The following is a 111856-nucleotide window of genomic DNA, read 5'->3' on the forward strand; positions in this document are numbered from 1 at the left end:
ACAGGCGACGACACCAGACATCTGCCCCTTGAAGATTTGCACCAGGCCGCGGGCGCGCGTTTCGGCGCCTTCGCCGGCTGGTCGATGCCGCTCACCTACCCGCCGGGCGTGATGAAGGAGCATCTTCACACACGCGAGCATGCCGGCCTGTTCGACATCTCGCATATGAAGCTGTTCGAGGTCTCCGGTCCGGAAGCCACCGCCTTGTTGAACCGCGCCTGTCCGCTCGATGCCGGCGCGCTGGAAATCTCGCAGTCCAAATACACCTTCTTCCTCAACGAGGCTGCCGGCATCATCGACGATCTCATCGTGACGCGCCTGGGCGATGACAGGTTCATGGTGGTGGCCAATGCCGGCAACGCGGTGGAGGACGAGAAGCATCTGCGCGCGCTTGCCACGGCTTTCGACGTCGGGGTGGAGCCGCTCGACCGGGTTTTCCTGGCGATCCAGGGGCCGGACGCCTGGGCAGCTTTGGCGCGGGCCGGCATCGAGACCGGCTCGCTGCTCTTCATGCATGGGGTCGAGCCCCGGCAAAACTGGTTCATGAGCCGCTCCGGCTACACCGGCGAGGACGGTTTCGAGATCGGCCTGCCGGAGAAGGACGCGCGGGATCTGGTCGCCAAGCTGCTGGGGGACGAGCGCGTGCAGTGGATCGGCCTTGCCGCCCGCGACAGCCTGCGGCTCGAGGCCGGGCTTTGCCTGCACGGCCAGGACTTGACGCCCGAGACAGATCCGGCAAGCGCGGGATTGATGTGGGCAATTCCCAAGGAAGTTCGCGCTTCCGGCCATTTCATCGGCGCCGACGCGCTGCGCTCGATCATCGAGCGCGGGCCGTCGCAGAAGCGCGTCGGCCTGAAGCCCGACGGACGCCAGCCGGTGCGCGCGGGCGCCGCGTTGATCGATGCCGACGGCCATCCGGCCGGTCATGTCGCTTCGGGCGGCTTCGGTCCCTCGGCGGGCCACCCGGTCGCCATGGGCTATGTCAACACCGCGCTTGCCAAGGCCGGCACGAAACTCTTCGCCGATGTCCGCGGGACGAAAATTCCGGTGGACGTCACGCCCCTGCCCTTCACCCCACACCGCTACCGCAAAGGATGATTTCCAGATGGCAAAGACCTATTTCACGGAAGACCATGAGTGGCTGCGCGTCGACGGCGGCGTCGCCACGGTGGGCATCACCGACTATGCGCAGGAACAGCTCGGCGATCTCGTTTTCGTCGAGCTGCCGGAAATCGGCCGCAAGCTCGCCAAGGGCGATACCGCCGTCGTGGTCGAATCCGTCAAGGCGGCCTCGGACGTCTACGCGCCGGTCGACGGCGAGATCACCGAAGCCAACGCCTCCCTGTCGGCCGACCCCTCGTTGGTTAATTCGGCCGCGACCGGCGACGGCTGGCTCTGGAAGATGAGGCTGGCCAACGAAAGCCAGCTCGACAGCCTCATGGATGAAGCCGCCTACAAAGCCCATATCGGCTGATATCAGGATCCTGGAAATGACCGCAGCACCTATTCCCTTCTCGGCCCGCCATATCGGCCCAGGCGTCAACGACGTCAGGGCAATGCTCGCCGTCATCGGCGTTCCATCCGTCGAAACGTTGATCAGCCAAGCCGTGCCGAGATCGATCCGCCTCGACCTGCCGCTCAACCTGCCCGCTCCGGCGAGCGAAGCCGAAGCGCTGGCCGAATTGTCGGCGATCATGGCGAAGAACACGGTGCTGAAGAGCTTCATCGGCGCCGGCTATCACGGCGTCTTCGTGCCGCCGGTCATCCAGCGCAACCTGTTCGAGAACCCGGCCTGGTACACGGCCTACACCCCATACCAGGCCGAGATCAGCCAGGGCCGGCTGGAGATGCTGTTCAACTTCCAGACCCTGGTCGCCGAGCTCACCGGCCTGCCGGTGGCGTCGGCCTCGCTGCTCGATGAAGCCACCGCCGTTGCCGAAGCCGTCGGCATTGCGCTGCGCCACCACCGCGACAAGCGCACCAAAGTGGCGCTTGCCGGCACGGCGCATCCGCAGACGCTGGACGTCGTGCGCACCCGCGCCGAGCCGCTCGACATCGAGGTCGACGGCGAGACGATCGACGACAACACCGCCGCACTGCTCGTCTCCTGGCCGGACACGCTCGGCGTCTATGGCGACCACAAGGCGGCGATCGAGAAGGCCCGCGCCGCCGGCGCGCTGGTCGTCTTCATCGCCGATCCGCTGGCGCTGACGCTGACGGATGCGCCGGCGAAGCTCGGCGCCGACATCGCCGTCGGTCCGATGCAGCGCTTCGGCGTGCCGATGGGCTTCGGCGGCCCGCATGCCGCCTATTGCGCCGTCTCCGACAAGCTGACCCGCCTGATGCCCGGCCGCCTTGTCGGCCAGTCGACCGATACCAAGGGCCGCCCGGGCTACAGGTTGGCGCTGCAGACGCGCGAGCAGCATATCCGCCGCGACAAGGCCACCTCCAACATCTGCACCGCGCAGGCGCTGCTGGCCAATATGGCGACGGCCTATGCGATCTGGCACGGCCCCGCCGGCCTGCAGGCGATTGCCGGGCAGATCCACGCGTTGGCCGGCCGCCTCGCCTCGGGCCTCAAGGCAACCGGCGTTTCGGTGCTCGGCGCGAGGCGCTTCGATACGGTCACGGCCGAGGTGAAGGGCAAGGCCGCTTCGATCGCGCAAGCCGCCGAGAAGACCGGCCGGCTGTTGCGCGTCATCGATGCCGACCATGTCAGCATCGCCTTCGACGAGACCTCCACGGAAGCCGATCTCGAGGCGATCGCGGCCCTGTTTGGCGCCAAGCCCGGCGCGGCTGGAGGCAGCTCCATGCCGGGCAAGCCGCGCGGCAAGGAATTCCTCACCCAGCCGGTCTTCCACGACAATCATTCCGAAACCGAGATGATGCGCTTCCTGCGCAGGCTGGCCGACAAGGACCTGGCGCTCGACCGCACCATGATCCCGCTCGGCTCCTGCACCATGAAGCTCAACGCCGCCGCCGAGATGATGCCGGTGAGCTGGCCGAGCGTCGCCAATCTGCACCCCTTCGCGCCGGCCGGCCATTCGGCGGGCTATCGCAAGATGGCCGCCGACCTGGAGGCATGGCTGTCGGAAATCACCGGCTTCGACGCCGTCAGCCTGCAGCCCAATGCCGGCAGCCAAGGCGAATATGCCGGCCTGCTCGCCATCCGCGCCTATCACCGCGCGCGCGGCGAAGGCCACCGCACGATCTGCCTGATCCCCTCTTCCGCGCATGGCACCAATCCGGCGAGCGCCGCGATGGCCGGCATGAGCGTCGTCGTCGTGCGTTGCCTGGATGACGGCAATATCGACATGGACGATCTGCGCGCCAAGGCCAACGAGCATTCCAAGAACCTTGCAGCGCTGATGTTCACCTATCCTTCGACGCATGGCGTCTACGAGGAAGGCGCGCGTCATCTGTGTGCGCTGATCCACGAGCATGGCGGCCAGGTCTATTTCGACGGCGCCAACCTCAACGCCCTGGTCGGCCTCGCCCGTCCCGGCGACATCGGCGCCGACGTCTGCCACATGAACCTGCACAAGACCTTCTGCATCCCGCATGGCGGCGGCGGCCCGGGCGTCGGTCCGATCGGCGTCAGGGCGCATCTGAAACCCTATTTGCCGGGCCATGTCACCGAAGGCTCGGCGCATGCCGTGGCGGCGGCGCCCTTCGGCAGCGCTTCGATCCTGCCGATCACCTGGATGTATATCCGCATGATGGGCGGCACCGGCCTAAAACAGGCGACGGAGACGGCGATCGTCTCGGCCAACTATGTGGCGACGCGGCTCGCGCCGCACTACCCGCTGCTCTACAAAGGCAGAAGCGACCGCATCGCCCATGAATGCATCCTCGACACACGCGTGCTCAAGGAGAATGCCGGCATCAGCGTCGACGACATCGCCAAGCGCCTGATCGACTACGGCTTCCATGCGCCGACCATGTCGTTCCCGGTTGCCGGCACGCTGATGGTCGAGCCGACCGAGTCCGAGCCCAAGCGTGAGCTCGACCGGTTTTGCGAGGCGATGATCGCCATCGCCGCCGAGGCGGCGAAAGTGGCGAAGGGCGAGTGGCCGTCCAACGACAACCCGCTGGTCAACGCCCCGCATACCGCGGCGGAAGCGCTTGCCGGCGAGTGGAAGCATCCCTATTCGCGGCTGGAGGCGGCCTATCCGGCGGGCGACGCCGATCTGGCGGCGAAATACTGGCCGCCGGTCTCGCGCATCGACAACGTCGCAGGCGACCGCAACCTGGTCTGCTCCTGCCCGCCGCTGTCGGAATATCTCGGCGCCGCCGAGTAACCGCTAGAGCGGTTCACCGTTGCACGGAAACGGCAAACCGCTCTATCTCTTTGTTTCAACGCAATTCCAGACGGAAAACCGTTCACACTTTTCCTGGAATTGCTCTCTGCTCAGGCAGTCTTCAGGGCCGGCCCGGCATCGGGCTGGCCCGCTCTGTCCTGAACGACGACACGGTTGCGCCCGGCACGCTTGGCCGCATAAAGCGCGGCGTCGGCCTGCGCCAGCACCTCATGGAGTGGATGGCCCGCGATCGAGCCGAATCCCATGCCGCCGCTGACGCTGCTGCGCAGCGGCCCGCGATGGGTCGCGACGACCTCGGTGCCGAAAGCGACGCCGATCCGGCTTGCAATGTCATGCGCCTTTTCCGGTGTCACGCGCGACATGACGAGCGCGAATTCCTCGCCGCCCAGCCGGAACGCGTCGATCCCTGTCCTGCCGTATTTCCTGATCACCGCCGCGAAGCGGCAAAGCACCTGGTCGCCGACGGGATGACCGAAGACGTCGTTGGTCATCTTGAAATGGTCGAGATCGAACATGGCGATCGCCATGAACGGACCGAAGCTGCGCTCGCCGTAAAGCTCGGTGAGCGCCCTGCGGTTCATCAGGCCGGTCAGCGGATCGGTCATGGTTTCGGCCTTGAGCTCGATCTGCGCCTGCAGATGGTGCAGTGAAAGCGTCAGCGCGCCGAGGCCGGTCATGCAAGCGACCGCGACGACGGAGTTCAATCGCTCCGCCCAATTGTCGGGCGCGGCGCCGAGAACCCATTGCTCTTGCGTCAGCAACGCCAGGCCGCACAGCGCGAAGGACAGGCCGCAGGCGCCGCTGAGGAACGAAACGATGAACAATATCCGGCGGTCGTGATCCCCCTTCATCCAGAACATCGCCCCGATCGCCGCGAGCAACGCCGTCACGGCCGCATAGGTGATCTGGAAGCCGATGCCGTCGAAACCGAGAAAGGTGACGATCGCGCAGGCAGCCATCGCGGCCAGCGTCGGCACGATGGCGCGGCGGTAGTCGCGAAAGCCGAGATACTGCATCGCCGACAGGCAGAGGACCAGGAAACCCAGGGTCAGCAGCGCGAGCACGACCTGGCACAGCCAGGGATCGGCATCCTTGCTATAGCGCCAGAACGCGACGACATGGGCGACGAGCACGAGGATGCCGCAGGCGACCGTGAGCACGAAGCGCGCCCTCGGTGTCGCGAGCCAGATCGCAAACATGGTGATGCTGAGGCATGTGCCCGACAGCGCCGCCGCGAGCAGGAGCGAACTGAAATCCAACATCGGTGAAGAACTGCCTCTAGCGGGTGCCCGTCGCTCCTCAATGTAGGCTGGCGACGGCTGGCGCAAACCGTTTTCGGCGGACACCCAACGCTACCTCGACACAGGGTTTACAAAGCGTCGACATGTGAGGCGAAATCCCATGACGGCACACGGAATACGCGAACCGGGAGCAGGATCAGCCCTTGTCGAGCAGCGCCAGATTGGCATTGACCACCGTCTGGTCGGCCATGCCGGCCTTGGCCTCGAGCAGCAGCGCGCGCGCTTTTTTCTTGTTGCCGCGCAGAAGCTGCGAATAACCCATATTGTTGACGATCTGCGGCTTGCGCCCGGCGACCTTCAACAGCTGCATATAGGCGCGATCGGCGAAGTCGAAGCGGCCAAGCTCGTCATAGGATGCGGCAAGCCCCATCCAGGCCTCGGCATTGTCGGACTTGAGCTCGACCGCTTTGCGGAAATGCTGTTCGGCAAGGCCGAAATTCGCCTCGCGGAACTGCGCCTTGCCTTCAACGAGGTCGTTGGCGCTGACGTCCTTGGCCACCGGCTGGATCGCCGTGGTCTTGGTCGTGTCGACATTGTTGTTCGTCGTGCAGCCGGTAATCATCAAGACGGCCGCCAATGCCGCCGCTGCCCTGGGAAGTCTCTGACGCATGCCCCTGCCCCATCGCCCGATTTGCCGGGTCGTTCTTCAGGAAAAACGATACAGGACAGCGATTAAGCTTCGGTGCCGAAATGCAGATAAAATTCGGTCGCGCGCCAAGGATGCGTTAACCACAGCAATGTCCTGGATTCAGGTCAGGCCGAGTCGAAAATGGCGGATTCCGAGAACCGGGGCGGAGCGCAGGAAGCTGCCATTTGCAGGGCGGCCTCACCTGAATACTCAGTGCGCGGTCAGCTTCACGATGATCGGAATGATCGCGATCATCAGCACCACCGGCAGGATGCAGACCGTCACCGGGACCGACATCTTGGCCGGCAGGGCATGCGCCTTCTCCTCGGCCAGCGACATGCGCTTGTGCCGCATTTCGTCGGAAAAGACGCGCAGCGAGCCCGACAGGCTGGTGCCGAGCTCCTTGGATTGCTGCAGCAGCGTCGCGAAGGAGCGAACCTCGTCGAGGCTGAGGCGGTCGGCAAGCGCCTTCAGCGCATCGTCGAGGCTGCGCCCGGCCCGCAACTCAAGCGACACCAGGATCAGGTTCTGGCTGAGCGACGGATAGGTCCTGGCAAGCTCCCTGGAGACCCGCTCGATGCCGGCCTCCATGCTCATGCCGGCATCTGAGCAGACAATCATCAAATCCATGAAATCGGGAAAGCCGTTGCGGTATTCGCGCATCTTTTCCCGAATCTTCTGCGTCAGCACCAGGCCAGGCAGGAAATAGCCGCCGGCTGCCGACAGGATGATGAAGGTCCAGCGGCTGGTCATGGTCGACTCCGCACTTGCCGCCCAGTGGTTGACCAGGAATGCGCCGAGCGCCGCGCCGACCAGCGCGGCGAAACGGATCAGGAAGAACATGCCGACGGCACGCGGTTCCATGTAGCCGCCCTGGATGAGCTTCAGGCGCAGCCGCGCGACATTTTCCGGATCGCTCTTGGCATAGAACTCCTGCGCCCGTTTCACCGCCTTCTCGCGCACGGCGTTGGTGCTCTTCTTGGGCGCGGGCTCCACCTGCTCGGCCGGCTGCAATGTCTCCACCTTCAGCCGGCGCTTGACCTCGCCGCGATCACCCTTGGCGAGTACCAGCGGCCAGGCGACGGCGCCCCCGCCCAGCACAAGGAGCAGCATGGCGACCGGTACCATCGAGGTCGGCGCGAGCGAGGCGAGGAAGCGGATGACGTCTTCCATCTCAGAACCTGAAATTCGACATCTTGAACATGATGGCGTTGCCGAGCAGCAGCCAGATGATGGAGCCGCCCATCATGTACCAGGTCTTCGGCACGTCCCAGACATCCTGGTAGAATTGCGGCATCAGCACCATGATGGCGGTGAACAGAAGCACCGGCACCGCGGTCAGGATGTAGGCCGACATGCGCCCTTCCGTCGAAATGGCGCGCACCTTGCGGCGCAACTTGCCGCGGTCGCGGATCGTCGCCGACAGGCCGTCGAGGATCTCGCGCAGATTGCCGCCCGAACTGCTCTGGATCGACACCGCCGTGACGAACAGCGGCAGGTCCTCATGCCCCACCCGGTCGAAAAGATTGTTCAACGCCGAGACCAGGTCGGAGCCAAAGGTCACCTCGTCGGCCACGACGCCGAACTCGGTGCCGATCGGATCGGCCATTTCGCGCGACACCATGGCAATTGCCACCGGCACCGGATGGCCTGCCTTCAGGCCGCGCGTGATCAATTCAAGCGCCTCGGGCAGCTGCATCCCGAAACGCTTGTGCCGGCGCTTGCGCATCCAGCGCAATGCCATGACCGGCAGCACCGGCAACAGCAGGAGAAGCAGGATAAGGCCGAACAGGAGCGGCAAGCCCTTCCAGATCGCCACAAGCGCCAGGGCGAGAGCGATCCCCGATGTGATCGTCAGGAATTTCGGCAGCGGCGTGCTTATGCCGGACTGCGTGCGAAGGGCGCGGAAGCGGTCGAGGGAAAAGATGGAGGCGCCGCCGTCGATCCCGCGTTCCTTGCGCAGTTGGATCAGCACCTGCTCCTGGCTGATCTTGTTCTCCGCGAGCTTCATGCGGCGGTTGATGGCCGTGCGCTTGTCGCTGCGCCCGGCATAGAGCAGATAAAGGCCCTCGGCGATCATGATGCCTGTGAGCGCCGCCGCGGCGTAGATGACGTAGACCGGGCTGAATCCCTCGAACACCGGCCTAGTCCTGCGGCCGGCCGGGTTCGAAATACTTGCCCGGGAATTCGATGCCCATGTTGCGCAGATCCTCGAGGAAGCGCGGGCGGATACCGGTCGCTTCGAAGTGTCCGAGGATCTTTCCGTCCGCCTCCATGCCGGTGCGCACGAAGCGGAAGATCTCCTGCATCTGGATGACGTCGCCTTCCATGCCGGTCACTTCGGCGACGCTGGTCACCTTGCGTTTGCCGTCGGAAAGGCGCGTCAGCTGGACGATGATGTCGATGGCGCTGGAAATCTGGCTGCGGATCGACTGCACGGTCATCGGCATGCCGGTCATTCCGAGCATCTGTTCCAGACGCGAGATGGCATCGCGCGGTGTGTTGGCATGGATGGTGGCCATCGAGCCTTCATGACCGGTGTTCATGGCCTGCAGCATGTCGAAGGCTTCCTCGCCGCGACATTCGCCGAGGATGACGCGGTCGGGGCGCATGCGCAGCGCATTCTTGACCAGGTCGCGCTGCTTCAATTCGCCGTGGCCCTCGATGTTGGCCGGACGCGTCTCCATGCGCGCGACATGCGGCTGCTGCAATTGCAGCTCGGCCGCGTCCTCGATGGTGATCAGGCGCTCGTCTTCCGGAATGAAGGCCGACAAAGCGTTGAGCATCGTCGTCTTGCCCGTGCCGGTGCCGCCGGAGATGATCGTGGTCTTGCGGGCATGCACCGCCGCCGCCAGCACTTCGGCCATGTTCTGGGTGATGGCGCCGAATTCGACGAGCTTGTGCAGGCCGAGCTTGTTCTTGGAGAACTTGCGGATCGACACCAGCGGGCCGTCGACGCCGACGGGGCGGATCGCCGCGTTGAAGCGCGAGCCGTCGAGCATTCGGGCGTCGACCATGGGCTGCGATTCATCGACGCGGCGGCCGACCGCGGCGACGATTTTATTAATAATTCTAAGCAGATGCGCCTCATCCTTGAACGGGATGTGGACCTGCTGCAGCTTGCCGCGCTTTTCGACGAAGCAGTTCTGGTGGCCATTGATCAGGATATCGTTGATCTCGGGGTCCTTGAGCAGCGGCTCCAGCGGGCCGAGGCCGACCATCTCGTCGACGATGTCGTCGACCAGGGCGTCGAGCTCGGCATTGTTGATCGCCATGCGCTCCTGGCGCGTCTTTTCCGAGACGAAATCATGCACCTGCCGGCGCATTTCATCCCGTGGAAGCCGCTCCAGCGCCACGAGGTTGATCTCCTCGAGCAGCATGCGATGGATGCGCACGCGTGCGTCCAGCACCTTGTTGGCACTCTTAGCGGGGGCTGCCTCAGGCCTGGGCGGCGCCGGTTTGCGGGTCGTCGGGATGATCACTGCATTGTGCGTGACCGGCGCGGGTTCGGGCGCCCGCTGCGGGCGGACGTCGCGGCTCTGCAGATTGGAGAAGCGGCTGGTCATCCTGCCTTCCTCTTCAGCAAGCCCTTGCCCAGGCCGAACAGCGACCTCGACTTGGCCATCGTCTGGACCGCCTCCTCCGGCAGAATGATCTTCTTCAGGTCGTTGACGACATTGGCGTTGGGGTCGATGGCGTGCAGTGGCACGCCGCGGTCGACCGCCTCGCGCACCAGCCGGTAATTGTTGGAGATGCCGCCGACGAAATGGTCGCCGAGTATCTCCTGAACGTCGGCCTGCTTGATGCCGTTGTCGAACATCTTCTGCTCGAAGCGATTGACGATGACGTTGGGCTTCACTTCCTTGCCGGCGGTCTCGTAGACGGCCTGGATGAGACGCTGCGTATGGCGCAGGCAGGGCACCGTCATCTCGGCGACGATATAGAGCTTGTTCGAGCCGAGCAGCACCGTCTCGGTCCAGGGGAACCAGGTGCGCGGCATGTCGATGACGACATTGTCGAAGTAGGCCGCCACGAGATCGAGCATGCGCACCACGACATCGGTCTTAAATGAGCGCATGTCCGAGGGTCGCGTCGGCGCGGCAAGCACGCACAGCCCGCTCGCATGCTTGGACAGCATCACGTCAAGCAGTTGCCGGTCGAGGCGCTCCGGCTGGTTCTCGATTTCGGTGATGTCGAAGCGCGGTTCGAGGTCGAGATATTCGGCGCAGGCGCCCTGCTGGAAATTGAGGTCGACGACGCAGGTCGAGGCGCCCCGCATCACCGAATGGTGCAGCTGGAAGGCCGTCTGCAAGGCGAGCGTGGTTGTGCCGACGCCGCCGGCTGCCGGCATGAACGTATAGATATGCGATTCGGTATTCTCTTCCCGCCCCGGTCCTTGCAGCGCACGGATGACGGAACGCACGAGGTCGGCCGTGGTGATCGGCTTGACCAGGAAATCGGCGACCTTGAGCTGCACCAGGATGCGCACCGCCGCCGCGTTGAATTCCTGGGTGACGACGACCACCGGAACGCTGCCTTCCAGCCGCCGCATGACGCGCTGCAGCGACTCGATTTCCTCGAGCTTGGCTGCATCCATGTCGACGATGACCGTGCCGAAGTCCGCCTCGAGGATCTCGCCGCGCAGTTCGTTGACGCTCTTTTCCAGCGTCAAGAGCTCGATGACCTCGGAGGCCGCAAAAGCCGTCCGCGTGTCCTGCAAGAACGTCCTGTCCGTCGAAACGAGCAGGATCTTCTTGGTCTTGCTACCAGATGCCATCCTCGCCAGCCCATCAATTCGATGTTGTTGATGATGTCGTCGGTGACGACACGGAGCCGGCCTTCGCACCGACGGCAGCGCTCTCGGAACCCGGACGCTGGGCCGGCACCAGAAGCCTTGTGTTCTGGACGCCGTACTTCCAGGGATCGACCATCTGCATGGCGGTGTTGGACGCCTGCGCGTTGCCGGCCGCCAAGGTCACCCCTTCGGCGCGTACATAGTCGTCGCTGGTGCAACCGCCGGCGAAACCGGCGAGCAGCAGAGCGATGCAAACGGGGATGCGCATGGCCTTAATCCTTTGGCAGATCGAGGAAATGGCCGGACGTGGCGGCAGCCACCGGACGGGCGGCGCTGCCGTCTGCCAGCGCCACCGGACGCTTTGACGCCGAGGCGTTCACTTCCTCGGTGTTGTTCAGGAAATAGTCGGCGGGACTTGCCGGCTGGGTGCCGTCGGTCGGCTCGACCATCTTCTTCGAGGGATCGACCGGCTTGACCAGGTAGGGCGTGACGATGATCACCAGATCGGTCTCGCGCCGCTGATAGGACTTCGAGGAAAACAGCGGGCCGAGCACCGGCAGCTTGCCGATCCCCGGCACCCGCGATGTCGTGATGTCGTTCTGCGATTGCAGGAGGCCGGCGATCATGAAGCTCTGGCCGTTCTTGAGGTCGACCGATGTCCTGGCACGGCGCACGATGAAGGCCGGGATGGAAATGCCGCTGCTGACCTGGATGGAAGCAGACGGATCGATCGAGGACACTTCCGGCGCGATGTCGAGGCTTACCAGCCCGTCCTTCAGCACCGTCGGCGTGAAATCGAGGCCGACGCCGTACTTCTTGTAGGTGACGCTGATCTTGCCATTGTCTTCGGAAACCGGGATCGGGAACTCGCCGCCGGCAAGGAAGCTCGCCGTCTGGCCCGAACGCGCAATCAGGTTCGGTTCCGCCAGCCGCCGCGCCAGGCCGCGTTCCTCCAGTGCCTTGATGGCGATGTCGATCGAAACGCCGTTCGACAGCAGGCTCCCGATGATCTCGCCTGTTCCGGCACCCGTCAGGTTTCCCCCATCCGGGTTCAACACGACTTTGCGGTTTCCGATACCATAGGCGAAATTGGCGGCGTATTTGGCGCCGAGGTCCTGGCCGGCCTGGCGGTTGATTTCGACGAAACGGACGTTGAGCTGAACCTGCTGCGAGGACGAGATGTTGACCGAATTGATGACTTCCTCATTGCCGGAGAAGCGCGACGCAATCTTGCTGGCCTTGTCGGCGGCGACCGCATCGTCCGCCTCGCCCGACAGCACGACGCGCCCGTTCGCCGAGCCGACCTTGATCTTGGCGTCGGGCACGCTGGCGCGGATGGTGCTGGCCAGCTGGTCGGTATCCAGCGTCACCTCGATGTCGATGGTGCCGACAAGCTGCTTGTTCTGGTCGAACAGGGCGATGCCGGTGGTGCCCAGGTTGTTGCCCAGTACATAGAAGGACTTGTCGGTCAGCGGGTTGACGTTGGCGATCTCCGGATCGCCGATGACGATCTGGTAGAAGGCGGCGCTCGTCATGATCGTCTTCGGCTTGCCCTTGGCGACCTTGATCGAGGCGTTCTTGTTCGCCGAGACATAGACGACGTCATTGCCAGCCCTTGCCGGCGCGGCGACGGCAAGCATTGCCGCCGCCAGCGCGATCGCGCCGAGAAGACGCCATCCCCCGGTCGTCCGAAATGCATCAAACCCGAACATCTTGCCCCGTCCCGCCGGTCCCCACCGGCTATTGCTGCAGTTCCTGCGGCGGTTGCCGCGAAGGAACCTTGTATTCCTCGACCTTGTCGCCGCGCGTCACGATCACCGTCTTGAATTTCGGCTCGTCCTGGTCCTTCGTCACCGCATTGACGAGCGAGGCGGCGCTCGCCTGCGCATTTGCGGCAACCGAGCCGCCGAAGGACGAGATGGTCGTAAGCCCGCCATTGCTGGCAGTTGCGTCGGCGGCCGACCGCAGCGACAACGACAGCGTGCCGACGGTGCGGGCAAGCGCCACTTTCTGCGCCCCTTCGTTGGTCACCTCGATGGTCACCGAATTGGCGACTTGCGGCTCGGTCTTGCGTTCGTCGGCGCCCTGTCCGACCGAAAGCACCTTGACGTCGGCAACGACGACCTCGGACGTGACGGTCGAGCCGGCGGCCCCTTGAGCATTCTTGGACACTTCCTGGATATCCCCAGCATCGCGCGTCAGCACGACATCGACGCGGTCTCCCGGCGTGATGAAGCCACCGACACCGGCGATCTCGTCGGTGCGGACGGTGACGGCCCGCATTCCCGGCGACAGCATGTTGGAAAGGGTAGCGCGGCCGTTCGGCCCCGACAGCTTGGTGAGCAGCACCGGTTCGTTGACCTCGATCGGCGACAGCACGACCCGGCCGCCGTCCGCGAGCAGCTTGTCGATGGTCGGGAAAGCGCCTTGCGGCAGGGAATCCTGCGGCCACGGGATCTCGGCGAGCTGCGGCCGTGCGAGCTCCATGCCGTAACGCAGCGGCGCTTGCGCCACCACGATGGTCTTGAACTCGACCTTGGGCTGCTGCGGCGCCGTGACGGAGACGACCTTGATCTCGGCCTGGGCCTTTGCCTGGCTCTTGACCCAGAAATCCGCCGCAAAGATCGAGATCGCGCCGAAAACGGCGGCGATGCCGATCATGGTTATGGCCCTGCCCCTCACAACGAAACCCCTGACGCCCGTGGTCTTTTGTTAGTTGGGTCTCACGCTAGGCGTTAATGTTAAAGAATCAGGAATCCCACGACCCGCCGATCGCCCTATTTCGGCCGGCTTGGTTATCGAATGGTTTTGGAATAAGAGACAGTTTGATCCCTGAACGGAACAGGAACTCGTTCGCCCGCCAAAAGCGTGGCAGTATCGAGGAATGATTCGCATTACCGGACGCTAGGCCCAGCATGGACGACAGCAACGACCTCTTCGGCAAGATGGAAAAGCCGGCACAGCCGGTGCGCGCGCCCTCGCGGCCCGCCGATCCGCTGGTGCAGGCCGCGAAGCGTTCGACCGCCACACGCGACGGCAGCGAGGGCTACAGCGCCGCCGATATCGAGGTGCTGGAAGGGCTCGAGCCGGTACGGCGCCGTCCGGGCATGTATATCGGCGGCACCGACGACAAGGCGATGCATCACCTGTTCGCCGAGGTCATCGACAATTCGATGGACGAAGCGGTGGCCGGCCACGCCACCTTCATCGACGTCGAGCTTTCCGCCGACGGCTTCCTGACCGTCACCGACAACGGCCGCGGCATCCCCGTCGATCCGCATCCGAAATTCAAGAAGCCGGCGCTCGAAGTCATCATGACGACGCTGCATTCGGGCGGCAAGTTCGACTCCAAGGTCTACGAGACCTCCGGCGGCTTGCACGGCGTCGGCGTCTCGGTCGTCAATGCGCTGTCCGACCACCTCGAGGTCGAGGTCGCGCGGGGTCGTCAACTTTACCGCCAAAGATTCTCCCGCGGCGTCCCGGTCAGCGGTCTCGAGCATCTCGGCGAGGTCCACAACCGCCGCGGCACGAAGACTCGTTTCCATCCCGACGAGCAGATTTTCGGCAAGGGCGCCGCCTTCGAACCGGCGCGCCTTTACCGCATGACGCGCTCGAAGGCCTATCTGTTCGGGGGCGTCGAGATCCGCTGGACCTGCGATCCGTCGCTGATCAAGGACAAGGACCAGACGCCGGCCAAGGCCGAGTTCCATTTCCCCGGCGGCCTCAAGGACTATCTCAAGGCGACGCTCGGCGACGAATTCCAGGTCACGCGCGAGGTCTTCGCCGGGAAGAGCGACAAGCAGGGCGGCCACGGTTCGCTCGAATGGGCCGTCACCTGGTTCGGCGGCGACGGTTTCCTCAACTCCTATTGCAACACCATTCCGACCCCCGAAGGCGGCACGCACGAGGCCGGCTTCCGCAACGTGCTGACGCGCGGACTGCGCGCCTATGCCGACCTCATCGGCAACAAGCGCGCTTCGATCATCACCACCGACGACGTGATGATCTCGGCCGCCGGCATGCTGTCGGTGTTCATCCGCGAGCCGGAATTCGTCGGCCAGACCAAGGACAGGCTGGCGACGATCGAGGCGATGCGCATCGTCGAAAACGCCCTTCGCGACCCGTTCGACCACTGGCTGGCAGACAATCCGCAGGAAGCCTCTAAGCTCCTCGACTGGGTCATCGCGCGCGCCGACGAGCGCGTGCGGCGTCGCCAGGAGAAGGAAGTCTCGCGCAAGAGCGCCGTGCGCAAGCTGCGCCTTCCGGGCAAGCTTGCCGACTGCACGCAGAACGCCGCCGCCGGCGCCGAGATCTTCATCGTCGAGGGCGACTCGGCCGGCGGCTCGGCCAAGCAGGCGCGCGACCGCGCCAGCCAGGCAGTGCTGCCGCTGCGCGGCAAGATCCTTAACGTCGCTTCCGCCGGCAACGACAAGCTTGCCGCCAACCAGCAGATTTCCGACCTGATCCAGGCGCTCGGCTGCGGCACGCGTTCGAAATATCGCGACGAGGATCTGCGCTACGACCGCGTGATCATCATGACCGACGCCGACGTCGACGGCGCGCACATCGCCTCGTTGCTGATCACCTTCTTCTATCAGGAGATGCCGAACCTGATCCGCGGCGGCCATCTCTACATGGCCGTGCCGCCGCTCTATTCGATCCGGCAAGGCGGCAAGGTCGGCTACGCCCGCGACGACGCGCACAAGGACGAACTGCTGCGCACCGAATTCACCGGGCGCGGCAAGGTCGAGATCGGCCGCTTCAAGGGCCTGGGCGAGATGATGGCCGCGCAGCTCAAGGAGACCACGATGGATCCGAGGAAGCGCACGCTTTTGAGGGTCGACGTGATCGACGCCGAGCAGGCCACCAAGGATGCCGTCGACGCGCTGATGGGCACCAAGCCCGAGGCGCGTTTCCGCTTCATCCAGGAGCGCGCCGAATTCGCCGAGGCGGACGTGCTGGATATCTGATCGCCTGCCGGTCCATAACAGTCTCCGGCACGGAGAACCGGTGTGACCTGGACGCGGTTGAAAGAGCTTGTCGAGACGCCCTTAAGCGGTCTGACGCAGCCGACCCGTTCGGACTGGATTTTTGCCCTGCGCACGGTTTCGGCCGGACTGGTCGCGCTGCTTGTCGCCTATGCATTGAAGCTCGATCATCCGCAATGGGCGATGATGACAGTGTTCATCGTCGCCCAGCCGGTCGCCGGCATGGTGCTGGCAAAGGGCTTCTACCGGCTGCTCGGCACGCTGGCCGGCGGTCTGGCGGCCGTCGGCATCACATCGCTGTTCGGCGCCAATCCCTGGCTGTTGGTGAGCGTGCTGGCGCTCTGGATTGGCGTCTGCACGCTGGTCTCTTCGCTGTTGCGCAACCCGGAAGCCTATGGCGCCGCGCTTGCCGGCTACACGGCGATGATCATCAGCCTGCCGGCCCTCGGACAACCGCATATTGTCGTCGACCTCGCCGTCGCGCGCTGCGCGGAGATCGTGCTCGGCATCGTCTGCGCCGGCGTCACCAGCCGGCTGATCCTGCCAAAGCTCGCGGCCGACGCTATCATTTCCAGGTTGAAGCGCAGCATCCTCGACCTCGCCGAATATGCCGGCGGCGCCTTCTCCGGCGGCGACCCGGCAAGCCTCGCCGCGCTCCAGCGCAAGCTGATCGCCGATGCCCAGACGCTCGCCGAGATGCGCACCTATGCGCGGCTGGAGGCGCCGAGCTTCGCCACCCGCGCCCACCCGGTGCGGCGCACGATCGGCCAGCTTCTGTGGGCGCTTTCGGCGGCGCGCGCACTGCACAGCCACCGCAGGCCGAAGAACGCGGCGCTCATTCCCATGCGCAGCGAATTAAAAGCCTTCGTCGGCGAACTGGCGGCGACGCCCGGCGCGCTCGACGATACCGGGCCCTGGGTGGCACGGCTCGATGCGATCGCCAGCAAGGCCAGGGAGATGCCCGAACTGCCCAACGATACGAGCTCCCACGATACCGGCGAAGACAAGGTCGGCACAATCACCCGCCTGACCATCGCCGGCGATTTCGCCGAGGCGCTGAAGCAGGTGATGCGCGGGCTGGAGGCGCTGCGCTCGCCCGTCTCCCGCAAATCGGGCGAGCGAGGCCAGCCGGCGCTGGTCGTCCACCGCGACTACCAGGCCGCATGGCGCAACGCCGTGCGCGCCGCGCTGGCGACGTTGCTCGTGGCGGTCTTCTGGCTGACGACCAAATGGTCGGAAGCGGCCGGAATCGTCATCCTCGTCGCCGTCGTCTCCAGCCTGTTCGCATCGCGCCCCGATCCCGTGCAGTCCGCCTGGGGTTTTTTTTCCGGCACGCTGATCGCGCTGCCTTTTGCCTTCCTGGTCGGCCAGGTCGCGCTTCCGGCGCTGCCGGGCTTCGGCTGGTTCACGCTCTTCGTCGTGCCGATCCTGGTACCCGCGGCGCTCGGCATGGCCAATCCGCGCCATGTCGGCGTCGCCACCGCCTTCGCCATCAACTTCCTCGCCTTCCTCAGCCCGCATCAGCAGATGATCTACGATCCCGGGCCGTTCTTCGCCGGCTCGGCCTCGATCCTGGTCGGCATCCTGATTGCCATCGGCGTCTTCATTGTCGTGCTGCCCGCCGATCCCTGGGCCACCATGGCGCGCATCTCGCAGGCGATGCGCGAGGACCTGGCCCGGCTTTGCCTGCATGAGCGCATTCCCCGCCGTTCGGCCTTCGAAAGCCTCGCCTACGACCGGATCAACCAGCTGATGCCGCAGGTGCAGCGGACGGGCCGCAAGGGCGATCCCATTCTCGGCGGAAGCATCGCGGCCGTCACCGTCGGGCTGGAGGTGCTGCGGCTGCGCCAGGCGCAACTGAACTCCGCCGTCCCGCACGAAACAGTCGAGTCCATCGGCAATTTCCTGCGCGGCCTGGCGCGCGAATTGCTGTTTCGGCAACCGGGCGAGCCGCAGACCGCGACCGTCGCGGTGGCGAGGCAATATGCGGCCAGCATCGCCCAACGCACCGATCGGCTCGAAATGCTGCAGATCGCCGCCTCGCTGCGCATCATCGCCGCGGCGATGGAGGATTATCCGGATTTCTTCGCGAAGGGTCGCGCTTGAACAGCTCGGGGCATGCCTGGTTTGGGCCCTTTCCGAGAATAGGTCCTTGCTGGACTGGGCGACACCTTTTAGGTTGGACACATGGCGCTCAAACGGATGGACAACGTCGGAATCGTCGTCGATGACCTCGACAGGACGGTCGATTTCTTTCGCGAGCTCGGCCTTGAACTCGAAGGGCGTGCCGCGATCGAAGGAGAGTGGGCCGGGCGTGTCACTGGGCTCGGCGACCAGCATGTCGAGATCGCCATGATGCGCACGCCGGACGGCCACAGCCGGCTCGAGCTGTCCCGCTTTCTCAGGCCGCCTGTCATCGCGGATCACCGCAATGCCCCGGTGAACGCATTGGGCTATCTCCGGATCATGTTCGCCGTGGACGACATCGACGACACGCTGGAGAGGCTCCGCAAGCGCGGCGCTGAGCTCGTCGGCGAAGTCGTCCGGTATAAGGACGCGTATCGGCTTTGCTACATCCGTGGGCCTGAAGGGCTTCTCATCGGACTCGCCCAGGAACTCAGCTGAGACCTGATTGTGATCCGCTCAGGCCGCGGCGATGGCCAGCGCATGTCCGCGGGCGTTTTCGCGCAACGCGTCTAGGTGGATCGACTTCACCAACCCGGCAAGATCGCCCTCGGCCGATTGGCCGCCGAGTTCCTTCAGCATCAACCAGCTCACTTCCTGCACGCCGGCGACACGCCGGCCATTGGCGACCTCGCGCCAGACTTTCAGCGCCCTCAGGATGATGCCATGCGTGGCCGGTGCAAGCCCGGCGCTGCGGAACAGCGCCTGCAGCGCAACGTCGTGCCCGCCGGCGAGAAGTGCCGTCACCCGCTGTTCGGACTGTTGGGCTAAAGCCACCAGCGTCGAGCCGAAGAAGTCCACCTTGCCATGCGCGATGGTGCGGATGATGAAACCGGCGGTGAGGTCGCCGCGCAGCCGCAGATGCTCGATCAGCGCCGCATGCTCCTCCATGCGCGTTCCCTCGATCAGCGTCACCGAGGCTTTCACGCAGGCGTCGCGCATGACGCGATCCGCGCGCGCCGCCCCCATCATCGCCAGCACCAGCGGCGAACCTTTCAAGGTCTCGCCGAGCTTGACCAGCAGCATGTGCCGGCAGTCGGCCGGCAGGCGCCGATCGGCAATCAGCGCCTCGCGCACCAGCGGCAGGTGGCCGTGCCGCTCGGCCATGCGGCGGAAGCTCAGCGAAGCGATCTCGGCGCCGCTGTTGCCGATCAGCGCGGCGCAGGCTTCCGGTTCGCCGATCTCGGCGATCGCCGCCGCCAGCGACATCGAGACGACCGGGCGGTTGGCGATCAGCTTCTGCGTCGCCTTCTGGCTGCAGGCGACGCGCTCGACCAGATCGGCATCGGTAAGCAGCGGCGAACGCGCGAGCACCAGCGCCGCCACTTCCGGCTGGTCGGCGGCCAAGGCGCTGATCACCTGCGGCGGCGCGTGATGGCTCATCGACAGCGCCTCGGCAAGCGCTAGGCGCACCTTGGACGAAGCGTCGTCCAGAAGCAGCGTCAGCGCCGCCTCGGCGGCACAGCGATCCTCGAACGGCAGATCGGAGTTGATATAGGCGCGCGCCAACGCGCTCGCGGCGGCGGCGCGCTCGGAAACCCTTGCTGTATCAATCCATTTTAGAAAATGCGAAACAACCATACCGACCAGCTGCGCCCTTGCCGGAAAGGTCCCGGCCCCGTTGTGAACGGTAGGCTGCAAATGGTTTACGAACGGTTCACCATATTTCTTAACCGGCTTGATGGGGCCGCAGCCAACGCCTATCAAGCAACGACATTGGAGGAAATCGAACCATGGCCGGGCTTTATCTGGAAGAGTTTGTCGTCGGCCATGTCTTCCACCACACGCTGCGCAAGACCGTGACCGAGAGCGACAACATGCTGTTTTCGGCGATGACGCTCAACCCCCAGCCTTTGCACATCGATTTCGACTTCGCGGCGAAAACCGAGTGGGGCAAGCCATTGGTGAATTCGCTGTTCACGCTTGGCCTGATGATCGGCATTTCGGTGAATGACATCACCGTCGGCACCACGGTCGCCAATCTCGGCATGAAGGAAACGGTGTTCCCGCATCCCGTCTTTCACGGCGACACCATCCGGGTCGAGACGACGGTTGTGTCCGTGCGCGACTCCAAGTCGAAACCCGATCGCGGCATCGTCGAATTCGAGCATCGCGCCTACAATCAGAACGACATTCTTGTCGCCAAATGCACCAGGCAGGCGATGATGCTGAGGAAGGCGGCCTGATGCGCTCGCTGCTGTTCGTGCCCGGCGATTCCGAGCGCAAGCTGGAAAAGGGGTTCGAGGCCGGCGCCGACGTGATCATCGTCGATCTCGAGGATTCCGTTGCCGCCGCAAACAAGGGGGCGGCGCGCGCGACCGCGGCCGAGTTCATCTCGAGTCAAAGACACCGGACGGGTTCGGCCATCTATGTGCGGGTCAACGATCTTTCCACCGGCCTGACAGACGCCGATCTCGCAGCGCTCGTCCTGGCGAAGCCCGACGGCATCATGCTGCCGAAGTCGAACAGCGGGCAGGACGTCCAGCAACTGGCGGCAAAGCTGCGAGTGCACGAGGCCGAGAACGGGCTGCCGGACGGCGCCATAAGAATCCTGCCGATCATCACCGAGACTGCGGCGGGGGTGCTGGCGGCGGCAAGCTATGCCGGCGCAAGCGCGCGGCTTGCCGGCCTGACCTGGGGTGCGGAGGATTTGTCGGCGGCTCTCGGCGCGCGCACGACCCGCGACGAGAGCGGCCGCTACACCGACGTGTTTCGCCTGGCGCGGACCGTGACCATTCTGGCGGCCGGCGCAGCCGAAGTCGCCGCCATCGACACCGTCTTTCCCGATTTCCGCGATATGGCCGCCCTTGGGAAGGAATGCCGCGAGGCCGAGCGGGACGGCTTCACCGGCAAGATGGCGATCCATCCGGCACAGGTGCCGGTCATCAATGCCGCCTTCACGCCGTCCGCCGAAGCGGTCGCGCGATCGCGGGCGATCGTCGATGCCTTCGCGGCGGCGGGAAATCCGGGCGTCGTCGGCATCGACGGCAAGATGTACGACCGGCCGCATCTGCGGCTGGCCGAGCATTTACTGGCTCGCGCCCGAGCGGCGGGCAGCCTTGCCTGAGGTTACCAGACCATCGGGATCAGCTTGTAGCGCACGCGCGCGGCATAATCGTCATAGCCCTGCAGGCCGGTTCGCAACGTCTTTTCCTCGATGAAGGTGCGGATGCCGAGCAGGACGATGAAGACAAGCACCGACGCCAGTCCCCACCAGGAACCAAGCAGCAGCGCCGTGCCGGCGAAATAAAGTATGGCGCCGGCATACATCGGATGGCGGACATAACTGTAGGGGCCTGTCGTGATCACCTTCTGTCCACGCTCGTCCTGGATCTTTACGACAGGCGCCGCGAAGCTGTTTTCCAGCATCGTGAGATAGCAGATCCAAATACCGACGAGCAGGACCAGCACGCCGACCACCTGCCCCCAGACGGGAACTGGCGACCAGCCGAAACGGATGTCGAGCCCCATCAGAGCCAGCCAGGCGAAGATGCCGAGCAGCAATATGCTCAGCAATATCTTGTCGGCGGCCGTCTGGGTCTTCTGGATGGGAGGGCGGAGACGCTCATTCATCAGGCCTGAATCGCGCCGGGCGAGCGCTACGCCCATGGTAAGGCTCAGTGCGACCATCACGACTATGTACACCCACGCTCCGGTCCAGCGCAGCGTGCCTGCCGACATAAACAGCAATACGCCCATGATGCCGAACCATACGAATGTCTGGAAAACCAATCTCGAGATCATGACCAACCTTCCGTGACGTCCCCCGCCGCTATTGGCCGCCCGCCGCGCCGTTCCTCCGAAAACCACAAATAATCCTAACCGGCCCAGGGACCGGCGTAATCGCCATAGAGCTTTGCCGGATCGGGTCGCGGCCGCTCCGGCGCCGGCCCCTGATAGGAGCCGATATGGACGAAGCCGATGACACGCTCCTGCGGCGACAGCCCGAGGATCGCCCTGCCCTCGGCCACATCGGAATACCAGTTGCTGATCATGTTGGTGCCATAGCCCAGCGCGTTCGCCGCGATCATCAGGTTCATCGCCGCCATGCCGCCCGACAGGAACATCTCCCATTGCGGGATCTTCGGGTTCTCCTTCGGCACCGACACGACGCCGATCACCAGCGGCGCGCGCGAGAAACGCGCCAGTTCCTGGTTGCGCCGGCCTTCCGGCAGCGGTCCCTCGCGCTGCTCGGCAAGTGCCGCCAGCTTCTTGCCGATCTCGATGCGCGCCTCGCCGCGATAAAGGATGAACCGCCAGGGCTCGAGCCGGCCGTGGTCGGGGACGCGCGAGGCCGCCGCTATCATCGTAGCGATCTCGGCATCGCTCGGCGCCGGTTCCTTGAGGTCGGGGATCGGCGCGGAATTGCGGGTGAGCAGGTAGTCGATGATCGGCGACGCCATGGGCGCAAGTCTCCTGAAGACATTCGATTTTGAGCTGAAGCACGCCATCGGGAGATCGGGCGGCTCGGGCAGTGGCGTTTTGCGCCGGATAAGAAGCCGCCGCGCAAGGCGGCGCGCTTCTAGAGCATGATGCCGAAAAGTGTGAAGCGGTTTTCGGACGACATCATGCTCTACTTCTTTGACTTAGAGCCGGATTCAGATTTCAGGTCAATTCGACCTGAAATCATCCGGCTCTAGGCCTTGAAATTGCCACCGCCTTGGGCTTCAAAGCAAGGCATGTTTGAGGGGACCCTGCGCGTTTTCGTGATCGCACTCGTCGCTGCGTTGTTCGCGGTGCCGATTTCCTTCGCGCTGGCCCAGAACGCCAACGATGTCGGCGACATCAAGCTTCCAGGCATTTCGAGCTACGCAACGCCGAAGGCCGGGACGCCGCTGGTGCTCGGCAACGGCGGCGCCATCACGCTGTCGGCGCAGTTGACCGACAAGGGCGCCGACATCACTCGCGGCATCGTCTGGCGGGTCTTCAGGCCGCAGCCCGCCAGTGACGGCAAGCTGCCGATGGTGGCGTCCGCGCATGGCGGCACAGCCGTGTTCCAGCTCGACCCCGGCAGCTATCTGGTGCACGCCTCCTACGGACGCGCCGGCGCCACCAAGCGCATCACCGTCGGCAAGGAGGCAAGGCGCGAAAGCCTTGTGCTCGATGCCGGCGGCCTGAAGCTTGACGCGGTGACATCGGGCGGCGCCCCCATCCCGTCGAAGAAACTGCGCTTCTCGATCTATGAAGGCCAGGCCGCGGCCAATGGCGACCGGGCGCTGATCGCTCCCGACGTCGCGCCGAACACCGTGGTGCGGCTGAACGCCGGCACCTACCATGTCGTCTCCACCTATGGCGCGGTCAACGCCGTGATCCGCTCCGACATCCGCGTCGAGGCCGGCAAGCTGATGGAGGCGACCGTCGAGCACCGCGCCGCCGAAATGACGATGAAGCTGGTGCGCGAGCCCGGCGGCGAGGCCATCGCCGATACCTCCTGGTCGCTGCTCAACGAGAGCGGCGATCCGATCAAGGAAGCGGTCGGCGCCTTCGCCTCGATGGTGCTGGCCGAAGGCCAATACACCATCATCGCCAAGAACCGCGACCGTATCTACCAGAAGGATTTCACGGTCGTTGCCGGCCAGAACCAGGAAATCGAGGTCGTGGCCAACGAATCTTCCGCCATCGACCCCGAGGAAGGCGCGGACTGATCGGGTTGATCAGGCCGCTTTGCGCATCCGCTTCGGCAGAAACGGCACGCGCCCGCGCTGCGCGGAAGGCGTCGCCAGGTCGAAGACCGCGCGATAGAGGCGATCGAGCAGCGCCTTGCGGTCGCGCAGCGGCTCAAGGTCGCTCCATCTCAGCACGTCGCCGATGCGCACCTCGATCGCCTTGCCCGACAGTCGCGCGAATTCGCGGATAAGCAAGGAGGTGCGCAGCGTCAGCGACGCCTTGCCGATGAACTTCGCCACGCGGTTGTCGCGCTCGGCCATGTTCATCGGGCCGCTAACGAGATGGAACAGGCGGCCGTTCTGGCCGGAGAAATGCATCGGAATGACCGAGGCCTTGGCGTCCTGGACGAGTTTGGCCGGGAACATCTTCCACGGCAGGTCGATGGCGCGGCCGAAACCCTTCGGCGCCGTGGCGACGCCGCCGGCCGGGAACACGACGATGGTGACGCCTTCCTTCAACAGCCGCACCGCTTCATGGCGCACCGCCATGTTGTTCTTCAGCGCTTCCTTGGTCTCCGAAAAATCGATCGGCAGCGAATAGGGCTCCATCTCGCGGATCCTGAGCAGATCCTTGTGGATCATGACCCGGAACGGCCGGCCCAGCTGCTCGACCAGCGACAGCACCGCAATGCCGTCGCCGATACCGAAGGGATGGTTTGCGATGATGACCAGCGGCGTGTCCGGCAGCGCTGGCGGCGGCCATTGCACGGCATTGCGGACCTTGACGTCGATCAATTCCAGCATGCGGCTGAATACACGGTCGCCGGTCGGCACAACCTGGCGGCGCCAGAAATCGTAGAGCACGGCGAAGCGGTCGCGCCCCGACAGGCCCTCGACCGAATGGATGAACCAGCGCGTCAGCACCGGTTGATGCGGGTTGGCGTAGGAAAGCTCGGGAAACCGTCTTTCCCGCAGTTTCAACTTGAGCATGGCGGCTCGTTACAAGGTTGGCGTGACAGGCATATGAAAATGGCGGTGGACACGCCACCGCCGTTCAAGGAAGTGCTGGTAAGTCAGGCTGCGCGACGCTTGCGGTCGGGCGAGACCGCCTCATCGGAAAGCTGCTTCACCGCATCGTCGAGCTTCAGCGATTCCTGGTCGCGGGAGCCAAGCCGGCGGACATTGACGGTTTCCTCTTCCGCCTCGCGCCTGCCGCAGACGAGGATGACCGGCACCTTGGCGAGCGAATGCTCGCGCACCTTGTAGTTGATCTTCTCGTTGCGCAGGTCGGCTTCGGCGAGCAGCCCCGCGGCCTTCAGCCGCTCGACCACATTCAAGGCGTACTCGTCCGCATCCGAGGTGATCGTCGCCACCACCACCTGCAGCGGCGCGAACCACAGCGGGAAATGGCCGGAATAGTTCTCGATCAGGATGCCGAGGAAGCGCTCCATCGAGCCGCAGACGGCGCGATGCACCATCACCGGCTGCTTCTTCTCCGAATCCGAGCCGATATAGAAGGCACCGAAGCGCTCCGGCAGGTTGAAGTCCACCTGGGTAGTGCCGCATTGCCATTCGCGGCCAATGGCGTCCTTCAGCACATATTCGAACTTCGGGCCGTAGAAAGCGCCCTCACCCGGATTGATCGAGGTCTTGATGCGGTTGCCGGAGCGCGTGCGGATCGTCTCCAGCACATTGCTCATGATCGCCTCGGCATGGTCCCAGGCCTCGTCGGTGCCGACGCGCTTGTCCGGCCGCGTCGACAGCTTCACGCTGACCTCCTCGAAGCCGAAATCGGCATAGGTCGACAGGATCAGGTCGTTGATGCGCAGGCATTCGGCCGCGAGCTGCTCCTCGGTGCAGAAGATATGCGCATCGTCCTGCGTGAAGCCGCGCACGCGCATCAGCCCGTGCAGCGCGCCCGACGGCTCGTAGCGATGCACATTGCCGAACTCCGCAAGCTTTACGGGCAGTTCGCGGTATGACTTCAACCCATGCTTGAAGATCTGCACATGGCCGGGACAGTTCATCGGCTTCAGCGCGAAGACGCGGTCGTCGTCGGTGTCGTCGCCGGCAACCGTGACCTTGAACATCGCATCGCGATACCAGCCCCAGTGTCCCGACGTCTCCCACAGGCTCTTGTCCAGCACCTGCGGCGCGTTGACTTCCTGATAGCCGTGCTCGTCGAGGCGGCGGCGCATGTAGTTGATCAGGTTCTGCACCATCTTCCAGCCCTTGGCGTGCCAGAAGACGACGCCCGGTCCCTCTTCCTGGAAATGGAACAGATCCATCTCGCGGCCGAGCTTGCGGTGGTCGCGCTTCTCGGCCTCTTCCAGCAGGGTCTGGTAGGCATCGAGTTGCGCCTGGTCGGCAAAGGCTGTGCCGTAGATGCGCGTCAGCATCGGATTGTTCGAGTCACCGCGCCAATAGGCGCCCGCCACCTTCATGAGCTTGAAGGCATTGCCGATCTGCCCGGTCGAAGCCATGTGCGGGCCGCGGCACAGGTCGAACCAGTCGCCCTGAGCGTAGATCTTGAGGTCCTGGTCCTCCGGAATGGCGTCGATCAGTTCAAGCTTGTAGCGCTCGCCCTTCTCGGCGAAGACCTTCTTCGCCTTCTCGCGCGACCACACTTCCTTGGTGAACGGCTTGTTGCGCGCGATGATCTCGCGCATCTTCTTTTCGATCACCGGAAAATCGTCAGGCGTGAACGGCTCGTTCCTGGCAAAGTCGTAATAGAACCCGTTCTCGATGACCGGCCCGATCGTCACCTGCGTTCCCGGCCACAGCTCCTGCACGGCCTCTGCCAGCACATGCGCGGCATCATGGCGGATAAGCTCCAGCGCGCGCGGATCCTCGCGGGTGATGATCTCGACCTTGCCGGACGTGCCGAGCGGATCGGAAAGATCGCGAACGATGCCCTCGAGGCTATAGGCGACAGCCTTCTTGGCCAGAGACTTGGAGATCGATTCGGCAAGACCGGCGCCGGTCAGCGCCGCGTCGTAGTCGCGGACCGAACCATCGGGAAATGTCAGGGAAACGGAATTCGGCATCAGGATTCTCCTATCCAGTCCCGCAAACGAGCGCGGGTGGTGAAATGCATGTCGCAGGATGCGTTGCGGCTTGCAGAGGGTTAGCCGGAGGCGTCCGGCGCGGCGGGTTTTAGAGGCAGTGTCGCGCAAGGTAAAGAGCGGCCCGTCAGGAAATGTCGCCAGCGATGTCGCAGGCCCGTCACGAAGGCTTGCGAACAGCTCGCGACGCAGCTTGTATGTAGGCATGGAAGACGCATCCCCCAGCCGAACCGCCCTCCGCGTCGCTCGCTTGCGGGCCTTGCATCAGTTTTCGCCGCAGGCTCCGCTGTTTCGCGATCCCTATGCCAGCGCAATCCTGGGCGAAGCCGCGCCCGCCATGCAGGAGCTGGAGCAGGAAGATGAGCATAGCCGTCGCATGCGCCTGTTTGTGGCGGCGCGTGCCCGCCTCGCCGAGGATTGGTTGGCGGCGGCAGTGCGGCGCCGCGTTCGCCAGCTGGTCGTGCTCGGCGCCGGTCTCGACACGTTTTCGCTGCGCAATCCCTATCCGGACCTCACCGTGTTCGAGGTCGATCATCCCGCGACACAAGCTTGGAAACGGCGGCGCATCGCCGAGGCCGGACTTACCGAACCGTCGGGCGTCAGCTTCGTGCCGGTCAATTTCGAACGCCAGCGCCTGGCGGAGGAACTGGCCGCGGCGGGCCTGAAAACGGCCGAGCCGGGCTTCTTCATGTGGCTTGGTGTCGTGCCTTATCTCACGCGCGATGCGATTTTCGCCACGCTGTCCTATATCGCCGGCATCCCGGGATCCGAGGTCGTGTTCGACTACAGCGAACCGGCCGAGGACCGCGACACGGCGGGCCAAGCAACGCTGGCCTTTTATGCGGCGCGCGTCGCGGCCGTCGGTGAGCCCTGGATCAGTTTCTTCGTTCCCGATGAATTGGCGAAGTCGCTCGCCGATTTCGGCTTTGACGAAATCGAGGATCTCGGGAGCAGCGATATCGCTGCCCGTTTCGCCAAGTCTCCCAGCGCCCCAAGCAATTCCGGCGCGCACATCCTGCGCGCTCGCCGCAGCGCCTGAGCCCGATCATTTCACCAGTTTTGGCAAATCCTTCAGGAACGCCGCCCGCGTTGCGAGGCCTTTCGGCTCTCCGGTACGCTTGGCATCGACGACCAGTCTTGCAAAGACGATGCGACGGCCGTTCTTCTCGGCCCAGCCGACGAACCAGCCGAGCGAGCGCTTGCCGTCCTGGCCGAGCCTGGTGCTGCCCGTCTTGCCCTGCACCGTCCAGTCCCCTGCCGCGAAGGTCGGCAGGATCGCCTTGGTCATCTCATGCGCCTTCGCCGACACCGGCATCTTGCCGGCGAGCAGCTGGCGCAGGAACGCCGTCTGCTCGGACGGCGATATCTCGAGCGAGGAATTGATCCAGGATTGCGTCAGCCCGTTGTCCTTGCCGGCATCGCCCGAGACGTCCTTGTTGCCATAGTCGAATTTCGACACGTAGCCGGCGAACTTCTCGGCACCGAGACGCCGCGTGATCTCGCGCGAGTACCAGACGATCGAATCGCGCTCCCAGATCGTCGGATCGACGGTCTTCTGGTCGCGCTTCGCCGCCTTGAACTCGGGCTTGTAGTCCCAGCTCGGCGTGTGCTGATCGCTCAGGATGCCGGCATCGTAGCCGATCAGCGCCAGGGGCACCTTGAAGGTAGAAGCCGGACTGACGCGCTGGTCGCAGACGCCGTCCTGGTAAAGCGTTGCGCCGCTTTGCTGGTCCTGGATCAGCGTGCAGTGAATGTCGCCGAGCGGCGCCGATTGCGCCCGCACCGGCAAGCCCAGCATCCAGGCCAGCAGGAAAAGGACGATGGCGAAAATGAAGGGGTAGCGGTCCATCTGGCGCATGGCGAAGTCACTCCGGTATGAGATTACGGGAGCGGCTTAGCGAGACGACTTGTCTCGATTTTGTCTCAAATTCGCAGTGTTCGTGCAGCTTCGCGTTAACCCTACCGGTTCGTTAAAATCCGCGTCGCGCGGGACGGCGAAGCAATCAGCTTTCGGGCTCGCTGCGCCCTTTGCCGATCCGCCAGTAGCGCCAAGGCATGAACCAGACATAGCGCTGGGCAAGCGTCTCCGGCACGCGGTCGATGCCGTGCGTCCCAAACGGCCAGCAGCGAAGGACCCGGAACAACCCCATCCAGCCGCCGGCCCACAGGCCATGGCGGGCAATCGCCTCATGGGCATATTCGGAACAGGTCGGCAGGTGCCGGCAGCTGTTGCCGACGAAGCCGGATAGCGTCAGCTGATAGAGGCGCACGAGCGAGGTGCCCAGGATGCGCCCGGGCGTCTTGCGCCAAGGTCCCGGCCAATTGCGTCCGCTCTGGATTGGCCGGCCGCCATGCATATGTCCGGGATGGTCGCCCACCCACGTCTCCGCGGTTGTTTTGCTACGCGATAGATGTGTCCTTCCGACCTCGAACGCAACGCCCTTCCTCCTCATGGCCTGGCGCGACGGACGGGATGCCGGTCGGCCACTGGCGCATGGCGCGTGGAACTGCCGGGCCTTTCCTCGTGCCAGCCGGGGTGCCGGCTCTTGTCGCGCCACTGAAACGTCGCGATCAGCATGACGTCGCTTAGAATGGCCAGGAACTGGTTCATGGCAGTGCTCCTTTGAGCACCGATTAGACTGCCGCTGGCCTCCCGCCTCAAACGAGTATAATTTCCGCGTCGGATAACCTGAGGTTATGCGAATGAAGCGAGGGCGGCTGCCGCTGACGGCGCTCAGAAGTTTCGAATCTGCCGGCCGGCACCTTAGTTTCAGCCTGGCGGCCGACGAGCTTTACGTCTTGCAGGCCGCGATCAGCCGGCAGATCCGCGAGCTCGAGACCTTTTTGGGCAGACCGCTGTTTCTGCGCCTCCATCGCCGCGTCGAGCTGACGGATGCGGGACATCTGCTGCTCGACCGACTGGTCAGAAGCTTCGACGACATCGACCGCGTGCTTTCGGAGCTCACGACCTCGCCGGCGCAGGCGATTGTCCGCGTCAGCGTCGAACCGTCCCTTGCCGCCATATGGCTGCTGCCCCGGCTCAATCGCTTCCGCCAATTGCGGCCCGATATCGACGTGTCGCTCGAAGTCGATCCGCGGCCGATCGAGTTCCGCAGCGACCAGCCCGAGCTCGCCTTGCGTTTCAGCGCCCACGCCACGTCATGGCCGCGTAGCGAGGCCGAGCGCCTGGCCTCGACTGTCGATTCGCCGGTCCTGTCGCCGGCGCTGCTCGCCTCCGGCCCTCCCTTGGAAAAGCCGATCGATCTTCGCCATTACACGCTGCTGCATGAGGAAAACCGCCAGGGTTGGGCGCGCTGGTTCCAGGCCGCCGGCGTGCCCGCCGATGCGGTGCCTGCACGCGGCCCAATGCTGGCCGATGTCTCGCTGTCGAAGCAGGCTGCGCTGCTCGGACATGGCGTGGCGCTCGGCGACCTCCTGCAGGTCGGCGAGGAACTCGTGTCAGGCACTTTGATCAAGCCGTTCGACATCGACGTCGCTTCCGGCGCCTATTGGCTGGTGGCCAGGAGTTTGCGGAATCTACCGGAACCCGCCAATGCTTTTGCCGACTGGATACGAAGCGAATTCGCTGTGACCAGGGGAGCGGCCTGACCGCTGCGCTCAAGCCGCCCGTTCGGCGCGCTTCTTCTCGATCTGTCCGATCGCATCGACCACCGCGTCGAAGGTCAGCATGGTCGAGGCATGGCGCGCCTTGTAGTCGCGCACCGGCTCCAGATATTTGAGGTCGGCGAAACGGCCTTCCGGCGGCGCGCCGTTCTCCTTCAGCATCTTCAGCATGGTTTCGCGCACGGCGCGCAATTCGTCGGCGCTGGCGCCGACCACATGCTGGGCCATGATCGAGGACGAGGCCTGGCCGAGCGCGCAGGCCTTCACGTCGTGGGCGAAATCGGTCACCACGTCACCGTCCATCTTGAGGTCGACCGTGACAGTCGAGCCGCATAATTTGGAATGCGCCCTGGCCGTCGCGTCGGCATCGTCGAGCCGGCCGATCCGCCCTATATTCCCGGCGAAACCGAGAATTTTCGCATTGTAGACGTCGTCGATCATATTTTTCCAATCCGTCGCCGCCAAGCGAACAGGCTTTGCCGCTCTCGCGTCTTCCTTTCGCGCCGCTCGAAACATATATAATGGTCGCAGTCGGGCATCGACAAGGCGACGAAAAAGCCGTTGTCGCTGCTCTTCTGTTCACGCCGCTTGCGGGATGGAAATGGGCGATTTTCACCCAAAAGGTCGTGGTCCGTTCAACTCGTTCCACCTTTGAGTGGGACTACGGGAGACGCCTTTATGGATGCCGTCATCAAGAAAATCATGCCTCCGTCCGAATATTTGGAAAAGCCCGTCACCGACCGGCCGAGCGAAGCCGAGGTCGAAGCCGCCGTGCGCACGCTTTTGCGCTGGACCGGCGACAATCCGGACCGCGAAGGCCTGATCGACACGCCCAAGCGCGTCACCAAAGCGTTCCGCGAAATGTTCAACGGCTATGACATGTGCCCGGCCGACGAGCTCGGCCGCACCTTCGAGGAAGTCGCCGGCTATGACGATCTCGTCATCGTCAGGAACATAAAATTCCATTCGCATTGCGAGCATCACATGGTGCCCATCATCGGCAAGGCGCATGTCGGCTATCTGCCTGACGGCAAGGTCGTCGGCCTATCGAAGATCGCGCGCGTCGTCGACATCTTCGCGCACCGCCTCCAGACGCAGGAAGCGATGACCGCGCAGATCGCAGGCGTCATCCAGGATGTGCTCAACCCGCGCGGCGTCGCCGTCATGCTCGAGGCCGAGCATATGTGCATGGCCATGCGCGGCATCCGCAAGCAGGATTCGACCACGCTGACCTCCACCTTCACCGGCGTCTTCAAGGACACGCCGGAGGAGCAGGTCCGCTTCGTCACCATGGTGCGCGCCGGCGGCTGATCGCCGGCCATCGCCGGCCACTAGAAGGAAAGATCGACCGGCGATGTCGGCACCGAAATTCCCCAAAGCCCCATCCGATAAGAAATCGCTGGAGGAAGGCTCCGTCCTTTCTCCGCGCTTCGATGCGGCCGGCCTCGTCACCGTCGTCGTCACCGATGCCGGCGACGGCATGCTCTTGATGGTCGCGTATATGAATGCCGAGGCGCTGGCGCTGACGCTGGAGACCGGCATTGCCCATTACTGGTCGCGCTCGCGCAACGCGCTGTGGAAGAAGGGCGAAACCTCGGGCAATTTCCAGCAGATCGTCGAGATGCGCACGGATTGTGACCAAGACGCGATATGGTTGCGCGTCAAAGTGTTGGGCCACGACGCAACCTGTCACACCGGACGGCGTTCCTGCTTTTATCGGACGGTGGGGCTGAATGACGGCAAGGCGACGCTTGCCGGCGACGGCAGCAGGCCGCTGTTCGATACGGACCAAACGTATCGGAAGCCGGTGTGAACCATTCAATATTCACAAACCACTCAGATTCACTATTCTCAAATATCCTTGCGATAGAAGGGATACGGGACAAGGGAGATCATGATGCTCGAATGGGCGTCATTGCGCAGCAGACCTGACGTTCGGGAGGCCAACGGCCCCGCATCGTCAGGCGGCGCGTCCGACCCGAAGCCAGGTGGGAAAGCCGGTATCTCGCTGGCGCTCGGCGGCGGCTGCGCCAGGGGCTGGGCCCATATCGGCGTGTTGCGCGCGCTTGACGAGGCCGGCATCGAAGTATCGATGATCGCCGGCACCTCGATTGGCGCGCTGGTCGGCGGCTGCTACCTTGCCGGCAAGCTCGACGAACTGGAAGAATTCGCCAGAAGCCTGACCAAGCGGCGCATTTTTGGCCTTCTCGATCTCAATCTTCGCGGCAGCGGCCTGTTCGGCGGCATGAGGCTCGATCAGCGCCTGCGCGAGCATCTCGACGGCGCCCGCTTCGAAGACCTGGCGAAACCCTTCGTCGCCGTCGCGTCCGAAATCCGCACCGGCCATGAAATCTGGCTGTCGAGCGGCTCGCTTGTCACCGCCATGCGCGCCTCCTATGCGTTGCCGGGCGTCTTCGAGCCGGTGGCCTGCAACGGCCGCATGCTGGTCGACGGCGCGCTGGTCAATCCGGTGCCGGTCTCGGTCTGCCGCGCCTATGAGCAGCCGCTCGTCGTTGCGGTCAATCTGCATTACGACCTGTTCGGCCGCGCCGCCGTCATCAAGCACAGCGCCGGCGAGCTGCTTGTCGAGAACGACGCGCCGCGTCCCGGCCAGGTCAATCCTCAGTCACACCAGACGCGCCTTGGCATCACCGGCGTCATGGTCGAGGCTTTCAACATCATTCAGGACCGGATTTCGCGGGCCAGGCTGGCCGGCGATCCGCCGGATATGTCGCTGCAGCCCAAACTCAGCCATATCGGCCTGACGGAATTCCATCGCGCCGATGAGGCGATCAGCCTCGGCTATCAGGCGACGAAGTCCCAGATCGGCGAACTGACCCGGCTGCAGTCCGTCCTGGTGTGAATTCCGCTACTTCCTCTACACAGTGATTTGGAAAGATTCCAAGCTTGTCGGACAAGTCTATCAATATCCGTTGCCGTAGTCAGCGCAAACGCTGGCCATGAGCTGAAGGCTCCTGAACCTCGTCATTCCAGGGCGGAGCAAGGAGCGAAGCGACGCGCGCAGACCCGAGGATCCATGCCGTTACCTGGACCGAGGTGTGCAGCGGTGCAAAATTCTGGACCGCCGCGGCGCTTCCAGGCCACGGCATGGATCCTCGGGTCTGCGCGCGTCGCTTCGCTCCTTGCTCCGCCCGTGGATGACGACCGCGATAGGCGTCTCGGCCAATCGCCAAGGCATGGGATCTGCCAACGCACACTAACCAACCGGTCAAAACGTCTGCGTTAAGGCTGCGTCGTCAAGCCAGGGCCGCATCACTGATGCGAAACTGCACCATGCGGTTGCCGTTCCAGTAGTTGCCCGATAACGAACCGGCGATATGCACGGTCCTGCCCCTGTTTTTAAACAGGAATTCGCCGAGAGCCGTGTCGACGGCGCGAAATGCAATGGCCTGAATATTGCCGCCGCTTTGCGACTGGAGGTCCACCCGAATGTGGTTGGTGCCGATCGCGCGCGCGTCGGCCAGCCGATGGCGCGGCAGCACGAACACCGGTGCGATGTGCCCGGCCCCGAACGGCCCGGCTTTCTCCAGCGCGTCGAGCAGCGCGATCGTGGCGCCCTCGGCGGCCAAGGCGCCGTCGATCGCCAGGCTTTCCTCGTTCTGCAGCCGGAACACGTCGGCCGCGGCGCGCTCCTCGAAGAAGGCGCGCAGTTCGCCGAGCTTGGCGCGCTCGACGGTGATGCCGGCGGCCATCGCGTGGCCGCCGCCCTTGACGATCAGCCCCGCCTCGGCCGCCTCGCGCACCAGCCGGCCGAGGTCGAAGCCGGTCACCGAACGGCCGGAGCCCGTGCCGATGCCGGTCGAGTTGAAGGCGATGGCAAAAGCCGGCCGGCGCGCATGATCCTTGAGCCGCGAGGCGATCAGTCCGACGATGCCGGGATGCCAGCTGTTGCTGGCGGTGACGATGACTGCCGGGCCGTTGCCGCCGGCAAGCTCGGCATCGGCCTCAGCCCGCGCCTGCGCCAGCATCTCCTGCTCCATCTGCTGGCGTTCCTGATTCAGCCGGTCCAGCGTCTCGGCAATGCCTGCCGCCTCGACAGGATCGTCGGTGGCCAGAAGCCGGCTGCCGAGCGCGGCATCGCCGATGCGGCCGCCGGCATTGATACGCGGGCCGATCAGGAAGGACAGATGGAAAGTGTTGATCGGCTCGCCGATGCGCGAGACCCGCGCCAGCGCCGCCAGCCCCTCATTCTTCTGCTGGCGCAACACCTGCAGCCCCTTGACGACGAAGGCCCGGTTGACGCCGGTGAGCGGCACCACGTCGCAGACCGTCGCCAGCGCCACCAGATCGAGCATCGAAAGCAGATCGACCGGTGCGGCGTCCGGCAGCCTCGCGCGCAGCACTTTGGCCGTCTGCACCAGGCACAGGAAGACGACGCCGGCGGCGCACAGATGTCCCTGCCCCGACAGGTCGTCCTCGCGATTGGGATTGACCACGGCCTCCGCCGCTGGCAACGGACCGCCGACCTGGTGATGGTCGAGCACCACGACATCGGCGCCGGCTTGCCTGGCCGCGTCGATCGAGGTCGCGCTGTTGGTGCCGCAGTCGACGGTGACGATCAGCTTCGCGCCGCGCGAGATCAAGTCCCGCATCGCTTCCGGATTGGGCCCGTAGCCTTCGAAGATGCGGTCCGGGATGTAGATTTCCGACGGCACCGAAAAATGCGTGAGAAAGCGTTTTAACAGCGCCGACGAGGCCGCGCCGTCGACATCGTAGTCGCCGAAGATCGCCACTTTTTCGTGGGCGACGACCGCATCGGCCAGCCTCGCCGCCGCTTTCTCCATGTCGGTCAGCGATGCTGGATTCGGCAGAAGCTCGCGAATGGTTGGATAGAGGAAGCGCTCGGTCTGCTCCACGCTGACGCCGCGGCCGGCAAGCACCCGCGCCACGATGTCGGGCACGCCATGGCCCTGCGCCATGGCCAAGGCGGCCATGTCCTGGCGCTCGGTCAGCCGGTGTTCCCAGGAAACACCGGTCGCCGACTGCCTGACATCGAGGAAGAACCGTTTCTCGCCCGTCATGCGACGCGCCGTCTGCACATCATCATTGCGCAGATATCAATATGCGACGGCCGGAGCAATTGCGGGCAAGCGGGCAATGCGGGGAAAGGTGTGGAACGTTTTTCCTCGAATTGCGGCAAAGCGCCCGGACGAAGCCAAATCAGAACTTATCCAGATCCTGGTGACGCGCCTTGATCTCGCGCACGGTGCGCGAGGACGACCGCAGTACGATGGTGTGCGTGGTGATGAAGGTGCGGCCGAACTTCACCCCGTCGAGCAAATTGCCGTCGGTGACGCCGGTCGCCGCGAACAGCACGTCGCCACGCGCCATGTCTTGGGCGCGATAGATCCGCTTCGGGTCGGAAATGCCCATTTTGTGCGCGCGCGCCACCTTCTCCGGCGTGTCGAGGATCAGCCGGCCCTGCATCTGTCCGCCGGTGCAGCGAAGTGCGGCCGCCGCCAGAACGCCCTCCGGCGCGCCGCCGGTGCCGAGATAGATGTCGATGCCGGTCTCGTCCGGATCGGTGGTGTGGATGACGCCCGCGACATCGCCATCGCCGATCAGCCGGATCGCCGCACCCGTGGCGCGCACGGCGTCGATCAGCTTGGCGTGGCGCGGCCTGTCGAGGATGCAGGCGGTGATGTCGGAGACGGCCACGCCCTTGGCTTTGGCCAGATTGGCGAGGTTTTCGGCCGGCGAGGCGTCGATGTCGATCAGACCTTCGGGATAGCCGGGGCCGATGGCGATCTTGTCCATGTAGACGTCGGGCGCGAACAGCAGGCTGCCCTTTTCCGCGATGGCGATGACGGCAAGCGCGTTGGGCAGGTTCTTGGCGCAGATTGTCGTGCCCTCGAGCGGATCGAGCGCAATGTCGACGGCCGGACCTTTGCCGGTGCCGACCTCCTCGCCGATATAGAGCATCGGCGCCTCGTCGCGCTCGCCCTCGCCGATCACCACCGTGCCTTTGATGGCCAGCCGGTTGAGCTCCTGGCGCATGGCGTCGACCGCCACCTGATCGGCAGCCTTCTCATCGCCGCGCCCGCGCAGCCTTGCCGCCGCGACCGCCGCCCGCTCGGTAACGCGCACGACTTCCATCGTAAGGATCCGGTCGAGACCGGCGGTGATGTCCTGGGCTATGTTCATGGACAGAAATTCCTCGTGAAACTCAACCTCCCGCCAGAGGCGAGCTTCTTGTGACAAAGCTCCATGACAACGGCAAGACTTGCCCCGTCAATTTTTGAAATGACAGCAAAATCAATCGATTGAAGGCGGAACCGGACTTGGGCTCATTCCGCCCGCTCGATGCGGATCACCTGCGGCTTGTCGGTCAGATGACCGTCCTTGGTGATGCCTTCGACGGCCTTGCGCACCGCTGCTTCCGTCGTCTCGTGCGTGACGAGGATCACCGTCTTCTGCGCCTGCGTTTCTGCGCCGGCAGCCTGTTGAACGATCGATTCCAGCGAGATGTCGTTGTCGGCCATGCGCTTGGCGATGGCCGCGAAGACGCCCGTGCGGTCATGCACGGTCAGCCGGATGAAATAGCCGCCAGCATGGCTGCGCATCTGCGCCTTTTTGTAAGGCTTCAGTTCCTTCGCCGGCCAGCCGAAGACCGGGCCATGCTGGAAGCCCGGCCGGCTCTTGGCGATGTCGGCGATGTCGCCGACGACAGCCGAAGCGGTCGCATTGCCGCCGGCGCCCGGACCGGAAAGCAGGAGCTCGCCAAGGATATCGGTCTCGATCGCCACTGCGTTGGTCACGCCATGCACCTGCGCGATGACCGACGCCGTCGGCACCATGGTCGGATGGACACGCTGCTCTATGCCGCTGTCGGTGCGCTGGGCGACGCCGAGCAGCTTGATGCGGTAGCCGAGATCGGCCGCCGCGCGGATGTCGGCCTGGGTGATGTTGGAGATGCCTTCCATATAGATGTCGCCGGCGGCGATCCTGGTGCCGAAGGCAAGGCTGGTCAGGATCGACAGCTTGTGCGCCGTGTCATGGCCTTCGATATCGAAGGTCGGATCGGCTTCGGCATAGCCGAGCCGCTGCGCGTCCCTCAGGCAGGCGTCGAAGGAAATGCCCTCCGCCTCCATGCGGGTCAGGATGTAGTTGCACGTGCCGTTGAGGATGCCGAAGACGCGGGTCACCGCGTTGCCCGCCATCGCCTCTCGCATCGTCTTGATAACCGGGATGCCGCCGGCCACCGCCGCCTCGTAGTTGAGCAGCACACCCTTCTTCTCGGCGATCTCGGCAAGCGCCACGCCATGCTTGGCAAGCAGCGCCTTGTTGGCGGTGACGACATGCCTTCCCGCCTCGAGCGCAGCCTTCACCGAGAGCCGCGCCGGCCCCTCGTCGCCGCCGATCAGCTCGACGAAGACGTCGATATCGGCCTTTTCGGCCAGCTTGACAGGATCGTCGAACCATTTCGCGACGCTGAGATTGATACCGCGGTCGCGTTTCGGATCGCGAGCCGAAACGGCGGTCACAACGATGTCGCGACCGCACTGCCGGGTAAGCTCGGCCGTCTTGTCGCGCAGCACGCGCGCCACCGAGGCGCCCACCGTGCCAAGGCCGGCAATTCCAACACGCAATGCTTCAGCCATGTCCGGAGAGGCCCCCTCAACTTGCAAAAAATGTCAGGTGCAAAAAATGTCAGGCAACTCAACGATGAGCGGCTAAAGGCACCACATTGTTGGGCTGCTTGGCGGTGGTCGCGAGGAACTTCTTGATGTTGCGCGCGGCCTGGCGGATCCGGTGCTCGTTCTCGACCAGCGCCAGGCGCACATAATCGTCGCCATGCTCGCCGAAGCCGACGCCTGGCGCCACCGCGACATCCGCATGCTCGATGAGCAGCTTGGAGAATTCGAGTGAGCCGAGATGGCGGAACGGTTCCGGAATCGGCGCCCAGGCGAACATCGAGGCCGCCGGCGCGGGAATGGTCCAGCCGGCGCGGCCGAAAGAATCGACCATCACGTCGCGCCGCTTATGGTAGACCTCGCGCACCTCCTCGATGTCGGCGCCGTCGCCGTTCAGCGCATGCGCAGCCGCAACCTGGATCGGTGTGAACGCGCCATAGTCGAGGTAGGATTTAACCCGCGTCAGCGCCGAAATCAGTCGCTCGTTGCCGACCGCGAAGCCCATGCGCCACCCGGGCATGGAAAAGGTCTTCGACATCGAGGTGAACTCGACGCAGACATCCATCGCGCCCGGCACCTGCAGCACCGACGGCGGCGGATTGCCGTCGAAATAGATTTCCGAATAGGCGAGATCCGACAAGATGATGATGTCGTTCTTCTTCGCGAAGGCTACCACGTCCTTGTAGAAATCGAGCGAGGCGACCAGCGCCGTCGGGTTCGACGGATAATTGAGGATCAGCGCCAGCGGCTTCGGGATCGAATGGCGGATGCCGCGCTCGACCGCAGGGATGAAACCGTCATCGGGCTCGACCTGCAGCGAGCGGATCACCCCGCCCGACATGATGAAGCCGAAGGCGTGGATCGGATAGGTCGGGTTGGGGCACAGGATAACGTCGCCGGGCGCGGTGATCGCCTGCGCCATGTTGGCGAAGCCCTCCTTCGAGCCCAGCGTCGCCACCACCTGCGTGTCGGGATTGAGCTTCACGCCGAAGCGGCGCTGATAATAATTCGCCTGGGCGCGACGCAGGCCCGGAATGCCGCGCGAAGCGGAGTAGCGATGCGTGCGCGGATCGCGCACCACTTCGCACAATTTGTCGACGATGGCCTTCGGCGTCGGCAGGTCCGGATTGCCCATGCCAAGGTCGATGATATCGGCGCCGCGCGAACGGGCGCTGGCCTTCAGCCGGTTGACCTGCTCGAACACGTAAGGCGGAAGCCGGCGGACCTTGTGAAATTCTTCCATTTCAGTTCCAGACCATCAGAGTTTCGGCGCGCGATATTGACCTAATTGCAGCTAGGGTCGAGGGCGGGGTCGCATTTGCCCTCGATCTGCTTCAGCGTGTCGGCGCCATGCGTCTTGGCCAAAGTGTTGAGCGCGGCCGAATTCGCCGGCGCTTTGACGCCGCTGCCCTTGGCAATCTGCGTCTGCTCCTCGGCCTTGAGTTGGGCGAGGTTCGCCGCGGTCTCTTCCTTGGTGAGCTGCTTGGCGGCCACCTGCGGCGGGATGTTGAGGTTCGGATAGGAACCGGTGTCCTTAGGACCTTCCGTTAACGCCGTCGGCGCATTGTTCGTGCTGGTGCTCGTGCAGCCGGCAGCGGGCAGCAGCATGCCGACCAGCCCCGCCATCAGTGCCATGCGGCAAATCGAACCCGGCTTGAGAAAAAAAGTCCCGCCGACATTAATCGTCATATTGTTTTCCTGGCAGCCGGGTTAGAGCGAATTGGACCCGGTCAGATGTCCCATGGTAATATGTCAAGAAAACGCTCCGGGAGGAACCCCGCGAACCATGTCCAAACCTGACGATTCGGACAAAGCGGAAAATGCCGGACCTTCGGCCATCGAGCAATATCTGGTGAAGGATCCCGAGCGCTTCGCCCTGAACATGGCGCGCATGGTCGAGCAGGCCGGCAAGGCGGCTTCCGCCTGGGCCGAACCGCGCGAGAAGGGCGAAGTGCGCGACCATGTCGCCGAACCCGTCGTCGACATGGTCAAGACCTTCTCAAAGCTTTCGGAATACTGGCTGGGCGACCCGCAACGCGCGCTCGAAGCGCAAACGCGGCTGTTTGCCGGCTATATGACCGTCTGGGCGAACGCCATCCAGAAGGTCAATCCCAACGCCGAAGCGCCACAGGACGCGGTTCAGCCCGAGCGCGGCGACAAGCGCTTCCAGGACCCCGAATGGGGCCGCAATGCATTCTTCGATTTCCTCAAGCAGGCCTATCTCGTCACCTCGCGCTGGGCGAACGAGCTTGTCGAGCATGCCGAGGGTCTGGACGAGCACACCCGCCACAAGGCGAGCTTCTACGTCAAGCAGGTGTCGAACGCGATCGCGCCGTCGAACTTCATCCTGACCAATCCCGAGCTGTTCCGCGAGACCATGGCCTCGAATGGCGAGAACCTGGTGCGCGGCATGAAGATGCTGGCCGAGGACATCGCCGCCGGCCGCGGCGACCTGAGGCTGCGCCAGGCGGATTATACACCCTTCGAAATCGGCAAGAACATCGCCACCACGCCCGGCAAGGTCATCGGCCGCAGCGATGTCGCCGAGATCATCCAGTACGATCCGGTGACCGAGACGGTGCTGAAACGGCCGCTGCTGATCTGCCCGCCATGGATCAACAAATTCTATATTCTCGACCTCAACCCGCAAAAGTCCTTCATCCGCTGGGCGATCGAGCAGGGCCACACCGTGTTCGTCATCTCCTGGATCAATCCCGACGAGCGTCACGGCGCCAAGGGCTGGGAGGCCTATATCCGCGAAGGCCTGCAATTCGGCCTCGACATGGTGGAGAAGGCCTCCGGCGAGAAGGAGGTCAACGCCATCGGTTACTGCGTCGGCGGCACGCTCCTGGCTGCCGCACTGGCGCTGTTGGCGCAGGAAGGCGACCACCGCATCAAATCGGCCACCTTCTTCACTACCCAGGTCGACTTCACCTATGCCGGCGATCTCAAGGTGTTCGTCGACGAGGACCAGGTCGCCGCCGTCGAGCGCTCGATGAACGAGAAGGGCTATCTCGACGGCACCAAGATGGCCACCGCCTTCAACATGCTGCGCTCGGGCGACCTGGTCTGGCCTTATGTCGTCAACAACTACATGCGCGGCAAGGAGCCCCTGCCCTTCGACCTGCTCTACTGGAATTCCGATTCCACGCGCATGGCGGCGGCCAATCACTCGTTCTACCTGCGCAACTGCTATCTCGAGAACAATCTCTCGCGCGGCACAATGGAGCTTGCCGGTCGCACGGTCTCTCTGGCCGACATCACCATCCCCGTCTACAACCTAGCCACGAAGGAAGACCACATCGCGCCGGCGCTTTCGGTGTTCTTGGGGTCGCAGTTTTTCGGCGGCGACGTCGAGTATGTCATGGCGGGATCCGGTCACATCGCCGGCGTCGTCAACCCGCCCGCCGCCAGGAAATACCAGTACTGGACCGGCGGCAAGCCGGTGGGCGATTTCAACGCGTGGCTTGCCGCGGCGCACGAGCATCCTGGTTCATGGTGGACGCACTGGCAACATTGGATCGAGGCCCAGGACGACATCCGCGTACCTGCCCGCAAACCCGGCAAGCGTATGAAAACCTTGGGAGATGCGCCGGGCACCTACGTCAAGGTGCGTGTGTAACGGGCTGTAATGTGTGGTGAGTTGACGGGCCGCCAAAACAGGGCGAAATGGTGGCGTCAATCGTTCGGCGGCCTCAAATCACCTTCCGACGCAGAATAATTCCGAGGCTTGCAGATTCGACACACGTCCCGTTTCCGGTTGGGAACTGGAGGGTTATCGCGGCGCGGTACTGGAGTGGCGCGGCGATGACGAACCGACCGGATATCGAGGGGGAATTTGTTTTGAAACCAGCAGGTTGGCGTCTTGCACGAAGGGGAAGCTGCAGCATTGCGGCAGCGCTTTTCTCCGTGCTTCTGGCCTCCTGCACATCGACCGGCGACCCGACGATGTCGGTCGTTTCACCCGCCTACAATTCAACCGCCGGCGAAATGAGCGCGACATCCAGCGCCAAGACCGCGACTTCGGCCGATTCGTCCTTGCAGGCATTGGCGCCGGCCGAAGCGACGCCGACCGTGATGAGCGAGGGCGATGCGCCTTTGCCCGAGAAGGTCGCCTATGTGCCGGAGACGCGGCCCGACGGCACCTTCCCCATCGCCATCCCTGCCGGCGCCCAGGCCATTGCCGGGAGCACGCCGCAACCGCTGGTTCAGCAGGCGCAAACGGCGGAACAGACACTAGGCGTCGCCAAGCAGGTCGCCGCCGGCGATGCCGCCACCGTCGCGTCGAAGGCGCAGGCGACCACGCAGGCCATGAGCAACGGCGTCTATGTGACCGCGGCCGAGCCGGTGCAGCCGCAGATCGCCGCGCCGAAGAAAAGCCTGTTCGCCTCGCTGTTCAGCACCACGCCGGCTTCGGCCGCGCCCGCCCCCCTGATCAACAATGCGCGCTCCGGCGACCAGCCCGCCGAGCAGGCCAAGGCCACGCCGCCGCCGGCCAAGCCGATCGTGACGCTGGCCTCGGCGACCCCGGCCGAGAAGCCGGTGCAACTGGCCTCGCTCGACAACCCGAGCAATCACATCACGGGCGCCGACGCTCTTCCCGGCGTGCGCCAGACGGCGCTGTTCGAGATCAAGCGCAAATCCGGCATCGACGACGAGAGCGACGTCGACCTCAACGAGGACGAGGGCGGCGGCGGTTCCTACCAGGTGGCGTCGGCGGCCGGCTTGGCCAGGCTCGCGCCCAACGGCCTTTTGAAGCAGAACGAAAGCGTCGACGTCGCCTGCCTCAAGCCGTCGCTGGTGCGGGTGCTGAAGACGATCGAGGGCCATTTCGGCCGCAAGATGATCGTCACCTCCGGCTATCGCGATCCCTCGCGCAATCGTCGCGCCAACGGCGCCAAGAACTCGCTGCACATGTATTGCGCCGCCGCCGACATCCAGTTGCCCGGCGTGTCGAAATGGGAACTGGCGAGCTACGTCCGCTCGATGCCCGGCCGCGGCGGCGTCGGCACCTACTGCCACACCGAATCCGTCCATATCGACGTCGGCCCCGAGCGCGACTGGAACTGGCGCTGCCGTAGGCGCAGCGGCGGCGGCGAGGACGGCTGATACGTTCGGCTTGGTTTCGTAGGCATAGCATGTTTGATCGGTTGAAAGCCGATCGCCGCCAACGCCGACATTAGTTTCAACACGCCACCACAGACGTCGGCGATTAGCCGAAGCCCTTCGAACTTCGTCATCCACGGGCGGAGCGGGAGCGCAGCGGACGCGTAGACCCGAGGATCCATTCCGTGACCTTGACCGCAGAGTGCAGCGGCGCAGATTCTGCACCGTTGTAGAGCTCATAGGTAACGGAATGGATTCTATGGTCTGCGCGCGTCGCTTCGCTCCTTGCTCCGCCATAGAATGACGACCGCGAGAAGCGTTGCAGCCAATCTCCAAGGTACGCGATCATGTGCCGGTCGAAACCACGTCCTGCCTCGCTGCAACGCGCCTTTCGCCGCTTTTGAAAAAAGTTGTCGCATGTGGCGGCGGATGGGTTGCCGGTTGGCAACAACGCAATTATAAGCCGCTTCGTCTGAGCGCGCCCATCGTCTAGCGGTTAGGACACCGCCCTTTCACGGCGGTAACAGGGGTTCGATTCCCCTTGGGCGTACCAGTTTCTTCAGTCAAGTGTTTCCGGTCGACGCTTCGGTCTCGATGAAGGATCCGAAGGCGGTCCGTCCTTTTGCCGTTTCAGGCTGCGCCCAGAGGCGGGCCTGTGAAGGTCAGACCGAAACGCGCCCCTATGGCCGTGATCTGATCCATGTCGTCGGGGATTCGGCACTTGTGTTTCGCCATCTCCGCGAAGAAGCCTTCGAAGCCGCCGGGCGTCATGACGGTGAGCATTCTGGCGGGTCGATCGCCGATCACTCGGAATGCATGCTCGATTCCGCGCGCAACGTGCACAACACCGCCCGGGCCGACTATGCGCGTTTGACCGTGCATCCAGAACTCTACTTCGCCGGACTGAATCTGGAAGGTCTCGTCCTCGTTATTGTGGATGTGGCGCGGAGGACCATAACCGGGCTGATCGAGGCTTTCGAACATTCCGAGCCGCGAGGCCGTTTGCTCCGCCGTGAGGCAAATCCGGTAGGACGTGCCAAGCCACTGGATGCTGTAGGGTACTGACGCAACGGCCACCGAAACCTCCCGTGATCCGACACCATTTTCGACGTAGGGAAGTTGCCAGAACCGATTTCATAATTGAAATCGATAGCTATTATAAAATATATTCGGTGAATGAATTTATCGAGCTTCGACCTCAATCTCCTGCGGGTGCTCGACGCGCTGCTACGCGAGCAATCGACCGTAAAGGCCGGAGAACGCATCGGCCTGTCGCAACCGGCGATATCGGCCAGCCTGGGACGACTTCGGAATTTTCTCGGCGATCCGCTGTTCGTGCGCCAGGGACAGCACATCGTGCCGACACAATACGCCCGCAACCTCGAGCTTCCGCTTCGCCGCATCCTCGACGAATTGTCGGCGCTGCTTGCAGGGCCTGGCAGCTTCAATCCGGCCGAAGCCGAGCAAAGCTTCAAGATCGCAGGCTCGGATTTCTTTGCCGAGATGCTGATGCCTGCCCTGGCCAATGCAATCTCACGCCACGCTCCCAAGATATTGGTCCAACTGGTGGATCTTGTGCCCGACGACTATGTCGGCACGCTCGAAAAGCATGGCATCGACCTTGCCCTCGTTCCCAGGGTCGATTTCCCCAGCTGGATCGACTATCTTCCTGCCTTCCGGTCGACATTCGTGACGATCGCCCGCGCCGGGCATCCAAGGCTCGAGCGGGCGAAGGTGAGCCCCGGAGACGTCATTCCGATCGACCTTTTCTGCGACCTCGGCCACGTCGTCTTCTCGCCCGAGGGCAAGCTCAAGGCCATGGGCGACGCGGCGCTGGCCCGGATGGGGCGCGAACGGCGGGTGGCCATGACGATGCCGGTGTTCGGCGGCGTCTGTAACGCAGTGGCGGGAAGCGACCTGGTCGCGCTCGTTCCGGAACAGCTCGCGCGCAAGGTAGCATCTCGCTTGGGGCTGGCGATCTACAGTCCGCCCATGCCGATCGATCCTGCCCTCATCTGCATCGTCTGGCACAAACGCAACACAACCGATCCCACGCACCGCTGGCTGCGGGAAATGGTTCTGGAGCTGCTCTCGCAGCTGAGCGCCGGCGAAACCGGCAGCAGCGTCCACGAACCACGCCCGGCCTGAATGGCGGGCCAGTGTCGTGCCTTGTCGGTAACAAGGCAGGACGCAAGCGGAAACGCGCTGTTAACGCCGTTGGCGGACGACAGGATGCCGTCCTCGACCCGAAAGTGTAAAATTCCCTCCGCTCTCAGCCGTGGAGGCGGGAATGAAGATGCTTCGGACAGCGCTCTTATGCGCGGCAATGACCGGCCTGCCAGGCGTGCCGCCCGTTCACGCAGACGATCAGCCTGCCCAGCCGAATAGCCAAGCAACGCCGCAGCCGCCAGCAGTCCATTGCCAGGGGCAAAATTGTCTTCCTCCGGCCGACGATCCCGTGCTGGACTGCAAGGGCCCGGATTGCACGCCGGCCCCGGCAACTGATCAGACGCCGAGCCCGGAGATTCAACCGGAGATTCAAAAGGTCAAGTAAGCCGCATCGGCCAGTGTCTGAGGCTCCCGTGAAAAGCCGGGAGAGCGTCGCAGGCCTCCTGTCAATCCGGAACCATTGGGGCCGGCTCTTCGCGCCGGTAAACCATGCACCGGCCGTCGCCGGTCGGAACATAGTCGACCATCGGCACGTCAGGCGCATCGCACTCATTGCCGAATCGGCGGACATCACGATCATAGGTATTCGGTCCCGTGCTCAGCACCGCAGCGTGCTGGCTCTGGATCAGTGCCTGCGTCTGTTCACACGTCATCTTGCGCGTGTCGGACCGGGCGCGCGAAATTTGAAGCAGCAGTGAGCATGGCTGCCGCGCAAGGCAAAATCTTGCCTACGGGCATGGTGGCGTCCTGGCAAACATCGTATCGCCAAATCCGCATGTTGTGACGCAGTTCCGCAACAGTCGCGCTGTCACGATGCAGCGAGCGAGGCCGACATCGTTTCGATTTTGGCATGGCGGCCTGCGATGTCCATCTCCGTGTTGACGGCCCGAGCAAATCTCCGTGAGCGGTGGCCGCAAGCAATATCCCACTATATAACAGCGTCGTTGAGGTAATGAGATGTCAGGCGCCTACGATCTCGGAACCAATCTGGTCCGCCGTATTTATGAAAAACGCATAGATGCCCCGGCCATTCTTGATGCCGGCACGCATTTTCCCAATGCCGCGAAGTTCACCGCCGCCTGGCGCGATATCCGCGATGAGGCGCTGGCGGCGAAGCTGAACCAGGCGCCGCGCTTCCACGACATCATGCCGGAACAGGCCAATATCTCGGCCAATGACGGTCTCGACTGGCGCATGTTCGTGCTCAAGGCCTATGACATGACGATCCCGGAAAACCTCGCGCGCATGCCGGTCCTGAGCCGGCTGCTTTCGGAGTACCCCGAGGTCAAATCGGCCGCCGTCTCGTTCCTCGCCCCGCGCAAGCACATCCCGCCGCACCGCGGACCTTTTCGCGGCATCATGCGGTTCCATCTCGGCCTGGTCATCCCCAAGCAGCCGGACGGCCGTCCGGCAACGATCATGATGATCAATCGCGAGGAGAGACGCATCGCCGACGGCGAATGCTTGCTGTGGGACGACACGTTCGAGCACGAGGTCATGAACAACTCGGATCAGCCGCGCGTCGCTCTCCTGCTCGACGTGTGGCGTCCGCAAATGCCGCTGGATATGGAAATCCTTTCGCGCGTGATCGTGCGCGGCGTGCAGGTGGGTATGCGCTATCGGGGCGTGTCGTTCGGCGGCTGAACCGATCGAAATCTACGCTCGCGCTTCGCGATAGGTCCCTGCCCCGCTGCCACGCTTGCCGGGAAACATCGCGTCTCTCGCCAGCAATCCGCTGACGCGGCAGAAGGCTGCGAACGCGCGGCAGGCTTCCTCGGCGCTGGCCACGTCGACCGTCGCCCCGAAGCAGGCATTGAACGCGGCTTCATAGACCTTGCCTTGCCGGCGCTTCGGCCAATCCTGCAGGAAATCGAGCGCCTGCTCGACGCTGTAGATTTCTTCGACCGGCAGGCCGGGCGCGCGCGTGATGCGCACCGGCACTTCGAATTGCAGTCTGTCCATTCCCTGTCTCCCGAACTGGGCGCAGCCGAGAGCAACGCCGTTCGATGTGAAAAGTTGCTTTTGCGGCCTTCTGACTCGCAAATGTGACCTCAGTGCGGTGAAGGACCGGTTCGCGGGTGCCTGGATCAGGCCCTTGCCGCTACTGGTTGGCCGGATTCTCCTTCGCGTCATAGGCCATGCGGGTAACCACCGTCAGCAGATAGGGGGACGGCAGCGCGAGGATGGCGCCGAGCACGATCGCCGCCGTTCCTTCCTCCGAACATCAGGACCGACCTAACCATGGAAATGGCCAGGGGACGGCCGCAATGGGCGCGGCAACCGCACTTCGTCCTTGAACCTTGCGGCTTGCGGTGCCAAATCTGGAGCAGATTTTCGCATTCGGCTCCTTTGAAGCCCACGCCGGCAAACGGACAAAATGGTTACTTATCTCGACGCCTCCACCGCGCCCCTTCGAAATACCGGCCAGATCCGCCTCTATGGTGAGGAAGGCTTCGCCGGCATGCGCAAGGCCTGCGACCTCACCGCGCGCTGCCTCGACGAGCTTGTGCCGATCGTGAAGCCCGGCGTGACCACGGAAACAATCGACCGCTTCGTCTTCGAATTCGGCATGGACCATGGTGCGCTGCCGGCAACGCTCAATTATCGCGGCTACACCAAATCGTCCTGCACCTCGATCAACCATGTTGTCTGCCACGGCATTCCCGACAACAAGCCGTTGAAGGAAGGCGACATCGTCAACATCGACGTCACCTACATCCTCGACGGCTGGCACGGCGATTCCTCGCGCATGTATCCGGTGGGCACGATCAAGCGCGCCGCCGAGCGCCTGCTCGAAGTGACCTATGAGTGCCTGATGCGCGGCATAGCCGCGATCAAGCCCGGCGCCCGCACCGGCGCCATCGGCGCCGCGATCCAGACCTATGCCGAGGCGGAGCGCTGCTCGGTGGTCCGCGACTTCTGCGGCCACGGCGTCGGCCAGCTTTTCCACGACGCGCCGAACATCCTGCATTACGGCACCGTCAACGAAGGCGTCGAGATGCGGCCGGGCATGATCTTTACCGTCGAGCCGATGATCAATCTCGGCCGGCCGCATGTGAAGGTGCTGTCGGACGGCTGGACGGCGGTCACGCGCGACCGCTCGCTGTCGGCGCAGTATGAGCACACGATCGGGGTCACCGACACCGGCTGCGAGATCTTCACGCTGTCGCCGAAAAAGCTCGACCGCCCCGGCCTGCCGGCGTAGCACTTCGACCTAAGCCTGAGGGGAGCGGGCGGACCATGGGCAAAGTCGAGGACGAGCGGGCATTCTTTTCCGAAGGCTGGATCGAACCGCCTGAGGCAGTGCAAAAGAAGGCGGCACCTGCCGAGAAACCGCACTATCATGGCCATCGCGACCGTCTGCGCGAACGCTTTGCCGCCGGCGGACCGGACGCCCTGCCCGACTATGAACTGCTCGAGCTGCTGCTCTTCCGGCTGATCCCGCGCGTCGACACCAAGCCCATCGCCAAGGCGCTCATCGCCCGCTTCGGCTCGCTGGCCGAAGTGCTCGGCGCGCCGGCATCCCTGCTTGAAGAAGTCAAAGGCATCGGACCGGTCGTCGCGACCGATCTCAAGGTCATCGCCGCGACGGCACAGCGCATGGCGCGCGGCGAGATCCGCGGCCGTGAAGTCCTGTCCAACTGGACGCAACTGCTCGACTATTGCCGCTCCGCCATGGCCTTCGAGGCTCGCGAACAGTTCCGCGTCCTGTTCCTCGACAAGAAGAACGGGCTGATCGCCGACGAGGTGCAGCAGACCGGCACCGTCGACCACACGCCGGTCTATCCGCGCGAGGTGGTCAAGCGCGCGCTCGAGCTCTCAGCCAGCGCCGTCATCCTGGTGCACAACCATCCTTCGGGAGATCCCACACCTTCCCGCGCGGACATCGAGATGACCAAGCAGATCATCGATACGGCCAAGCCGCTCGGCATCGCCGTGCACGACCACATCATCATCGGCCGCAAGGGCAACGCCTCGATGAAAGGTCTGCTGCTGATCTGAGGCGTTTGCCCGGCATTTCTGGATTGCCGGGACATCGTCTCCTCATCAGATAGTCGGCTCTGGAATTTCAGCAGGAAATCAAGCATGATGGGACTTGGTATTTCCCCGGCATGCTTCGCGCTCCCGTGAAATACCGGGAGGACGGGACATGGCCATTGTGCTTGTACTCGTTTTGATCGTTGTGGGCTCGGTGCTGTTCCACCTCCTGAGCCCATGGTGGTGGACGCCGATCGCCTCGAATTGGGACTACATCGACAACACCATCATCATAAGCTTTTGGATCACCGGCATCGTCTTTGCCGCTGTCGTGCTCTTTATGGCTTATTGTGTCTTCCGCTTCCGGCATCGGGAAGGCAATCGCGCGGCATATCAACCGGAGAACAGGCGGCTCGAATCGTGGCTGATGATCGCAACGGCGGCCGGTGTCACCGCCTTGCTGGTTCCCGGCCTCTTCGTCTGGAGCCGCTTCGTCAACGTTCCCAGCGAGGCCGCCAATATCGAGGTTGTCGCCCAGCAATGGCAATGGAGCTACCGCCTGCCCGGCAAGGACGGCAAGCTCGGCACCTCCGACACCCGCGTCGTCTCGGCTGAAAACCCGCTCGGCATCGTAGCCGGCGACCCGAACGGCCAGGACGATATCGTAGTCGAGGCGGCGGACCTGCACCTGCCGGTCGGCAAGCCGGTCAAGGTGCTGTTGCGCTCGATCGACGTGCTGCACGATTTCTACATCCCGGAATTCCGCGCCAAGATGGATATGATTCCGGGATCGGTCACATATTTCTGGTTCACGCCAACGCGGACCGGAACCTTTCAGGTCTTGTGCGCCGAGCTGTGCGGCCAGGGACATCCGCTGATGCATGGCGTGGTCATGGTCGACACCGAGCAGGACTATCTGGCCTGGCTCGGCCAGCAGCAGACCTTTGCGCAATTGTCCGCGCCCAAGCAAACGGCCTCGGCGAACCAACCGTCGGAAAAGACGATGGCGTCCAGTTTGGACGTCGCGGCAAAACTCGAAACGCTCGAGGCCCGCTGAACAGGGCGCGGAGGTGCTCCCATGGTCGACGTCACACCCGCAGATGCCGTTCCACCCGCCGAAGTCGCGGAGATGGAGCTCTACCATCCGCACAGCTGGTGGACGAAATACGTCTTTTCACAGGACGCCAAGGTCATAGCAGTCCAGTATTCGGCGACGGCCATGGCTATAGGCCTCGTCGCGCTGATGCTGTCCTGGCTGATGCGCCTGCAGCTCGGCTTCCCCGGCACGTTCGATTTCATCACTCCGGAGGCCTACTATCAGTTCATCACCATGCACGGCATGATTATGGTGATCTATTTGCTCACCGCGCTCTTCCTTGGCGGCTTCGGCAATTACCTCATTCCGCTGATGGTCGGCGCCCGCGACATGGTCTTTCCCTATGTCAATATGCTGAGCTATTGGGTCTATCTGCTCGCCGTACTGGTCCTGGTGTCGAGCTTCTTCGCGCCGGGCGGGCCGACAGGCGCCGGCTGGACGCTCTACCCGCCGCAGGCGATCATGACTGGCACGCCGGGCGGCCAGGACTGGGGCATCATCCTGATGCTCTCTTCGCTCATCCTGTTCATCATCGGCTTTACCATGGGTGGCCTGAATTACGTGGTGACGGTGCTGCAAGGCCGCACCCGCGGCATGACCTTGATGCGCCTGCCGCTCACCGTCTGGGGCATCTTCACCGCCACGGTCATGGCGCTTCTGGCCTTCCCGGCACTGTTCGTTGCTTGTGTGATGATGCTGCTCGACCGCCTGCTCGGCACTTCCTTCTTCATGCCGGCAATCGTCGAGATGGGCGAGCAACTGCAACACAATGGCGGCAGCCCGATCCTGTTCCAGCATCTGTTCTGGTTCTTCGGCCACCCGGAAGTCTACATCGTGGCGCTGCCGGCCTTCGGCATCGTGTCCGACCTGATCAGCACACATGCGCGCAAGAACATCTTCGGCTATCGCATGATGGTCTGGGCCATCATCGCCATCGGCGCGCTGAGCTTCGTGGTCTGGGCGCACCACATGTATGTCAGCGGCATGAATCCTTATTTCGGCTTCTTCTTTGCCACCACGACGTTGATCATTGCGGTGCCGACCGCGATCAAGGTCTATAACTGGGTGCTGACGTTGTGGCGCGGCGACATCCACCTCACCATACCGATGCTGTTCGCGCTCGCCTTCATCGTCACCTTCGTCAATGGCGGCCTGACGGGCTTGTTCCTCGGCAACGTCGTCGTCGACGTGCCGCTGTCGGACACGATGTTCGTCGTCGCACATTTCCACATGGTCATGGGCGTCGCGCCGATCCTGGTGATCTTCGGCGCGATCTATCACTGGTATCCGAAGGTCACCGGACGGATGCTGGACGAGACACTCGGCCGCTTCCATTTCTGGATCACCTTCCTCGGCGCCTACCTGATCTTCTTCCCCATGCACTATCTCGGCCTGATGGGCGTTCCGCGGCGTTACGCCGAACTGACCGACATGAATATCATGACGGAATCGGCCCACCATCTGAACTCGTTCATCAGCATCATGGCCTTCATCGTCGGCTTCGCCCAGATGGTGTTCCTGTTCAACCTGATCTGGAGCATCCGCCATGGCCGTGAGGCCGGCGGCAATCCGTGGCGGGCAACGACGCTCGAATGGCAAACGCCTGAGACGCCGCCGGCGCACGGCAATTTCGGCAAGGAACTGCCGATCGTCTATCGTTGGGCCTACGATTACAGCGTGCCGGGTGCCAAGGAGGACTTCATCCCGCAGAACGTGCCGGGCTCCTTCGGCCCCTCCAGGGAGCCGGCATGAGCGTCATCCTGGTCTTCCTGTTGGTGATCGCCGGCTTTGCCGGTTGGTGGCTTTCGCACCAGCGGTTGACGGCGAAGCCCTGGCTGGAGCAAGGCGTGGCCGGGGATGTCGTCGGCTTCGACCGGTCGTCCCTGCCCACCGCCAAGATCGGCCTCGGCGTCTTCCTCGCCGTCGTCGGCTGCCTGTTCTCGCTATTCACCAGCGCCTATTTCATGCGCATGGGCCTGTCGGACTGGCGGCCGCTGCCGCTGCCGCGCCTGCTTTGGCTCAACACCGGCGTGCTGGCGCTGAGCAGCGTCGCGCTGCAATGTGCGGTGGTCGCCGCGCGCAGAGGCCAGGTGGACATGGTAAGGCTCGGTCTTGCAACGGCGGGACTGACCGCTCTCGCCTTCCTCGCCGGCCAGTTGATTGCATGGCGGCAGCTGACCGAGGACGGCTACCTGTTGGCCTCCAACCCGGCCAACAGCTTCTTTTATCTGATCACGGCGATGCATGGCCTGCACATATTGGGCGGGCTGGTCGGCCTTGGCAGGACGAGCGCCGGCGCCTGGAACGGAATGCGGCGGGAGCGGCTGCGCCTCAGTGTCGAGTTGTGCGCCATGTATTGGCATTTCCTGCTTTTCGTCTGGCTATGCATCTTCGCCGTCCTGGCCGGTTGGGCGGCGACGTTCGTGAGCATTTGCCAACGGCTGCTGACCTAGGAGACTGGCGATGGCCGAGACCACACTGACGCATACCAGCCAGATGGATCGCCCCCGGGGCTTGCGCGGGATCGCCGCCGACTGGGCCTCGGATCAGCGCGCGTTCAAGAACGTGTCCTGGGGCAAGGCCATGATGTGGATCTTCCTGCTCAGCGACACCTTCATTTTCGGTTGCTTCCTGCTTTCCTATATGACGGCGCGGATCTCCACGCGCGTGCCGTGGCCGAATCCCAGCGAGGTCTTCGCCTTGCGCATCGGCGGCTCGGAGATCCCGCTGATTCTGATCGCCATCATGACATTCGTTCTCATCTCGAGCAGCGGAACCATGGCCATGGCGGTCAATTTCGGCTATCGCCGCGATCGTCGCAAAACCGCGATCCTGATGCTTTTGACCGCCGCGCTCGGCGCGACCTTCGTCGGCATGCAGGCCTTCGAATGGACCAAGCTGATCACCGAAGGGGTCCGGCCGTGGGGCAATCCATGGGGAGCCGCGCAATTCGGCTCGTGCTTTTTCATGATCACCGGCTTCCACGGCACTCACGTGACCATCGGGGTGATCTTCCTGATCATCGTGGCGAGAAAAGTCTGGCGTGGTGACTTCGACACCGGCCGGCCCGGCTTTTTCACCAGCCGCAGGGGCCGCTACGAGAACGTCGAGATCATGGGGCTCTACTGGCACTTCGTCGACCTGGTCTGGGTGTTCATCTTCGCCTTCTTTTATCTTTGGTGAGAAGGCAGGCTTTGTTGAGAGGCAGACATGGCTGAAGCAACCGCAAACGGTCTCGGACAACACGCACTGCATCCCCATGATGCGGCGATCGTCGCCAAGGCAGAGACGCATCAGGAGCACCCGATCAAGCTCTATCTGGTCGTCTGGGCGTGGCTGTTCATTCTCAGCACCTGCTCCTATCTGGTCGACTATTTCGGCCTTCACGGCTATCTCAGGTGGTCGCTGATCCTGATCTTCATGATGCTCAAGGCAGGACTGATCGTCGCCGTCTTCATGCACATGGCCTGGGAGCGGCTGGCGATGATGTATGCAATCATCCTGCCGCCGATACTGGTGCTGGTTTTCGTGGCGATGATGGTCTTCGAGTCCGACTATACGCTGCTGACCCGAATCGCGTTTTTCGGGCCTGGCCCCTGACACCCGATACGGGGTCCAGCCGCGGCATGAGCAGCCGGGGACGGCCGGCTCCGATGCCTTGAAACTACAGGCCGCCGGCCCATTTTGATCTGGCGTATGCGCCGTGAACTCAAGCAAAGGACGCGGACAATGACGATAGCAAACAGACTGAGAAACTTTATCGACCGCAAGGGCATCTCCTACGATACCGTTGGGCATCATCGAACTGCCACCAGCAGGCAGGCCGCCATTGCCGCGCACGTGCCCGGCAGCATCATGGCGAAGTCCGTGGTCGTTCACCACGAACTCGGTTATGCGCTGGCCGTGGTCCCAAGCACCCACAGAATCGAACTCGGCAAGCTGCAGGACGTTATGGACAAACGCCTCGGCCTCGCTTCCGAAGACGAAGTGGTATCGCTCTTTGACGATTGCGACATCGGCGCCATACCGCCGATCGGTGCGGCTTATGATGTGCCAGTCATTCTGGACGAAAGCCTGCGTGATGCCGCCGATATCTATTTCGAGGGCGGCGACCACAAGACGCTTGTGCATGTCAGCGGCAAGGATTTCCGCAACCTGACGACGGACGCGCGCCAGGCGCGGTTCAGCTATCCGGCCTTCTGACCCACCGACACTCCCGCCGCCGCGTCACGGCAGGGCCTGATTGCTTTCGACGGTCTGGGGCAGCCGGCGGCTCTACGACCTTGCGGCAAACATGCCAGGGCCGAGGATCGGCAGCACGACCGCCAGTCCTTCAGCCTTTTCGGTATTCTCAATATGCGAAGGTGAACGTCATGGACACGCGGACGCTTCTCATACTCGGCCTTGGCATAGCTATTCTGCTGCTATTGGGTTTTTTTGCGCTCCCGGCGTGACGGTGCTGGGCGCGATATTTATCTGCGCAACTGCCAGCCGTCTCCTTCCGGATAAGCAGGCGACCATCAAAGGAGCCTGGACGGCGGTGCTTACTTGGAAAATTGCTTCAAGTAGGCGATGACGTTGGCTATGTCCTGATCGCTCTTGAGGCCGGGAAACGCCATCTTCGTCCCTTTGACCATCGCCTTGGGGTCGTGAAGATATTTTGTCAGCGTAGGCTCGTCCCATTTGATGCCGGATTTTCCGGCCTCGATCATGGCCGTGGAATAGGCGAAACCGGGATGCGTGCCCGCGGTGCGCCCGATGACGCCGTGCAGAGACGGGCCGACCTTATTCTGGTCCTGGTCGGCAATGTGGCAGACCTTGCACTTGGTGAACACCTTCTCGCCTGCGGCGGCGTCCTGCGCCTGCGACGGGCTTGCAAAGAAGGTCGTAGCTGACAAGACCATGAAAAGCGCGGTTGCGCGCATGGCACTTCCTCCCTGATCGTCATTTACGTCGGACGGCCCGCGCCACGCTGGCGTATCCTGCATGGCGGGCGGCCGCGTCTCTTCAGTGGAATTGCGGCACCTACATACCACAGAATCGAACCAATGGGGAAAAATTGCCGGTCTGCGAACGCTTAGGCCGCGCGCCGAGGACTAGCTGCCCAAAAGCGGTCCAAGCCTTCTGAACGTGACGATCAGGGCGGGTCGGTCTTGCAGCTCGCCGCGATCTGGCCGATCGCCTCGGAGAGACCTGCAAGCTCGAAATCGGCCTCGCCGCGTCCCGACAACAGGCCGAAGCGCCACGACAGCGTCAACCGGTTCGCCGAAGCCAGACGCTTGATGCCGTCGTCTCCATCCCTGACTAGCGTTCTGCCGCGCGGGCCGACCGACCAGCTTTCGTCGGTTTTGCCGCTGCCGTCGACCGCGACGGAAATGGTGATCTTGCGGCTGGCGGAGACGGCATCGTTGAGCTGGAGCCACTCGCTCCAGCGTGGTTCGCCGTCGGGCCGGCAAGCCAATGTCAGCACAGGGCTATAGCCCAACGCTCCGCCGCCGGTGATTAGCTTGTTGCTGGCGTGGAGCGACGCCGTGATCTGACCATCATTGCCGGCGCCAACGCTCCAGTTGCCGAGAGCCGGCTCGGCCCGGGCGACGCCGGCGGCTGCGGCAAACAAGAGCGCCGCGGCGACGACCACGCCTCTCATCATGAATCCCAGCCTCACCAATGCCTCCAAACACCCGCGAATGCGATGAAGCGCAGATAATGTTCAACGGTTGGTATCGCCAGCGGCAGGGCTTCAAGACAAGTTGTCTGTGTTGCCGCGCCGCCACAATGGAACACATCACAATGAAAAAGGCCGCCCGGAGGCGGCCTTTCGAAATCTCGGCATTGAAACCTGTTACTCGGCTTCCTTGGCGGCTTTCTTCTTCGGCGCGGCCTTCTTCTTCGGCTCTTCCGCCTCGTCGGTGGCTTCGCCTGCCTTTGCTTCGCCAGCCTTTGCTTCGGCCTTCTTCGAGGAAGCCTTCTTGGCCGGCTTCGCCTTGGTCGCGCTTTCGGCCTCCTCGTCGTCGGCCATCAGCTCGTCCTTGCCGACCTTGACGTCGTTGACCGAGATCTGGCCGAGCAGATAGTCGACCACCTTCTCCTCGAACATCGGCGCGCGCAGCGCGTTGATGGCTTCCGGGTTGCTGCGATAATACTCGAAGGCTTCCTGCTGCTGGTTGGCTGGGAAGCGGCGCACCTGCTCGAACAGGCCGCGCTGCAGTTCCTCGTCCGACACGGTGACGCCGGCCTTCTCGCCGATCTCGGCCAGGACCAGGCCGAGGCGCACGCGGCGTTCGGCAAGGCGCATATATTCGGCGCGCGCTTCTTCTTCCGTCGTCTCTTCGTCGGCGAAAGTACGGCCGGCGGCTTCCAGGTCGCGGTTGACCTGAGCCCAGATGTTATTGAACTCGGCCTCGACGAGCTTCGACGGCGCTTCGAAGGAGTAGGATGCGTCAAGCTGGTCCAGCAACTGGCGCTTCACCTTCTGGCGGGTCATCGAGCCGAACTGGTTCTCGATCTGGCCGCGCACGATCTCGCGCAGGCGCTCGAGCGATTCCAGGCCGAGATTCTTGGCCGTCTCGTCATTGATCTCGAGCGCGCCGGGCGCCGACACTTCCTTGACGGTGACGTCGAAGGTGGCTTCCTTGCCGGCCAGATGCGCCGCCTGGTAGTTTTCGGGGAAAGTGACGGTGACCTGCTTCTCGTCGCCGGCCTTCGTTCCGATCAGCTGCTCCTCGAAGCCCGGGATGAACTCTTTGGAGCCGAGCACCAGCGGCTGGTCGGTGCCGGCGCCGCCGGCGAAGGCCTCGCCGCCGATCTTGCCGACATAGTCGATGGTCACGCGGTCGCCCTCGGCGGCCTCGCCGGTCTTCGGCTCGTAGCTGCGCGCCGATTCGGCGACGCGCTTGACCTGGTCCTCGACTTCCGCGTCCGGCACGTCATAGACCTGACGCGTCACCTTGATGTCGGAGAAATCCTTGATCTCGATCGGCGGGATGACTTCGTAGTTGAGGCTGAATTCGAAATCGGCACCGCCGGCCAGGATCTTCTCGGCCTCCTTCTCGTCCTCGGTCATGATCACTTCGGGCTGCATGGCGGCTTTTTCGCCGCGCCCCGAGATGATCGAACGGGTCGAGTCGTTGAGGATCTCGTTGACGACCTCGGCCATGAACGACTTGCCATACACCTTGCGCAGGTGCTGCACCGGCACTTTGCCCGGCCGGAAGCCGTTGATGCGCACCTTGCCGCGGGCGTCGGTCAGCCGCGCCATCAGCTTGGCTTCCATGTCACCGGCCGGCACGGTGATCTTGATCTCGCGCTTGAGACCGGAGTTGAGCGTTTCGGTGACCTGCATCCTAGAACCTTTGTTTTCAACAATGAGACTGCCAAACGGTCTTAGCCGTTTACAGCCTGCCGGTATGATCTTGCCGGAAATGGCTTTTGGGACGGAACCTGGCGATTTGACCGCAAATGCGGTTCAAATTCTCCTGAACTGCGCCTTGCCCGATGCGAATAAGTCTTTGTTTTTCCTATAACTTTTCACATCTCGCAAAAGCGGAAACTCACTTTCCGTCACATTCGACACGCCTTTTGTCACAGGCTAGGCTAATTTTCAACTATCTTCGCTCCAATGCATGTCGCCCAAAACTGCGCAGCGTTTTTGGAGGACAGCATGCATCTCAAAGCCCTTCGCCTGAATCTATTTCCACGCGATGCGCTTTAGCCGGACAAGCATGACTTGAGCCCCCGACATTGACAGAATGATGGCTACATGGGATTGCCGGGGAAAGCGGATGTGGCGGAATTGGTAGACGCCCTGGATTTAGGTTCCAGTGCCGAAAGGCGTGGGGGTTCGAGTCCCTTCATCCGCACCATCCTTCGCTCTTCCAGCTTCGGATGGCAGGCCACCACCTGAGGCTCGAAGAGCCGAAGGTGTCCTCCAAAGCCTTGGCGAAGGAGGACCGGCGCCATCCTGGCTCGGGCGCCGCCCTGCTCGATAGACCCTCCGATGCGCTGGCCAAAGCGGCCTTAATAAAGCGGCTCCTCGAACAGCGTCTTGTCGCCGTCCATCAGCGCCTTGATCTGCGCCGTGCCGTCGGCCGCGAGCGCGAGCTTGATGCCGAACGGCCGCACGCGCATGTCGTCCTGGATCGCCATGCCCTCGCCTTCCGGGAGATAGAAGCGGTCGATCCCGTAGTCGGGTGCGATTGTCGCTTCCGGATCGCTGAGCCCCCAGCCTTCCCCGACATGGCCGGCAATGTCTGCTTCGTCCTCGCCTGCTGGGGCCGGCGCTTTGCCGAACCACGCCGCGGTCGGCTGCCAATAGCCGTCGGAGCCCTTCTTCAACCGGACCACCATCGCTGTGTCGTCGCTGGAGAGCTTGCCTTGCGGAAGGCTGGCGATCAGCTTCACCGGGATGCGCGAAATGTTGTTGTTGAGCGAGATATAGTCGCCGCGCAAGAGATCGCGCGGATCGACCGGTTGGACTTTCAGCAGCACTTCCTTGCCGTTGCGCAGAATCGCGGCGCGGCCAGCGATGATCCAGCTGAGAAAGCCGATCTGGATAAGCGCCAGCACCAGCGCCGAGACGATCAGTTTCTTGCCGGTCATGCCGCTGCTCCTGTCTCGGCGGGCGTCCTCATGCGTTTCTCAACGCGGATGATGATCAGCGCCAGTATGCCGAGCAGCACGGCAGCCGCCAGGAAGAAGCCGGCCGTATCCAGCATCGACCTCAAGGTGACGCTATAGATAATGGCGAGTTCGAAGGCGAAGCCGGCATAGGCCAGCCAGCGCAGGCCCCTGCTCTCGCGGCCGGCCAACATGATCGCCGCCACGATGCCGGCAAGCGCTACGATCGAGGCGAGGGCGAAACCGCTATTGTAGGTGCTTTCATCCGCCAGCTCGAACTGGATCATCGCCATGCCGGTGAGAAAGCCGAGCAAGGCGTGCAAGGACAGCCGGCCGCCGAGCTGCAGGATCCTGTCGATCGGATCGCCGGCGAATACCGCGGCGGCAAAGAGCAGCACTGACGCGATGGCCAGCGACGCGGCCACCGGCAGCGTGTCGTGATCCGTCGCCAGCAAGACCAGGTAGAGAATGACCGACAGAATGATGAGGTGGCGCGCTGCCCGGCTGCGCGTCCAGAACGAAATGGCGAACAGGACGATCGCCATGACGATGAAGAGATGAGGAATTTCCGCGCGCCAGTAGAAGCCGAACCCCTTGAGGACCAGCCAGGCATCGGCAATGCCGACTGCAGCCACCGTCAGCGGGTTCGAACGCAGCGCTGCTGCCGCCAACGCCGTGCCGGCACACCACATCACCAGCGCCGAGGCCTCGTCGCCAGAAAGATGGTACATCTGGCCGATCAGCGCGATCGATCCGCCGAAGGCGGCGGCTGCAACGATCCACAGGGACTCGCCGATCGCGGCATGGTCGCGCGTCTTCAGCACCGCGCCGCCGACATAGCCGGCCAGGATAACGGCGAAAAGCGCCGCCACGCGAACGACACGCGGGATAGCCTCCCAGTTGGCGGCGACGAAAATCAGGATCGCCGCGCCGAACAAAAGCGCCGCCATCATCGCCAGGATGGAGCCGAAACTCAGCGACGCGCGCTCGTTGGCAGCGACGTCGCGCGTCAATGCCTCCGCAGTGGCGGGATCGATCAGCCCTCTCTCCCGCCAGCGGGCGATATCCGCCCTTAGCCGTGCCGTATAGCTCGCCATGCTTTCCCCCGAAGCCTGGTCATTTCCTCAGCCGGGACAGCCAAACCGTTGACGCGGCGGCACTTTCCGATTCGGCCTTCTTTGCGACGCAGGCGTGAACGGCCGTTAATGTTGCATTGCACAATTTGCATTGCTGCCATGCGCCAACGGCACTTTTAAACCGATATGATCCCACCTATTTTCTGTTCGTACACAAACGGAATGATCCGAAGCAAAGACGAAACGAGAACTACCATGAACCTGATCCGCAACTACCGCAACTGGCGCCGCTACCGGGACACCGTCTCCGAGCTGAACCGCCTGTCGAACCGTGAACTGACCGACCTCGGCATCAGCCGCAGCGACATCCACTACGTCGCCCGCAAGGCGGTCTAATCCGCTTCGGACCGCAAATGGTCCGAACCAGTTTTGAAGAGAGTTAAGACAATGAACCTGGTCCGCAGCTATCGTAACTGGCGCGTTTATCGCGACACCGTTGCTGAGCTGGGTCGGCTTTCGAACCGCCAGCTCCATGATCTCGGCATCGTTCGCGACGAGATCAAGATGGTCGCCCGCAAGGCGATCTAAGCAAGGCATTTCGCCAGGGTCGACCTCCTCCCCGACCCTGACGGATACGGCCAACCTTCACCTCCTCCCGAGGGTTGACCACCAAAACGGCGCCCGCCGGACCTCCTCCCCCGGCGGGCGTTGTTCTCCAGAAGCGAACGCAGTTCGTCTTCGAAGGCTTCGCCCCTTCTCAAAGGCGAAAGGAATTTCGTCCTCAAAAGCGAAAAGAATTTTCGCCTCAAGGGCGATAAGGAGTTTCGTCAAAGCCGACCTCCTCCCCGGCAATGACGAATAAGGTCGATCTTCACCTCCTCCCGAGGATCGACCCCCAAAACGACACCCGCCGGACCTCCTCCCCCGGCGGGTGTTGTTGTTTCTGGCACAGGCACCGCCCTCGTGCGTTCTCAGCTGGCAATTGCAATCGCTTCCCCAAGCGATTATTCCGGCGCTTATGAGCAAAAATCCCGTACACGTCATCGGCGGCGGCCTCGCCGGCTCCGAAGCCGCATGGCAAATTGCGCAAGCCGGCGTTCCGGTCGTGCTGCATGAGATGCGCCCGGTGCGCGGCACCGACGCGCACAAGACCGACGGTCTGGCCGAGCTGGTCTGCTCCAATTCCTTCCGCTCCGACGACGCCGAGAACAACGCCGTCGGGCTGCTGCACGCCGAAATGCGGCTTGCCGACTCGCTTGTCATGGGTGCCGGCGATGCGAACCAAGTGCCGGCCGGCGGCGCGCTGGCGGTCGACCGTGACGGCTTTTCCGATGCGGTCACCGCAAAGATCGAGGCGCATCCGCTGATCACAATCCGGCGTGAGGAAGTGCCCGGGCTGCCGCCCACGGATTGGGACCAGGCGATCATCGCCACCGGCCCGCTGACGGCGCCCTCGCTGGCGCAGTCGATTGCCGAGGCGACCGGCGCCGATGCGCTGGCCTTCTTCGACGCGATCGCGCCGATCGTGCATTTCGACACGATCGACATGAACACGGCCTGGTTCCAGTCGCGCTACGACAAGGTCGGTCCCGGCGGCACCGGCAAGGACTACATCAACTGTCCGATGGACAAGGAGCAGTATTTCGCCTTCGTCCAAGCGCTGCTCGACGGCCAAAAGACCGAGTTCAAGGAGTGGGAAGGCACGCCCTATTTCGACGGCTGCCTGCCGATCGAGGTGATGGCCGAGCGCGGTGTCGAGACCCTGCGCTACGGGCCGATGAAGCCGATGGGGCTGACCAATGCTCACAATCCGACGGTCAAAGCCTATGCGGTGGTGCAGCTCCGGCAAGACAATGCACTGGGCACGCTCTATAACATGGTCGGCTTCCAGACCAAGCTGAAGCATGCCGAGCAGGTGCGCATCTTCCGCACCATCCCCGGGCTCGAAAACGCGGAGTTCGCGCGTCTCGGCGGCCTGCACCGCAACACCTACATCAACTCGCCGACGCTGCTTGATCCTTCGCTGCAGCTGAAATCGCGCCCCGGCCTGCGCTTTGCCGGCCAGATCACCGGCTGCGAAGGCTATGTCGAAAGCGCCGCCATCGGCCTGCTCGCCGGCCGCTTCGCCGCCGCCGAACGGCTCGGCCAGGCGCCGTCGCTGCCGCCCTCGACCACCGCCTTCGGCGCGCTGCTCAACCACATCACCGGCGGCCACATCGTCTCCGACGACGAGCCCGGCAAACGCTCCTTCCAGCCGATGAACGTCAATTTCGGCCTGTTCCCGCCGGTGGAAGCGCCGAAGACCGAAGGCAAGCGCCTGCGCGGCAAGGACAAGACCGTCGCCAAGCGCCACGCCATCACGTCGCGCGCTCTGGCGGATTGCAGGGCGTGGCTGGGGCTGCCGGCGCGGGCGGAAGCGGCGGAGTAGGCTTTTCGGTTTCTGTTGGAGGCCAATATAAAGTAGGATATCATCCTACTCGCAATCCTACGTGAGATGAGCCATGGAATCCGCCGAGAAACTGTCCGTCACCGTCACGCCAGCCATGGCGCGCCTGATCCGCGAAAAGGTCGAGGACGGCTCCTACGGCTCGGCCAGCGAAGTTATCCGCGCCGCTCTTCGAGCCTTCCAGCGCGAGGAGGAGGAGCATGCCGAGCGCATGGCATCGATCCGTGCACGTGTGAAGGCTTCGCTTGAGGACAAGAGACCCTCCGTCCCGCTCGATGAAGCAATCGACCGGGTGAAGAACCGAATTTCACAGCTGGCGCAAGGCCATGATGATCCAGCGCCTCGTCGTCGTTCTTAGCGAAAACGCGATCTCCGATCTCGAAACGATTGGCAGCTACATCCTTGAGAAGGCGGCGGCGAAAACGTCGCCAATGGCTTCATGGATCGGATTAGAGAGCGCTGCCGAAGCATCGGCAACGCACCTCGCGGCGGCCGCTCGCGCGATGACATCGCACCGGGGCTACGAACCGTCCCTTTCGAACATTCCGCGGTCATCACCTATGTTGTCGAAAGCGATGTCGTTCTCATACTCAACATCTTCTACGGCGGCCGCGACTACGAGAGATTGATGCGCGACGGTGGTTCTGGCGATCAATCCTAAGGCGTTGATTACTCCGCCGGCTCCGCCCTCGCTCCCGGCAATCCCGGCTTGCCCGCCTCTCCCGGATTCCTCCGCACATAAGCCGCCTTCAGCGTCTCGGACGTATCGCGCGAGCCGTCATGGCTCCAGCCCGGCGGCTGGATGAGATAGTTGACGCGCTGACCAGGCGTCAGCCCCGGCGCCAGCGCATCCTTGAACATGCCGATCCATTCGTGGAAGGCCACCTTCAGCGGATTGAAGGTGCCGATGTTCTTGACGATGCCGTAGCGCGGCCGGTCCTCCTCCAGCTCCTCGACGAAGGTCCCGAACATGCGGTCCCAGACAATCAGCGTGCCGGCATAGTTGGCGTCGAGATAGCGCGGATTGGTGGCGTGGTGGACACGGTGGTGGGAGGGCGTGTTGAAGATGAATTCGAACCAGCCCCACATCTTGCCGATCGTTTCGGTGTGAATCCAGAACTGCCAGACCAGGTTGAAGCCGAAGACGAAGGCGATCACCGCAGGATGGAAGCCGAGCAGCACCAGCGGCGCCTGCAGGATGAAGGTGAAGGTGAACAGCCCTGTCCAGCTTTGTCTTAGCGCCGTCGAGAGATTGTAGTGCTGGCTGGAATGATGGTTGACGTGCTCGGCCCATACCCAGCGCACCCGGTGCGCGATGCGGTGATAGACATAGTAGCGCAGGTCGTCGAGCAGGAAGGCGGCGACAAAAACCCAGATCGACAGGCCGAGATTGAAGAAGCGGAATTGCCACAGCCACAGCAGCGCCCAATAGGACACGACGCCGAGCAGCAAGCCTGCGACGACATTGCCGGTCCCCATCATCAGGCTGGTCAGCGTGTCGCGCGTCTCGAACGATCCCTTGGCGCGGCCGGTGCGCACCAGCCAAAGCTCGATCAGGATCGCCGCGACGAAGAACGGGATCGCAAGCTGGGTGACCTGCGGGAAATTATACTCGTCCATCACGCCGCCTCCCGGATCCGATCATGGCTTTGCAATGCCGCCGCCACGGCCAGCGCGCCGGCTTCGTCGGCAAAAGCAAACCGCCCGCCTTTCCAGGTGAAATCATCGAGCCGCAGCGAAATCGCGCTTCCTTCCCTGGTCAGCGCCAGAATGTCGCGCGGCGTGACGATACGCGTCAGAAAACAATCGCCTATGCTCCGGACGATGCCGCAGCGCTGCGGACCGAGATCGAGAAACGCGGCATGGCTGTCGGCTGTCAGCCGCACGGTACTCGGTCTTTCGTCGGGAAAATCCTCGGCAAAGCGTGCGAGCGCATGATCGACGCCGGCAAGCGTCGCGGTCGTCGTACCGCCGGTGAAATGCACGGCGGCGACCGACAACGCGATACCGAACACGACAAGGACGACCAGGACTGGCAGGCTCATGGAAAGACGGCTCCTCCGGCGGGCCGCATTTCTTTGACGCGAGTCCACGCATCGGAATCCCTAGCACGGTTGACGTTTACGTCAAAGGGGGCGTCCAGCCCCGCATCGCATGACGCAGGAGCAGCCAGTGTCGGCGCAAGGTTGAGAGCGTTGCCGTCGCACTGAGCGGCGACCCCGCCTTCTCCATCCTGTCGAGATAGGCATGGGTTAGCGCCAGCGGCAGGAAGGCGGGCCGCAGCGCAACGGGAAGCGCCGGCGCACCTGTCTCGAAGGCGTTGAGATGCTCGCGCGCCAGCGCAATCATCGCCGTAACCGCGCGCTCGGCGGCTGCCCCGCCCTCGCCTTTGACGAACTCTTCCGGCGTCGTGCCGGCCGCCGAAAGGATGTCGGCGGGCACAAAACACTGTCCGCGCCGACGATGGAGCGGCAGAAGCAACAACAAGCCGGTGATCGCCTGCGCGCAGCCGGCCCTGCCCGCCAGTTCGGCAAAGCCAGGCGCGGCGGCCGGATCGAGCGCCATCGCCACAAGTTGGATCAGCGCCGCGGCCGTCTCGCCGCAATAGCCTTCGAGATCGGTCCGCGACGGCATCGGGTCGTCATAGAGATCGAAGATGCGCGCCTCGAGCATGTTGTCGAAAGCAGCCTTCGGCAACCGGCAGGCGGCGATCGTCGCGCGCAGGGCGTCGGCTGTCGGATGGCCTGTCTCGGCATCGCCTTCGGCCGAAATGACGTCTCGCCACCATTGCAGCCTGACCTCGCCCGGCAGCGGCTCATGGATGCGATCGCGCACGCCGGCAATCTCTGCATTGAAGGCGTAGAGCGCGAGCAGCGCGTCGCGCTTGTCGGCCGGCGCATAAAGCGCCGACAGATACCGGTCATGGTCGGCAGCGCGCACCGCATCCATGACGATGTCGCCATTCTTGATGATGTTGGACGCGCCGGCCATTCAATCGACGGCGATCAGCGCCGCGGCCACGGCGCGGTCTTCGGCGAGCAGCACATTGTAGGTCCGCACTGCCGCTCCCGTCGACATCGGGTCGGCCGAGATCCCGGCCTCCTTGAGCGCGGCGCGCAGTGCCGCCGGCAGCGGCCGCAGTTCCTTGCCCATGCCGACCAGCAGGATCTCCACCTTGCCGGCCTCGGCGAACAGCCTGTCGAAATCCGCGGCCTTCAGCGCCAGCGGATCGGCCGGCTCCCAGCCATGGATGCCTGACGGCAGGACGAGCAGCGATCCGCGATGCGACATGTCGGCAAAGCGAAAGCCGCCATTGCCATAGGCCTCGATCGGCGCCTTGCCCGGGAAATGCGCCTCGCGGATGATGATGCCTTTGGCCATGGCTTTAGAACATGATGCCGAAACGGCGTCAGGTCGCCACGGCCTTGCCGTTCACCGGCTTCTCCTCAGCCGAGGCCTGCGGCCTCAGCTTGAAGAGGATCAGCAGCGGCGCGGCGATGAAGATCGACGAATAGGTGCCGAACACCACGCCGAACAGCATCGCCAGCGTGAAGGAACGGATCACCTCGCCGCCGAACAGCACCAGTGCCAACAGCGCCAGCGACGTGGTGACGGAGGTCAGCGTGGTTCTGGACAGCGTCTCGTTGATGGCATTGTTCAAGAGCTGCGGCAGCGGCATTTTCTTGTATTTTCGCAGATCCTCACGAACGCGGTCATAGACCACGATGGTGTCGTTCAGCGAATAGCCGATGATAGTCAGGATTGCCGCCAGCGACGACTGGTTGAACTCCAGCCCTGACAAGACGAAGAAGCCGATCGTCATCACCACATCGTGCACCGTGGCCACGATGGCGCCGACGGCGAACTGCCATTCGAAGCGGAACCAGACATAGAGCAGGATGCCCGCCAGCGCGATCAGCATGGCGATCGTGCCCTGCTTGGCCAGCTCGCCTGAGACCGTCGGCCCGACCACCTCGACGCGGCGGAAGTCATACTGGTCCTGCAGTTCGCCCCGCACCTTGTCGATCACGGTCTGCTCGGCATTCTCGCCGGCGTCCTGCGTGCCGACACGGATCAGCACGTCGTTCGGCGCACCGAACTGTTGCACCTGGATCTCGCCGATGTTGAGCTCGGACAGCCTGCTGCGGATGTCGCCGAGATTGGCGTCGCCCTGCTTGGACTGCACCTCGATCAGCGAGCCGCCCTTGAAGTCGATGCCGTAGTTGATGCCAAGGGTCAGGAACCCGACGACCGACAGGATCGACAAGGTGCTGGAGAGAGCAAACGTCCAGCGGCGGATGCCCATGAACGGGATCTTCGTGCCCGGCGGAATGAAGGTGACCGGCGCGCGCGGCAGTTCCTTCGGCCGGGCGCGGCGCAGCCAGATCGACACCAGCATGCGGGTGAAGGTGAAGGCGGTGAAGACCGTGGTCAGAATGCCGATCGCGTAGGTGATCGCAAAGCCCTTGACCGGCCCTGTACCCAGCCAGAACAGCACCAGGGTGGCGATCAGCGAGGTGACGTTGGAATCGACGATCGTCGCCAGCGCCTTCGAGAAGCCGGTGTCGATCGCCTGGATCACCGAGCGGCCGGCTCGCCGCTCCTCGCGGATGCGCTCGTAGATCAGAACGTTGGAGTCCACCGCCATGCCGATGGTGAGCACGATACCGGCGATGCCGGGCAAGGTCAGCGTGGCGCCGAGCAGCGACAGCGCGCCGACGATCATCGCCACGTGCACGGCCAACGCGATGTTGGCGAGGAAACCGAGGAACCCATAGGCGACGAACATGAAGGCGACGACGAGGATTGAGCCGATCACGCCAGCCACCTTGCCGGCGTGGATGGAGTCCTGACCGAGGCCCGGGCCGACGGTACGCTCTTCGATGATGGTCAATTTGGCCGGCAGGGCGCCGGCGCGCAGCAAGACGGCGAGGTCGTTGGCGCTCTCGGTCGTGAAATTGCCGGAGATCTGGCCGCTGCCGCCGAGGATCGGCTCGCGGATCACCGGTGCCGAAATCACCTGGTTGTCGAGCACGATGGCGAACGGCTTGCCGACATTCTGTTGGGTCGCCTGGCCGAACCTGGTCGCCCCGCGGGAATTGAAGGTGAACGAAACCACCGGCTCATTGGTCTGTGAATTATAAGTCGGCGTCGCATTCGACAGGTCTTCGCCCGAGACGATAACGCGGTTCTCGACGAGGTAAGGAACCGGAGGATCGTCCTGCGAATAAAGGACCGAGTCGCCAGCCGGCGGGCGATTCTTCATCGCGTCCTGGACCGGCACTGACGTGTCGACCATCTGGAACGTCAGCTTGGCGGTCTGACCGATGATGTCCTTGAGCCTTTGCGGGTTCTGGAGCCCGGGCACCTGGACCAGGATGCGGTCGTCGCCCTGCCGCTGCACGATCGGCTCGGTCGTGCCTAGCGCGTTGACGCGTCGCTCCACCACCTCGATCGCCTGCGAGAGCGCGGTCGAGGTGCGATATTTGATGCCCGCATCCGTGACGGTGAACTTCAACAGCCCAGGGTCGGAATCGTCCAGCGCCATCGACTGCACGGAGCCTCCGGCAAACAGACCGGCTGCGACCGGGTTGGTTATCGGCTTCAGCGCTGTCTTGGCGGCTTCGACCTGGCTCGAATCGTTGATGCGCACCTGCACGGTCCGGCCTGTCCCGCCAAGGCCGGTATATTGGATCTTGGCATCGCGCAGCAGCGTCCTGATCTCGTCGCGCGTCGTCTGCAGCTGATCCTTGATCAGGTCGTTCTGATCCATCTGCAGCAGGATGTGCGAGCCGCCCTGAAGATCGAGGCCGAGCGTCATCTGCCGCTTCGGCACCCAGCTCGGCAATTGCGCCAGCGTGCTCGCCGGGAAGAGATTGGGCGCGGCGAGGATCACTGTGATGGCCACGGCGAGCCAGATCAGGATCATCTTCAGGCGCGAGAAATAGAGCATTCGTTTTATCCGTTCAGGCGTACAAGCGGCAGCGTTCCGCCATCGAGGTTAGGATTACTTCTTGGCGTTCTGGTTCGCCACCGGCTCGCCCTTGACGCGCACATCCGAAATCGTGGAGCGCAGCGCCGTCACCTTGGTTCCGCCGCCGAGGTCGATCTCCAGCTCGTTGTCGTCGATCACCTTGGTCACCTTGCCGACGAAGCCGCCGCCGGTCACCACCGTGTCGCCGCGGCGCACCGCCGACAGCATTTCCTGGCGCTTCTTCAGCTGCGCGCGCTGCGGCCGGATGATCAGAAAATACATGATTACGAAAATCAGGACAAACGGCAAAATCGAGATCAACATGTCTGGCGAGGCGCCGACGCCCTGGGCGTATGCCGGTGTAACGAACATCAAGAAACTCCTGGATGGTGAAATACCGCCGGGGCGGCCCCGCGAAAATTTGGCCGGAATATAGTCGGTAAACTTGCCAATGCAACTGCGCTGCGAGCCCGATCCGTTGCTTTTCCAGCCGTTTGCGGCGTGCTAGAGCGTCGCAGCGGAAGCGGCTTCGAGGCCACCGAAAAGATCATGCTCCAACAAAAGCTTGGGCCTGGTTCTTGCAGCGATGTCATGGAAGCCGCTCCCACACGCTGAAATACCTCGACAAAAAAGACCTGACATGACCGACAGCATTGACGCATTGAACAAGAAACTCGACCGCCTGATCGAGGCAGTCGCTCGCCTTGCCCCGCCGCCCGTGCCGCAGACCGACCTCGGTGTTGCCGACTGTTTCGTGTGGCAGGCGGACCCTGGCTTTCTGGAACCGGTCCGCAAGGTCAACCGCGTCGACATCGGCCTGATCCGCGGCGTTGACCGCGTGCGCGACATCCTGCTCGACAACACCGAGCGTTTCGCGTCCGGCTATGCGGCCAACAACGTGCTTTTGTGGGGCGCGCGCGGCATGGGCAAATCGTCCCTTGTCAAGGCCGTGCATGCCACCGTCAACGCCTCCGACAAGCTCGACCGGCCGCTGAAGCTGATCGAAATCCACCGCGAGGACATCGACACGCTGCCCAAGCTGATGGGTCTTCTGAAGGCGGCTCCCTGGCGCTTCATCCTGTTTTGCGATGACCTTTCCTTCGACCACGACGACACCTCGTACAAGTCGCTAAAGGCGGCGCTCGAAGGCGGCGTCGAGGGCCGGCCCAGCAACGTCATCTTCTACGCCACGTCCAACCGGCGGCATCTGTTGCCGCGCGACATGATCGACAATGAGCGCTCCACCGCCATCAACCCTTCGGAAGCGGTCGAGGAAAAGGTCTCGCTTTCTGACCGTTTCGGCCTGTGGCTCGGTTTCCACAAATGCTCGCAGGACGAATACCTCGACATGATCGACGGCTATGTCCGCTACCACGATCTGGCGATCGACCCCGAGCAGTTGCGCGCCGAGGCGCTGGAATGGGCAACCACGCGCGGCAGCCGTTCCGGCCGTGTCGCCTGGCAGTTCACGCAGGACCTCGCCGGGAGGCTCGGCAAGCCGCTGAAGGATTGAAGCGTCAACGTCACTTGCGCGAGATCATCCGTCGCAGGTCGCGCGGCGTCTGGCCAGTCTCGCGGCGCATCCAATGCGCCAGATGCGACTGATGCGCGAAGCCCGTCAATGCTGCAACCTCGCTCGTGCTTAGATCGCCTTGCTTGAGCAGAACGCGCGCCCTTTCCACGCGGCGTCGCAGCACGTAGCGATGCAGGGTGACGCCCGTCGCCACCTTGAACCATGTCCGCAAGTGCGAGCTGCTCGCGCCGGCAACCCGGCTCAGCCGGTCAATCGAAAGCGGCTCGTGGAGAGCGGTCTCTATGTGTTCCAGAACCCGCTTGAGCTGCGCATCCGACAACCGGTTCGTTTGAACAATGCCTGGGCCATCGAGACCGAGCAGCCTCACCGCAAGGGCGGCGCCGATGCTGTCGGCAAACAAAGAGCCGCTCGGCGCGCCGGCATTGAGGTCGCTCTGCAGCGCTCGGGCGAGATATTCGATGCGCTGGTCACGAAGCAAATGGCGCGTGTCGAGCCGCCACGCTCGCGCCCTGCCGCCCAGTTCCGCGGCGACCCTTTCCATCAAAGCCGGCTGCAAGATGATCTCAATTGTCTCGAACGGGGTTTCGGCGTCGAAGCCGCCCTCCTCGCCAGCCGGCACCAGGTCGATATCGCCGGCGCGCCTGACGAAATATCGCCCAACCTGGTTGCAATAGGAGCGCGTTGCCGCACTTGCATGCACCATGATGCGATGATGTGGCGCCCGGGACAGGCGATGGACGCCTGCTTCGACATGCCGGGAGACCATTGCTACGTCGGACGAGGATCGGGCCGGCTCGAATTGCGAAGGCATGCTCTCTCGATTCATGGCAAAACCTGTCCAAGATTTGGCAATTCCCGCGCGATTTTCAACGCCGTGAACTCGTACTCACGCCTCTCCATCAAGCTTGGAAGAGAGGTTGCCATGAGTTTCTATGTTGTTGTCGGCGCGGGCCCGGTTGGGCGCGAGACGGCTCGCCGTCTTGGCGAAGAAGGACACGACGTCGTTCTCACAAGCCGAAGCGTCGGTTCGAACGCGTTGCCGAATGTGCGGACGATACGGGCTGACGCCACGGACGCCGCGGAGCTGTCACGCCTCTGCCGAGGCGCCGATGCCATTTTGATGTGCGCCATGGCCACATATCATCGGTGGCCGACCGACTTTTTCCCCATAATCGACGGCACCGTGCGCGCGGCGGAAGCGGTCGGCGCGAAGCTCATCGTGCTCGGCAACCTCTATGGTTATGGGGAAAATGCCGACCGCCCGCTTCGCTCCGACATGTCTTTAGACCCGACTTCGAAGAAGGGAACCGCCAGGACCATTATGTGGCAGCGGGCGGTCCGCGCCAATGTGCCGGCGATCGAAGTGCGGTCCAGCGACTATCTCGGACATGGCGCGATCAGCTACTTCTCCCTGGTCGCGCTGCCCTCCATTATCGAAGGGAAGCCCACGGCCTTCATTGGAGACCTCGACGCAACTCATGCCTGGGCCTTCACCAAGGACGTCGCGAGCACGCTAGTCGCGGTCTCTCGCTACACGGGTGAATGGGGACGGGCGTTTCACGTTCCTTCGCAATACGCGTCGCCCCGCGAGCTCATCCGGAAAACCGCGGCAATGCTCGGACAAGAGATTCCGGAAACACGCTCCTATTCCATCCCCGAGATGAAAGCCCTTGGCATGCATGAGCTCATCGAGATGCGATACCTGTTCGAGAGCCCCTTGCTGGTCGATAGCTCCGACGCGGAGACACTTCTTGGCGTGAAGGCCAGCAGCCTTGAGGAGATGATTGCCGATACGCTGCGTGATCATCTCTGAACCGTGCGGGGAAGGCATCTTGCACGAATCTGAAAAAGCCCGCTCCTTGCGGAGCGGGCTGAAGACGGCGGGCCGGACTGGAGGTCAGGCGGCCCGCAAACGGTTCTTGTTCTATTCGAGATAGCCGCTCGGATCGACCGGGGCCGAGTTCTTGCGCACTTCGAAGTGCAGCTTGGGCGAGTCGGTGGTGCCGCTCATGCCGGACAGCGCGATCTCCTGGCCGCGCTTGACCTTCTGGCCGCGCTGCACCTCGATCGAGCTTGCATGGCCGTAGACGGTGACCAGGCCGTTCTCGTGCCGCACCAGCACGGTGTTGCCGAACTCCTTGAGGCCGTCGCCGGCATAGATGACGACGCCGTTCTCGGCTGCCTTGATCGGCGTTCCTTCCGGCACCGCTATGTCGACGCCGTCCTTGCCGGAGCCGAAGCCCGAGATGACCCGGCCGCGCACCGGCCAGCGCATCTTGCCGATCCCGGTCGCGTCGGGCGCCACCGCATCGTCGTCCTCGGCCTGCTGGATGACCTTGGCATCCTTCTTAGGCGGCGTATAGGAGGCGAGCGTCTCGGTGGTCTTGGCCGCCGGCGGCGTCGTTGCCGTCGTCACCGGATCGACCGCCGGCTTGGTGGCCGCGGGCTTTGCCGCGGCAACCGCGACCGTTCCGCCGGCCGGAACCTTGAGCGTCTGGCCGATTTTGAGCAGGCCGTCCTGCATGCCGTTGGCCTTCTTCAGCGCCACGACGCCGACGCCGGTCTTCCTGGCGATCGAGGACAGCGAGTCGCCCTGCTGCACCGTGTAGGAGCCGCCGGCGCCGGCCGGCTTGGCCTCGGCCATCTGCGACGCTGGCTTGGGGTTCTTCGAGCCGCTGGCCGCGGCCGACGTGTCGACCTGAGCGGCCGACTTGCCGTCCTTGATTTTCGGCTGCTGCGGCAGCACCGCGACCTTCTCCGGTGCGCCGGCAGGCTGCTTCGGCGTATTCACCGGCTTGCCCTCGGCAACCTTCGGCTCCGCCTTGCTGGAATAGGCATAGGCGGGAATGACGATCTTCTGGCCGCTGCGGATGCCCTTCTTCGGATCGATCCCGTTGACCTTGGCGATAGCATCGGCAGGCACGTGATAGTGCTGCGCGAGGCCCGAAAGCGTCTCGCCGTTCCTGACCACGATTTCGGTCGCATGTGGGGCAGCACTGGCGTTGCGCACGGCGTCGGGCTCGGCCGCCTTGAACGGCTTGGCCGGCGCGACGGTGTTGGTGGTCGTTCTGTCGACATGCGGCGCGGGAGCAAGCGCGGGAGCCGGAGCAAGTGCCGGGGCTGACGCTGTGCGCATCGGCCTGGCCGGCGCGGCGGCAGGCTGCGAGGGCGGCGGCAGCTGCTGCGCCGTGACCGGCTCGAGGCTCGAGCGGCTCACCGACTGGGTGTGGGTGCCGTCGACCGGCGCCGGAGCGACCGTGTCGCCCGGATAGGGCTGGTCGACATTCTGCTTGTTGATGATGGCGCGCTGATTGTTGGTGGATGACGTGAAGACGTCGTCGACACCGTTGAAGCGCATCGACTGGGAACTGCACCCGGCCGCCGCGCCGGCAATCATCAGGACAGCGCAACCGCGCGCCAGATTACGTCTGTTTGCCTTCAAGTGATTGAATTGCATCGCACTAACCCGCACAGACCCGGTACAAACTGGTCACGATTAAAGCGCGTTAATGTTACTGGGCGGTTAACCCATTAGAATCCGACGAAAATTTTCTTAAAACATTGGCGGGAATTTTGGCGAGGGCTGTGAGGCCCTTAAATCACCATCGCGACGCTGCGCAGGATCGGCTGCAGCCTGACCATGCCGATGTCCTCGCGCTCGAAGCGGCTGCCGACCTTGGTGAGCTTGGCCAGCACCTGCTCGCCCTCTTCCGGGCCGATCGGCGCGATGACGATGCCGCCGCTCGACAGTTGGTCGAGCAGGAAGCGCGGCAGGCTGTCGAAGGCGGCCCAGGCGACGATACGGTCGAACGGTCCTTCATTGGGCAGGCCGTTTGACCCGTCGGCCTGGCGGGCGATGACGTTGCTGATGGCGAGCGCCTCGAAACGCTGCTTGGCCTGCTCGGCCAGGGTCTTGTAGCGATCGACGGTGATGACGCGCGCCGCAAGCCGCGACATGACAGCGGCCGTGTAGCCCGAACCGGTGCCGATCTCGAGCACGCGGTTGCCCGGCTCGATGTGGAGCGCGGCGATCACCGCCGCCTGCAGATCGGCGCCCTCGATCGCCTCGCCGCATTCGATCGGCAGCATGCCGTCCGACCAGGCGACCGCATGGAACTGCGCCGACAGGAAACCGCGCCGCGGCGTCGCCTCGAAGGCGGCGACCAGCGCCTTCGGCGCCGCGCCCCTGCCCCGCAGCCTGAGCAGGAAAGCGGCAAAACCTTCGCGGTCGTCGAGGCCCGTATTCATGCCAAAACCTATTTTATGACAGCGCCTTGGTCAGTTGGTCGCGGAGTTCATGGGCGGTGAGGTCGAGTTGCAGCGGCGTCACCGACACCAGCCGGTTGCGCAGCGCATGGAGATCCGTGCCCTTCTTGCCTTCGACCGGCTCGCGGCCGAAGCGCAGCCAGTAATAAGGCAGGCCGCGCCCGTCGCGCCGCTCGTCGACCCAAAGGCTGTGCACCAGCTTGCCCTGCGCGGTGACGACGGTGCCCTCCACCTCGTCCGGCGCGCAGTTCGGGAAATTGACGTTGAGCAGCACGCCTTCCGGCAGCGGCGTCTCCACCAGTCGCTTGAGCAACGCCGGCGCCAGCGCCTCGGTCGTCTCGTAAGGCACGACGCGATCCTCGCCGACATAGGAATAGGCCTGGCTCACCGCGATCGAGCGGACGCCGAGCAGCGCGCCTTCCATGGCGCCTGCAACGGTGCCCGAATAGGTGACGTCGTCGGCGATGTTGGCGCCGGAATTGACGCCGGACAGGATCAGATCCGGCGGTCCGGGCAGGATTTTTTTCGTGCCCATGATGACGCAGTCGGTCGGCGTGCCGCGCACGGCGTAGTGCTTTTCGCCGATCTTACGCAGCCTGAGCGGCTCCGAGATCGACAGCGAATGCGCATAGCCGGACTGGTCCTGCTCCGGCGCAACCACCCAGACGTCGTCCGACAGCGTGCGGGCGATGCGTTCGAGCGACGCCAGCCCTTCGGCGTGTATGCCGTCGTCATTGGTCAGGAGAATGCGCATCAAGTCACTTCGCTTCGATCTTCGCGAGACCACCCATGTAAGGCCTCAGCACTTCAGGAATGGTTACGCTGCCATCCTCATTCTGGTAGTTTTCGATGACGGCTATAAGAGCGCGGCCGACCGCGGTGCCCGAACCGTTGAGCGTGTGAACGAAGCGATTGCCCTTGCCGTCCTTGTCCTTGTAGCGGGCATCCATGCGCCTGGCCTGGAAATCGCCGCAGACCGAGCAGGACGAGATTTCGCGATAGGCGTTCTGCCCCGGCAGCCAGACCTCGATGTCGTAGGTCTTGCGCGCGCCGAAACCCATGTCGCCGGTGCAGAGCGTGACGGTACGGAACGGCAGGCCGAGCCGCTTCAGCACTTCCTCGGCGCATTCAGTCATGCGCTCATGCTCGGCGAGCGAGCTTTCCTGGTCGGTGATCGAGACCAGCTCCACCTTGTAGAACTGGTGCTGGCGCAGCATGCCGCGCGTGTCGCGGCCGGCCGAGCCGGCTTCCGAGCGGAAGCATGGAGTCAGCGCCGTGTAGCGCAGCGGCAGCTTTTCATGCGCGGTGATCTCTTCTCGCACGAGATTGGTGAGCGGCACTTCCGCCGTCGGAATGAGGCCAAGCCGACTGTCGCCATGCGGCGTGAAGAACAGGTCGAGCTCGAATTTCGGCAGCTGATTGGTGCCGAACAATACCTCGTCGCGCACCATCAGCGGCGGGATGATCTCTTCATAACCGTGCTCTGTCGTGTGCAGGTCGATCATGAACTGGCCGAGCGCCCGCTCCATGCGCGCCAGCTGGCTCTTCAGCACCGTGAAGCGCGAGCCGGACAATTTCGCCGCCCGCTCGAAATCCATCATGCCGAGCGCTTCGCCGATCTCGAAATGCTCCTTCACCCAGTTCGGGCGCGTCGGCACCTCGCCGACGATACGCTTGACGACATTATCGTGCTCGTCCTTACCGACCGGCACGTCGTCAAGCGGCACATTGGGCAGAACCGCCAGCGCATCGTCCAGCGCCTTGTCGAGCTCGCGCTCGCGCGCCTCGCCATTCTGGATGAACGCCTTGATCTCGCTGACCTCGCCCTTGAGCTTGTCGGCGAGCGCTGAATCGCCTGAACGCATGGCGTTGCCGATCTCCTTCGAAGCGGCATTGCGGCGTTCTTGCTTGACCTGCAGCTCGCTGAGATGTGAGCGCCGCGCTTCGTCTTTCGCGACCAGGTCGTCGACCGTGGACTGCGCTTCGCCCGCCGGCCACGAGCGCTTCACCAGCGCTTCCACAAGGGCCTTGGGGTTGTCGCGAATCCATTTGATGTCAAGCATGGTCGATCCTCAAAAGTAAGGATCGAGGGGGTAAACCGCATCCGCCATCGATGCAAGACGGCGGTTAGGCGCATCGCCGCGATTCCCGACCTGGGGTGCGTCCAGTTTCCCCAGCACAGGGATTTTGACCGGTCGGCTATGTTTGCGTTGGCAGGCGGCATGGCTTTGAGATTGGCCGAAACGCCCATCGTGATCGTCATTCTAGGGCGGAGCAGGAGCGAAGCTCCGTCGCGAAGACCCTAGAATCCATGCCGTTACCTTCGCCGAGGCGTGCAACGGACCAAAATTCTGCACCGCGGCGGCGCTTCCAAGTCACGGCATGGATTCTATGGTCTGCGCCGCGTCGCTTCGCTCCTTGCTTCGCCATTAGAATGACGACGTTGGGGCAGCTTCAACCAATCCCGGCGTTTGGGCTGATTTCACGGACATGAACGGAGAATCCTGCACCAAGACAAACGGCAGCCTTCAAAATCCCTGTGTCGGGCGACTTACGCCGACGGCGCATCCGGCGTGTTGCTGGCGGCAGAGCTCCCCGCCTCCGCCTGCTCGCGCGCCAGGCGGTCGCGCGCCTGGCTGCGCTCGATCATGCGCGAGGACCAGATGGCGACCTCGTAGAGAATGATGGTCGGGATGGCGAGGCCGCACTGGCTCATCGGATCGGGCGGCGTCAGCACGGCCGCAACGACGAAGGAAAGGACGATCGCCCATTTGCGCTTCTCGGCAAGCGCCTGCGACGACAATATGCCGACGCGCGTCAAAAGGCTGGTCACCACCGGCAGCTGGAATACCAGGCCGAAGGAGAAGATCAGCGTCATGATCAGGCTGAGATATTCCGACACCTTCGGCAGCAGCGAGATCTGCACCTGGTCGTTGGTGCCGGTCTGCTGCATGGCCAGGAAAAACCACATGACCATCGGGGTGAAGAAGAAATAGACCAGCGAGGCGCCCATCACGAACAGGATGGGCGATGCGATCAGGAACGGCAGGAAGGCGCTGCGCTCGTTCTTGTAGAGGCCGGGCGCGATGAACTTGTAGATCTGCGTGGCGATCAGTGGGAAGGCGATCACCATGCCGCCGAACATGGCGAGCTTCACCTGGGTGAAGAAGAACTCCTGCGGCGCGGTATAGATCAGCTCGACCTTATGCGGGTCGAGCCCTGCCCACTGCGTCGCCCATTTGAAGGGGACGACCAGAAGGTTGAACAGGCGCTTGGCGAAGAAGAAGCAGATGAGAAAGGCGACGAAGAAGCCGCCCAGCGACCAGATCAGGCGGCGGCGCAGCTCGATGAGATGCTCGATCAGCGGCGCTGACGATTTCTCGATTTCTTCCTTTTCCTTGTCCGAAACGCTCACTTGGTCCCGCCCGTCATCTTCTTGCCGTCGGTTGCCTTGTTCGCGGCCAGCTTCTTCGCCGCGGCAGGCTTTGCCTCAGTCTTGGGCGCTACCTTCCTGGCGGGCGCGGCGGCTTTAGCCGCAGCCGGCGAGGATTTGGCCGGCGCTTTCGCTGCCGGCGCCTTTGATGCCGCTGCCGTCTTCGCCGCTGCCCCGGCGGTCCTTGCCTTGGCGGTCACCGCCTTTTTCGCCGGCTTGGCCGGCACGGCGGTGTCCGAACCCGGTGTGGTGACGGACGCGTCGGTCATGGCCGGGAAGGTTGGAGCGGCAGAGGCAGCCTCGGGTCCACCGACGCCGGGCAGGTCCGTCGCACCGTTCTTGAGCGGCTCGGCGGCCTGCGGCGTTTCCGCTGCCGGCGCCGCCGGATCGGCCGCCGGCTTGGGCTTCATCATCGTATCGACCCCGGCGCGCACGTCTGCCGCGGCCTGCTCGAACGGATTGAGCTGCTTGCGCACCTCGTTCATCGGATTGAGGCCGCGAAGACTATCGATCGAGCTCTTCACATCGTCGAGCTCGGCTTCCTTCAGCGCTTCGTTGAACTGCTTCTGGAAGTCGCCGGCCATGGCGCGCAATTTCGCCGCGGTGCGGCCGAAGGTGCGCAGCATGTTGGGCAAATCCTTGGGCCCGACGACCACGATCATGACGACCGCAATCACCAGCAGTTCGCTCCAACCGACTTCGAACATGACAATCTATTCCGACGGGTGCCTGCCGCCCAAAAATGCGAAGCGGTTTTGGGACAACGGCATGCTCAAAGCAACAACCAAGATCAGCTCTTGCTGACCTTTTCCTTGGCCGGCGAAACAGTCTCGTCAGCGCGATGTTCGACGGTACGCTTGTCGTCGGCGTCGTCGTCGGCCATGCCCTTCTTGAAGCTCTTGATGCCCTTGGCCATGTCGCCCATCAGTTCCGGGATCTTGCCGCGGCCGAACACCAGAAGCACGATGACCAGCACGATCATCCAGTGCCAAATCGAAAATGAACCCATAACAATCTCTCTCGAATGGTTTCCCTCGGCGATGATCTATGCGTTTTCGCTCAGGGATTCAAACACAACCGCTACGAAGTTGATAAAATGGCTAGCGGATGTCACGCACTTTCGGCGTGAGCGGCTTGCTACGAATCCGCGCAGCCTCTGCTAATAGACCATTCGCGGCGATTTGATGATCACTCGTCGGTGACGCGCGGCGTCAGCAGCCCGAGCTCCTCGAGGTCGATATCGGTCAGCGCATCCTCGTCTTCGGCGAGCGCGTCCGGATCGGCCGGCGGAACCGGCATCGAGAAATTCGCCGGCATGCGCGTCGAGAGCAGGCCAGCGCCCTTCAGCTCTTCCATGCCGGGCAGATCGCGGATCTCCTCCAGCGCGAAATGATCGAGGAAAGCGTCCGTGGTGCCGTAGGTCACCGGCCGCCCGGGCGTGCGGCGGCGCCCGCGCATCCTCACCCACTCCGTTTCCAGCAGCGTGTCGAGCGTGCCCTTCGACGTTTCGACCCCCCTGATGTCCTCGATCTCGGCGCGCGTCACCGGCTGGTGATAGGCGATGATCGCCAGCACTTCTAGCGCCGCGCGCGAGAGCTTCCTTTGCTGCACGGAGTCCCGGCTCATTAGGAAAGCCAGGTCGCCGGCGGTGCGGAAGGCCCAGGCATCGCCGACCCGTACCAGGTTGACGCCGCGCTTGGCATAGATTTCCTGCAGATCCGACATTGCGGCGGCAATGTTGACGCCTTCCGGCAGGCGCGCGGCAAGCTGCTTCTCGCTGACCGGCTCGGCACTGGCGAATATGATCGCCTCGGCCATGCGCACGGCTTCCGACAATTGCAGCCGCTCGGCGGGGTTTTCGATGGAACCCTGCTCGGCCATCTCGTCTTCCGGTTCGTCCTCGACCTTGAACGGGATGACCGAAGCGTTGGCGCGTTCGCTCATGATACCACCTCGACTGCCCTTACCCCTTCTGCGCGGCCGCGCAGATAGATCGGCGCGAACACCTGGTCCTGCCGCACTTCCAATTTGCCCTCGCGCACCATTTCGAGCGTCGCCGCGAAGGAACTGGCCATCGCCGTGCGCTTCTCTTCCGGCGCCGCCAGATATTCGATCAGGAAGCTGTCGAGCGTCGTCCAGTCGCCGACCGAGCCGATCAGCCGCGCCAGCACCTCGCGTGCATCCTTGAGCGACCACACGGCGCGCCGGGCGATCGTCACATTGTTGATCGCCTGCCGCTGGCGCTGCTGCGCATAGGCGGTGAGCAGATCGTAGAGCGAAGCCGAAAAGCTGTTGCGCTTCTCGACAATGACCATTTCCGGCATGCCGCGCGCAAAGACGTCACGGCCAAGGCGGTTGCGGTTCACCAGCCGCGCCGAGGCGTCGCGCATGGCTTCAAGGCGCTTCAGCCGGAATTGCAGCACGGCCGCCAGTTCCTCGCCGCTTTCGCCCTCTTCGCCCGGCTGTTTCGGGATCAAGAGCTTCGACTTCAGGAAAGCGAGCCACGCCGCCATCACCAGATAGTCGGCGGCAAGCTCTAACCTCAGCGCCCGCACTTTTTCGACGAAGGCCAGATATTGCTCCGCGAGCGCCAGTATAGAAATGCGCGCCAGATCGACCTTCTGGTTGCGGGCAAGATGCAAAAGAAGATCGAGCGGGCCTTCGAAACCCGCCACGTCGACGACCAGCGACGGGTCGCCGGTCAGGCGTGAATCGTCGTTCTCGGCCCACAGGCGGTCCATCGGTGGGGCCTTCGCGGCCTTGCCTTCCAATGTCTCCGCCACTTGCCTTTCGTCCCTTCGGTTCAGGCCACCGCTTCGAAATAGGTGGCGAATTCTGCGCGTATGGCCGTTTCATCGGCGACGTCGCGATCCTTTATATAGGTCAGCGCCCGCTCGGCGCGCTGCAAAGACTTGCCTGACAGCGCCGTCGTGCGCGACGCGATCCCCGACATCTCCTCGAAAACGCCGTTGCAGTGAAGGACGAGATCGCAGCCGGCCGCAAGGATCGAGGCCGCCTTTGTCGGGAAATCCCCAGAAAGTGCCTTCATCGACGTGTCGTCGCTCATCAGCAGCCCGTCGAAGCCGATCTCGCCGCGGATCACCTGATCGACGACCTTGGCGGACGTCGTCGCCGGATTGTCGGGGTCGACCGCGCTGTAGACGACATGCGCCGTCATCGCCATCGGCAGCTCGTTCAACGCCTTGAACGGGGCGAAATCATGCCGTCTGAGTTCATCGAGGGGCGTATCGACGGTCGGCAGCGCGAAATGCGTGTCGGCAACGGCGCGGCCGTGGCCGGGAATATGCTTCATCACCGGCAGCACGCCCCCCGACATCAGCCCCTCGGCCGAGGCCCGGCCAAGCTCGATCGCGGCGTTGGGCTCCTTGCCATAGGCGCGCGCGCCGATGACGTCGCTGGCGCCTTCGACAGGCACATCGAGCACCGGCAGGCAGTCGGCGGTGATGCCGAGGCGCGAGAGATCGAAGGCATGCAGCCGCGCCATCAGCCAGGCGGCGCGGCGGCCGGCCTCGCGATCATCACGCCACAGCGCGCCAAGCGCGCCCCCGGCCGGGTAGTTCGGCGCCAGCGGCGGGCGTAGGCGCTGCACCCGGCCGCCCTCCTGGTCGATAAAGACCGGAGCGTCCGGGCGACCGACGCAGTCGCGCATCGAGGCGACGAGGTCGCGGATCTGCCCGGCCTCGCCGATGTTGCGCGCAAACAGGATGAAGCCCCAGGGACGTTCGTCCCGATAGAAATGGATTTCGTCCTCTGTGAGGGATTTCCCGGCGCAGCCGAGGATCATGGATTTTGATTCGCTCATGCCGGAAGTTTAAGGCTTTGAGCGAGCAAAGGGAATCACCCCGGCCCTCGGACCAGCCAAAGCCCGCAACCGTCCACAACGAAAAGCCGGCGCGGCCTCGCGGCGGCGCCGGCTTTGATAGGCTTGATCTAATCAGCGCGATACGAAGCAGTTGCCGCCGGCCGCCTTGTAGCTGGTGCAAAGGCTGATCGCATCGTTGCGCGACTGGGCCGCAACGCGGACGCGGTAGAAGGTGCCCTTGCCCGCGACCTCGGCCTTGACGATGTTGGCCGTGCGACCGGACAACACGCCGCCATAGCGGCGCTGCAGGTCCTGATAAGTCGACTGCGCGCTTTCGACCGTCGGCTGCGAGGCGATCTGCATCGCCCACGAGCCGCCGCCGGCGGCCACCGCTGGATCGATCGAAGCGACTTGGTCCGGCTTGACCTCGCCGACGATATCGACCGGCTGGTCGGACGGACGCGCCGGCGCCACCGGCACCACTGCCGGCGTGTTGGCCGACTGCGCCTTGGCTTCAGTCTTCTTCGCGGGTTTCACCGGCTTGACGGCGGGCGCATCGGCCTGGTCCGTACCGGCCTGGCCTGCGTCGGAACCCACGGTTCCCGTCGGCTGGCCGTCGGAGGTCGGCGCGACATGTTGCGGCGCCGGATCGCTCGGTTCGGCCGCGGCGACCTTCGGCGCAGCGGCTGGAGCCGGGTCCTCGCGCGGCACCAGCGAGCCGTCGGGTTTCACCATCATCGTCTTCACCTTGCGCGGCGCGACGGCGACGACATCGTTGTTGGCGGTGTTCTCGGCATCCTGCTGCAGCACCTGGGCGATGCGGTCTTCCGACTTCGGCGCCGGTGCCGCCGGCTGCGCGCTTGCCGGCGCGGCAGGTTGCGCGCTTGCGGGCACAGCCGCTTGCGCGACACCGGGCAACGCTGTGCCTGGATCGCTGGCGGCGTCAGTGCCGGCCGCGGCGCCATTATCGTTGGGCGAAAGCTCGACCACGCGGCTCTGCGGCGGTTCCTTCGATGCCAGATCCACGGGCTGCTCGGTGGTGTTCACCAGCTTCTGCTGCACCGGCTCGGCCGGCTTGGCCGGCTTGGCCGCGCCGCCGCCCTTGGCGACCGCGTCGTAAACCTTGTTGTCCTGGTTCGGCACCACCGTGCCGCCGGGATTCTCGGGCTTCACCTTGATCGGCGAATTGTCGGCCTTGACGATCACCGGGGCCGCGCCGCCGCCTTTGCCGCCGAAGGAGAAGGCCAGCGCGCCAAGGCCGCCGAAAACCACCACTGCACCGACGAGCGCCGCGATCATCACGCCGCGCCGGCGCGGCTGCGCCGCCTCGCGCTCGGCGAGCCCGGGGATCGCCATCGCTTCTTCGAGCTCGGGATCATAGTCGAGCTCATCGGCGGCGAAATCGTCCGCCTGCGAAACCGGCCGGCTGCCGGGCAAATCGTCGGCGTCGTAACCGTTCGCGACGGCAGACGCAGCCGGGGCCAATGGAGCCGCCGGAGCCTCGGCACGCAAGTCGCGACGATCATAGCCATTGAAGCCGGCATTGTAGGATTCGTCGTCATAGCCACGGCTCTGTGTCGGCGCCGACGCGATCTCCGTCGCGTTCATGTCGGTGAGCAGGTTGGCGAATTCCGCATCGAGATCGTCATATGCGGGTGCGGCCGGCTGGTCCTCTTCGAAGCTGAGCTCCGGAATGTCGAGGTCGTCCGCGAGCGCGACCACGCGCTCCGGCACGTCGACCGTCTCGACGTCGGGCATGTCATCATGCTCGCGGGCTTGCGGCACGGGCGTCTGGGCCGGCTTGGCGTAGGCGGAATAATCCGTAGCCGGTTCGCTGCGGTAGGCCGGCGCCGCCACCTGCGCTGGCGCTGAAGGCACGGCCATCTGCACCGGCGTCGAGGCTGCCGGCTGCGAAAACGAAACCTGCACCGGCGGCGCGGCGGTCGGGGTCGAACGGCTCCACGACTTGGCGGGTTCCGTCGGCGTCGAATGCAGCCAATCGGAAGAATTTGCCTTCGCCCGGGCGGCCTCCTGCTCGGCCTCGATACTGCGGGCAAAAGCGGCGCCGAAAGCGTCGTCGTCAAAATCGACCGCGGGCTCTGCCTTGGCCGAGGTTGCAAAATCCTGGTGATCGAGCTCGCTGGCGAGCAGGTCGTCGAAGTCGCTTTCAACCGGCTGGCCGCCCTCGCCGCTCTGCGACGGCTGCTGCTCGTCGAGATTCCAGTCGAGATCGTCGGTCTCGGCCTTCTCGCTTTCGTAGCTCGCAGGTTGCGCAACCAGCCGCGGCGCGGGAGCAGGCTCCCTGATAGCCGGCATCGGCCGCGCAGTCATGGCGCCAAGCAGCGCATTGAGCTCGTCTTCCAGGCTGCGCTCGCTGGCGGCCGGCTTCACGGGTTCAACGGCGGCGCTCGGCGGAACCGGAGCGGCGACGACGGGAGCCGCCTCGGCGACCGTCGGCTGCAACGCGGCAACGGGCTCGACGGCCGGAGCTTGCGGCTCCTCGTTCAACGCATCGCGAAAGCTCAGCTCGAAATCGTCATCGAGGGTCAGCGCGGCGGCAGGTTCGGGCGCCGCGAGCTCCGGCTCGGCGGCAAAGTGAGCCGTCTCGGCCGGCGCCTCGACCGTCGGCGCAGGCTCGTCGTCAAGCGACGGCTCAGGCTCTTGAAGATCCTGACCCTGGCCGAGATCCATATCCTGGCCGAGATTGATATCGACATCGGTCATCGCCTGATCGAAATGACCGGCAAAATCATCCTCGGAAATCAGCGGGGCGGCTGCATGAGCTTCGACCGGCTCGGCGGCCTGCGCATGCTGCTCCGGCTCGTGGCTCTCAAACGACAGCTCGTCTTCGAGCGACATCTGGACCGCGTTGTCGAAATCGGCGTCGAACGCCGCCTCGCTTGCGGCCTGCATGGCCTCGACGGCGTCCTGACGCGCGTCGGCCGGCTCTTGATCGTCGAGGTTGGCGAGTTCTTGATCGTCGAGGTTGGCAGGCTCGTGATGGTCGAGCTGGAAATCCTGGTCCAGCGAAGCCGCCATTTCCCGGTCGATCGCAAGATCATCTTCGACCGGCGAGGCATCGAGCGAACTGGCGACGGCCTTGTCGAAATCGTCGTCGAAAGCGACTTCCGGCTCGGAAGGTTCTTGTGGCTCAGGCGCGAAATGCGGCTCAGATGCAAAATGCGTCTCTGGCGCGACTTCCGGTTCGGGCGCCACCTGCGGCTGCGGCGCAAAATCCGGCTCCGGCGCACGGGCCACGGCGAAGTCGGCATAATCCGCCGCGTCGTCGAACACGAAATCCTGCTCGAAGGAGGCGGTAAGCTCGTCGTCATTCGCGGCGGCGGCAGCCTCGAAGGCCGGCTCTTTGCTGATCTGATGCAGTGCAGCCTGCTGAGCGACCGGCGCGCTTTCCTCGACGGAATCGAACTCGCCCATCAACTCCTTCTCAAGGTCGATGTCGAAATCGTCAGCCTCCACGGTCTGATTGGCCTTTTCGGCCGCGGGGGCCGGCTGCCTCACCGGCTGGCGCGGATCGAAACCCATGATCCGGGTCAGTTCAGCGAACGGATCATCGTCGGCGATGTCGTTGTGGTCGGCTACTTTCAGCGGGGTTCTGTCTGCCATTATTGTTCCCGAACTCGCACACAGTCGGACGCCATGGACGTCGCGCAGGGTTGGCCCTTACCAGCGCAATGTGGGCAAAAGGTGACAGGTTTTTTAGTTAAACCTAACGCATTTCGATGGGCGCGTCTGCCCCGATCAGCGTCAGGCCGGAGGTCAAAACATCCGAAACAGCCTGCACCAGCCCTAGTCTGGCATAAGTTGATTCTCGGTCGTTAACCTTAACAAAACGTAAGTCCTGGTTGTCGTTGCCGCGATTCCACTGTGCATGGAAGCCGGAAGCCAGATCGTAAAGGTAGAATGCGAGCCGGTGCGGCTCCAGCGAAAGCGCCGCGGATTCGATCAGCCGCGGATATTCGGCCAACTTCCGGATCAGCGCGATCTCGCCCTCGTCGGCCAGCGCAGCCACCGAGGCCGCGAGCCGGTTGCGATCGAAGTTCGCCTCGCCGAGCTGCTCGCTCGCCTGCCTGAAAACGGAATGGCAGCGCGCCGACGCGTACTGCACATAGAACACCGGATTGTCCTTCGACTGCTCGGTGACCTTGGCGAAGTCGAAATCGAGCGGCGCGTCGTTCTTGCGGTAAAGCATCATGAAGCGGATCGGGTCGCGGCCGACCTCTTCCACGACCTCGCGCAGCGTGATGAAATCGCCGGATCGTTTCGACATGCGGACCGGCTCGCCATCGCGGAACAGTTTTACGAGTTGGCAAAGCAGCACGGTGAGATTGACGGCATCGCCGGCAACCGCGCGCGCCAGCGCTTCGAGCCGCTTGACGTAGCCGCCATGGTCGGCGCCGAGCACATAGATCAGGTCGACGAAGCCGCGGTCGACCTTGTCCTTGAGATAGGCAACGTCGGCGGCGAAATAGGTGAAGGAGCCGTCCGACTTGACCAGGGCCCGGTCCATGTCGTCGCCGACCGCGGTCGAGCGGAACAGCGTCTGCTCGCGATCTTCCCAGTCGTCCGGCTTCTCGCCCTTGGGCGGCGGCAGCTTGCCCTTGTAGATGTGGCCCTTCAGCGTCAGGTCGGCGATCGCCGCCCGGATCTTCTTGGCGTTGTCGGCATGCAGCGTGCGCTCGGAGAAGAACACGTCGTGATGCACGTTGAGCAGCGCCAGATCCTCGCGGATCATCGCCATCATCGCATCGACGGTGCGGTCCTTGACGATCGCCAGCGCCTCCTCTTCCGGCATCTGCAGCAGGCCGCGGCCGAATTCCTTGGCCAGCGCCTCGCCGACGGGGACCAGATAGTCGCCCGGATAAAGACCGGGCGGGATCTCGCCGATATCGTCGCCAAGCGCCTCGCGGTAGCGCAGCAACGCCGAGCTGCCGAGCACGTCGATCTGCGAGCCGGCGTCGTTGATGACGTATTCCTTGGTCACGTCGTAGCCGGCGAAGGCCATCAGATTGGCCAAAGCATCGCCGACCACGGCGCCGCGGCAGTGGCCGACATGCATGGGGCCGGTCGGGTTGGCCGAGACATATTCGACATTGGCCTTGCGGCCGCCGCCGACGGTCGAGCGGCCATAATTGCGCCCCTCGCCGAGCAGCGCCGTCAGGTGCGTGTGCCAGAAGCCGTCCTTGAGCCTGAGATTGACGAAGCCCGGCCCGGCGATCTCGGCCGAGGCAATATCAGCATCGCCCCGTAGCGCTTCGGCCAGTTTCTCGGCAAGCGCGCGCGGGTTCTGTCCGGTGGGCTTGGCCAGCACCATCGCCGCGTTGGTGGCGAGGTCGCCATGGCTAGCGTCACGCGGCGGCTCGACCGCGACACGCGACAGGTCGGGCGCGGCCCCATCCTTGTCTTTCAGGTCAAGGGCTTCGACAGCTTTTATGATCCGCGCGTTGAAATCGGCGAAGATATTCATCGGAAGTGCTCTGGGCTTTAAGAGGCGACCGGCTCGACGGCCGGCAAAATCGAGGCTCGCCCTAGCTCAAATCGGGCGTATGGTCAAACAGACGCCGATGTTCCTTCAAGGCATAGGTGTCGGTCATGCCGGCCAGGAAGTCGGCGACGCTGCGCGCCTTGATGCGATCCTCCGCCCGGTCGAGCCCTTCGCGCCATCCGTCGGGCATGGCGCGCGGATCGGCGAAATAGACGTCGAACAGCTCGCGCACGATCTGTTCGGCATCGGCCCGCACGCGCATCACCTCCGCATGCCGGTAGAGATGCTTGTAGAGAAAGGCCTTCAGCTCCTTTTCGGCCGCCGCCATGCTGGCCGAGAAGGTCACCAGGGTCTCGCCGGCCGCGCGCACCGCGTCGGCGCTGTCAGGCTTCAGGCGCTCGATATTGGCGGCGGTCGATGCGATGACATCTTCGACCATCAACGTGATCTGCCGGCGCATCAGCTCGTGGCCGGTGCGCACATCGTCGAGCTGAGGATATTTGGCGCGCACGCTGTTCAGGATCGAGCCGGGTAGACCGACCTCTCCAAGCATATCCAGCGTCAGCAGGCCGGCGCGCAAGCCGTCATCGATGTCATGGGCGTTGTAGGCGATGTCGTCGGCGATCGCCGCACACTGCGCCTCGATGCCGGCGAAACGGTCGAGCTCGAGATCGTGCAGCTCCGAATAGTCGCGGATCGCCTGCGGCACCGGGCCCTTGAGCCCCTTCCCGCTCGCGTCGGTCAGCGGGCCGTTGTGCTTGACCAGCCCTTCCAGCGTTTCCCAGGTGAGGTTCAGCCCGTCGAATTCGGCATAGCGCCGCTCGAGCCGCGTGACGACGCGCAGCGACTGCGCGTTGTGATCGAAGCCGCCCCAGGCGGCCATCTTCTCGTTGAGCGCATCCTCGCCCGTATGGCCGAAGGGCGTATGGCCGAAATCATGCACCAGCGCCACGGCTTCGGCGAGATCCTCGTCGCCGCGCAGTGCCCGCGCCAGCGCGCGGGCGATCTGCGCCACTTCGATCGAATGCGTCAGCCGTGTGCGGTAATGATCGCCCTCATGCGCGACGAAGACCTGCGTCTTGTGCTTCAGCCGGCGAAAGGCGGTGGAATGGATGATGCGGTCGCGGTCGCGCTGGAACGGTGTGCGGGTCGGGCTTTCCGGCTCGTCGAACAGGCGTCCGCGCGAGCGCGCCGGGTCGCTCGCATAGGCCGCGCGCGGCCGGTCGCCGAACCCGATGTCGCCGAGAGCATCCTTGCCGTGCCGCTCGTCCATTGACCCACCAGTTGACTCAGGCTTGCCCGCTTCATACCTATCATGTGAAACCGAAAGCAAGGTGACGCCGATGGGCGCGGATGCCAAGACTGCCATGAAGGTCGAAATGACCGATGCCGCGGCGAAGCGGATCGCCAGGATTGTTTCCGGCGAACCGGGCAAGACGGCGCTGCGCGTTTCCGTCGAAGGCGGCGGCTGCTCCGGCTTTTCCTACAAATTCGATCTCGTCGCAGGTGCGAACGATGACGATGTCGCCATCGAGAAGGACGGCGCAACCATTCTGATCGACGACCTGTCGCTGGTCTATATGGGCGGCTCGGTGATCGACTTCGTCGACGATCTGATGGGCCAGTCCTTCCAGATCAGGAACCCGAACGCGGTCGCCTCCTGCGGCTGCGGCACGAGTTTCTCCATATAGTCCGATGCCTGCCATCGGCGCGGTCCGTCAGGTCGCGCTCTCGGCTGGCCGCGATCTCGATGCGACGCTTGCTTTCTGGCGCGACGTGCTTGGTCTGAACGTGCACGCTCGCTACGATCCGCCCGGCATCGCGTTCATACTGGCCGGTGATGTGCGCCTCCTCTTCACCGACGGCGTTCCGGCCGGCACCGTCTATTTCGACATCGCCGGCCTCGAAGCGTTCCACGCCGAGGCGAAAGCCGCGGGCATTCCCTTCACCGCGCCGCCGACGCTCGTCCACCGCGACACCGAGGGGCGGTTCGGCCCGGCGGGGGAAAGCGAATGGATGGCCTTTCTAAAGGACCCCGCAGGCAATACGATCGGCCTCGTCGAACGCCTGCCGCCCGAAGAGCATTGAGGTCCTCATGAAGATCGTCACCTGGAACATCAACGGCGTTCGCGCCCGCATCGGCAATCTCACCCACTGGCTGACCGAAAGCGCGCCGGACATCGTGTGCCTGCAGGAGATCAAGACTGTCGACGACCAGTTCCCGCGCGCCGAGATCGAGGCGCTGGGCTACAATGTCGAGACCAACGGCCAGAAGAGTTTTAACGGCGTCGCTCTTCTGTCGAAGCTTCCCTTCGACGAGGTCAATCGCGGCCTGCCGGGCGATGATGCGGATGACCATGCCCGCTTTATCGAAGGCGTTTTTTCCACCGACCAGGGCGCCTTGCGCGTCGCTTCGCTCTATCTGCCGAATGGCAATCCGGTCGACGATGAACGGAAGTTTTCCTACAAGCTCGCCTGGATGGAGCGGCTGGAGCGCTGGGCGCAAGAGCGACTGCGGCTCGAGGAAGCGCTGGTGCTGGCTGGCGACTACAACGTCATTCCCGAACCCGCCGATGCCCGGTTTCCCGAAAACTGGCTGGGTGACGCGCTGTTCCAGCCGCAGACGAGGCAGGCCTTTCGCCGGCTGAAGAATCTCGGCTTCACCGAAGCTGTGCGCGCCGTGACCGACTCGGCCGGCGTCTACACCTTCTGGGATTATCAGGCCGGCGCCTGGCAGAAGAACAACGGCATTCGCATCGACCACCTGCTGCTGTCACCGGAAGCCGCCAACCGTTTCTCGTCGGCCTCGGTGGAAAAGCACGTCCGCGCCTGGGAAAAGCCGTCCGACCACGTGCCGGTCGCTGTCGACCTCAGCCTGCAGCCCGCCTGAGACGTTGCCAGGCTCCCGGACCCAGTATCGCCACAAATCCCGTCTTTGATGCGGCTTGCTGTGGGGGTTGAATGGCGATCCGATTTCTTTTCTGGCCAGCCGGCCTTGCCTTGGCGCTTGCCGCGCCGGCGCCGTTGCTGGCGGCGCCAACCTGTCTTGCCAACGGCAAATCCTTCAACGTCGGCGAGACGGCGTGCCTGATGCTGGCCGGCGAGAGTTATCTCGCCCGCTGCGACATGGTTCTCAACAACACGTCCTGGACCAGGATCAAGGACGAATGTCCGGGCGAAGCGCCAAAGCCGCACCCGACATCGCTCTCGACCCCGACGCCCGGCCAGGCGCCGACGGAGCCGACCGAGAACTGAGGCTTTGTTGATTTCCCCACCATCCAGGTTACGCTATGCACATATGTTCTGTGACTGGCGCGACTGATCGACCTGAGGCTTGATTGCCAGGTGGTTCCCCCAATCCGTCGCTGCTTCGCAGCGCCACCTTTCCCCCCTCCGGAGGGAAAGGAAGGGAGCCTTGCTGGACGAGCGTTGAGGAAAGAAAGCTTGGCGCCTTCCTCTACCCCGTCGATCGGGGGAGAGGTGGCTCGGCGAAGCCGAGACGGAGTGGGGGTCGACCAGCGCTGCAATAGAGCAATTCTAGGAAAAGTGTGAGCGGTTTTCCGCCCGGAATTGCGTAAAAACAAAGAGATAGTGCGTTTCGCCGTTTCCGTGAAACGGTGAACCGCACTAGACAATGCATGCGCCAAGCTGCCACGCACGCTATCGCCAAACCTGCGCTTACTGGTCGCCGTTGTTGCCTTTGGTCAAGATATCGTCGGCGAGCGAGATCGCGGTCCGGCGATCGGCCTCGCCGGCCGCGGCGAAAGCCTCTTCCTGCATGTTGCGGATCCAGGGCTGGTCGGCCGCCGGAGCCCGCGCCAGCGCCGCGGTCATCATCGCCAGGCCGCGCACGACCTTGCCGCTCTGGAACAGTAGATTGCCGAGCGTCGCCTGCGCGCCGGCATGGCCCTTCTCGGCCGCCAGTTGCAGCCAGCGGCCTGCCTGCTTGACGCTGGCCTTCACGCCACCCTCGCCCTTGAGGAACATCTGGCCGATTTCGAACTGGGCGTTCGGATTGCGATAGTTGGCGGCGGCGCGCATGTAATATTCCTGCGCCGCGACGTCGTTTTCCTCGACCGGGGTGCCGGGAATGCCCTTGCGAAGATAGTCGCCGAGCGCCACCAGCGCGTCCGACACATAGCTTTCTTCCGGCGAGCCTGGCTCGACATCCTGATCGACGATTTCCGAGAAGAACTTGAAGGCGGCGTAATCGTCGCGCGTCACGCCGTCGCCTTCGGCATACATGCGCGCGAGCTTCCAGGTGGCGCCGATCTGGCCGTTCTCGGCGGCGTATTTATAGGCCTCGACAGCCTGATCCTTATGGCCGCTCTTATAGGCGGAGAAGCCGAACTGGAACACCGCCCAGGGGCTCGACTGCGGCTTCACGCCGGTCTTGTCGTCGAACACCTTGTCGTCGAAGGCCATGGCCTGCCCAACGGCGCCCAAGGTCGCCAGAGCGACCAGTGCCGAAAAGACAGACGACCTCAACACCTCAGATGTCCGCATAGCAGTGCGTTTCTTTGGCGGCGCCCGGATGGGTCACCGCGCCGTCGCGGGCCGACCCTACGGCCTGCGCATATTTCCAGATCGCGCCGGACTGATAATCGGTCTCGCGCGCCTTCCAACTCTTTGCCCGGTCCGCCAGTTCGGCGTCCGACAGGGCCACTTCGATCGTGCCTTTCACGGCGTCGATCGAGATCACGTCGCCATCCTGGATCAGCCCGATCGGCCCGCCGACCGCCGCCTCGGGCCCTACATGGCCGATGCAGAAGCCGCGCGTGGCGCCGGAGAAGCGCCCGTCGGTGATCAGCGCCACCTTGCCGCCCATGCCCTGGCCGTAGAGCGCAGCCGTCGTCGACAGCATCTCGCGCATGCCCGGACCGCCGCGCGGCCCCTCGTAGCGAATGACGAGAACCTCGCCTTCGCGGTAGTTGCGCTGCGTGACCGCCTCGAAGCATTCCTCTTCCGAATCGAAGCAGCGCGCCGGACCGGAGAATTTCAGTTCCGACATGCCCGCGACCTTCACGATCGCGCCTTCGGGGGCAAGGTTGCCCTTCAAGCCCACAACGCCGCCTGTCTTGGTGATTGGCCGATTGGCGGGACGCACAACATCCTGGCTTTCATTCCAGGAAACGTGCTCCATATTTTCGGCCAAAGTGCGGCCAGTGACCGTCATGCAGTCGCCATGCAGATAGCCGTGGTCGAGCAGCGTCTTCATCAGGAGCGGAATGCCGCCGGCCTCGAACATATCCTTGGCGACATATTTGCCGCCCGGCTTGAGGTCGGCGATATAGGGCGTCTTCTCGAAGATCGCCGCCACGTCGAACAGGTCGAACTTGATGCCGGCCTCATGCGCGATCGCCGGCAGGTGCAGCGCCGCATTGGTCGAGCCGCCGGTGGCCGAAACCACGGTCGCCGCGTTCTCCAGCGCCTTGCGCGTGACGATGTCGCGCGGCCGGATGTTCCTGGCGATCAGCTCCATGACCTTTTCGCCGGAGGCGAAATTGAAGCGGTCGCGCATCTCGTATGGCGCCGGCGCGCCGCAGGAATAGGGCAGTGCCAGGCCAATGGCTTCAGCAACGGTCGCCATGGTGTTGGCGGTGAACTGGGCGCCGCAGGAACCGGCGGAAGGACAGGCCGCCTGCTCGATCTCGAGCAATTCGGCGTCGCTGATCGTACCGACCGAGTGCTGGCCGACCGCCTCGAACACGTCCTGCACGGTGATCTGCCGGCCGCGATAGCTGCCGGGCAGGATCGAGCCGCCATAGATGAAGATCGACGGCACGTTGAGGCGCACCATCGCCATCATCATGCCGGGCAGCGACTTGTCGCAGCCGGCGAGCCCGACCAGCGCGTCGTAGCAATGGCCGCGCATGGTGAGCTCGACCGAATCGGCGATGACCTCGCGCGACACCAGCGACGATTTCATGCCCTGGTGACCCATGGCGATGCCGTCGGTGACGGTGATGGTGCAGAACTCGCGCGGCGTGCCGTTGGCGGCCGCAACGCCCTTCTTGACCACCTGCGCCTGGCGCATCAGCGAGATGTTGCAGGGAGCCGCCTCGTTCCAGCAGCTGGCGACGCCGACCAGCGGCTGCGCGATCTCGGCCGCCGACAGCCCCATGGCATAGAGATAGGAACGATGGGGCGCGCGCGCCGGACCTTCGGTCACGTAGCGGCTGGGCAGCTTGGCCTTGGAGATTGCCTTGGCGTCCATCATCGTCCTTGCCGCACACCCGCGGCCGGTCCCATCGCCGCGCCAACCTGGCACGCATCCCGGGACATATCTCGGGTGCTCCGGGTTTATGGCGGGAAATGGGCAGTTCCCTCGGCAAGTCTTTTAGCGCGGGGGTTGTTCATAAACTGTTGCCAAAACGTCACAATCGTATCGGGCGCCGGTTGTGACGCGGATTTGCAACAGCGGGTCGGGAGACAGCGTTGAAATCGCTATCGCAAAACGAAGAAGGCCGGGCATTGCCCGGCCTTTTCAGTGGATTTTCAGGAACTTAGAACTTGATCTTGATCCCACCGTTAATAGCGGTGATCAGATCGTTTCCGAAGTCATAGCTGGCATCTTCACCGGCGACGTAGCCATTCTCACCCGCCAAAGTTCCGGAGTGGCCGCTGGTCATGACACCAATAACGCCGGCCAGGCGGATTTCGATGTTCGGGCTTGGAGTATAGGCAACACCGCCACCCAGGGTCCAGGTGTCGGTCTGCGCGCCATAGCCATGTGACGTGCCACGATCCCAAGCGAGCTGTCCCGCGGCGCTCCACTGATCGTTGAACTTGTGGCCAATACCGCCGGACACAGTCCAACCGTCGCGATACATCAGATCGAGCGACGTGACCGCGCCCGCGGAACCCGTAAAGCACGACGATGATGGAACAAAAAGAGTCGGGCAAATCGGAACACTTTGCAGCACACTCCAGTTCACCCACTTGATCGAGCCGAAGGCAAGCCATCCGGGCGCGATGCCTGACTGAAGCTTCAACTCCACGGAGTCGGGCATGTACTGCGTCGAGCCATAAATCGGCTGAGATCCACGGGGCGTGGTCAGCGTGCCCGAGATGTTGTCAAGCTTGACCTGCGAATTGTAGACTAAGCTGGCACGAAGTGCGATGTCGGGGATTTCATAGGCAACGCCTGCGCGCCATCCCCAGCCGCTGGCCTCAAGGTCGACGCGGCCAATCGGCGACGGCCCAACTGGGTTGAAACCCACCAAGCTTTCCTTGAAGCCTGAGATATCCTGGTAGAACACGCCACCAATAAAACGGAGCTGACCCTTCCCCGCATCGAACTTGTAGGAGCAGGTACCGGCGTAGTTGTTGCTCTTGATATCCGTTTCGACGTTCGAAAACGCGCCGTTCCAAGACGCGCCAGGGGCGGTGTGGGCGCCCCACGGCTGTGAATAGTCGACCATGCAGTCGACCCCTTGAACAACTTGGGCTTTGACGCCGATGCGCGGTACCCAATAGGGCTCGGCCCCATCCGCCGTGGAACTGAGAACATTGAAAGTACCATTCAGGCCAGTGGCATTCTTATATTTGCGATCCGGCATCACATAGGTGGCTTCCGCCTCCGTCGCGACTGGCGCCGGATCGAACAGAAGATCAATGTCGTAGCCGCCGCGCTCCAGGCCGCCGGCATGCGCCGGGACGACCGCGGAGCCAATCATGGCCAGCGAAAAGCAGCCTGCCCCCAGCAGCGCTTTGACTCGCAAGATGTTCATGGAAATCCCTCCCCGAAATACAAGTGACTCAAGCTAGAACCAATTCGGGTTAATGACGCAACAACGATTTCAAGAGTTGTACGTGTACATCTTGACAGCACCTATTTTTGCCATGGTCATCGACGCCGCAATCGGCGCCTAAATCACGCGAGCCGGCGTAAAACGATCGAAAAAACCCGGGGAAACCACCCCAAAACAGGGCAAAAACAGCCGATTTTGGGGTTGGCGGCCCCCATTGTTACATTATGGCAACAATGGGGCGCAAACTTTCCGTTTACGTCAAAATTAACGTAGCGGCAGCCGCATTTTCGAGGCAGCTAACGCACCGGAAAGCGCCTTTGGAGTGAGGGCGAATCTTGCCGCTCAACCAGCGTCGCGGACCCTAGTCAAAGCCACCGAAAGCTTCTCCTGTGCCTCGCGATATTCGGCGAGCTTGTCGCGCTCGGCCTCGACCACTTCCTCCGGCGCGTTGGCGACAAATTTTTCGTTCGAGAGCTTCTTGTGCAGGCGCGCGATCTCTTCGGTGACCTTGGCCAGTTCCTTCTGCAGCCGCGCGGCCTCGGCCTGGAGATCGATCAGGCTGCCGAGTGGCAGGCTTACTGTCGCTTCGTTGAGCACGATCTGCGCCGAACCTTTCGGCGGAGCATCGGCGAGCGCGATATCGCCGACGCGCGCCAGCCGCTTGATCGCCTGGGCGTGGCGCTCCAGCCGCTCTTGCGTCAGCGTGTTGGCGCCGATCACCGTCAGCGGCGCGATCGCCGCCGGCGGCACGTTCATTTCCGAACGCACCGAGCGGATGCCCGAGACAAGGTCGACCAGCCAGTTGATGTCGGCGGCGGCCTCCTCGTCCTCGAAGTCGGGCGACGGCCATGCGGCATGGCAAAGCAGCGACGAGCGCTCCTTGCCCTCGCCGACGGTCTGCGCCCAAAGCTCCTCGGTCATGAACGGCATCATCGGATGCAGGAGCTTGTAGATTTCGTCCAGCACGAAGGCGACGCAGGCCCGGCTCTCGGCCTTGGCGGCCTCGTCCGTGCCCATGAACACCGGCTTCAACAGTTCCAGGTACCAGTCGCAGAACAGGTTCCAGACGAAGCGGTAGGCGGCGCCCGCCGCTTCGTTGAAACGATAGCTGGTGATGCCTTCGGTGACCGCGCGCGCCGCGCGCGTCAGCTCGGTCAGGATCCAGCGATTGACCGGCAGCTTGGCATCGTTCAGCCAGAACTCGTCGTTGCGCGCGACCTCGTTCATCTCGGCGAAGCGCGTCGCGTTCCACAGCTTGGTGCCGAAATTGCGGTAGCCGGCGATGCGCGCCGGATCGAGCTTCACGTCGCGGCCTTGCGCCGCCATGACGGTCAGCGTGAAGCGCAGCGCATCGGCGCCGTATTCGTCGATCAGCTCGAGCGGGTCGATGACGTTGCCTTTCGACTTCGACATCTTCTGCCCGTTCTTGTCGCGCACCAGCGCGTGCACATAGACGGTGTGGAACGGCTCCTCGTCCATGAAGTGCAGGCCCATCATCATCATGCGGGCGACCCAGAAGAAGATGATGTCGAAGCCGGTCACCAGCACGTCGGTCTGGTAATAGGTTTTGAGCTCCGGCGTCTGGTCGGGCCAGCCAAGCGTCGAGAACGGCCACAGCGCCGACGAGAACCAGGTGTCGAGCACGTCCTCGTCGCGGGTCAGGATCTCGCCCGGCTGGAAGTTCTCGAGCTTATCCTCGACCCAGGCTTTCCACGGCCCTTCCAGCGCCAGGTAATATTCAATGGCGGCAGCGAGCGCCTCTTCCTCGGTCTTCTCGACGAAGACATGCCCGTCCGGTCCGTACCAGGCCGGGATCTGGTGACCCCACCAGAGCTGGCGCGAGATGCACCAGGGCTGGATGTTCTCCATCCAGTCGAAATAGGTCTTTTCCCAGTTCTTCGGCACGAAGTTGGTACGGCCCTCGCGCACCGAGGCGATCGCCGGCTTGGCGAGCTCGGCGGCGTTCACGTACCACTGGTCGGTCAGGAACGGCTCGATCGGCACGCCGCCGCGGTCGCCATGCGGCACGGCATGCCTGTGCGGCTCGACCTTGTCGAGGAAGCCGCCGGCCTCCATCAGCTCGACGATCTTCTTGCGGGCCGTGAAACGGTCGAGCCCATCCAGCTCGTCCCACACCGCCTGGCGCTCCGGCGTGACATCGAGACCGGCAAGGAAGTCCTCATTGTCCTTCAGCTTGATGGCCGCTTCGACCGTCAGGATGTTGATCGCCGGCAGCTTGTGGCGCTTGCCGACCTCGAAGTCGTTGAAGTCATGCGCCGGCGTGATCTTGACCGCGCCGGAGCCTTTTTCCGGATCGGAATACTCGTCGGCGACGATCGGCATCCTGCGGCCGACGATCGGCAGCACGACGTTGCGGCCGACCAGACCGGAGAAGCGCTCGTCATCCGGATGCACGGCCACGGCCGTGTCGCCGAGCATCGTCTCGGGACGCGTCGTGGCGACCGTGATGAAGGTCTTCGGGTTCTCGGGGTCGAACGTCTCGCCGTCGATCGGATAGCGGAAGTGCCAGAGATTGCCGTTCACCTCGTGCTGCTCGACCTCAAGGTCGGAAATGGCGGTGAGCAGCTTCGGGTCCCAGTTCACCAGGCGCTTGTCCTTGTAGATAAGGCCTTCCTTGTAGAGGGTGACGAAGACCTCCAGCACGGCCTTGGACAGGCCTTCGTCCATGGTGAAGCGTTCGCGCGACCAGTCGGCCGAGGCGCCGAGCCGCTTCAGCTGGTTGAAAATCGCGCCGCCGGATTCGGACTTCCACTCCCAGACTTTCTCGATGAACTCTTCGCGCGTCAGATCGCGGCGGTGGATCTGCTTTTCCATGAGCTGGCGCTCGACCACCATCTGCGTGGCGATGCCGGCGTGATCCATGCCGGGCTGCCAGAGCACGTTCTTGCCGCGCATGCGCTCGAAGCGCACGAGAATGTCCTGCAGCGTGTTGTTGAGCGCATGACCCATATGCAGCGAGCCGGTGACGTTCGGCGGCGGGATGACGATGGTGAAGGCTTCGGCCCCTTCCTCCGCGCCGGCGCCCGCCCGGAAGGCGTCTGCCTCTTCCCAGACTTTGGCGATCTTCGGCTCGACGGCTTTGGCGTCGTAGGTCTTATCAAGCATGGAGGAGGTCCGAACTGTCGGGAACAAGCGTCCGGTGTAAATCGGAAGGTCTTGGCCGAGTCAACCGCGAGCGCTGCGATCGCTTCCACAGATAGGCCCGCCGCGAGCAGCGACAATGCCGGCCGGGCGAGCAGCAGCGCTTCCCTGGAGCAATTCCAGAACAAGTGCGTAGCGGTTTTCCGTCCGGAATTGCGCAGAAACAAAGATTTTGAGCAGTTCGGCGATTCCGAGAAACGCTGAACCGCTCAAAGCAGCCTTAGACAAAAGCGCCGCCCCAGGACGGCGCTTGCCGGGCTGCCTGTTGCGCCAGCTTACTGCGCCCCGCGCGCCACGCGCTCGATCTCCTCGCGCACCAGCCTTTCGACAAGCGTCGGCAGGTTGTTGTCGAGCCAATCCTGAAGCATCGGCCGCAGCATCTGCTCGGCCATCTCGTCGAAGCTTTTCTTGCCGCGGCTGGCAAAAGCATCGGAAAGCTCGCCAAAGGCCGCGGCGACCTGCCGGCCCGCATGCTCGGAAAGGATCGCGGGCCGAGCCGGCTGCACCTCCGGTTCGGAGGCCCGGGACGCGCCTACAGGCACGGAATCTTCGAATGTCGGCTCTTCCTTCTCGACCTCGGCCTTCGGCGCGGCTTCCGGGGCCCGGATGGCCGGTCTCGCGGTGACCGTGCTGCCGCCGACCGCCGCGATTTCGCGCCGCCAGTCGGCGACAATGGTCTCGGCCGTCTGCGGCGCATTTGCCGCGGCCGGCTTGCTCGCGGCCGCATGCGCGCTCGGCGCAGTGCTCTCGAGCTCAACTGTCGGCGCAGTCTTCACCGGCTCGGAGCGGGCGGCGCGCGGCAGCACTGGATCGGTCGCCGCAAGCTGCGCCTGGACTTCCGCCAGCGTCGGCGGCTTGCGGACGTCGGCATGCAATTCGGAACGAAAGGCATCAACCTCGACAGCGGGCGCGCCAGCCGCGGCCGGCTCCAGATCCTGGCGCAGCTCGCCGGCCTCGGCCGGTTGCTTGCGCCCGGTGTCGCTGTCTTCGATGATCCTTCGGATGGAAGCCAGTATCTCTTCCATGGAAGGTTCGCGCTGCGCGCTGCTTGCCGTCGCCATCGTCACATCCGCCGCCCTAGTGACCTGCCCAAGAACTTGACCTGCTCAAGAACTTGACCCGTTCAAGAATTCCGTCCTGCCCGGGCCGGAATTCGAATCAATGGAGACAGCGTAACCGACCGATCGTCATCCGAGAATCCCCAATCTGGAGACACGTTCGATTTCAACAGATTAGGCGACGCGCAGCCTAACGAGCCTCCCGGAAAGACAAACGCCGCGCGTCCATCGGACACGCGGCGTTTGCAGGAAGTATGCTTGTCGGCAATCAGCGCCCGTCTGGCGTGCGCAGTCCGATCCACTTGTCCTTGACGGCGTTGTAATGCTCTTCCGGCCTGTATTTGGTGACCGCCAGGCCCAGCCGATCCACCGACAACCGGCCCATCGCCTGGAGAATGGCATAGCTCGCCACCACCACGTCGCGCTCGGAACTGGCCTGGTTGATCTTGGCGGTGATGACTGCGTTCTGCGCGTTCAACACATCCAGCGTCGTGCGCTGGCCGACATTGCGCTCTTCGATGACGCCGTTGAGCGCCAGCTGAGCGGCATCGATCACCTGCCTGTTGGCAGCTACCGTTTCGCGCGCCGCGGTGTATTGCGTCCATGCCGTGACCAGAGCCTGGCGCACCTCATCGCGGGTGACGTCGATCTGGATGCGTGCCTCCGAAAGCGATTCCTTGTTCTGCCGCACAACCGCCGAGGTCCGGCCGCCCGAATAGATCGGAATGGTCAGCGTGGCGCCGATATTGGCCGAGGTCGAGGTGCCGTTGGTGCCCCTGATGTCGGGAACGGAGTGGCTGTAATTGTCCGAAACGCCGGCCGAGGCCGTCACTTGCGGCAGCAGCGCGCCTTCCGCCGACTTCACCGAAAAGGCCGCGGCATCGACGAGATGCTGTGTGGCAAGAATGGCGGGATGCTCGACGGAAGCGATGGCCAATGCCGAATCGACGCTACCCGGCAGCAGCTTGCCCAGCGGCGAGGCTGGCCTGAGCTTGCCCGGTTCGTCGCCGACGATCTGGTGATAGGTGGCGGCGCTCGCCAGCGCCGTCGCGCGGGCAGCGCTCAGCTGCGCCACGGCCGTCGCGCGCGAGGCATCGGCCTGGGCCACGTCGGTGCGGGTGCCCTCGCCGACCTCGAAGCGCGAGCGGGCGGCGCGCGCCTGCTCGCTCAGGAACTGCAGGTTCTGCTCGGTCAGCACCGCGACCTGGCGGTCGCGAATCACGTCCATATAGGCGCTGGCCGCGTTGAACAGGATGTTCTCTTCGGTGTTGCGCAGGCTTTCGACCGAGGCCTTCACCTGCGATTCGGCGGCAGCGACATTGTTCCTGGTCTGAAACCCATCGAACAGCGTCTGATTGATTTGTATGCCGAAGTTGCCCGTGGTGATGTTCTGGGTGGAGCCCTGTGCGTGGGTGCTGGTGTAATCGATGCTGCTCGAACCGGTGACGGTCGGGCGCCAGCCCGACTTGGCGATGGCCACGCCCTCATCGGTGACGCGAACGCCGGCGCGGGCCGCGTTGAGCTGCGAATTGTACTGGTAGGCTTTGGCGAGCGCGCCTGTAATGGTTTCGGCGGAGGCGGCCAGCGGCGAAAGCGCGGTGGCCGAAACAAGGATAGCTACTAAAATACTCTTGCGTAGAGGCGGCACGTTATATCCCTCATTCGTTTTGCATGGGAACCACGCCACGCCAACCCACCCCTTACGGATCGGCTAGCGCCGCGTTGTTTATCGTTCCCCCGCTGACGGCCTCCCGGAAACGCCCGGTCAACAAATCAGCAACGATTGTCAGGCGCAAGCGATCATGACAGCGCCTTCGCTGCAAGGCAAAAACGCTCAGAATTCAAATGCGTGAGCACGTTCGAAGCCCGGTAGTGGCTTAATTGCCGCATTAAAGGCACGCCTTCCGGTTACAACCCCCCCTGCCTTGAAAAACAGCCGGGCCACGCCAGAGTTGCCCCGCCCTTCGACCGCAACCAGGCGTCCATCTTCCGCGAGCTGGTCGAGCAATGCCTGCGGCACTTCCTCGACGCTGCCGCCGATGAAGATGACGTTGTAGGGCCCTTTGGCGGCCTGCCCCTGCGGCAGCGGCCCGGTGACGACCGTGACGTTCGGGCAGCCAAGGCTGGAAAGTGTTGATTTCGCGGCCTCCGCCAGCGCCGCATCACTCTCCAGCGCGACGACGGAACGCGCCAGCCTGGACAGCAACGCGGCGGAATAGCCGGTGCCGCAACCGACATCGAGCACCGAATCGCTCGCGTCGATCTCGGCCAGCTGCAAAAGCTTGGCGAGCGGCGACGGCTCCATCAGGTAGCGTGCGCCGCTGCCATTGGCGCCGTCGGAAATGCGGATGTCTTCGTCGATATAGGCCAGGTCCTGCTGTCCGGCGTCGACAAAGGCCTCGCGCGGAACGGTCAGCATCGCTTCGATGAGCGGCGCGCTGGTCACGTCTGTGGTGCGGATCTGGCCGTCGACCATCTTCACGCGGCGTTCGGAGAAATCAGCGTTCATGTCCCAAAAATCCGCTCCCCGCGCCAGGCGCGCGGCCAAAACTTCGACTGGAACCCCGCTCCGGCGCGATTGCGCTGGAGCCCGCAAGCATCTGGAGGCCTCGCCCGGAATCGAACCGGGGTGCAAGGATTTGCAGTCCTCTGCGTAACCACTCCGCCACGAGGCCTCGCAATGCTCCCGGCGTTCCGAGCGAACTCATTATGTTGGCGCTCAAAGGTCGTCAAGCGCTCGCGCGTCTTTCCCGGCGCTTTCGCAAGGAGCAGCCAAAGTGGTGATTACCAATCGGTTGTCACGGGTTCGGTATCGCCGCGGCGGAGCCGCCCCGTGCTCTCAGTCGGGCCGCCGCCGGCGTTCCCACCAGACGACGAAACGCCTCCGGTGGCGTCGGATCATGGCGAATTCATAGGATAGAACCAGCAGACCGAGCGGTATCATCCAGAAACCGAGAATCGGCAGAAAGCCCAGAAGCCCGCCAAGCGTAAGCAGCATGCCGATCGCGATTCGCCAGCCGCGCGAACGCGGCATGGTGAACTCGCGGCCGAAGATCGAAATCTTCCGCGCCGGGGTGTTGTCATCATCCGCTGCGGTCATTCAAGCCAGATCCCATCTGCTGTCTAAGCCATGTCAAGACGACAACCGGCCGCTTTGTTCCGTGCCGGTGTGAAGCCCTTCATATGTGGGCGCGCCGAACGATGGCACAAATAGCCGCATCAAAAACTGGAGAAAAATTGCGAAATGCTTCTTTGCAAAGCCGAAAGGTGTTTGCTATAGGCTGCGCCACTCACGTTAGAGCCTCCGTTCCCCGGTAGCTCAGTGGTAGAGCAACCGGCTGTTAACCGGTTGGTCGCTGGTTCGAATCCGGCCCGGGGAGCCAAGTTCCACTCGGAACGCCTTGTATCTCGACGTTTTCAAGGCCAAGCCTTTCCCAGCGGTCCACATTCCCGCACGCTCGAGGCTCAACCTCAAGGCAATGTCCGTCAAGCGCGTCCTCGACAGGGCCGAAAACGTCTGATCGTTATCTGTTTTCAGATGCTGGCGATTGCCGAATGAAGGTAGGCGCCCCCGCCAAGTTTTCGTTTTGCCACAACGATCGAGCAGCCGCCGATCTGTCTCACATTCGTACCATCACGACGGACGACATGATCCACGCCGACCCGACGATCTGCGTGAGCGACTGCTCGCCAAGGCGTTGCGCCACACGCTGATTGCCTTAACATGATGCACATGAAGGGGGCGTTCGATATTGTCGATCTGCTGCTGCGCGGGGGTGCGGTCGCGCTGAACCTACTCGTTGCCGTCCAGTTCCTGCGATGGCATGCGCAGCGATTCGCGATGACTGCGGGGAGCCTCTTTGCCGTCTCCATCGCCGGCTACGGTCTCGCATCGAGCGGCCCCGTGACGGATGCGCTGGGCTTGCCTTCCGAGGCCCTTGTCATCGCGGCCGTGCTCGCTTCGGCGTTCTTCTGGTGGTTCGCGCTCGCGCTGTTTCGGGACGACTTCGCGTGGCGGCATGTCTATGCCCTGCCGCCCGGTCTGCTCCTCGTATTCTACGGCATGCGGCAATGGTCAGAGGGACCGGGCCGCACCGCGGGCGAGCTGCTGCATCAGGTCGTGGTGGTGTTGTTGTTGATCCATGTTGTCAGCCTCGCGGTTCGAGAACTCGGGGACGACCTCGTCGATTCCCGGCGACGTTTCCGCGTCGTCGTCGCGCTCGTGCTGCCCGTGGTAGGATTAATCATCGCCGTGAGCGAACTCTACAGGCTTCGTCAGCCGCTGCCGGAATGGACCGTCCTCGCTCAATCGTCGATGCTGGCGACACTGTCGCTTGCCTTCGCCGTCTGGACGACCGTGATCCGCCAGAACCTTTTCGTCTCCTCCCCTTCGGCAACGCAGCCGCGCGCCGATCGGCTCGGTCCCGTCGAAAGGCTGGAACTCCAGCGCCTCCAGTCCGTGATCTCAAAGGGTTCCTGCTTTGAACCCGACCTTTCGCTAGGGTCGCTCGCGCGCCAGCTCGCCCTGCCGGAGCACCGGCTGCGCAGGCTCATCAACAAGGGGCTCGGCTACCGCAACTTCGCGGCCTTCCTCAACGACCACCGCGTCGCGGAGGCCAAGCGCAGGCTGGCCGATCCGGAGCAAGCGCGCGAGCAGGTCGCCTCCATCGCCTTCGGTCTCGGCTATGCTTCGCTTGCGCCGTTCAACCGAGCGTTTCGGGAATTGACCCGCCTCACGCCGAGCGACTACCGCGCGCAGGCGCTGGCGCGGCACGTCGATTCCGGAAACTCCTGATCGAATCCGGAAATCGCTGTGCGTCCGGTGATCGCGCGCAGCCCGATCCGCGCTCTTTGACCAACCATCCTTCCGGTATTCCACCGAAGGGAGCATCCGATGTCCGACACATGCCTGCTGATTTCGCTCATGAGCTACGCAAGCCTCGTCTACCCCTATATTCTGCAGGGTGACCTTATCCGCTATGTCGCCGGGGCGGGCGGCACATTCCTGATCGTCAACACGCTGCTCGCCGGCTGGCTTGCCCGTCGAAGGATTCGCGTCGAGCGACCGGACTGGCGCCAAATGGCGCGCGAGATCCTCGCGTCGCTACGGACTGTAGTCATCTTCTCGCTCGTCGGCCTTGCCATCGCCCTGTCGGAACGGCTGGGCTGGCTGGCGATCTACGGCGATCCGCTCGATCGCGGGCTGCCATATCTCGTGTTCAACCTCCTCGTGCTTATCGTCGCCCACGACGCCTGGTTCTACTGGTCTCACAAGATCATGCACCGGCCGGGGCTGTTTCGATGGTTCCACCGGCTCCACCACCGTTCGCACAATCCGTCGCCCTGGACATCCTATGCCTTCGACGCGAGCGAAGCGCTGGTCAACGCGATCTACCTGCCGCTGGCGCTGCTCCTGATGCCGACAAGCCTGCTCGCCGTGTTCCTTTTCACCGCCCACATGATGTTGCGTAATGCTGTCGGTCATTGCGGATACGAGATATTTCCTGCGCGCCCGAATGGACGGCCGCTGTTCGAGTGGTTGACCACGGTGACCCATCACGATCTGCATCATGCCAGGCCGCGCTACAATTTCGGACTCTATTTCACCTGGTGGGACAGGTTGATGGGCACTGAGGATCCGACTTACCTCACCGCCTTCGCCCAGGCAGCGGGCAAAGCCGACAAACGCCGACCGCAGGTTACACCGCAGCTACCGGCGCCTGCGGCGAAGGGTTAGCGGGAGCATTTTCATGGGCATTTATAGTGAGATGATCCTGCCTCGCCTGGTCCATGGGTCGATGCGCAATGCCGAACTTCTCCCCTACCGCCGGCGCGTATTGGCGCCTGCGGAGGGCCGCGTGCTGGAGGTCGGCATAGGTTCCGGCCTCAACCTGCCGCATTACCCCGAGGGCGTGACCAAGGTCATCGGAATCGATCCTTCGGCCCGCCTCGCAGCGATGGCGCGGCGCGCAGCAAGCAGCGTCGCATTCCCGGTCACCGTCACGGAGCATTCCGCCGAGGCAATTCCATTGGAGACCGGCTCGGTCGACACGGTCGTGACCACGTGGACCTTGTGCTCGATCCCACGCGTCGGCCGGGCTCTCTGCGAGATGCGGCGAGCGCTCAAACCCGGCGGACAGCTGCTTTTCGTCGAGCATGGTCTTTCACCGGACAAATCCGTCCGCCGCTGGCAGGACAGACTCACGCCGCTCTGGAAGTGCTGCGCTGGCGGCTGCCATCTCAATCGGCCGATCGGAAAGCTCATCGAAGATGCCGGGTTCAGATGCTCAGCACTCGAGACAGGCTATGCAAAAGGGCCGAGGCCAATGGTGTTCATGTATGAGGGCCGCGCATCGAACGATGGCTGATCGGTAAGCCGGGTGCAGTCCGGATATTCTGTTCACGGGAAGTTAGGATAGGCGCCCGCCAGAAACCCGCCGCCCCAATGGAAAAGCAGCGGGCTTTGAACAGGCGGCCGCATCCATGCGGAATCGACCGCCTCAACCCGTCACCCGAGCGCATGGCGATTATTCCATGGCGGGATAACGGTATGATGGGCTCATAGAAGAGAGGCTTCAGCCCCCCATCTTCTTGGCCATCGCGCAGAAGTCCGCATGCGACTTGTTAAGTGTCGTGTCGCCGCAGTCTTTCAAAACCGCTGTACGCTCATCCGGCTTCATGGCCATCCAGGCAGTCTTGAAATCCGCCTCGGTTCTCAACGTTTTCATGCCAGCGTCGGTGAAGAACGGCGACATCTTGGCCGGGTCATCGAGCGCGGATGTATTTCCGGCCATCGCGGCACTACCCATCATTGCGAGCGCAACTGCGCTCATGCAGAGCACCTTCATTTTCATTTGAATATCCTCCGGTTAGGTCCCAATGAAATGCGACCGTGATGGAAGAACGCGCAGTCATTCGAGACGTTCCCACGCGTCGCAAACAAGCAAGGCGGTTACGCCCGGATTACGGTGACCGTGCAGCCTCACGCTGCTCCAGGAGCGCTGGCTCTGATCATTAGCCACCGTAGTTCCGCCAATCTGAAGCCCGGCATCTCGATTGCTCACTAATTGCAGGCAACGACGTTAGGCCCAACGGAATGGGCATTCAGTCCAAATTGCTGGTCCTCGCGAGGCCAAATAACCTCGCGAAGGAAAGGCAAGGGCAAATGGCCGGGAAACGAGCGATTGCTGTCAAAGACTGGTCTTGCGCCATGAGTGACGAGATTGGCCGCGTGGTCTTGGCCATAAACTCGACCGAAGGTGAAACGACCTACGTTCTGATGACAACCTTCCAGGCGGCGAAAATGGCTCAGGAGCTGCGGTCGCCGAAGATGGTCCCCCGATACGACATGCAGCCAGGCCAGCCGCAAGGTTCCTAACGCATGATTGTTGAATTCGCAGGTCCGGCTGGGTCAGGCAAAACGACATGTGCGCATGCGCTCTATGAACAGTTGCGGGCTCACGGACACCCTGCAAGGATTGTTCTCACTGACCGGCGGGCTGCTCACCGATCCATGCTGGACCCCGGCGGCATTGTCACTGCGATGTGTCGAGTCGCTCGCGCGGCTGCACGCTCGATTGGCATGGCTTGTCACCCATCCGCAAATGCCGTCGACTTCAGAATTCGCGCGAACCTAGTGCACACACTGCCTCCCACAAACGTGATCTGGCGCATCAGGCTAAGTCAATACGTTCTCCGCCTTGCCCGCGCATGGCGCCAATCTGCCACCAGCGAGGAAATTCTTATTTTCGACGAAGCCTTCGTTCAGGCGGTTTCGATGCTCGCCTGCTTCAGTGAAACAGCAGATGAGACGTGCCTTGCTCACGCGCTGGATTTCATCCCCGAGTCGGACGTGGTGGTTAGAATCGACGCCTGCGAGCAACTTCTCATCGAGCGGCTTGACCGGAGACAGAAGAGCCACACCTTTGCCGAGCGTTTGTTCGAAACCGGATTGGACAAAAGGCTTCAGTCGGCCACTGTCGTGGCGCGCGTATGCGGCTTGCTGACGGCGCGCGGCCGGTGGATCATTGACGTCGACGCTAACAATCAACGTGCACTAACGCTGGCGATCGACGAAATCGAAGAGGAAATCTTGGCGAGGTACAAACGCGGCTTGCACCCGGCAGCCTATCAGCCAATTCCGTTGGATTGATTGGCGGCCTGCAACGGAATTCCAGTCACCGTCGGCAAGATGGCTGCAGCCGCCAAACATCACCGCTGCCTCTACCGCGCATGGGCAGTTCCGTCACCGTAGGTCCAGGAACAGCCGTCGGGACTTATTGGCAAGGCGGGTCTTGGTTCCCACTGGCCGGCTAGGCATCCTCCATTTGTATGGCAAGAATCTTGGGTCGGGCTGATAGGCTCGATCTCAGCCGGGGCGTTGCGAGCCTTGCTGGTCAGGCCCGGCCTGACTGGTTCTACCCCGCCAGCCTTGCCGGGCTGATTCTCCGAAGTGCCGGCCCGCTGTCGTCGCCGGCTAGGCCTCGTCGTGTTCGATCCCAACGCTGTCCCCGTCACCATGGACCTTTGTTCCGATCCCAGTCGTTGGCTTTGTCGGGCGGTAGCATTTCGGATTTCGCGTTGCTTGTCCTTGCGCGGCTTGGGACCGGGCAGATCGCGCGATGATTTAGGGTCGATTGAGCTTATCCCCGCGGTCGAACAGAATGGGCCCGAATCTCCTGTTGAGGGATGCAGCCGTCCGACTTGTAAGCGTTCGCCGCTGCTTGCCAGGGCCGACAGCGCCGGCGCGAGACTAGCAAACCATGTGGCTTGGGAGCGCGGCGGTTCGCCGTCGATGCCCGTCGTCGCCTTCATTCAACGGTTCCAGCAGCGCGGTACAATCGATCAGATCGTGAAACTGGGCGCTTGGATCAAGCCGAAGGCAGGAGCCGTAAGATCGCAGGCTTCGCAGCCCCTGCATTTTTTGCAGCCTCGCCCGACGTTCCGCTTCTCCCGGCAATGGCCGAGTTGAGCTTGTGTTCTTTTCCATCGGAGACTGCATGAGCAGCCCCTCCCTGAGGTTTCGGTCGCAGCGACGATCTTATTACTCTCGCAGCGACGATGCCATCATCCATTTGGAGGGCCAATGCCTTCGGCGGGAGCTCACGGCCGCCGATCGGACCAAGACACGGCATCCGGCGACAGGAACCTTTGCGGAAACCACCCGTTGACCCTGCTGCGAGAGGGGTCGACGATATCTGGGATCCGTTGCCTTGGACGCAAAAACTGACAGAAAAGAGCGCGAAACCGCTCCCACGGAGGAACCGCGGGCTCAGCCCCGGGCCGATCGGCAGCAACGCCCGCCGGGCGACGACAAGCACGTCGAAGACGCGCAAGCGCAAGACGCGCAGGCGAATGACGGTTCGTCCGACGGCAACAAACCCGGCCTCATCAGACGCCATCCCTATATAGCGGCGATCGTTGCCATCCTAATCCTGTTGGTCATCGCGGCCGCAGTCATCTGGTGGATCAACGCACGGCGCTATGAATGGACCGACGACGCCTTCATCGACGCCCGCACGGTGACGATCGGCGCGGAAATTGCCGGGCGCATCACCGACGTTGCCGTCACCGACAACCAGCCGGTCGAGGCCGGCGCCGTGCTTCTGCGCATCGACGACAGCGATTATCAGGCCTCGCTCAAACAGGCTGAAGCCGGCGTGGCGGCGGCGCAGGCCGAGATCGCCAACATCCAGGCCCAGACCCAGGCGCAGAACTCCAAGATCGATGTCGCCGGAAAGCAGGTGGCGCAGGCGCAGGCCGCGCTCGAATTCGCCAAATCCGAGGACCAGCGCAACCGCGAGCTGCTCGCCAAGGGCACGGCGACGCAACAACAGGCACAGCAGGCCGCTTCGACCTTGCGCCAGGATCAGGCAACGCTCGATGCCGCCAACGCCAATGCCGAGGCGGCGAAAAGCCAGGTTGCGGTTCTGCAGGCACAGGGCAAGAGCGCCGAGGCCAAGCTTCGGCAGGCCGAGGCCGCCGAGGATCAGGCCAAGACCACCCTCACCCGCACGACGATCACGGCGCCTGTCGCCGGTCATGCCACCAACATCACGGCGGCGAAAGGCACCTATGCGCAGCCCGGCCAGGTGCTGATGATGTTCGTGCCCAAGGACGTCTGGGTGAAGGCGAACTTCAAGGAGACTCAGCTCGACCTGATGCGGCCGGGCCAACCCGTCGACATCGCCATCGACGCCTATCCGGAAAAGACCTTCCATGGCCATGTCGACAGCGTCCAGGCCGGCAGCGGCACGGCGTTCAGCCTGCTCCCGGCCGAAAACGCCACCGGCAATTTCGTCAAGGTGGTGCAGCGCGTGCCGGTCAAGATCGTCTTCGACCAGCCGCCCGGCGTCTATCTCGGTCCCGGCATGTCTGTGGTGCCGACGGTCAAGGTCAGATGAGCGATGCCGCAACAGTCCAGGGCGACCAAAGCCGGTCGGCGGCCGGCGGCCGTAATCCCTGGCTTATTGCGATCGTCGTCTCGATCGCGACCTTCATGCTGGTGCTCGACACCTCGATCGCCAATGTCGCGCTGCGCAATATCGCCGGCAGCCTGGCCGCCGGCATGGACGAGAGCACATGGGTGATCACCACCTATCTCGTCGCCAACTCCGTCATCATCCCGGTCAGCGGCTGGCTCGCCAGCGTCATCGGCCGCAAGCGCTATTACATGATCTGCGTGGCCACCTTCACGCTCGCATCGCTGCTGTGCGGGCTAGCCCCCAATCTGCCGACGCTGATTGCCTTCCGCATCCTGCAGGGGCTCGGCGGCGGCGGCATGGCGCCGAGCGAGCAATCGATCCTCGCCGACACGTTCCCGCCGGAGAAACGCTCCCAGGCTTTTGCCCTCTATGGCATTGCGGTCATCGTTGCGCCAACGGTCGGCCCGACCATCGGCGGCTGGCTGACGGACAATTTCTCGTGGCATTGGATCTTCTTCATCAATGTGCCGTTCGGCATCATGTCGCTGGCGCTCGTGCAATGGCTGGTCATCGAGCCCGACATTCTCGAGCGCGAGCGCCGCGAGCGGCTGAGCAAGGGGTTGAAGGTCGACTGGATCGGCTTCATCCTGGTGGCGATGGCGCTCGGCTGCCTCGAAGTCTTTCTCGACGAGGGCCAGCGCAACGACTGGTTCGCATCGACCTTCATCACCACCTTCGCCGTGATCTCGGCGGTGTCGTTCCTGCTGCTTGTTCCTTGGGAGTGGACGAGGCGCGATCCGATCGTCGACATCCGCCTGCTTTTCAGCCGTCAGTTCGGCATGTCGTTCCTGGTCATGATGGCGGTCGGCGCGGTGCTTTTCAGCACCACGCAGCTCTTGCCGCAGCTGCAGCAGACGACCTTCGACTACACCGCCACCCTTTCCGGCCTGTCGATGATGCCGGGCGGCATCGCCATGCTGATGCTGATGCCGATTTCAGGCTTTGCCGCCGGTATCGTTCAGCCGCGCTATCTCATCATGCTGGGCATGTCGGTGGTCGCGGTCGCGCTCTGGCACACGACCTCGCTGACGCCCGATGCCAGCTTCGGCTTCTTCGCCTATGCGCGCGTCTACATGATGATCGGCCTGCCGTTCCTGTTCATCCCGATCTCGACCGCCGCCTATGTCGGCCTGCCGCCGCAGAAGACCGATCAGGCGTCCTCGCTGATCAATGTCGCGCGCAACCTCGGCGGCAGCATCGGCGTGTCGCTGTCCAACACGGTGATTGCCCAGAACGCCCAGCTCCATCAGTCGGTGCTGGTCAGCCACACGGCGCAGTCGAGCGACACCTATCAGCAGACGCTTCGCCAGGTGACGGACCATTTCGTCGCCGAAGGCTCGCCGCTGGCCGAGGCCAGGCAACAGGCCGTGGGTTGGATTGGCCAGGAGATCGGCCGCCAGGCTTCGCTGCTCGCCTATGTCGATGTCTTCTTCTATTGCGCGGTAGCGACGGCGCTGCTCGTACCGCTCGCCCTGCTGCTGCGGCCGCCGAAGTCCGGGACAGCCAAACGGCAGGACAGTCCCGCCGTGTGACAGAGCCGCTTGCAAAAGGATGCTTGTAGGTCAATGTCGATCGGGCGATGGTGCGGCAATTTGGAGGGGACTATGCGCAACATCACGATACCGGCACTGCTGGCGATAGCCGCCGTCTACGCGACCGCGGCCAATGCCTTGGACAGCTCGAACAGCCCCGTCGTGGTGACGCCGCTGGCGGCGAAGACGACGACCGCATCGGGTCAGCCGATCACGCTGCCGCAAAAGAATGTCGAGGTTCAAGTCTCGTCATACCAGATAGCCCCCGGCGCTACCCTGCCGGTGCACAAGCACCCCTTCCCGCGCTATGCCTACGTCGAGCAAGGCACGCTCAGGGTCGCCAATGTCGAGACCGGCGCCGCCAATATCTACCAGACCGGCGACTTCATCGTCGAGATGATCGGCCAGTGGCACCAGGCCACCAATATCGGCACCGATCCGGTGAAGCTGCTGGTGATCGATCAGGTCGAGCAAGGCGCCAAGAACACGATCCTGAAACAGTAGCCGGCGAGAGGCCCGCTTCGGAGCGGGCGCCCTCCTCCCGCCTTATCCCCAGGCGCCCACGGGTTGCCGCGTGGTGGCGTTCAGGCGGTTGAACGCATTGATCAGCGCGATCTGGATCACCAGGGCGGCGAGCGCCTTGTCGTCATAATGGCGCGCCGCTTCGTCCCAGACGTC

General features: G+C 63.5%; 105 protein-coding genes and 4 tRNA genes (2 of these 109 running past the window's edge). 48 read left to right on the forward strand and 61 right to left on the reverse strand.

Translation table 11 applies throughout. The features are described 5' to 3' along the window. The 3 genes in view from gcvT to gcvP are tightly spaced (at most 16 nt apart) and all read left to right on the forward strand, a layout consistent with a single transcriptional unit that may run on beyond the window. Nucleotides 1-1098, forward strand: the 3' portion of a protein-coding gene (gcvT, locus tag FJ425_RS09290) for a glycine cleavage system aminomethyltransferase GcvT (protein ID WP_140722887.1). It extends 3 nt beyond the left edge of the window; only the last 1098 of its 1101 coding nucleotides appear in the window; its start codon lies off the left edge, out of view; its stop codon occupies nucleotides 1096-1098. A gap of 7 nt (nucleotides 1099-1105) precedes the next feature. Then, nucleotides 1106-1474, forward strand: coding sequence for a glycine cleavage system protein GcvH (gene gcvH / locus FJ425_RS09295; RefSeq protein WP_095765085.1), 369 nt, complete (start codon nucleotides 1106-1108; stop codon nucleotides 1472-1474). A gap of 16 nt (nucleotides 1475-1490) precedes the next feature. Then, on the forward strand, nucleotides 1491-4301 hold the full coding sequence (gene gcvP / locus FJ425_RS09300; RefSeq protein WP_140722890.1) for an aminomethyl-transferring glycine dehydrogenase: 2811 nt from the start codon (nucleotides 1491-1493) through the stop codon (nucleotides 4299-4301). A gap of 110 nt (nucleotides 4302-4411) precedes the next feature. Here the strand turns inward: gcvP and FJ425_RS09305 are convergent, their stop codons facing one another. The 9 genes from FJ425_RS09305 to cpaB all read right to left on the reverse strand — a co-directional run bounded on the left by FJ425_RS09305 (nucleotide 4412) and on the right by cpaB (nucleotide 13707). Beyond that, the gene (locus tag FJ425_RS09305; protein WP_140627361.1) at nucleotides 4412-5584 is read right to left on the reverse strand and encodes a GGDEF domain-containing protein; all 1173 of its coding nucleotides are present in this window, start codon (nucleotides 5582-5584) and stop codon (nucleotides 4412-4414) included. Between the two features lie 175 nt (nucleotides 5585-5759). Beyond that, complete coding sequence (locus tag FJ425_RS09310; protein WP_140542191.1) at nucleotides 5760-6233, reverse strand: hypothetical protein; 474 nt, start codon at nucleotides 6231-6233, stop codon at nucleotides 5760-5762. A gap of 228 nt (nucleotides 6234-6461) precedes the next feature. After that, nucleotides 6462-7424, reverse strand: coding sequence for a type II secretion system F family protein (locus tag FJ425_RS09315; RefSeq protein WP_140627359.1), 963 nt, complete (start codon nucleotides 7422-7424; stop codon nucleotides 6462-6464). Between the two features lies 1 nt (nucleotide 7425). Next, nucleotides 7426-8391, reverse strand: a complete 966-nt coding sequence (locus FJ425_RS09320) for a type II secretion system F family protein (RefSeq protein ID WP_140722893.1) — start codon at nucleotides 8389-8391, stop codon at nucleotides 7426-7428. A gap of 4 nt (nucleotides 8392-8395) precedes the next feature. After that, nucleotides 8396-9817 (reverse strand): CpaF family protein, encoded by a 1422-nt coding sequence (locus FJ425_RS09325; protein WP_140542188.1) that lies wholly within the window; start codon nucleotides 9815-9817, stop codon nucleotides 8396-8398. Continuing rightward, the gene (locus FJ425_RS09330) at nucleotides 9814-11028 is read right to left on the reverse strand and encodes a response regulator/pilus assembly protein (RefSeq protein WP_140722895.1); all 1215 of its coding nucleotides are present in this window, start codon (nucleotides 11026-11028) and stop codon (nucleotides 9814-9816) included. Before FJ425_RS09330 ends, FJ425_RS09325 begins: the two co-directional genes overlap by 4 nt. Before the next feature lie 13 nt (nucleotides 11029-11041). Then, complete coding sequence (locus FJ425_RS09335; RefSeq protein WP_140690575.1) at nucleotides 11042-11314, reverse strand: hypothetical protein; 273 nt, start codon at nucleotides 11312-11314, stop codon at nucleotides 11042-11044. A 4-nt stretch (nucleotides 11315-11318) separates the two neighbouring features. Further along, nucleotides 11319-12686, reverse strand: a complete 1368-nt coding sequence (locus FJ425_RS09340) for a type II and III secretion system protein family protein (RefSeq protein ID WP_246677910.1) — start codon at nucleotides 12684-12686, stop codon at nucleotides 11319-11321. A gap of 100 nt (nucleotides 12687-12786) precedes the next feature. Continuing rightward, a complete protein-coding gene (gene cpaB, locus FJ425_RS09345; protein ID WP_140542184.1) occupies nucleotides 12787-13707 on the reverse strand; it encodes a Flp pilus assembly protein CpaB in 921 nt (306 codons plus the stop codon). Nucleotides 13708-13961: 254 nt separating this feature from the next. Between cpaB and parE the strand changes: the two genes are divergently transcribed. The 3 genes from parE (at nucleotide 13962) to FJ425_RS09360 (ending at nucleotide 18659) form a co-directional block, all read left to right on the forward strand. After that, nucleotides 13962-16016 carry a DNA topoisomerase IV subunit B gene (gene parE, locus FJ425_RS09350; protein WP_140627352.1) on the forward strand — a complete coding sequence of 685 codons (2055 nt, stop codon included), beginning with the start codon at nucleotides 13962-13964 and terminating at the stop codon, nucleotides 16014-16016. Between the two features lie 42 nt (nucleotides 16017-16058). Continuing rightward, nucleotides 16059-18140 (forward strand): FUSC family protein, encoded by a 2082-nt coding sequence (locus FJ425_RS09355; RefSeq protein ID WP_140722901.1) that lies wholly within the window; start codon nucleotides 16059-16061, stop codon nucleotides 18138-18140. 81 nt (nucleotides 18141-18221) lie between these two features. Continuing rightward, nucleotides 18222-18659, forward strand: a complete 438-nt coding sequence (locus FJ425_RS09360) for a VOC family protein (protein WP_140542181.1) — start codon at nucleotides 18222-18224, stop codon at nucleotides 18657-18659. 18 nt (nucleotides 18660-18677) lie between these two features. Here the strand turns inward: FJ425_RS09360 and FJ425_RS09365 are convergent, their stop codons facing one another. Continuing rightward, nucleotides 18678-19799, reverse strand: coding sequence for a DUF2336 domain-containing protein (locus FJ425_RS09365; RefSeq protein ID WP_140722904.1), 1122 nt, complete (start codon nucleotides 19797-19799; stop codon nucleotides 18678-18680). Nucleotides 19800-19951: 152 nt separating this feature from the next. On the opposite strand from FJ425_RS09365, the gene FJ425_RS09370 reads away from it, so the two are divergent. Further along, on the forward strand, nucleotides 19952-20404 hold the full coding sequence (locus FJ425_RS09370) for a MaoC family dehydratase (protein WP_140722907.1): 453 nt from the start codon (nucleotides 19952-19954) through the stop codon (nucleotides 20402-20404). Beyond that, nucleotides 20404-21285, forward strand: coding sequence for a CoA ester lyase (locus tag FJ425_RS09375; protein ID WP_140722910.1), 882 nt, complete (start codon nucleotides 20404-20406; stop codon nucleotides 21283-21285). The genes FJ425_RS09370 and FJ425_RS09375 overlap by 1 nt, the downstream gene beginning before the upstream one ends. Nucleotides 21286-21287: 2 nt before the next feature. Here FJ425_RS09375 and FJ425_RS09380 read toward each other — a convergent pair whose 3' ends face one another. Both FJ425_RS09380 and FJ425_RS09385 read right to left on the reverse strand, forming a co-directional pair. Further along, nucleotides 21288-21962: an isoprenylcysteine carboxylmethyltransferase family protein gene (locus tag FJ425_RS09380; protein WP_140722913.1), complete on the reverse strand. Its 675-nt coding sequence runs from the start codon at nucleotides 21960-21962 to the stop codon at nucleotides 21288-21290. A gap of 74 nt (nucleotides 21963-22036) precedes the next feature. Beyond that, entirely contained in the window at nucleotides 22037-22621 is a 585-nt protein-coding gene (locus tag FJ425_RS09385; protein WP_140722916.1) for a nitroreductase, read from the reverse strand. Between the two features lie 276 nt (nucleotides 22622-22897). Here FJ425_RS09385 and FJ425_RS09390 point away from each other — a divergent pair, with 276 nt between their 5' ends. Then, nucleotides 22898-23863, forward strand: a complete 966-nt coding sequence (locus tag FJ425_RS09390; RefSeq protein ID WP_140722919.1) for a hypothetical protein — start codon at nucleotides 22898-22900, stop codon at nucleotides 23861-23863. 9 nt (nucleotides 23864-23872) lie between these two features. Here the strand turns inward: FJ425_RS09390 and FJ425_RS09395 are convergent, their stop codons facing one another. Beyond that, nucleotides 23873-24814: a GNAT family N-acetyltransferase gene (locus FJ425_RS09395; RefSeq protein ID WP_140542174.1), complete on the reverse strand. Its 942-nt coding sequence runs from the start codon at nucleotides 24812-24814 to the stop codon at nucleotides 23873-23875. Between the two features lie 83 nt (nucleotides 24815-24897). Beyond that, nucleotides 24898-26871: a threonine--tRNA ligase gene (gene thrS, locus FJ425_RS09400; protein ID WP_140722922.1), complete on the reverse strand. Its 1974-nt coding sequence runs from the start codon at nucleotides 26869-26871 to the stop codon at nucleotides 24898-24900. 58 nt (nucleotides 26872-26929) lie between these two features. On the opposite strand from thrS, the gene FJ425_RS09405 reads away from it, so the two are divergent. Further along, nucleotides 26930-27928, forward strand: coding sequence for an SAM-dependent methyltransferase (locus FJ425_RS09405; RefSeq protein WP_348643154.1), 999 nt, complete (start codon nucleotides 26930-26932; stop codon nucleotides 27926-27928). A 6-nt stretch (nucleotides 27929-27934) separates the two neighbouring features. Here FJ425_RS09405 and blaOXA read toward each other — a convergent pair whose 3' ends face one another. The 3 genes from blaOXA to FJ425_RS31520 form a co-directional block, all read right to left on the reverse strand. Then, nucleotides 27935-28747, reverse strand: a complete 813-nt coding sequence (blaOXA, locus tag FJ425_RS09410; RefSeq protein WP_140722925.1) for a class D beta-lactamase — start codon at nucleotides 28745-28747, stop codon at nucleotides 27935-27937. Between the two features lie 145 nt (nucleotides 28748-28892). After that, entirely contained in the window at nucleotides 28893-29246 is a 354-nt protein-coding gene (yidD, locus tag FJ425_RS09415; protein ID WP_140723081.1) for a membrane protein insertion efficiency factor YidD, read from the reverse strand. A gap of 92 nt (nucleotides 29247-29338) precedes the next feature. After that, the gene (locus FJ425_RS31520; protein ID WP_181164824.1) at nucleotides 29339-29500 is read right to left on the reverse strand and encodes a hypothetical protein; all 162 of its coding nucleotides are present in this window, start codon (nucleotides 29498-29500) and stop codon (nucleotides 29339-29341) included. 92 nt (nucleotides 29501-29592) lie between these two features. Here FJ425_RS31520 and FJ425_RS09420 point away from each other — a divergent pair, with 92 nt between their 5' ends. Continuing rightward, nucleotides 29593-30498, forward strand: coding sequence for a LysR substrate-binding domain-containing protein (locus tag FJ425_RS09420; protein ID WP_140722928.1), 906 nt, complete (start codon nucleotides 29593-29595; stop codon nucleotides 30496-30498). 9 nt (nucleotides 30499-30507) lie between these two features. Here FJ425_RS09420 and FJ425_RS09425 read toward each other — a convergent pair whose 3' ends face one another. Continuing rightward, on the reverse strand, nucleotides 30508-30954 hold the full coding sequence (locus FJ425_RS09425) for an iron-sulfur cluster assembly scaffold protein (RefSeq protein ID WP_140722931.1): 447 nt from the start codon (nucleotides 30952-30954) through the stop codon (nucleotides 30508-30510). 237 nt (nucleotides 30955-31191) lie between these two features. Here FJ425_RS09425 and folE point away from each other — a divergent pair, with 237 nt between their 5' ends. The 3 genes from folE (at nucleotide 31192) to FJ425_RS09440 (ending at nucleotide 33376) form a co-directional block, all read left to right on the forward strand. Further along, complete coding sequence (gene folE / locus FJ425_RS09430) at nucleotides 31192-31824, forward strand: GTP cyclohydrolase I FolE (protein WP_095765060.1); 633 nt, start codon at nucleotides 31192-31194, stop codon at nucleotides 31822-31824. A gap of 43 nt (nucleotides 31825-31867) precedes the next feature. After that, nucleotides 31868-32326: a phosphoribosyl-AMP cyclohydrolase gene (gene hisI / locus FJ425_RS09435; RefSeq protein ID WP_140627328.1), complete on the forward strand. Its 459-nt coding sequence runs from the start codon at nucleotides 31868-31870 to the stop codon at nucleotides 32324-32326. 84 nt (nucleotides 32327-32410) lie between these two features. After that, nucleotides 32411-33376, forward strand: a complete 966-nt coding sequence (locus FJ425_RS09440) for a patatin family protein (RefSeq protein ID WP_140723084.1) — start codon at nucleotides 32411-32413, stop codon at nucleotides 33374-33376. A 394-nt stretch (nucleotides 33377-33770) separates the two neighbouring features. Here the strand turns inward: FJ425_RS09440 and recJ are convergent, their stop codons facing one another. The 5 genes from recJ to FJ425_RS09465 form a co-directional block, all read right to left on the reverse strand. Next, on the reverse strand, nucleotides 33771-35555 hold the full coding sequence (gene recJ, locus FJ425_RS09445; RefSeq protein WP_140722933.1) for a single-stranded-DNA-specific exonuclease RecJ: 1785 nt from the start codon (nucleotides 35553-35555) through the stop codon (nucleotides 33771-33773). A 139-nt stretch (nucleotides 35556-35694) separates the two neighbouring features. Continuing rightward, the gene (gene glpX / locus FJ425_RS09450) at nucleotides 35695-36678 is read right to left on the reverse strand and encodes a class II fructose-bisphosphatase (RefSeq protein ID WP_140722936.1); all 984 of its coding nucleotides are present in this window, start codon (nucleotides 36676-36678) and stop codon (nucleotides 35695-35697) included. A gap of 143 nt (nucleotides 36679-36821) precedes the next feature. Further along, a complete protein-coding gene (locus FJ425_RS09455; protein WP_140722939.1) occupies nucleotides 36822-38135 on the reverse strand; it encodes a homoserine dehydrogenase in 1314 nt (437 codons plus the stop codon). A gap of 58 nt (nucleotides 38136-38193) precedes the next feature. Next, entirely contained in the window at nucleotides 38194-39411 is a 1218-nt protein-coding gene (locus FJ425_RS09460; protein ID WP_095765055.1) for an LL-diaminopimelate aminotransferase, read from the reverse strand. A gap of 41 nt (nucleotides 39412-39452) precedes the next feature. After that, on the reverse strand, nucleotides 39453-39857 hold the full coding sequence (locus FJ425_RS09465; RefSeq protein ID WP_181164823.1) for a hypothetical protein: 405 nt from the start codon (nucleotides 39855-39857) through the stop codon (nucleotides 39453-39455). A 97-nt stretch (nucleotides 39858-39954) separates the two neighbouring features. Between FJ425_RS09465 and phaC the strand changes: the two genes are divergently transcribed. The 3 genes from phaC (at nucleotide 39955) to FJ425_RS09480 (ending at nucleotide 43827) form a co-directional block, all read left to right on the forward strand. Beyond that, nucleotides 39955-41790 carry a class I poly(R)-hydroxyalkanoic acid synthase gene (phaC, locus tag FJ425_RS09470; RefSeq protein WP_140722942.1) on the forward strand — a complete coding sequence of 612 codons (1836 nt, stop codon included), beginning with the start codon at nucleotides 39955-39957 and terminating at the stop codon, nucleotides 41788-41790. 326 nt (nucleotides 41791-42116) lie between these two features. After that, entirely contained in the window at nucleotides 42117-43277 is a 1161-nt protein-coding gene (locus tag FJ425_RS09475; protein ID WP_246677905.1) for a YcbK family protein, read from the forward strand. 475 nt (nucleotides 43278-43752) lie between these two features. Further along, nucleotides 43753-43827, forward strand: a tRNA-Glu gene (locus FJ425_RS09480). A gap of 77 nt (nucleotides 43828-43904) precedes the next feature. On the opposite strand, the gene FJ425_RS09485 is transcribed toward FJ425_RS09480, so the two are convergent. Further along, entirely contained in the window at nucleotides 43905-44258 is a 354-nt protein-coding gene (locus FJ425_RS09485; protein WP_140722948.1) for a cupin domain-containing protein, read from the reverse strand. Between the two features lie 192 nt (nucleotides 44259-44450). Between FJ425_RS09485 and FJ425_RS09490 the strand changes: the two genes are divergently transcribed. Next, nucleotides 44451-45422: a LysR family transcriptional regulator gene (locus FJ425_RS09490; protein ID WP_140722951.1), complete on the forward strand. Its 972-nt coding sequence runs from the start codon at nucleotides 44451-44453 to the stop codon at nucleotides 45420-45422. Nucleotides 45423-46400: 978 nt separating this feature from the next. Continuing rightward, a complete protein-coding gene (locus FJ425_RS09500) occupies nucleotides 46401-47087 on the forward strand; it encodes an aspartyl/asparaginyl beta-hydroxylase domain-containing protein (protein ID WP_140627311.1) in 687 nt (228 codons plus the stop codon). Between the two features lie 12 nt (nucleotides 47088-47099). Here FJ425_RS09500 and FJ425_RS09505 read toward each other — a convergent pair whose 3' ends face one another. After that, on the reverse strand, nucleotides 47100-47405 hold the full coding sequence (locus tag FJ425_RS09505; RefSeq protein ID WP_140627309.1) for a DUF982 domain-containing protein: 306 nt from the start codon (nucleotides 47403-47405) through the stop codon (nucleotides 47100-47102). A 415-nt stretch (nucleotides 47406-47820) separates the two neighbouring features. Here FJ425_RS09505 and map point away from each other — a divergent pair, with 415 nt between their 5' ends. From map to FJ425_RS09545, 8 genes are all read left to right on the forward strand, one after another. Further along, nucleotides 47821-48648, forward strand: a complete 828-nt coding sequence (gene map, locus FJ425_RS09510) for a type I methionyl aminopeptidase (RefSeq protein ID WP_140627307.1) — start codon at nucleotides 47821-47823, stop codon at nucleotides 48646-48648. A gap of 35 nt (nucleotides 48649-48683) precedes the next feature. After that, a complete protein-coding gene (radC, locus tag FJ425_RS09515) occupies nucleotides 48684-49445 on the forward strand; it encodes a DNA repair protein RadC (protein WP_140627305.1) in 762 nt (253 codons plus the stop codon). Nucleotides 49446-49593: 148 nt separating this feature from the next. Then, on the forward strand, nucleotides 49594-50478 hold the full coding sequence (locus FJ425_RS09520; RefSeq protein ID WP_140722954.1) for a cytochrome c oxidase subunit II: 885 nt from the start codon (nucleotides 49594-49596) through the stop codon (nucleotides 50476-50478). Between the two features lie 21 nt (nucleotides 50479-50499). After that, nucleotides 50500-52269 (forward strand): cytochrome c oxidase subunit I, encoded by a 1770-nt coding sequence (gene ctaD / locus FJ425_RS09525; RefSeq protein WP_095765041.1) that lies wholly within the window; start codon nucleotides 50500-50502, stop codon nucleotides 52267-52269. Further along, the gene (locus tag FJ425_RS09530; RefSeq protein WP_140627300.1) at nucleotides 52266-52970 is read left to right on the forward strand and encodes a cytochrome c oxidase subunit 3; all 705 of its coding nucleotides are present in this window, start codon (nucleotides 52266-52268) and stop codon (nucleotides 52968-52970) included. Before ctaD ends, FJ425_RS09530 begins: the two co-directional genes overlap by 4 nt. Before the next feature lie 10 nt (nucleotides 52971-52980). Beyond that, nucleotides 52981-53700, forward strand: coding sequence for a heme-copper oxidase subunit III family protein (locus tag FJ425_RS09535; protein WP_140627298.1), 720 nt, complete (start codon nucleotides 52981-52983; stop codon nucleotides 53698-53700). A 27-nt stretch (nucleotides 53701-53727) separates the two neighbouring features. Then, a complete protein-coding gene (locus tag FJ425_RS09540) occupies nucleotides 53728-54117 on the forward strand; it encodes a cytochrome C oxidase subunit IV family protein (protein ID WP_140627296.1) in 390 nt (129 codons plus the stop codon). A gap of 129 nt (nucleotides 54118-54246) precedes the next feature. Further along, nucleotides 54247-54720 (forward strand): aminoacyl-tRNA deacylase, encoded by a 474-nt coding sequence (locus FJ425_RS09545; RefSeq protein WP_140627294.1) that lies wholly within the window; start codon nucleotides 54247-54249, stop codon nucleotides 54718-54720. Between the two features lie 341 nt (nucleotides 54721-55061). Here the strand turns inward: FJ425_RS09545 and FJ425_RS09550 are convergent, their stop codons facing one another. The 3 genes from FJ425_RS09550 to tig form a co-directional block, all read right to left on the reverse strand. Beyond that, nucleotides 55062-55442, reverse strand: coding sequence for a cytochrome c family protein (locus FJ425_RS09550; RefSeq protein ID WP_140627292.1), 381 nt, complete (start codon nucleotides 55440-55442; stop codon nucleotides 55062-55064). Between the two features lie 212 nt (nucleotides 55443-55654). Further along, nucleotides 55655-56182 carry a hypothetical protein gene (locus FJ425_RS09555; protein ID WP_246673168.1) on the reverse strand — a complete coding sequence of 176 codons (528 nt, stop codon included), beginning with the start codon at nucleotides 56180-56182 and terminating at the stop codon, nucleotides 55655-55657. Between the two features lie 177 nt (nucleotides 56183-56359). Continuing rightward, nucleotides 56360-57859, reverse strand: a complete 1500-nt coding sequence (gene tig, locus FJ425_RS09560; RefSeq protein ID WP_140627290.1) for a trigger factor — start codon at nucleotides 57857-57859, stop codon at nucleotides 56360-56362. A 435-nt stretch (nucleotides 57860-58294) separates the two neighbouring features. On the opposite strand from tig, the gene FJ425_RS09565 reads away from it, so the two are divergent. Further along, nucleotides 58295-58379, forward strand: a tRNA-Leu gene (locus FJ425_RS09565). Nucleotides 58380-58533: 154 nt separating this feature from the next. Here FJ425_RS09565 and FJ425_RS09570 read toward each other — a convergent pair. Together FJ425_RS09570 and FJ425_RS09575 are read right to left on the reverse strand one after the other, a co-directional pair. After that, the gene (locus FJ425_RS09570; RefSeq protein WP_140722957.1) at nucleotides 58534-59115 is read right to left on the reverse strand and encodes a GDYXXLXY domain-containing protein; all 582 of its coding nucleotides are present in this window, start codon (nucleotides 59113-59115) and stop codon (nucleotides 58534-58536) included. Further along, on the reverse strand, nucleotides 59112-60230 hold the full coding sequence (locus tag FJ425_RS09575) for a DUF2157 domain-containing protein (RefSeq protein ID WP_140627286.1): 1119 nt from the start codon (nucleotides 60228-60230) through the stop codon (nucleotides 59112-59114). Before FJ425_RS09575 ends, FJ425_RS09570 begins: the two co-directional genes overlap by 4 nt. A 234-nt stretch (nucleotides 60231-60464) precedes the next feature. Between FJ425_RS09575 and FJ425_RS09580 the strand changes: the two genes are divergently transcribed. The 5 genes from FJ425_RS09580 to FJ425_RS09600 all read left to right on the forward strand — a co-directional run bounded on the left by FJ425_RS09580 (nucleotide 60465) and on the right by FJ425_RS09600 (nucleotide 63316). Next, entirely contained in the window at nucleotides 60465-60605 is a 141-nt protein-coding gene (locus tag FJ425_RS09580; protein ID WP_095765031.1) for a DUF1127 domain-containing protein, read from the forward strand. 51 nt (nucleotides 60606-60656) lie between these two features. Beyond that, entirely contained in the window at nucleotides 60657-60797 is a 141-nt protein-coding gene (locus FJ425_RS09585; RefSeq protein ID WP_140627284.1) for a DUF1127 domain-containing protein, read from the forward strand. Between the two features lie 430 nt (nucleotides 60798-61227). Then, nucleotides 61228-62637, forward strand: a complete 1410-nt coding sequence (gene trmFO / locus FJ425_RS09590) for a methylenetetrahydrofolate--tRNA-(uracil(54)-C(5))-methyltransferase (FADH(2)-oxidizing) TrmFO (RefSeq protein ID WP_140627282.1) — start codon at nucleotides 61228-61230, stop codon at nucleotides 62635-62637. A 73-nt stretch (nucleotides 62638-62710) separates the two neighbouring features. Next, the gene (locus FJ425_RS09595; protein ID WP_140627280.1) at nucleotides 62711-63013 is read left to right on the forward strand and encodes a type II toxin-antitoxin system ParD family antitoxin; all 303 of its coding nucleotides are present in this window, start codon (nucleotides 62711-62713) and stop codon (nucleotides 63011-63013) included. A gap of 81 nt (nucleotides 63014-63094) precedes the next feature. Continuing rightward, nucleotides 63095-63316: a type II toxin-antitoxin system RelE/ParE family toxin gene (locus tag FJ425_RS09600; RefSeq protein ID WP_348639800.1), complete on the forward strand. Its 222-nt coding sequence runs from the start codon at nucleotides 63095-63097 to the stop codon at nucleotides 63314-63316. 8 nt (nucleotides 63317-63324) lie between these two features. On the opposite strand, the gene FJ425_RS09605 is transcribed toward FJ425_RS09600, so the two are convergent. From FJ425_RS09605 to yajC, 6 genes are all read right to left on the reverse strand, one after another. Then, nucleotides 63325-64275: a sterol desaturase family protein gene (locus tag FJ425_RS09605; RefSeq protein WP_181164822.1), complete on the reverse strand. Its 951-nt coding sequence runs from the start codon at nucleotides 64273-64275 to the stop codon at nucleotides 63325-63327. Continuing rightward, complete coding sequence (locus FJ425_RS09610) at nucleotides 64275-64700, reverse strand: hypothetical protein (protein WP_140543708.1); 426 nt, start codon at nucleotides 64698-64700, stop codon at nucleotides 64275-64277. Before FJ425_RS09610 ends, FJ425_RS09605 begins: the two co-directional genes overlap by 1 nt. 76 nt (nucleotides 64701-64776) lie before the next feature. After that, a complete protein-coding gene (locus FJ425_RS09615) occupies nucleotides 64777-65646 on the reverse strand; it encodes a phytoene/squalene synthase family protein (protein ID WP_246677906.1) in 870 nt (289 codons plus the stop codon). Continuing rightward, nucleotides 65647-66036: an Mth938-like domain-containing protein gene (locus FJ425_RS09620; protein WP_140627276.1), complete on the reverse strand. Its 390-nt coding sequence runs from the start codon at nucleotides 66034-66036 to the stop codon at nucleotides 65647-65649. Between the two features lie 28 nt (nucleotides 66037-66064). Beyond that, nucleotides 66065-68608, reverse strand: coding sequence for a protein translocase subunit SecDF (secDF, locus tag FJ425_RS09625; RefSeq protein ID WP_140722960.1), 2544 nt, complete (start codon nucleotides 68606-68608; stop codon nucleotides 66065-66067). A gap of 54 nt (nucleotides 68609-68662) precedes the next feature. Then, on the reverse strand, nucleotides 68663-69001 hold the full coding sequence (yajC, locus tag FJ425_RS09630) for a preprotein translocase subunit YajC (RefSeq protein WP_095765024.1): 339 nt from the start codon (nucleotides 68999-69001) through the stop codon (nucleotides 68663-68665). Between the two features lie 268 nt (nucleotides 69002-69269). Between yajC and FJ425_RS09635 the strand changes: the two genes are divergently transcribed. Beyond that, nucleotides 69270-70142: an ATP-binding protein gene (locus FJ425_RS09635; protein WP_140543702.1), complete on the forward strand. Its 873-nt coding sequence runs from the start codon at nucleotides 69270-69272 to the stop codon at nucleotides 70140-70142. A gap of 10 nt (nucleotides 70143-70152) precedes the next feature. Here FJ425_RS09635 and FJ425_RS09640 read toward each other — a convergent pair whose 3' ends face one another. After that, on the reverse strand, nucleotides 70153-70974 hold the full coding sequence (locus FJ425_RS09640; protein WP_140722963.1) for an AraC family transcriptional regulator: 822 nt from the start codon (nucleotides 70972-70974) through the stop codon (nucleotides 70153-70155). Between the two features lie 111 nt (nucleotides 70975-71085). Here FJ425_RS09640 and FJ425_RS09645 point away from each other — a divergent pair, with 111 nt between their 5' ends. Then, on the forward strand, nucleotides 71086-71976 hold the full coding sequence (locus FJ425_RS09645) for an NAD-dependent epimerase/dehydratase family protein (RefSeq protein ID WP_140722966.1): 891 nt from the start codon (nucleotides 71086-71088) through the stop codon (nucleotides 71974-71976). Between the two features lie 111 nt (nucleotides 71977-72087). Here the strand turns inward: FJ425_RS09645 and FJ425_RS09650 are convergent, their stop codons facing one another. The 13 genes from FJ425_RS09650 to FJ425_RS09710 all read right to left on the reverse strand — a co-directional run bounded on the left by FJ425_RS09650 (nucleotide 72088) and on the right by FJ425_RS09710 (nucleotide 88461). Continuing rightward, complete coding sequence (locus FJ425_RS09650; RefSeq protein WP_140722969.1) at nucleotides 72088-73620, reverse strand: peptidoglycan DD-metalloendopeptidase family protein; 1533 nt, start codon at nucleotides 73618-73620, stop codon at nucleotides 72088-72090. Nucleotides 73621-73757: 137 nt separating this feature from the next. After that, a complete protein-coding gene (locus tag FJ425_RS09655) occupies nucleotides 73758-74411 on the reverse strand; it encodes a protein-L-isoaspartate(D-aspartate) O-methyltransferase (RefSeq protein WP_140722971.1) in 654 nt (217 codons plus the stop codon). Nucleotides 74412-74424: 13 nt separating this feature from the next. Beyond that, nucleotides 74425-75183 (reverse strand): 5'/3'-nucleotidase SurE, encoded by a 759-nt coding sequence (gene surE / locus FJ425_RS09660; RefSeq protein ID WP_140627262.1) that lies wholly within the window; start codon nucleotides 75181-75183, stop codon nucleotides 74425-74427. Nucleotides 75184-75187: 4 nt separating this feature from the next. Continuing rightward, nucleotides 75188-76492 (reverse strand): serine--tRNA ligase, encoded by a 1305-nt coding sequence (gene serS / locus FJ425_RS09665; RefSeq protein ID WP_140543692.1) that lies wholly within the window; start codon nucleotides 76490-76492, stop codon nucleotides 75188-75190. A gap of 488 nt (nucleotides 76493-76980) precedes the next feature. Continuing rightward, entirely contained in the window at nucleotides 76981-77844 is an 864-nt protein-coding gene (gene tatC / locus FJ425_RS09670) for a twin-arginine translocase subunit TatC (protein ID WP_140722974.1), read from the reverse strand. Beyond that, nucleotides 77841-78569 carry a Sec-independent protein translocase protein TatB gene (gene tatB, locus FJ425_RS09675; RefSeq protein ID WP_140722977.1) on the reverse strand — a complete coding sequence of 243 codons (729 nt, stop codon included), beginning with the start codon at nucleotides 78567-78569 and terminating at the stop codon, nucleotides 77841-77843. Before tatB ends, tatC begins: the two co-directional genes overlap by 4 nt. 83 nt (nucleotides 78570-78652) lie before the next feature. Continuing rightward, nucleotides 78653-78871, reverse strand: a complete 219-nt coding sequence (locus FJ425_RS09680; protein ID WP_027167260.1) for a twin-arginine translocase TatA/TatE family subunit — start codon at nucleotides 78869-78871, stop codon at nucleotides 78653-78655. Nucleotides 78872-79050: 179 nt separating this feature from the next. Continuing rightward, nucleotides 79051-79806 (reverse strand): SMC-Scp complex subunit ScpB, encoded by a 756-nt coding sequence (gene scpB / locus FJ425_RS09685; RefSeq protein ID WP_140722980.1) that lies wholly within the window; start codon nucleotides 79804-79806, stop codon nucleotides 79051-79053. Further along, nucleotides 79803-80603 (reverse strand): ScpA family protein, encoded by an 801-nt coding sequence (locus tag FJ425_RS09690; RefSeq protein WP_140546603.1) that lies wholly within the window; start codon nucleotides 80601-80603, stop codon nucleotides 79803-79805. The genes scpB and FJ425_RS09690 overlap by 4 nt, the downstream gene beginning before the upstream one ends. A gap of 62 nt (nucleotides 80604-80665) precedes the next feature. Further along, nucleotides 80666-81685 carry a beta-N-acetylhexosaminidase gene (gene nagZ, locus FJ425_RS09695; protein WP_140722983.1) on the reverse strand — a complete coding sequence of 340 codons (1020 nt, stop codon included), beginning with the start codon at nucleotides 81683-81685 and terminating at the stop codon, nucleotides 80666-80668. Nucleotides 81686-81817: 132 nt separating this feature from the next. Then, the gene (locus FJ425_RS09700) at nucleotides 81818-85309 is read right to left on the reverse strand and encodes an SPOR domain-containing protein (RefSeq protein WP_140722986.1); all 3492 of its coding nucleotides are present in this window, start codon (nucleotides 85307-85309) and stop codon (nucleotides 81818-81820) included. Nucleotides 85310-85412: 103 nt separating this feature from the next. Next, nucleotides 85413-87170 (reverse strand): arginine--tRNA ligase, encoded by a 1758-nt coding sequence (gene argS / locus FJ425_RS09705; protein ID WP_140627251.1) that lies wholly within the window; start codon nucleotides 87168-87170, stop codon nucleotides 85413-85415. Nucleotides 87171-87231: 61 nt separating this feature from the next. Beyond that, entirely contained in the window at nucleotides 87232-88461 is a 1230-nt protein-coding gene (locus FJ425_RS09710; RefSeq protein WP_140627249.1) for a deoxyguanosinetriphosphate triphosphohydrolase, read from the reverse strand. Between the two features lie 70 nt (nucleotides 88462-88531). Here FJ425_RS09710 and erpA point away from each other — a divergent pair, with 70 nt between their 5' ends. From erpA to FJ425_RS09730, 4 genes are all read left to right on the forward strand, one after another. After that, entirely contained in the window at nucleotides 88532-88879 is a 348-nt protein-coding gene (gene erpA / locus FJ425_RS09715) for an iron-sulfur cluster insertion protein ErpA (RefSeq protein ID WP_140627247.1), read from the forward strand. 4 nt (nucleotides 88880-88883) lie between these two features. Further along, nucleotides 88884-89276, forward strand: a complete 393-nt coding sequence (locus tag FJ425_RS09720) for a VOC family protein (RefSeq protein WP_140627243.1) — start codon at nucleotides 88884-88886, stop codon at nucleotides 89274-89276. 7 nt (nucleotides 89277-89283) lie between these two features. Next, entirely contained in the window at nucleotides 89284-90078 is a 795-nt protein-coding gene (xth, locus tag FJ425_RS09725; protein ID WP_140627241.1) for an exodeoxyribonuclease III, read from the forward strand. A gap of 71 nt (nucleotides 90079-90149) precedes the next feature. Beyond that, entirely contained in the window at nucleotides 90150-90443 is a 294-nt protein-coding gene (locus FJ425_RS09730) for a hypothetical protein (RefSeq protein WP_140627239.1), read from the forward strand. Between the two features lie 423 nt (nucleotides 90444-90866). On the opposite strand, the gene FJ425_RS09735 is transcribed toward FJ425_RS09730, so the two are convergent. From FJ425_RS09735 to FJ425_RS09780, 9 genes are all read right to left on the reverse strand, one after another. After that, nucleotides 90867-91694 carry a tetratricopeptide repeat protein gene (locus FJ425_RS09735; protein ID WP_095765008.1) on the reverse strand — a complete coding sequence of 276 codons (828 nt, stop codon included), beginning with the start codon at nucleotides 91692-91694 and terminating at the stop codon, nucleotides 90867-90869. Further along, nucleotides 91681-93405: a dihydroxy-acid dehydratase gene (ilvD, locus tag FJ425_RS09740; RefSeq protein ID WP_140628166.1), complete on the reverse strand. Its 1725-nt coding sequence runs from the start codon at nucleotides 93403-93405 to the stop codon at nucleotides 91681-91683. The genes FJ425_RS09735 and ilvD overlap by 14 nt, the downstream gene beginning before the upstream one ends. 289 nt (nucleotides 93406-93694) lie before the next feature. Then, nucleotides 93695-94921 (reverse strand): OmpP1/FadL family transporter, encoded by a 1227-nt coding sequence (locus FJ425_RS09745; protein ID WP_140627237.1) that lies wholly within the window; start codon nucleotides 94919-94921, stop codon nucleotides 93695-93697. 363 nt (nucleotides 94922-95284) lie between these two features. Beyond that, nucleotides 95285-98068 (reverse strand): valine--tRNA ligase, encoded by a 2784-nt coding sequence (locus FJ425_RS09750; protein WP_140627235.1) that lies wholly within the window; start codon nucleotides 98066-98068, stop codon nucleotides 95285-95287. A gap of 311 nt (nucleotides 98069-98379) precedes the next feature. Continuing rightward, nucleotides 98380-99165, reverse strand: a complete 786-nt coding sequence (locus FJ425_RS09760) for a PopZ family protein (protein ID WP_140722992.1) — start codon at nucleotides 99163-99165, stop codon at nucleotides 98380-98382. A gap of 265 nt (nucleotides 99166-99430) precedes the next feature. Next, on the reverse strand, nucleotides 99431-100810 hold the full coding sequence (locus FJ425_RS09765; protein WP_140722995.1) for a TolC family outer membrane protein: 1380 nt from the start codon (nucleotides 100808-100810) through the stop codon (nucleotides 99431-99433). Nucleotides 100811-100996: 186 nt separating this feature from the next. Continuing rightward, complete coding sequence (locus tag FJ425_RS09770) at nucleotides 100997-101671, reverse strand: protein-L-isoaspartate O-methyltransferase (RefSeq protein ID WP_140722998.1); 675 nt, start codon at nucleotides 101669-101671, stop codon at nucleotides 100997-100999. Nucleotides 101672-101763: 92 nt separating this feature from the next. Continuing rightward, nucleotides 101764-101837, reverse strand: a tRNA-Cys gene (locus FJ425_RS09775). A gap of 164 nt (nucleotides 101838-102001) precedes the next feature. Further along, entirely contained in the window at nucleotides 102002-102262 is a 261-nt protein-coding gene (locus tag FJ425_RS09780; RefSeq protein WP_140543177.1) for a hypothetical protein, read from the reverse strand. Between the two features lie 208 nt (nucleotides 102263-102470). Here FJ425_RS09780 and FJ425_RS09785 point away from each other — a divergent pair. The 4 genes from FJ425_RS09785 (at nucleotide 102471) to FJ425_RS09800 (ending at nucleotide 105530) form a co-directional block, all read left to right on the forward strand. Continuing rightward, nucleotides 102471-102545 (forward strand) — tRNA-Asn (locus FJ425_RS09785). Between the two features lie 341 nt (nucleotides 102546-102886). Beyond that, on the forward strand, nucleotides 102887-103957 hold the full coding sequence (locus FJ425_RS09790; RefSeq protein WP_140723001.1) for a helix-turn-helix domain-containing protein: 1071 nt from the start codon (nucleotides 102887-102889) through the stop codon (nucleotides 103955-103957). Nucleotides 103958-104056: 99 nt separating this feature from the next. After that, complete coding sequence (locus FJ425_RS09795; protein ID WP_140723004.1) at nucleotides 104057-104899, forward strand: sterol desaturase family protein; 843 nt, start codon at nucleotides 104057-104059, stop codon at nucleotides 104897-104899. A gap of 13 nt (nucleotides 104900-104912) precedes the next feature. Continuing rightward, nucleotides 104913-105530 carry a class I SAM-dependent methyltransferase gene (locus tag FJ425_RS09800; RefSeq protein ID WP_140723007.1) on the forward strand — a complete coding sequence of 206 codons (618 nt, stop codon included), beginning with the start codon at nucleotides 104913-104915 and terminating at the stop codon, nucleotides 105528-105530. Between the two features lie 207 nt (nucleotides 105531-105737). On the opposite strand, the gene FJ425_RS09805 is transcribed toward FJ425_RS09800, so the two are convergent. Then, nucleotides 105738-106016: a hypothetical protein gene (locus tag FJ425_RS09805; protein WP_140723009.1), complete on the reverse strand. Its 279-nt coding sequence runs from the start codon at nucleotides 106014-106016 to the stop codon at nucleotides 105738-105740. A 242-nt stretch (nucleotides 106017-106258) separates the two neighbouring features. On the opposite strand from FJ425_RS09805, the gene FJ425_RS09810 reads away from it, so the two are divergent. From FJ425_RS09810 to FJ425_RS09835, 5 genes are all read left to right on the forward strand, one after another. Continuing rightward, nucleotides 106259-106540 (forward strand): hypothetical protein, encoded by a 282-nt coding sequence (locus FJ425_RS09810; RefSeq protein WP_181175858.1) that lies wholly within the window; start codon nucleotides 106259-106261, stop codon nucleotides 106538-106540. A 282-nt stretch (nucleotides 106541-106822) separates the two neighbouring features. Next, the gene (locus tag FJ425_RS09815; RefSeq protein ID WP_140723012.1) at nucleotides 106823-107314 is read left to right on the forward strand and encodes a hypothetical protein; all 492 of its coding nucleotides are present in this window, start codon (nucleotides 106823-106825) and stop codon (nucleotides 107312-107314) included. 1060 nt (nucleotides 107315-108374) lie between these two features. Beyond that, nucleotides 108375-109565, forward strand: a complete 1191-nt coding sequence (locus FJ425_RS09825; RefSeq protein WP_140723015.1) for an HlyD family secretion protein — start codon at nucleotides 108375-108377, stop codon at nucleotides 109563-109565. Further along, entirely contained in the window at nucleotides 109562-111178 is a 1617-nt protein-coding gene (locus tag FJ425_RS09830; protein ID WP_140723018.1) for a DHA2 family efflux MFS transporter permease subunit, read from the forward strand. Before FJ425_RS09825 ends, FJ425_RS09830 begins: the two co-directional genes overlap by 4 nt. A 72-nt stretch (nucleotides 111179-111250) precedes the next feature. Continuing rightward, a complete protein-coding gene (locus tag FJ425_RS09835; protein WP_140723021.1) occupies nucleotides 111251-111682 on the forward strand; it encodes a cupin domain-containing protein in 432 nt (143 codons plus the stop codon). Nucleotides 111683-111724: 42 nt separating this feature from the next. Here FJ425_RS09835 and FJ425_RS09840 read toward each other — a convergent pair whose 3' ends face one another. Next, on the reverse strand, nucleotides 111725-111856 hold the 3' portion of the coding sequence (locus FJ425_RS09840; RefSeq protein ID WP_140690264.1) for a carboxymuconolactone decarboxylase family protein. Its footprint extends 324 nt past the window's final position; the window shows 132 of its 456 coding nt (coding positions 325-456); its start codon lies off the right edge, out of view — the gene reads right to left on this strand; the stop codon is at nucleotides 111725-111727.

The sequence above is a fragment of the Mesorhizobium sp. B2-7-2 genome (genome assembly GCF_006440775.1).
In the GTDB taxonomy this organism is placed as follows: Bacteria; Pseudomonadota; Alphaproteobacteria; order Rhizobiales; family Rhizobiaceae; genus Mesorhizobium.

Bases quoted from the DNA above. Each gene is read 5' to 3' on its own strand.
- gcvH (WP_095765085.1), top strand. From the start codon at position 1,106: ATGGCAAAGACCTATTTCACGGAAGACCATGAGTGGCTGCGCGTCGAC.
- gcvP (WP_140722890.1), top strand. From the start codon at position 1,491: ATGACCGCAGCACCTATTCCCTTCTCGGCCCGCCATATCGGCCCAGGC.
- FJ425_RS09305 (WP_140627361.1), bottom strand. From the start codon at position 5,584: ATGTTGGATTTCAGTTCGCTCCTGCTCGCGGCGGCGCTGTCGGGCACA.
- FJ425_RS09310 (WP_140542191.1), bottom strand. From the start codon at position 6,233: ATGCGTCAGAGACTTCCCAGGGCAGCGGCGGCATTGGCGGCCGTCTTG.
- FJ425_RS09315 (WP_140627359.1), bottom strand. From the start codon at position 7,424: ATGGAAGACGTCATCCGCTTCCTCGCCTCGCTCGCGCCGACCTCGATG.
- FJ425_RS09325 (WP_140542188.1), bottom strand. From the start codon at position 9,817: ATGACCAGCCGCTTCTCCAATCTGCAGAGCCGCGACGTCCGCCCGCAG.
- FJ425_RS09330 (WP_140722895.1), bottom strand. From the start codon at position 11,028: ATGGCATCTGGTAGCAAGACCAAGAAGATCCTGCTCGTTTCGACGGAC.
- FJ425_RS09335 (WP_140690575.1), bottom strand. From the start codon at position 11,314: ATGCGCATCCCCGTTTGCATCGCTCTGCTGCTCGCCGGTTTCGCCGGC.
- FJ425_RS09340 (WP_246677910.1), bottom strand. From the start codon at position 12,686: ATGCTTGCCGTCGCCGCGCCGGCAAGGGCTGGCAATGACGTCGTCTAT.
- cpaB (WP_140542184.1), bottom strand. From the start codon at position 13,707: ATGATCGGCATCGCCGCCGTTTTCGGCGCGATCTCGATCTTTGCGGCG.
- parE (WP_140627352.1), top strand. From the start codon at position 13,962: ATGGACGACAGCAACGACCTCTTCGGCAAGATGGAAAAGCCGGCACAG.
- FJ425_RS09360 (WP_140542181.1), top strand. From the start codon at position 18,222: ATGGCGCTCAAACGGATGGACAACGTCGGAATCGTCGTCGATGACCTC.
- FJ425_RS09365 (WP_140722904.1), bottom strand. From the start codon at position 19,799: ATGGTTGTTTCGCATTTTCTAAAATGGATTGATACAGCAAGGGTTTCC.
- FJ425_RS09370 (WP_140722907.1), top strand. From the start codon at position 19,952: ATGGCCGGGCTTTATCTGGAAGAGTTTGTCGTCGGCCATGTCTTCCAC.
- FJ425_RS09375 (WP_140722910.1), top strand. From the start codon at position 20,404: ATGCGCTCGCTGCTGTTCGTGCCCGGCGATTCCGAGCGCAAGCTGGAA.
- FJ425_RS09380 (WP_140722913.1), bottom strand. From the start codon at position 21,962: ATGATCTCGAGATTGGTTTTCCAGACATTCGTATGGTTCGGCATCATG.
- FJ425_RS09385 (WP_140722916.1), bottom strand. From the start codon at position 22,621: ATGGCGTCGCCGATCATCGACTACCTGCTCACCCGCAATTCCGCGCCG.
- FJ425_RS09390 (WP_140722919.1), top strand. From the start codon at position 22,898: ATGTTTGAGGGGACCCTGCGCGTTTTCGTGATCGCACTCGTCGCTGCG.
- FJ425_RS09395 (WP_140542174.1), bottom strand. From the start codon at position 24,814: ATGCTCAAGTTGAAACTGCGGGAAAGACGGTTTCCCGAGCTTTCCTAC.
- thrS (WP_140722922.1), bottom strand. From the start codon at position 26,871: ATGCCGAATTCCGTTTCCCTGACATTTCCCGATGGTTCGGTCCGCGAC.
- FJ425_RS09405 (WP_348643154.1), top strand. From the start codon at position 26,930: ATGCGTTGCGGCTTGCAGAGGGTTAGCCGGAGGCGTCCGGCGCGGCGG.
- blaOXA (WP_140722925.1), bottom strand. From the start codon at position 28,747: ATGCGCCAGATGGACCGCTACCCCTTCATTTTCGCCATCGTCCTTTTC.
- yidD (WP_140723081.1), bottom strand. From the start codon at position 29,246: ATGCATGGCGGCCGGCCAATCCAGAGCGGACGCAATTGGCCGGGACCT.
- FJ425_RS31520 (WP_181164824.1), bottom strand. From the start codon at position 29,500: ATGAACCAGTTCCTGGCCATTCTAAGCGACGTCATGCTGATCGCGACG.
- FJ425_RS09420 (WP_140722928.1), top strand. From the start codon at position 29,593: ATGAAGCGAGGGCGGCTGCCGCTGACGGCGCTCAGAAGTTTCGAATCT.
- FJ425_RS09425 (WP_140722931.1), bottom strand. From the start codon at position 30,954: ATGATCGACGACGTCTACAATGCGAAAATTCTCGGTTTCGCCGGGAAT.
- folE (WP_095765060.1), top strand. From the start codon at position 31,192: ATGGATGCCGTCATCAAGAAAATCATGCCTCCGTCCGAATATTTGGAA.
- hisI (WP_140627328.1), top strand. From the start codon at position 31,868: ATGTCGGCACCGAAATTCCCCAAAGCCCCATCCGATAAGAAATCGCTG.
- FJ425_RS09440 (WP_140723084.1), top strand. From the start codon at position 32,411: ATGCTCGAATGGGCGTCATTGCGCAGCAGACCTGACGTTCGGGAGGCC.
- recJ (WP_140722933.1), bottom strand. From the start codon at position 35,555: ATGACGGGCGAGAAACGGTTCTTCCTCGATGTCAGGCAGTCGGCGACC.
- glpX (WP_140722936.1), bottom strand. From the start codon at position 36,678: ATGAACATAGCCCAGGACATCACCGCCGGTCTCGACCGGATCCTTACG.
- FJ425_RS09455 (WP_140722939.1), bottom strand. From the start codon at position 38,135: ATGGCTGAAGCATTGCGTGTTGGAATTGCCGGCCTTGGCACGGTGGGC.
- FJ425_RS09460 (WP_095765055.1), bottom strand. From the start codon at position 39,411: ATGGAAGAATTTCACAAGGTCCGCCGGCTTCCGCCTTACGTGTTCGAG.
- FJ425_RS09465 (WP_181164823.1), bottom strand. From the start codon at position 39,857: ATGACGATTAATGTCGGCGGGACTTTTTTTCTCAAGCCGGGTTCGATT.
- phaC (WP_140722942.1), top strand. From the start codon at position 39,955: ATGTCCAAACCTGACGATTCGGACAAAGCGGAAAATGCCGGACCTTCG.
- FJ425_RS09475 (WP_246677905.1), top strand. From the start codon at position 42,117: ATGTCGGTCGTTTCACCCGCCTACAATTCAACCGCCGGCGAAATGAGC.
- FJ425_RS09485 (WP_140722948.1), bottom strand. From the start codon at position 44,258: ATGTTCGAAAGCCTCGATCAGCCCGGTTATGGTCCTCCGCGCCACATC.
- FJ425_RS09490 (WP_140722951.1), top strand. From the start codon at position 44,451: ATGAATTTATCGAGCTTCGACCTCAATCTCCTGCGGGTGCTCGACGCG.
- FJ425_RS09500 (WP_140627311.1), top strand. From the start codon at position 46,401: ATGTCAGGCGCCTACGATCTCGGAACCAATCTGGTCCGCCGTATTTAT.
- FJ425_RS09505 (WP_140627309.1), bottom strand. From the start codon at position 47,405: ATGGACAGACTGCAATTCGAAGTGCCGGTGCGCATCACGCGCGCGCCC.
- map (WP_140627307.1), top strand. From the start codon at position 47,821: ATGGTTACTTATCTCGACGCCTCCACCGCGCCCCTTCGAAATACCGGC.
- radC (WP_140627305.1), top strand. From the start codon at position 48,684: ATGGGCAAAGTCGAGGACGAGCGGGCATTCTTTTCCGAAGGCTGGATC.
- FJ425_RS09520 (WP_140722954.1), top strand. From the start codon at position 49,594: ATGGCCATTGTGCTTGTACTCGTTTTGATCGTTGTGGGCTCGGTGCTG.
- ctaD (WP_095765041.1), top strand. From the start codon at position 50,500: ATGGTCGACGTCACACCCGCAGATGCCGTTCCACCCGCCGAAGTCGCG.
- FJ425_RS09530 (WP_140627300.1), top strand. From the start codon at position 52,266: ATGAGCGTCATCCTGGTCTTCCTGTTGGTGATCGCCGGCTTTGCCGGT.
- FJ425_RS09535 (WP_140627298.1), top strand. From the start codon at position 52,981: ATGGCCGAGACCACACTGACGCATACCAGCCAGATGGATCGCCCCCGG.
- FJ425_RS09540 (WP_140627296.1), top strand. From the start codon at position 53,728: ATGGCTGAAGCAACCGCAAACGGTCTCGGACAACACGCACTGCATCCC.
- FJ425_RS09545 (WP_140627294.1), top strand. From the start codon at position 54,247: ATGACGATAGCAAACAGACTGAGAAACTTTATCGACCGCAAGGGCATC.
- FJ425_RS09550 (WP_140627292.1), bottom strand. From the start codon at position 55,442: ATGCGCGCAACCGCGCTTTTCATGGTCTTGTCAGCTACGACCTTCTTT.
- tig (WP_140627290.1), bottom strand. From the start codon at position 57,859: ATGCAGGTCACCGAAACGCTCAACTCCGGTCTCAAGCGCGAGATCAAG.
- FJ425_RS09570 (WP_140722957.1), bottom strand. From the start codon at position 59,115: ATGACCGGCAAGAAACTGATCGTCTCGGCGCTGGTGCTGGCGCTTATC.
- FJ425_RS09575 (WP_140627286.1), bottom strand. From the start codon at position 60,230: ATGGCGAGCTATACGGCACGGCTAAGGGCGGATATCGCCCGCTGGCGG.
- FJ425_RS09580 (WP_095765031.1), top strand. From the start codon at position 60,465: ATGAACCTGATCCGCAACTACCGCAACTGGCGCCGCTACCGGGACACC.
- FJ425_RS09585 (WP_140627284.1), top strand. From the start codon at position 60,657: ATGAACCTGGTCCGCAGCTATCGTAACTGGCGCGTTTATCGCGACACC.
- trmFO (WP_140627282.1), top strand. From the start codon at position 61,228: ATGAGCAAAAATCCCGTACACGTCATCGGCGGCGGCCTCGCCGGCTCC.
- FJ425_RS09595 (WP_140627280.1), top strand. From the start codon at position 62,711: ATGGAATCCGCCGAGAAACTGTCCGTCACCGTCACGCCAGCCATGGCG.
- FJ425_RS09600 (WP_348639800.1), top strand. From the start codon at position 63,095: ATGGATCGGATTAGAGAGCGCTGCCGAAGCATCGGCAACGCACCTCGC.
- FJ425_RS09605 (WP_181164822.1), bottom strand. From the start codon at position 64,275: ATGGACGAGTATAATTTCCCGCAGGTCACCCAGCTTGCGATCCCGTTC.
- FJ425_RS09610 (WP_140543708.1), bottom strand. From the start codon at position 64,700: ATGAGCCTGCCAGTCCTGGTCGTCCTTGTCGTGTTCGGTATCGCGTTG.
- FJ425_RS09615 (WP_246677906.1), bottom strand. From the start codon at position 65,646: ATGGCCGGCGCGTCCAACATCATCAAGAATGGCGACATCGTCATGGAT.
- FJ425_RS09620 (WP_140627276.1), bottom strand. From the start codon at position 66,036: ATGGCCAAAGGCATCATCATCCGCGAGGCGCATTTCCCGGGCAAGGCG.
- secDF (WP_140722960.1), bottom strand. From the start codon at position 68,608: ATGCTCTATTTCTCGCGCCTGAAGATGATCCTGATCTGGCTCGCCGTG.
- yajC (WP_095765024.1), bottom strand. From the start codon at position 69,001: ATGTTCGTTACACCGGCATACGCCCAGGGCGTCGGCGCCTCGCCAGAC.
- FJ425_RS09635 (WP_140543702.1), top strand. From the start codon at position 69,270: ATGACCGACAGCATTGACGCATTGAACAAGAAACTCGACCGCCTGATC.
- FJ425_RS09640 (WP_140722963.1), bottom strand. From the start codon at position 70,974: ATGCCTTCGCAATTCGAGCCGGCCCGATCCTCGTCCGACGTAGCAATG.
- FJ425_RS09645 (WP_140722966.1), top strand. From the start codon at position 71,086: ATGAGTTTCTATGTTGTTGTCGGCGCGGGCCCGGTTGGGCGCGAGACG.
- FJ425_RS09650 (WP_140722969.1), bottom strand. From the start codon at position 73,620: ATGCAATTCAATCACTTGAAGGCAAACAGACGTAATCTGGCGCGCGGT.
- FJ425_RS09655 (WP_140722971.1), bottom strand. From the start codon at position 74,411: ATGAATACGGGCCTCGACGACCGCGAAGGTTTTGCCGCTTTCCTGCTC.
- surE (WP_140627262.1), bottom strand. From the start codon at position 75,183: ATGCGCATTCTCCTGACCAATGACGACGGCATACACGCCGAAGGGCTG.
- serS (WP_140543692.1), bottom strand. From the start codon at position 76,492: ATGCTTGACATCAAATGGATTCGCGACAACCCCAAGGCCCTTGTGGAA.
- tatB (WP_140722977.1), bottom strand. From the start codon at position 78,569: ATGTTCGAAGTCGGTTGGAGCGAACTGCTGGTGATTGCGGTCGTCATG.
- FJ425_RS09680 (WP_027167260.1), bottom strand. From the start codon at position 78,871: ATGGGTTCATTTTCGATTTGGCACTGGATGATCGTGCTGGTCATCGTG.
- scpB (WP_140722980.1), bottom strand. From the start codon at position 79,806: ATGAGCGAACGCGCCAACGCTTCGGTCATCCCGTTCAAGGTCGAGGAC.
- FJ425_RS09690 (WP_140546603.1), bottom strand. From the start codon at position 80,603: ATGGACCGCCTGTGGGCCGAGAACGACGATTCACGCCTGACCGGCGAC.
- nagZ (WP_140722983.1), bottom strand. From the start codon at position 81,685: ATGAGCGAATCAAAATCCATGATCCTCGGCTGCGCCGGGAAATCCCTC.
- FJ425_RS09700 (WP_140722986.1), bottom strand. From the start codon at position 85,309: ATGGCAGACAGAACCCCGCTGAAAGTAGCCGACCACAACGACATCGCC.
- argS (WP_140627251.1), bottom strand. From the start codon at position 87,170: ATGAATATCTTCGCCGATTTCAACGCGCGGATCATAAAAGCTGTCGAA.
- FJ425_RS09710 (WP_140627249.1), bottom strand. From the start codon at position 88,461: ATGGACGAGCGGCACGGCAAGGATGCTCTCGGCGACATCGGGTTCGGC.
- erpA (WP_140627247.1), top strand. From the start codon at position 88,532: ATGGGCGCGGATGCCAAGACTGCCATGAAGGTCGAAATGACCGATGCC.
- FJ425_RS09720 (WP_140627243.1), top strand. From the start codon at position 88,884: ATGCCTGCCATCGGCGCGGTCCGTCAGGTCGCGCTCTCGGCTGGCCGC.
- xth (WP_140627241.1), top strand. From the start codon at position 89,284: ATGAAGATCGTCACCTGGAACATCAACGGCGTTCGCGCCCGCATCGGC.
- FJ425_RS09730 (WP_140627239.1), top strand. From the start codon at position 90,150: ATGGCGATCCGATTTCTTTTCTGGCCAGCCGGCCTTGCCTTGGCGCTT.
- FJ425_RS09735 (WP_095765008.1), bottom strand. From the start codon at position 91,694: ATGCGGACATCTGAGGTGTTGAGGTCGTCTGTCTTTTCGGCACTGGTC.
- ilvD (WP_140628166.1), bottom strand. From the start codon at position 93,405: ATGGACGCCAAGGCAATCTCCAAGGCCAAGCTGCCCAGCCGCTACGTG.
- FJ425_RS09745 (WP_140627237.1), bottom strand. From the start codon at position 94,921: ATGAACATCTTGCGAGTCAAAGCGCTGCTGGGGGCAGGCTGCTTTTCG.
- FJ425_RS09750 (WP_140627235.1), bottom strand. From the start codon at position 98,068: ATGCTTGATAAGACCTACGACGCCAAAGCCGTCGAGCCGAAGATCGCC.
- FJ425_RS09760 (WP_140722992.1), bottom strand. From the start codon at position 99,165: ATGGCGACGGCAAGCAGCGCGCAGCGCGAACCTTCCATGGAAGAGATA.
- FJ425_RS09770 (WP_140722998.1), bottom strand. From the start codon at position 101,671: ATGAACGCTGATTTCTCCGAACGCCGCGTGAAGATGGTCGACGGCCAG.
- FJ425_RS09780 (WP_140543177.1), bottom strand. From the start codon at position 102,262: ATGACCGCAGCGGATGATGACAACACCCCGGCGCGGAAGATTTCGATC.
- FJ425_RS09790 (WP_140723001.1), top strand. From the start codon at position 102,887: ATGATGCACATGAAGGGGGCGTTCGATATTGTCGATCTGCTGCTGCGC.
- FJ425_RS09795 (WP_140723004.1), top strand. From the start codon at position 104,057: ATGTCCGACACATGCCTGCTGATTTCGCTCATGAGCTACGCAAGCCTC.
- FJ425_RS09800 (WP_140723007.1), top strand. From the start codon at position 104,913: ATGGGCATTTATAGTGAGATGATCCTGCCTCGCCTGGTCCATGGGTCG.
- FJ425_RS09805 (WP_140723009.1), bottom strand. From the start codon at position 106,016: ATGAAAATGAAGGTGCTCTGCATGAGCGCAGTTGCGCTCGCAATGATG.
- FJ425_RS09810 (WP_181175858.1), top strand. From the start codon at position 106,259: ATGGGCATTCAGTCCAAATTGCTGGTCCTCGCGAGGCCAAATAACCTC.
- FJ425_RS09830 (WP_140723018.1), top strand. From the start codon at position 109,562: ATGAGCGATGCCGCAACAGTCCAGGGCGACCAAAGCCGGTCGGCGGCC.
- FJ425_RS09835 (WP_140723021.1), top strand. From the start codon at position 111,251: ATGCGCAACATCACGATACCGGCACTGCTGGCGATAGCCGCCGTCTAC.